Genomic DNA, 114304 nt, shown 5'->3' on the forward strand with positions numbered 1-114304 from the left:
ACGGTCGGCCGCTGTCCAAGGAGCGCGGCTGCCGCTTCCGAGGTACGCCAGGTGACCACGCCCTGCGACTCCTCGCCCACCGCGATCACGATCCGCGTCGAGGCCGCGGCAAGCGCGCCGACGTCGAGTTGATGCCCGCTGACCGCCCACGACCGGTCGGAGAGCAGCGGGTCATCGCGCGAGCCGTCGTCCTCCGTCGGCAGACCGAACGCGGCAGGATCAGGCGCGGGCTCGGCGAAGTAGGCGTCGGTGTACGCGCCCTGCCATGACGTCATCGCGATGAAGGCCGCCATACCGGCACCCCAGCCACTCTTGTCGTACGCCGCCAGCACGCCGGCCCTCGCGCGCTCGGCCGCCGGAGCGTCGGGGAGCGCGGCGAGCAGCGGCGGCTCGTGCGCGACCACGGTGGTCACGTCGTCGGGGTAGGCCGCCACCAGTGCCAGCGCGACCACCGCGCCACCGCTGCTCCCGAACAGCTCGACGGGGCCGGCCCCCAGCGCCTGGATCAGGGCGTGCACGTCGCCGGCCTGGACCGTGGGGTCATGGTCGGTCCTGCCGTCGCTGCGGCTGCTGCGGCCGAGGCCGCGCGGGTCGTAGGTGATCACGGTGCGGTCGGGGAAGCGGGCCGCCAGGGCTCCGAACCCGTCGGCGGTCATGGGCTGGCCGATCATGAGCAGCGGAGGGCGCCCGTCCACCGTCGGCACCGGGCCGCGGACGTCGTAGGCGAGCTCGGCCTCACGTGTGGTGAGCATGTGCGTCGTCATGTCCGTGTAGACCCTGACCACGGCCAGAAGTCATCGCCGGGGCGGTATCGGACGAGGGTGCGCCCCCGCAGGGCCTCCCTCAGATGAAGTTCAGCGCCGCCGCGCCGCCCGCTCCCCCGAGCAGCATGAACGCCGGCATCAGGACCTTCAGCTCGACCCAGCTGCCCGCCCGGAACCGCATCAGCTTCGGCGGTCCGATGGGGTACCAGCGCTTGCGGCCGATGGGGATGGGCCACAGGATCGGGCAGCCGGAGACCGTGAGCGCGTCCCCGATGTCGTGCACCAGCGCGCCGAGCACGACCGGCAGACCCAGCCACAGGTACTCCTGGCCCGGCGCCGTGAACAGCCAGTCCGCGCCGTTTCCGGGCTTGTCCAGGACTCCGGCGAGGATCCAGGCGCTCGTCGCGGCGAGCAGCCACACCAGCACATCGCTGCTCGACCCGCGCGCGGCCCGCCACAGCAGGCCTTCGATGGCGAGCACCACGTGGACGAAGAGCAGCGCGAGGACCGCCCAGCGCCCACCGAAGATCGCGAGCGCGGAGGACCCGGCGCCGATGAGGACGGCCCACAGCCAGGTGTGCGTGAGGGTGCGGTGCCCGCCGGCCCTGCGCGGGTCGCCCTGCTTGCGGGTCGCCTTGTAGACGGCGGCCGAGAGCTTGTCGACGATCTCGCACAGGCCCCGGGAGACGGGTCCGAAGGCCCGCGAGATGGTCGCCGACTTGTGGTCGAGGTCGGGTGCGAGCGCGGCCCCGGCGCAGATCAGGGCTCCGACGAGGAGGACGGGCCAGGGCATCGTGTGTCCGGCGGCCGCCGCGGCCGCTCCGACGCCGAGCCAGGCCGCCGCCCCCGACAGTGAGTGTGCCGGACCCATCATGGCTGTTCCCCGCCCCATTTCTGTTGTGCTGACGCCCCGTTGGCCACACAGCGTAGCGTTCGTGATCTTCGTGGAGCCCGCCGGTTCCCGGATCGGGACAGAAGGAAGGCAAGATGGGGGTGTGACCCTTATTGATCAGCTGCCGCCGGATGCCGACCCCGATGCCCTCTTCGAAGCCTTCTCCTCGTGGGCCGAGGAGACGGGGATCACTCTCTATCCGGCTCAGGAGGAGGCGCTGATCGAGGTGGTCTCCGGAGCCAACGTGATCTTGTCCACGCCGACCGGCTCCGGAAAGAGCCTGGTCGCTGCGGGCGCGCACTTCACGGCGCTGGCTCAGGACAAGGTCACCTTCTACACGGCTCCGATCAAGGCTCTGGTGTCGGAGAAGTTCTTCGACCTGTGCAAGCTCTTCGGCACCGAGAACGTCGGCATGCTGACCGGCGACGCGTCCGTGAACTCCGACGCCCCCGTCATCTGCTGCACGGCCGAGGTCCTCGCGTCCATCGCGCTGCGGGACGGCAAGAACGCCGACGTCGGCCAGGTCGTGATGGACGAGTTCCACTTCTACGCGGAGGGGGACCGCGGCTGGGCCTGGCAGATCCCGATCCTCGAACTGCCGCAGGCACAGTTCATCCTCATGTCCGCGACGCTCGGCGACGTGTCGATGTTCGAGAAGGACCTGACGCGCCGCACGGGACGCCCCACCTCGGTCGTCCGCTCCGCGACCCGCCCCGTGCCCCTGTCGTACGAGTACCGCCTGACGCCCATCACGGAGACGCTCACCGAGCTCCTGGAGACCAAGCAGGCACCGGTCTACATCGTCCACTTCACGCAGGCACAGGCCGTCGAGCGCGCGCAGTCGCTGATGAGCATCAACATGTGCACCCGCGAGGAGAAGGACAAGATCGCCGAGCTGATCGGCAACTTCCGCTTCACCACCAAGTTCGGCCGCAACCTCTCGCGGTACGTGCGCCACGGGATCGGCGTGCACCACGCGGGCATGCTGCCGAAGTACCGGCGGCTCGTCGAGAAGCTGGCGCAGGCCGGTCTGCTGAAGGTCATCTGCGGCACGGACACCCTGGGCGTCGGCGTCAACGTCCCGATCCGCACGGTGCTTTTCACCGCCCTCACCAAGTACGACGGCACGCGCGTACGGACCCTGCGCGCCCGGGAGTTCCACCAGATCGCGGGCCGCGCGGGACGTGCGGGCTTCGACACGGCGGGCCTGGTCGTGGCGCAGGCGCCAGAGCACGTCATCGAGAACGAGAAGGCGCTCAACAAGGCGGGCGACGACCCGAAGAAGCGCCGCAAGGTGGTGCGCAAGAAGGCCCCCGAGGGCTTCGTCGGGTGGACCGAGTCCGGCTTCGAGAAGCTCATCGCCTCCGAGCCCGAGCCGCTGACCTCCCGTTTCCGCGTCACGCACACCATGCTCCTGGCGGTGATCGCCCGCCCGGGCAACGCCTTCGAGGCGATGCGTCACCTCCTCGAGGACAACCACGAGCCGCGCAAGCAGCAGCTGCGGCACATCCGCCGCGCCATCGCGATCTACCGTTCGCTGCTCGACGGCGGTGTGGTGGAGAAGCTCGACGAGCCGGACGCGTCGGGCCGCATCGTGCGTCTGACGGTCGACCTCCAGCAGAACTTCGCACTGAACCAGCCGCTGTCGACGTTCGCGCTGGCCGCCTTCGACCTGCTCGACCAGGAATCCCCCTCGTACGCCCTGGACATGGTGTCCGTCGTCGAGTCCACCCTGGACGACCCGCGCCAGATCCTCGCCGCCCAGCAGAACAAGGCGCGCGGCGAGGCCGTGGCCCTGATGAAGGCGGACGGCGTCGAGTACGAGGACCGCATGGAGCGCCTCCAGGACGTCACCTACCCCAAGCCGTTGGAGGAGCTGCTCTTCCACGCGTACAACACCTACAAGACGAGCCACCCGTGGGTCGGCGACCACCCGCTCTCCCCCAAGTCCGTGATCCGCGACATGTACGAACGGGCGCTGACCTTCACGGAGTTCACGTCCTTCTACGAGCTCGCCCGCACCGAAGGCATCGTCCTTCGCTACCTCGCGAGCGCGTACAAGGCCTTTGAGCACACCATCCCGGACGACCTGAAGTCCGAGGACCTGGAAGACCTCATCGCCTGGCTCGGCGAGATGGTCCGGCAGGTCGACTCCAGCCTGCTCGACGAGTGGGAGCAACTCGCCAACCCCGAGGTCATGACCGCGGAGGAGGCCCAGGAGAAGGCCGACCAGGTCAAGCCGGTCACGGCCAACGCCCGCGCCTTCCGCGTCCTGGTCCGCAACGCGCTCTTCCGCCGCGTCGAGCTCGCCGCGCTCGACCACGTCGAGGAGCTGGGCGAACTGGACGCCGACTCCGGCTGGGACGCGGACGCCTGGGGCGCGGCCATGGACAAGTACTGGGACGAGTACGAGGATCTCGGCACCGGCCCCGACGCTCGCGGCCCCAAGCTGCTGCTCATCGAGGAGGACGCGGAGCACGGTCTGTGGCGCGTCCGGCAGACGTTCGCCGACCCGAACGGCGACCATGACTGGGGTATCAGCGCGGAGGTCGATCTCGCGGCTTCCGACGAGGAGGGGCGGGCCGTCGTGCGGGTCACCGACGTCGGTCAGCTCTGACGGCTGTCGGCTGACACCTGCTGAGCAGTGACCGCCGACCGCTGACTGACCGCTGACCGCTGACCGCTGACCGCTGACCGCCCGGAGCTTCCCCCGGACAGGAGTCGAGGAACCACCATGAGCAATCCCGCCGACCGTCTTGTCGACGTGCTGGACCTGGAGCAGATCGAGCTCAACATCTTCCGTGGTCGCAGCCCGCAGGAATCCCTCCAGCGGGTGTTCGGCGGGCAGGTAGCCGGGCAGGCGCTGGTGGCCGCCGGCCGCACCACCGAGGGCGAGCGCCCGGTGCACTCGCTGCACGCCTACTTCCTGCGGCCCGGCCGCCCCGGCGTGCCGATCGTGTACCAGGTCGAGCGGGTGCGGGACGGGCGCTCGTTCACCACGCGCCGGGTGACCGCGGTGCAGCAGGGACGCACCATCTTCAACCTCACCGCATCCTTCCATCAGCCCGAGGAAGGAGCGTTCGAGCACCAGTTGCCGCCGCGCATCACGGCTCCCGACCCCGAGTCACTGCCGACGGTCGCCCAGGAGATCACCGAGCATCTGGGCGAGCTCCCCGAGCAGCTGGAGCGGATGGCCAGACGTCAGCCCTTCGACATCCGCTACGTGGACCGGCTGCGCTGGACCGCCGAGGAGGTCAAGGACGCCGAGCCGCGCAGCGCGGTCTGGATGCGCGCGGTCGGCCCGCTCGGCGACGATCCGCTCGTCCACACCTGCGCGCTGACGTATGCGAGCGACATGACGCTCCTGGACGCCGTCCGCATCCCGGTGGAACCGCTGTGGGGTCCGCGTGGCTTCGACATGGCTTCGCTGGACCACGCCATGTGGTTCCACCGCCCCTTCCGCGCGGACGAGTGGTTCCTGTACGACCAGGAGTCCCCCATCGCGACGGGCGGCCGCGGCCTCGCACGCGGCCGTATCTACGACATCGAGGGCAGGCTGCTGGTCTCGGTCGTGCAGGAAGGGCTCTTCCGGGCTTATGGGGAGCGGCACATGGACGGGCGGCCGTCGACGGGCGCGTGAGCGTCTCCCGCCGGCACGCCGGTTTTAGCCCGGCGCGTCGGTCAGTCCAATGCGTCGGTCAGTCCAATGCGTCGGCGAAAGGGTCCCCCAAGACGCCGGCGAGACGGACGAGTCCGAGCCTGTCACCGTCGCTGACCGCCGTGTAGACGGTGTACGACCACCCGCGGTCGGCTGCGTATCGCGACGCCCACTCCAGGAGTTCGCCGATGTCGACGGTGTCGAGGACTTCGTACTCGTGCGCCGTCGCGGCGGGAACGTCCCAGAAGTAGACGCGGTAACGGGCGTGGTCCAGTTCCCACGTGGCGTCACGGGGATCGATGCCGCGGATCTTCATACGGATGAGCCTAGAGCGTGGGGCCATCACGAGGAGTTCATCGGCCGTCAGGTGTGATCGTTAGGCTTCCCGGCCTGCCCGGCCTGCCCGGCCTGCCCGGCCTGCCCGGCCTGCCCGGCCGGCTGGCTTTCGCCCTCGGCGTCGATATGCGGAAGCAGACGGTCCAGCCAACGAGGCGTCCACCAGGCGGACTTGCCCAGGAGCGTCATGACCGCCGGCACCAGCAACAGCCGCACCACTGTGGCATCAATGAGCACGCTGGCCGCGAGGCCGAGACCCAGCATCTTCACCACGATGTTGTCGCTGATGATGAACGCTGCGAACACGCTCACCATGATCAATGCGGCGCACGTGATGACCCGCGCGGTGATCTCCAGGGCGTGAGCGACGCTCGCCTTGGCGTCGCGGGTGCGCAACCATGCCTCGTGGACCCGGGACAGCAGGAAGATCTCGTAGTCCATGCTCAGCCCGAAGACGATCGCGAACATCATCATCGGTACGTAGCTCTCAATCGGCACCTCCCCCGACACCCCGAGCGCAGGGCCGCCCCAGCCCCACTGGAAGACGGCCACCACGACCCCGTACGAGGCGGCGATCGACAGGACGTTGAGCACCGCTGCCTTGACCGCGACGAGCAGGCCGCGGAACACGACGAGGATGACGAGGAAGGCCAGGGCGACGACCACCGCGATGATCAGTGGCAGCTTCTTGGAGACGATCTCCAGGAAGTCCGCCTGCGCGGCGGTCGTCCCTGTGACGTACGTACTGGCCTTCGTCCCTGACACCGCCTGCGGGAGCACGTCGTCGCTCAGGTGCTCGTGCAGCTCGGTGGTCCGCTCGTCCTGCGGAGCGGCCACGGAGTAGGCCGTGGAGATCAGGACGTCACCGTCCGACGTGGCCTTCAACGGGGTGATCGCGGCCGCGTCGGGTACGCCGGTGAGGGCCTTTTGCGCCTGGCTCGCCAGCGCCGCCCTGTCCGACTGGGGCACGTCGCTCTGATCGATGACGAGTGTCATCGGGCCGTTCGAGCCGGGACCGAACGCGGAGGACATCAGGTCGAAGGCGCGCCGGTCGGTGAAGGACTTGGGATCCGCTCCGTCGCCGATGTGCCCCAGCTGGATGGAGAAGACCGGGACGGACAGGACGGCGAGCACGGCGGCGCCGCCGACGAGGAACCACCACGGCCGTCGCTCCACGCGCTGTGCGTAGCGATGCCAGCCGCCCTGGTCGGCGGATCCCGGCTCGGTGCTCGTCTCGGCGATCGGGGTCCGCACCCGGAGTTTGTCGATCCGGCGCCCGATCAGTCCGAGGAGTGCGGGCACCAGCGTCAGCGCGCCGAGTACCGCCGTGACGACGGTGACCGCGGCAGCCAGGCCCAGCTTGCCGATGAACGAGATCCCGGAGACCCACAGTCCGGACAGGGCGATGATCACCGTGCATCCGGATACCAGGACCGCCCGGCCACTGGTCGCCGTCGCGTGCCCCGCTGCCGTGACCGGGTCCTGGCCCAGGAGGTTCTGACGGTGGCGGGTGACCAGGAAGAGGGCGTAGTCGATCCCGACGCCGAGACCGATCATCGTGGCCAGCGTCGGCGAGACCGTGGCGAAGGTGAACACCCCCGCAAGGAGGCCCAGGCAGGCGAGGCCGCAGAGCACGCTGATCAGCGCGGTCACCAGCGGCAGCAGCGCGGCGAGCACGCTGCCGAATCCGATCAGCAGGACCACGATCGCCACGCCGAACCCGATGGCCTCGCTCGTGCGGTCGTCCGCCTCGGGGCGGGCGAGCTCGCCCAGCGGGCCTCCGTACTCCACCTCCACACCGGCGCTGCGCAACGGCTGCACCGCCTTGTCGACACCCTTCAGGTAGTCGTCGCCGAGCGTGGAGGGCTGAACGTCGAAGCGGACGGTGATATAGCCGGTCTTGCCGTCGGAGGACAGCGGGCCGACGTTCGGCGTACCGGCTGGCTGCTGCTGCGCGGGCAGCGGGCTCTGCGCGGACAGCACGTGGGGGAGCTTCTGCAGGCTGCTGACGGCCGAGCCGACCTGGTCGCTCTTGTCACTGAGGGGCTTGCCCGAGTCGTGCAGGACGACCTGGGCGCTGTAGCCGCCGGCCGCGGGCTCGTGGGCCTGGAGAACGTCCAGGCCCGCCTGCGACTCGGTGCCGGGCAGGGAGAAGTCGTCGGAGTACTGACCTCCGTAGGCGTGGTTCAGGACCTGCAGCCCGACCAGAGCGGCCAGCCACACCACCACGACGACCGCACAGTGGCGGGCGCACCACTGCCCGATCCGCCGAAGCAGGCCCGGCCGTGGCGGTGAGGCGTTCGGCCGGCGTGATGAAGCGCTCGCCGGTGGCTCACTCGGCCCGCGTGACACAGACATGCTTGCTCCCCGAGGCATAGGTCACCTCGGATTCAACGCAACGGCGACACTCGGGGCACCTCGGGAGCGGGGAAACGGGTGACGGCCCCTGCTCCCCTGCGGCACAGTGCGCACGGGTGCTCGCACCCACTCTCAGGAGCGCGGTGCGGGAGATGTGCTCCGGGCAAAATGGCATGTGTACCTCCGGTCGGCTTGGGACCTCAGGACTTCGGAGCCTTGGACCTCGGAGCCTCGGGATTTCGGGGCCTCGGGACTTCGGGCGGGCTGAGGAAGGATTGGAGAAAGGTGTGGGGGCGTTGAAGAGGGTGAACGAGGACATGACCGGGGATCGTGACCGCCTGCTGGCCGAGGCCGTGCGGCTCCGGGCGGAAGGCCACCGCGAGGAGGCCCGGGATCAACTCCTCGCCCTGTGCGAGCAGTTCCCCCAGGACGCGGAGGTGGCGTACCAGACCGCGTGGGTGCACGACACGCTGGGCCTGGAGGCCGAGGCGGTTCCGCACTACGTACGCGCGGTCGAGCAACCGGGCCTTTCTCTGGATGACCGCCGGGGCGCACTCCTGGGTCTGGGCAGCACTTACCGCGTCCTTGGCCGCTATCCGGAATCCGGAATCCGTCACGATCTTGAGCGGCGCGGCGGCGGAATTCCCGGACGACGCCGCGCTCAAGACCTTCCTGGCCATGGCGCTCTACAACACCGGCCGGGCGCACGACGCGATGGAGATTCTGTTGACCCTGCTCGCCACCACGAGCCAGGATCCGGACATCGCCGGCTACCGTCCCGCGATCGAGCACTACGCCAAGGACCTCGACGCGACCATGTAGGGACGCGCCCCGCGGCCGGCTCTGCTCTCATGCCCGTCTGGCTAGGCTCCCCTGCGACGCATCCACTTCAGCAGGCCTCGCGGTTCCTGCGCCCGTCCTCCGTTGCCCTCGTCGGGCTGTGCGGCGCGTGGTGCTGGGGGGTGCGGCGCGGGGTGTGGGCTCGACTCGGCATCGGGCTCCGCATGAGAAGCAGGAACGGTGCCGGGCGCCGGGTGGGGCTCAGGCTTCGGTGCGGGCCGTGGCGCCGGCCGTTCGCCCCTTGCCTGAGAGAGACCGATGGTGAGGTTGGCCCGCAGCCACCGGATCTCGTCCGGGTCGTCCGCGGTCGTGATCTTTTCGATGATCCGTCCCGCCGGTGTCTCCGGTGCGCCCTGGGCGAAGGGGTGGGGCATGAGCCTTCGCACGTAGGCGCGTTCGTACGGGTCCTTGATGATTTCCGCGATCTGGACCGGGTCGAGCAGTGAGGCCACGGCCGCGGCGCGCTCCCAGGGATCAGCGGACTGCCGCAGCAGTGCTCCCGCGTGGCGGCCCCGCCAGTTCCGTGCGCGCAGGTCCACGCCCGCCTCCAACTGGGCGCGGATCGTGCCGGGGGCGCGACCGGTCAACAGGCTTGCGTTGACCTCGGACTCGGCGAAGTGCTTCAGCTCTTCGGCCAGATACAGCCACACCACGGCTCGGTAGCGGTTGAGGTAGAACTTCACCGGCGTGACGAAGCCTGCGCGTGTGAGCCGCGTGAACCGAGCCGTGGAGATGTTCATGAGAGCGGCGCCCTCCGTGGTCCCCACGGCTCTGATGCGCTCCATCCACGCCTCGGGGAAGCCCCCCCCGGCACGGACGCGCTCGATCTCCTCGCGTGTGACGCGGCGCCGTCCGCCGATCGCGTCGCTGACGGTGCGGATGCGCCCCAGCATCACTGCGAGCTCGAACTCGCCGCGTTTCAGCCCCAGTTCGCGTGCCGCACGGCTCTGCGTGACCGGGGCCCGCTCTGCCGTGTCGGCGGTTTCCTGCGTGATCGTGTGACCTGTCATGGTGGTTCTCCCCCGTGAGGCGTCTTTGCTCTCGGGAAAACCGTAGCGCGATCAGCGCAATCCGCGTCGGGCCTGTGGATAACTCTCGCCGCACTGCCGTCTCAGCAGGTCAGAGGTCTACGACCGGTGTCCGTTCCGGCTGCCGGGCGCCTACCCCGAGGTGCTCGCCGACGCGATTGACGAGGAGCGTCATCTCGTACGCGACCTGACCGATGTCCGCCTCCGCGGAGCTGAGGACGCACAGGCAGCTGCCGTCGCCGGCGGCGGTGACGAACAGCACGGCGTCGTCGAACTCGATCATCGTCTGCCGCACGGTGCCCGCCCGGAAATGCCGCCCCGATCCCTTGGCCAGGCTGTGCAGGCCCGACGAGACCGCGGCCAGGTGCTCCGCGTCCTCGCGCTTCAACTCCGAGCTCGCGCCGGTCACCAAGCCGTCGTTGGACAGCACCAAGGCGTGCCGTACGGACTCCATCCGCTTGGTCAAGTCGTCGAGCAGCCAACCGAGGCCCGTGTTCTGCGCCATGTTCCCGTCTCCCCGCTTTCTGTTCCCCCTGGCTGAAGGAACTGACCTGCCAGCCTTCCCCACCATCGGCCGCCCGGCAAGCATGATGAGGACATGGCACAGAAGATGACCGAGGACCAGTGGCGGGCTTTCGTCTCGCAGGGCACCCGTACCGGCAAGCTGTCGACCGTCCGGGCGGACGGCAGCCCACATATCGCACCGATCTGGTTCCTGCTGGACGGGGAGGAGTTGGTGTTCAACACCGGGGCCGAGACCGTCAAGGGACGGAATCTGGCGCGGGACGGGCGTGTCGCCCTCTGTGTGGACGACGACAGGCCTCCGTTCGCGTTCGTGGTGATTCAAGGCCAGGCACGTCTGATCGACGATCTCGACAAAGTGCGGCACTGGGCCGGGCGGCTCGGCGCGCGCTACATGGGCGAGAGTCGCGCCGAGGAGTTCGGCGAGCGCAATGGCGTGCCCGGCGAGCTGCTCGTACGCGTCAAGATCGACAAGGTGGTCGCTCACGGCGGCGTCGCCGACTGACGACGCCTCAGCCCACCTCGCCGTGCTCGTCGCTTGGGCCGTACTCAGCCCAAACGGCGCTGTACTCACCCAACGGCAGTGTTCAGCCCACCGTGTCGAGCAGCCGGGCGGTATGCATCCGCCCGGCGTACTCGACCAGGCGTATCAGCACCTCCTTTCCCGAATCGCGGTCCCGTGCGTCGCACAGCACCACGGGGGTGCCGCGGTCGAGGTCCAGGGCCCGTGACACTTCATGTGCGCCGTACGTACGCGCGGTCGCGAAGCAGTTGACTGCCACCACGAACGGGATGTGCCGGTGCTCGAAGTAGTCGACGGCGGGGAAGCAGTCCTCGAGCCGTCGGGTGTCCGCGAGGACGACGGCTCCGAGCGCGCCCTGGGACAACTCGTCCCACAGGAACCAGAAACGGTCCTGCCCGGGTGTACCGAAGAGGTACAGCGACAGGCCCGACCTGATGGTGATGCGGCCGAAGTCCATGGCGACGGTCGTCGTGGTCTTGCGGTCGACTCCGCCGGTGTCGTCCACCGACTGGCCCACCTCGCTGAGGAGTTCCTCGGTGCGCAGCGGGCGGATCTCGCTGACCGCGCCGACCAGGGTGGTCTTGCCCACCCCGAAGCCGCCCGCGACCAGAATCTTCAACGCCATGGCGGTCGTGTCGCCGCCGTCGGCGTCAGAGCGCTCGGAGCCCATCGATCACCTCTCGCAGGATCTTCTCGTCGGGTAGCTGCGCGGGGGGCACGGGTCGGTGCACGTTCACGCAGCCCATTTCCAGCAGGTCGCCGAGCAGCACCCTGACCACCCCCACGGGCAGGTCGGCGTCGGCTGCCAGCTCGGCGACCGTCTGGGTCTCCGTGCGGCACAGTTCGATGAGCGACCGGTGTTCCGGGCCGAGCGCGGTGTCGTCCCCGGGGCCCGGTGCGCTCTGGTCCAGCGTGACGAGTGCGATCAGATCGAAACGCACTCCACTGGGGCCGGGCCGGGTCCGCCCGCCCGTCATCGCGTAGGGACGGACCAGCGGTCCGGCCTCGTTGTCGTACCACTGGCTGCCCGCGTCGCGCGGGTCGCCGCTTCTGTTCTCGGTCATCTGCGTCGACCGCCCTGTGTCATCCGACGGCGGGTGGCTGCGCCGCGAAACGCGGCGGCGTGTACAGGTGCTCGCCGACCCGTTTGACCAGACGCGCCATCTCGTAGGCGACCAGACCGATGTCTGCGGTCACGGCACTGAGTACGGCGAGACAGGAGCCGTCACCCGCCGCCGCCACGAACAGGAAGCCGTCGTCCATCTCGACCATGGTCTGGCGCACTCCCCCGGCCCCGAAATGCCGGCCCGCGCCCTTGGCGAGGCTGTGGAACCCGGAGGCGACAGCGGCGAGATGTTCGGCGTCCTCTCGGGTGAGGGCGGTCGAGGCTCCTACGGCGAGTCCGTCGTTGGAGAGCACCACGGCGTGCCGCACCTCACCGACGCGCGATACCAAGTCATCGAGCAGCCAGTCGAGTTCGCTGGCCCTGCCTGCGGTGATGCTCTGATCCTGGATCATGCGTGATCTCCTTCGGTGCTGTCACTGGCCGGGGCGGACCCTGGGGTGTCGGGGACCGCGCCGACGATGCCCGGCCTGCGGCCGCCGCCGCGGGCCCAGCCGTCGCGATAGGCGGACATGCGGTCCCGTACCTCTTCGGGGCTGCGTTCGGTGTCTTCGGGGACGCTCGCGGATGTGGGCGCGTCGCCGCGGGGTCGCTCACGCAGCTGGGGGGCGAGGCTGGCCTGGCGCACGCGGCGCGGGAGGTCGTCCGAGGATTCCGGGGCGTGGTCGGGTTCCGCCTCCGGGGGCTTGTTCAGGCGCAGAGCCGTGACGCCTGGGGGTGTCGCCGCCGGGGTCTCCGTGGACGCGGCCAGTGCGGGGCGGGCGGCCGGGGCGGGCACGGGGCTGCCGTTCATCGGTGCGGCATCGGGCACGCGCGCGTGCCCGATCTGTTCGCGGTCGCGTTCCATGGCGTGTGCTCCGGTGCTCTCCGGGGTGGTGCTCTGCAGCAGTGCGGTGGGCAGGAGGACGACGGCGGTGGTACCTCCGTAGGGGGACGTGCCGAGGTGCACTTTGATCCCGTGTCGCGCGGCGAGCCTGCTGACGACGAAGAGCCCGAGTTGGTCGCTGTCGAACAGGTCGAGTGTTTCGGACTGCTCGATGCGGTGGTTGGCGTCGGCCAGGGCCTCTTCGCCCATGCCGAGGCCACGGTCCTCGATCTCCAGGGCGTAGCCGTTGCCGACCGGTTCGCCGTTGACCCGCACCTTGGTGTGGGGCGGTGAGAACTGGGCGGCGTTCTCGACGAGTTCGGCCAGGAGGTGGGTGAGGTCGGCGACGGCCGTGCCGACGACCGCGGCGGTGGGGAGTTGTCGTACCTCCACGCGCGCGTAGTCCTCGACTTCGGATACGGCCGCACGGACGACGTTCGTCAGGGAGACGGGCAGGCGCCAGGCTCGCCCCGGGGCGGCTCCGGAGAGGATGATCAGGCTCTCGGCGTGCCGCCTCATCCGGGTGGTGAGGTGGTCGAGCCGGAAGAGGTCGCTGAGCTCGTTCGGGTCGTCCGCCCTGCGTTCCATGCTGTCGAGGAGGCTGAGCTGGCGGTGGACGAGTACCTGACTCCTGCGGGCGAGGTTGACGAAGACGCCCGAGATGCCGCTGGCGAGCTCGGCACGCTCGATGGCAGCACGCAGGGCTGCCCGGTGCACCGTGCCGAGCGCTTCATTGACCTGCCCCGTCTCGTCCTCCGCGGGCGGGCCGGGTGGCGCTTCGGCGTGGATGTCGATCTCCTCGCCGGCGCGCAACCGCCGCATGGCGTGCGGAAGTTTGTGCCGCGCGATCTCCAGGGCGCCGTTGCGCAGGCTCACCAGCTCGACGACCAGGCCTCGCCCGATGCGCACGGAGATGACCAGTGAGGCGGCGACGGCCAGGAGCCCGAGCAGGACGGCGGCGCCTGCCGGGGTGAGCAACCCGCGCGTGAACGGGTCGGCGCGGCCGGCGGCGCTGCGGCTCGCACCCTCGTCGATCGCGCGCAGCTCGTCCCGTACGACCGTATGGGCGCTGTCCCACTTGGCGGCGGACGACGCGTCTGCGGCCTTGCGTCCCGGTGGCGCGACGAGCACCTTGTCCTCGACGGCGCGCACGTCGGCGTACGCGCTCCCCTCCACGAGGTCCTGCCAGGCTGCTCGTTCGGGTCCGCGCAGATCCGCCACCGCCGCGTCGGTCAGGGTCCGCCGGGTGTCGACGGCTCCGGTGAACTGCCGCAGCCGCTCGCCGTCCAGGGTGCCCTCCAGCCGTGCGCTTGACAGGACGACGTCCTCACGCGCCAGCATCTCGGCGGCCCTGGAGAATTCGAGCAGCACGCGCGCGTCGGAGCCGCGTTCGGCGTCCTTGATGCCGGTGAGTGCGCCGCCGACCCCGAAGGCGGCCGAGATGGTCCTGGTGTACTGGCCGTAGGCCGCGTCCCAGCCGGTGCGCCGGTCGAGCACGTCGGTCCGCACCGTGCTCAGATCCTCGGCAGCGGAGACGAACGACTCGAGCCTGGACGCCACGCCGGTGGGCAGCCCGGCGCCGTCGGCGACTGTTCCGCCATCGCCGCGGCGCAGCTTGGCCACCGCGCGGTCCGTGCGTTCCGCCTGCCTCTCGAGTTCGCCGCCGCGGTCGGCGGCGGGCTCGGTCGCGTAACGCACGGCGGCCACGCGCTCGGCCTGCAGTGTGGCGATGGCAGCGTCGACGGGGTCGCGCACCTGAGCGTCGACGCGCTGCAACTGCCGCAGGTTCGCCACGTCTTGGGCTGTGGTGACTGTGGCGTAGCCCCACAACCCGAGCAGGGAAACCACCGGCACCATCAGCAGGCACACGATCTTGGCCCGTACGGTGCGTGGGCGCGGCCACCACGAGCGCTCGCGTGACGCGGGGTGCGTGAGCGGTCCGGACTCCAAGGAGGCTTCCGCGTCGGGCCGTTCGTCGGCGGGTGGTCCCGCGTGGGCGCGTCGACCGCGCGCCGGGGCCTCGGGCTTCGGCGGCGCTATGCCGTCGGCCGGGTCAGGGGTCCTACGGGGTGTACGCATGGCCTCCTCGCTCGGGGAGATTTCTGGGGCGTGTCCGCCGGGCCGTGACCGGTTCGGTCGTGCCGCTACTGGGCGGCGCCCTCCACTGGTCGTTGGGCCGCCACGGAGGCCTCACGCTCCCCCGAGGTCGGAGAGAGCGCGACAAAAGCCGAGGTCAGGAAGAGGTAGGAGCCGAGGCCGACGGCGAGGGGGAAGATGAACTGCATGGTCGTCGCCCCGGGTAGCGCCGCACCCGACTCGGTGACCCGCACGCTCACGGCCAGCATGCCGGTGTAGTGCATGCTGCTCACCGCTCCGCCCATGACAAGTGATGCGACGGCGACCGCGAGCGGCGACTTGATGTTGAGCGCCGCCCACAGGGCCGCGGTCGCCGCGACGACGGCGATGACCACGGAGGCGCCGACGAGGACGGGGTCGTAGCGAACGTCGCCGTGCAGTCGCAGCGCGGCCATGCCCAGGTAGTGCATGCTCGCGACGCCGAGACCGGTCGTGAGCCCGCCGAGCGCCAGCGCACGCCCGCGGTCACGGCCGTAACCGACGGCGAAGACGCCGACTCCGACGACGGCCATCGCGACGACGAGGCTCAGGATCGTCAGTGGCACGTTGTAGTGGATCTCGGTGCCGGTGACGCCGAAGCCGAGCATCGCCACGAAGTGCATCGTCCAGATCCCCGTGCCGATGGCCGAGGCCGCGGTGATGAGCCAGTTACGACGTGACGCGCCCGTGGCGCCGAGCGCTCGGACGGTGCAACGCAGCCCTAGGGCTGCGCCGATACAGGCCATCGCGTACGACAGCACGGGGGTCAGCCAGCCGAAGGTGGCGTGGTCCAGGTGTCCCATGGCTCCGGGACGCTAGTCCGCACAGGGGCGCACAACAGGGGCGCAGTTCGAAAGGTGTTGGAATATGACAGAGAGAGGGTCCTGAACGATCGCGTCACGCTCGAACGTGTGCCCCCAGCGCGCAGCCGAGTCGTTGCGTAATCATGTCCACATGAGCGATGACCAGACGCGCGTCCGTGACTTCTTCTCCGCCCGTGCTGCCGACTGGGACAGCCGGTTCCCCGACGACGGTCCCGCCTATCGGGACGCCGCGTTCGAGCTCGGCCTGCACCACGGCGACCGCGTTCTCGACGCCGGGTGCGGCACCGGGCGTGCGCTGCCCGCGCTCAGGGAGGCCGTGGGCCCCTCCGGGGTCGTCGTGGGGATCGACCTGACTCCCGCCATGCTGGAGGCCGCCACGCGGGCGGGCAGGGACCGCGAAGGGCAGCTTCTGCTCGGGGACGTGACCCGTCTCCCGGTACGCGACGCCTCACTCGACGCCGTGTTCGGCGCGGGGCTGGTCTCCCATCTGCCCGATCCGGCGGCGAACCTGCGGGAGTTGAGGCGCATCGTGCGCCCCGGAGGGACCCTCGCCCTTTTCCACCCCATCGGCCGGGCGGCGCTCGCCGCGCGGCAGGGCCGGCAGATCACCCCGGACGATCTGCGGGCCGAGGCGAACCTCCGCCCGTTGCTCACCGGTGCGGGCTGGCAACTGACGTCGTACGTCGACGAGGACGCGCGGTTCCTCGCGCTTGCCGTACGGGAGGACTAGCCCTCGGGGGCGGCCACTCTCGCACGGCAAGCCGCGGTCCTCGAACGCCGCCTGGCGTTCCTCGAGGAGCCGGCCAGCTTCTTCTACGAGGGCGAGCGGCCGTTGCGCGCCGAGGAGATGGGCGACCCGTTCCGACGCGGCATCCTCACCATCGCCCGCGCGACGAGCCGAGCCGAACTCGCTTGGCTGCGGACGACGTTGGCTTCACTCCGCTGACGTCGAGCTCACTCCGCCGAAGTGACCGCCGATCCGTCGGTGTGGACGACGGGGCAGCCGCGGACACCGGGCACCGGGAACGTGCCGAGTTCGCCCACCCGATACCCCTTCGGGTAGCCCCTGATCTCCCAGTTCTGCCGGGCGTAGTGCGGCGCCTTTCTGGGCGGCATCAAGCGCACGGCACGGCCGCGCAACCGCACCGCGTGCCTGACCAGCGTCCGGGTGGCGGAACTGGGCGGTTCGTAGCGAAAGGCACGCAGGAGGGGTTCGTCGAGAAGCGCGAGAGTCGAGGCACGCAACACGGGCGCCAGCGGACGCGGATACCACGAGGCCATGAGGTCGAGGGTCGCGTCGGAGACCCTGCGCGCGCCCTCGTCCCACGCGAAGTGGGCCTCTTCGTAGTCATCGAGACACTTTTCGAAGGCTTCGTAGGAGTCCGGTATGCCCTGGATCCCCATGTGGCGCCCCAGGGTGCGGTAGTAGACGGCGGCCGCGGTCCTCTCGTGGCGTGACAGCTTGCGCCATCCGTAGGCGTCGATCCAGCGCTTGGGCATCACTACGAACGTGCACAACACGTAGCGCATGTCTTCATTGCTGATGTCGTAGCTGCGGTGCATCTGGTTGATGCGGCGGATCGCGGTGCGGCCCTCGTCCGTGCCGAAGCCGTGCTCCACGACGGTGTCGAGGAGCAGGGCCGTGTCGTCGTACCGCTTCTGCGTCCGGCCCGTCAGTTCCGCGGTCTCGGCCAGGAGTCGACCGATAGTGGGTACGGCGTAGGTGCGGTAGAGCGCGAGCTCCAGAGCGCGGGTGTAATCCCAGGGGAACTCGTACGTCGCGGTGAGCCGGTAGATCGTCAGGGCGTCCTTCTCCGGGTCGAGACGCCGAACCTCCTTGAGCCGGTCATAGCGCTGCACCGCACCGTCCCCCTTCTTTCGCTGGAACTCCAACTCTACGTTGGGGTAGAGCAGATGAGTGATCATCAGCGGAAACCACGACCGGGGGAAGGTGGCCCACATGTTCGACAAGCTCCGCAAGCTGTGGCGCTCGGAGGAAACGGTTGGCGTCCAGAAGGGGGAGCGCCCGCGCAACCTCTTCGAGGCGGCCGCCGTCTACGTGGCGGCGTGCGCCGAGGACGACCAGGACCGTCAGGACGAGGCCACGGGCTGGGTGTCGCCGGAGGCCTTGTCCTTCGGTGTCAGCGAACTCGCCTGCCGAGCGGTCATCGCCCTCGCACGGGAACGCGACGAGTCGCCGACGGATGTGGCGCGTACGCTCCTCGGCCTGCCTGCCGCCTGACATCCGTGTGCGTGGGGTCGGGGCAGGCCGGTGCCGCACGGAGGGGGTTGCCTGTCCCGGCCGCGTGCGTGAGGCGCTCTCGGACCTCGCGGGGGGGCACGAGCGAGTTCCCGGTGCGTACGAGCGACTCTCCTGGTCACGCACCCCTCGACGATCATGCTGACCTGTGGTTAGGGTGCGCCGACGGATGAAGCGATGGGGAGGCTGGCATGGCCGGAACGGACGACGCTGTCGCCGCCGAGGACGACGCGCTGTACGTGCTGACCGCGGTGCTGCTGACACCCGCGAAGTTCCCGAGTGTGCTCGGTGACGACTATCCGGAGGCGTGCGCGGCCCTGGGGCTCGCGCCGCTCGCCGCCGGGTACGGTCTGGTGCTCGGTCAGGACGGTGCGGGCGCCCGGTGGACGGTCGTGGTCGACGACGTGTCACTCGTGGCCGTCGCCATCGCCTCCTGGGACTGCGGCATGGAGTACGACCTGTCTCCCGACGAACGTACGGTGGTCGCCGCCCTGCCCGGCTGGCCGCTGGCGGTCGCCGTCGCGGCGCCCAACGTCCCCCCGCCGCACGACCCCGAGCCCGAGGAAGCGGACCAGAAGCCGCTCTCACCTCCGCAGTCCGACACCTGGGGACCTGCTCAGCGTCGGCTCGGCGCCGACGAGATCGCGCTCCAGTGGGCGGCGTGGCGCGAGCAGATCGACGACGCGGATTTCTTGACCGACAGCGTCGAGAAGGACGCGGCGCCCGACGGCGGGGAAGCCATCCCGGAGAGCGGCGAGATCCCTGAGCCAGAAGCCGCCGCGGGAGCCGAACCCGACGCCGAACAGGCTCCCCTCACCGGCGTACGTCGCGTGCTGGCGGAAGCTCGGGCCTACGTGAGCACTCCGCCGCCCCTGGGCCGCGTGCGGTCGTCTTTCGCCTCTGGGGAGGCGCGCACCCTGCGAGCCGACGGTCCTGGCTGGTCCATGGTGGCCAGGACCGACGACATCGCGTTCGTTCTTCTCGACGAAGAGCCGGGAGAGGTGCTGCCGGTGGGCCGCGGGCCCGAACTCCCCTGGCTCCTGGACGCACTCGACAAGATGGCCGTACGTCCCGCCTGATCCCCCTCGTCCCGCTGGTCCCGCTGGTCCCGCATCTTGTCAAAGGCTCTGCTCGGGGTCGAGAAGAAGCGCGGCCATCGCCGTGTCGTGGTCAGCGTGAGCGCGCAGCGCCGCCAGTTCAGCACGCCAGGTCTCGTCCCAGGATGTCGCCCGGCCACCGACGCGCACCAACGCGAGCGCCATCACTCCGGCCGCCGGAGTGCCTCGTTCACGCAGCAGACGAACGGCGGCGAGCAGGGCCGCACGCGCGCGTGGCGTCGGTATTTCCGGATGGGACCCCCTCTCCACGGGAAGCCGTTCGGGGCGTTCCTCGACCAGATCCAGCAGCCGCTCCCACCGCCCTGCGTGATGTACGCCGTGGCGCACGGCGGCCAGCGACGTGTCCCATGTCAGGGTCGCCGCGTCGGCGTACAGGCCCACGGCGTGCAGCGAGTGGGCCAGTGCGTCGGCGATGCGGAGTGTCTGGCCGGAGCCTCGCCGAACGCGCATGGCCGCGCCGATGCCGGAGAGGCGACGGAGCGCGTCGGCACGCAACTGCGGATCCGGGGCGAGGGCGCGATCCCGAAGCCGCCGGATGACGTCCCTGAGGATGCGCCCTGCCACCGGCCCCAGGGGGAACCAGACCAGCTGTTGTGCGGCCGTGTCCCACTCCCGTCGGCGCCGATCGGGGTCTGCGGCGACGTGGGCCACGGCTCGCATGGCGTCGGCCGACGTCGGTGTGAACCAGGCGGGCAGGGCACGGCATGCGGCGATGACGGTCTCTTGGTCGCCCTCCCTCACGAGGCGGGCCAGAAAGTCCGCGTAGGCCTCCCCCACGGATTCGCTCACCGCCCCCACGCGCGCGTGGATCACCGCTTCCCGTACGGCGGGTTCTTGCGCCGCACGAGCCAGGCGGTCGGCGACGGCAGGACGGTCGATCGCGGGAATGAGGTGGAGCGCCACGACGGCGCGTACGTCACGGTGTTGCCGAGGCGCGTCCCAGGCAGCCACCAGAGCGGCGAAGGCCGCGTCCCCCGTGAGCGCGCCAAGGGCTCGCACGGCTTCCTTGCGGGAGCCGACCGGGGCGTCCGCCGCACAGGCCGCGGGGCCGAGCAGGGAGACTGCCTGCGGGTTCGGCACCGCCTCCAGGAGTCGACGGATGGCCGCCATGGCAGCCCTCCCCCGGACGCCGCCCGTCGCGGCGTGCCGCAGCAAGACCCCCAGCAGTGGCTCCTCGCAGGGCTGCGCGTCCGCGTGAGTCCTGCCGAGGGCGCCGCCCAGCGCTCCAAGTGCCGCTGCCGCGACAGGCTGTGGCGCCGACTCGGCAAGTGTGGTGAGCAGCACCGGCTCGCGCACCTGAGCTGCGGCGTCGGCACGCGTGTGCAGGGGAGCCAGCTCGTCGGCGGCCACGCGCGCGTGGTGCTCGTCCCACCCACGGCGTTGTTCGGGCAGCCAGCGGCCGCAGACGCTTTTGTGCACCTCTGCGGCCCAGGGGGCGCCTCGAGGGCGTACCCGGTCGGTGAGACCTCCTCGAGCGGCGTGCAGCACAGAGTCCAGCAGATCGGTACGACGGGTGACGACGGTGCGCAGGATGACCGGAAGCGTTGCGAACGAGGCGTCGTAGTCGACCAGTTCGGCGCTGCGTCGCTCCCGAAACTCCGTCGGCCCCACCCAGGCGGCTGCTGCGCGAGAGGCGATGTCCGGGTCGTCGGACTCTCGCGCCAAGGCGTGCACCAGGGCGTCGAGTTCCGGCAACGCGGTGAGGTGCGGTGCGAGAAGTTCCGCGAGGGAGGCTCGCAGATCAGGGCGCGCCGACGTGACCGACTGGGTGGCGGACCAGAGGGCACGTGCCGCTTCCTCTCCGATACGCAAAGGCGTGGTGGTCCTGCGGGAGCGCTGGTCGGAGACGACGTGGCAGAGCAACTCCGCGGCGTGGGCCGCACGGGTCAACCCGCCGGTCGCAGCGGCGCTCTCCGCGGCACGGCGGAGCAGTTGTTCCGCCGCGGCCAAAGTGCGGGTGGTCGAGTCGCGGGACTGGACAGTGGTCAGCGCCGCGTCGCGCAGGACCGTGTCGGGCAGCGCCGCGAGCAGACGCGGGGGCGCCCCCGCGAGCTGCTGGAGGGCAGCCCTGCGTACCTCCTCCTGGTCGTGCCAGGCCCGCTCGCAGGCCGCTGCTATCCGTGCGAACTCGTCCGGGTCATCTTCGAGTTCGGCGCAGGCGAGGAGCGCGGGCCAGGCCATCAGACGCTGGTGGACGCGGTGCTGGCCGGCCATGTCGCGCAGGATCGGCTCGCCCAGGGCGAGCGGGAGTGCGACGGCCAGTCGGCTCGATGTCCACTCCCGATGGGACCAACGCTCCACCCAGGGCATGACGAGCGCCGCCCTGTCGGCAGGCTCCAGGGCCGTGAGGGCGGCCACGGGCAGGCTTCGCACCGAGCGGCGGCGGGCGATGCGTTCCTCGACGAGGCTGCGGCGCTCCGGCGCGGGCAGCAGCATGAGCAGACTGTCGGGCTCGACCTCGTGACGCCCCGGGCCCCGGTGCCGTGGCTGTGTCACGGAGCAGCGACGGGCGAGGTCAACCAAGTCCGCGGGCGGGAGGGCACGCAGGGCTCGCAGCGTGGCAGGCGGCAACGCCCCGGCGGAGAACCGTAGTTCGAGGGGCGCGTCGGCCTGGCCGGGCGGGGCCGCGCGCAGGATTTCGAGGATTTCCACCGGCCGACGCAGCAACGTGCGCGCCGCACGTGGGGTCAGGAGGTCCGGAGCCCGCGCCAGGAGCAGCAGTCCCGCTTCCGGGTCGCGTTCCGCGGCCATGCTCGCGAGCGCGCGATGGCGTCCCGTGAAGCGGTAGCGGTCGCGGTCGGTGCGGCTCTCGCCACGGGTGACGAGCAGCTGGGCCACGGCGAGCGGTGCGGTACGGGTCAGTTCACGCAGGACACCCGCCGGTGGATCCAGCCGGGGTAGCCAGGTGGCAGCTGTCTCGGCGGGGCACGCGGGCAGTAGACGGGCGGCGTCCCGGGCCCCGAACCGTTCGTGGAGCTCGGGCAGCAGGCGTGCGGCGAGGGTGTGTCGGCGGCTGAGGCGAAGGACGCGGTACGTCTCGTGCCGTACCGCCCCGATGTCGCTCAACGCGAGCTGTTCCAGGGCTGCTTCCGGCACGGGCAGTCGAATCGCGGCCGCGAGGGCCCGGCGGCGCAGGAGGGGGTCGGTCAGGGCTTCGGCGATGGTGGTGAGGTCGCGACGGGCGACGGCGAGGAAGAGGCCGGTGTGACGTTCGTCAGGCGTGCCGGCGGCGAGAGCCGTGCGGAGTGAGCCGTACGCGTCTTCGGTGAGCGCACGGGCGTAGCGGGCGAGGGCGCTCATGCGGGCCGGGAAGGGCAGTGGGTCGAAGTGGGCCTTCAGCCAGGCCGCCGTCAGCGGCGCGGGAGTGGGCTGAGGCTGGGAAAACGGCGTCTGCGACGCTTCGTGTGCGGCCATCAGCGATCACCGTGAGATCGCTGGGCCTCCTCTCGAGAAGTCATGTGCGCCATGGTCACCGCGGAACAGCTGGGGCGCAATGGGTTTTCCGCTCGCGGTGCCGCCTTGGGCGGGACCGCGAGCGGAGAGGCCGTCAGCTGTCAGCACCTGCGCGTCGAGTGTCCGCATCCCGGCGCGGCGCCCGCCCCGGGGTGCTGGGTCAGTGGCCGAGTTCCTTGCGCGAGACGCGGCGCAGCCTGCGCCGCTGTCCGGGATCCAGGGTCAGATAGGCCGCGGCCGGGACCCCGAGCACGATCAGGAGGGCGGCCCACCAGGGCAGCCAGATCAACAGGATGATGCCGGCCGCCACACCCCCCGCAGCGATCTTCGCGTTCTTCGACATGTGCGTCGCCTCCTTCGCGGCTGCTGCCGCTCTCTGTCTTGAGAAACGGGCTCGGACCGCCCACAGTTCCAGACTGCACCCCTGATAGACCCCTGAGGAGCGACCCTGACGCAACCCTGAGCCGCGGCGCGTGGCCGCGTGGCTACTCAACCCTCAGCGGCTCACCGACCTCGTACATGTGACGCAGTACCTGCCGGTAGGAGTCGATGAATCCGGCCTCGGTGTACGGCATGGCCAGCTGGGCGCAGTGGGCGCGGACCAGGGGCTGGGCGCGCCGCAGGCTGGGGCGGGGCATGCTCGGGAAGAGGTGGTGCTCGATCTGGTAGTTGAGTCCGCCCAGAAACCAGTCGGTCAGCGCGCTGCCGCGGATGTTGCGCGAGGTGAGGACCTGTCGGCTGAGGTGGCCCCAGCGCTCCCCGTCCGGGTCGGGCATCTCCATGCCCTTGTGGTTGGGTGCGAAGGCCAGTCCGAGGTGCAGGCCGAAGAGTGCCTGGTGGATGGCGGCGAAGGCGAGGGCATGGCCCACCGGCATGGTGACGAGCAGGAGCGTCACGTAGCCGACGAGGTGCGCCACGAGGAGTAGGCCTTCGAGCATGCGTTCGCGTGGCGCTTGGCGGCGCAGGTCCTGGAAACCGTAGATCTTCATGGCGACGCCCTGGAGCAGTGTCAGCGGAAAGAACAGCCAGGCCTGGTTGCGGGTGAGCCAGCGCCGAAAGCCGACACGGACCTTGGCCTGCTTGCTGGTCCAGACGAGGACGTCCGCGGCGACGTCGGGGTCCTTCTCGAGGTGATTGGGGTTGGCGTGGTGGCGGTTGTGCTTGTCGTTCCACCAGGCCGAGCTCATGCCGAGGAGGAGGTTGCCGTGCACGAGCCCGATGGCGCGGCTCACGTCGCGGTCGCCGGTGATCTGGGAGTGGCCCGCGTCGTGGCCTATGAACGCCGTTCGGGCGCACAGCACGGACAGGAGGGGTGCGAGGAGCAGCACCCACCAGGAGCCTCCGATGAGGAACATGCCCGTCGCCACCGCGGCCAGCGCAAGGGCGTTGACCACGATCGTGCGGGCATACCAGCCGGTGCGGCGGCCCAGCAGCCCCTGCTCCTTGACGGTGCGCAGGAGAGGCGCGAAATCGCTCCCTGCGGGCTGCCTTGCGCTGGTACTCGAGGGGCGCTCCGCGACTGCTGGGACGGCCTGGGACATGGTGAGGTCTCCGGTCTCTGACTGGATCGGGCTGACGTTGCCCAACGTATGAGCCCGTGACCTGGGGAAACCATGACGCCCTCACCCGTCTTGGGAGGGGGCCAGCACCGCCCGGAAGGGGGGTTAGGTACACCTCCGGGCAGCGCCCCCTGACTTTCGTGACGTGGATCACTTCGTGATCACTAACACCTGAGGAGGGACGTGTTGTACTCTCGGCCGCTCCGGTCCCAGTAGTCAAGTTTGAGGAATGCGCCATCGCCGTGCCCAGGCCCCCTGCCGCGTCACCTTCCGAGATCTCTGAACTGTCCAGCTGCTCAGTCCTGTTCGTCACCGGCGAACCGGCGCGCACCGGCCGCGTTGCCTTTTGGCGCCCTGACGGGGACGCACCGCCCACCTGCTCGGCAGGCACCGTCGAGGAGCTGACCATCGCGGTGCCCGGCGAGGAGGGAGTCCGGCTCAGCGATGTGTCCGCAATGGTTCTCCCGCTGCGCACAGCGCTGCCCGTCCTGACACGCGCGCGTGCGTCGGCAGGGGTCCACCCGACGGCCGCCTTCTGGGGCACCGCAGGCGTGCTCGCGCTGCAACTCGCCGCGCGTGGACTGCTGTTGCCCGGCCTGACGCCGAGTGATCACGACGCATGGCGCTCGGGCCCCCTGGGCGCCGACGATCTGCGACGCCTGCGGGACCTCGCCGCCGCGATGCCCCCCGCCGCGCACGCCCTTCCGCTGGAGGGCGGTCCGGAACCCCTGCGGCTGCCCGAACCGGAGCGGCTGCTGCGCCAGTTCCTCGACGCGGTGGCCGACACACTGCCGCGCTCCCCCGCCGCCACGCTGGCCGCCGGCGCCCCGGCCTTCGCCTCCGCGCAGCCCCAGCACATCCCCGCACAGCGCCCCTGGGCCACCGATGTCGCCGCCGGGCACGATGCCGGCGTACGGATCTCACTGCGCGTCGAGGTGCCCGGCCTGGTGTCGGACACTCCTGACGGGGCCCGGCTGCCGTTCCGCGCCGTGCTGCAGATGCACAGCGTCAGCGACCCCTCGCTCGTCGCGGACGCGGCGGAGGTGTGGGCCGCTTCGGGCGCCTCGGGGCAGGCCTTCGGGGCGCGGTCGCGGATGGACGCCCTGCTCGCGCTGCGGCGCGCCACGCGCGCGTGGCCGCCGCTCGCTCCGCTCCTCTCGGCCACCGTTCCCGATGCGATCGAGCTCGCCGACGAAGAAGTCACCTCACTCCTGGGCGAAGGTTCCCGCATGCTCGCCACCGCGGGCGTCGACGTGCACTGGCCCAGGGAACTGGCACGCAACCTGACCGCCCGTGCGGTCATCGGCCCGCCCGACGACGAGGCGAAAGATCCGGACAAGCCGTCGTCGGACACGCCCTCCTACCTCTCCACCGACGCGTTGCTCGCTTTCAACTGGCGGTTCGCGCTGGGCGATCAGCAGTTGACACGCGCGGAGCTCGACCACCTCGCCGAAGCCAACCGTCCGGTGGTGCGCCTGCGCGACCAGTGGGTGCTCATCGACCCCGAAGAAGCCCGGCGTGCTCGCGCGCACCAGGACCACAAGGTCACCCCGATCGACGCCCTGAGCGCCGTCCTGACGGGCACCACCGAAGTGGGCGGGCAGCGCATCGACGTCCAACCGACCGGCTGGCTCGCCACGCTGCGCGAACGCCTCGCGGACCCCGAGGGCATGGAGCCCGTCGGTCAGCCAGCGGCGCTCGCCGCGAACCTGCGCGACTACCAGCTGCGCGGCCTGAACTGGCTGGCCCGGATGACCTCCCTGGGCCTGGGCGGCTGCCTCGCGGACGACATGGGCCTCGGCAAGACGATCACGCTCATCTCCCTGCATCTGCACCGGCAGACCGACAGCGCCTCCGCCGGGCCCACCCTCGTCGTCTGCCCCACGTCCCTCATGGGCAACTGGCAGCGTGAGATCGAGAAGTTCGCCCCCGGCACCCCCGTACGCCGCTTCCACGGCGCTCAGCGCAGCCTGGAGGGCCTCGCCGACGGGGAGTTCGTGCTCACCACGTACGGCACGATGCGGCTCGACGCGGACGCCTTGGCGCACGCCTCGTGGGGCATGGTCGTCGCCGACGAGGCCCAGCACGTCAAGAACCCGTACTCCGCCACCGCCAAGCAACTGCGCACGATCGGCGCACGCGCGCGCGTGGCGCTCACCGGCACTCCCGTGGAGAACAACCTCTCCGAGCTGTGGGCCATCCTCGACTGGACGACGCCGGGCCTGCTCGGCAAGCTCGGCACCTTCCGCACCCGCTACGCACAAGCCGTCGAGAGCGGCAAGGACCCGGCGGCCGCCGAGCGGCTCGGCCAGCTCGTACGCCCCTTCCTGCTCCGCAGGCGCAAGTCCGACCCGGGCATCGCACCCGAACTGCCGCCCAAGACGGAGACCGACCGAGCCGTTTCCCTCACCACGGAGCAGACGGGCCTCTACGAAGCCGTGGTGCGCGAGACGCTCGCAGAGATCTCCGGTGCCGACGGCTTCGCACGGCGGGGCCTGATCGTCAAACTGCTCACCAGTCTCAAGCAGATCTGCAACCACCCCGCGCAGTACCTCAAGGAGGACAAGCCACGGATCGAGGGCCGTTCCGGAAAGCTGGAACTCCTCGACGAGTTGCTCGAAACGATCCTCTCCGAAGACGCAAGCGTGCTCATCTTCACGCAGTACGTCCAGATGGCGCGCCTCATCGAGCAGCACCTGGCGGCCCGCGGTACCCCGTCCCAGTTCCTGCACGGCGGCACGCCCATCGCGGCGCGCGAGGCGATGGTGGAGCGCTTCCAGAACGGCGAAGTCCCCGTCTTCCTGCTGTCGTTGAAGGCGGCCGGCACCGGACTGAACCTGACACGCGCCGAGCACGTCGTGCACTACGACCGCTGGTGGAACCCCGCGGTCGAGGCGCAGGCCACCGACCGTGCGTACCGCATCGGGCAGACGCAGCCGGTGCAGGTGCACCGCCTGATCGCGGAGGGGACGATCGAGGACCGCATCGCCGACATGCTGTTGCGCAAGAGGGAGTTGGCGGACTCGGTGCTCGGCTCCGGGGAGGCCGCGCTGACGGAACTCACCGACGCCGAGCTGTCGGATCTGGTGGAACTGCGCGGGGGGACTCGATGAACGACATCTACGAAGAGCCGAACGGCGAGCCCCACGGGGACGGCGGTCACGGGGAGGGCGGGTACGAGCACGAGCGCACCTTTGCCGCGCTTCCGCCCTCGCACGGCAGGGGGTTCGCGCAGAGCTGGTGGGGCCAGGCCTGGCTGAAGGCCCTGGAGGACACGGCGCTGGACCTCGCGCAGTTGAAGGCCGGACGCAGGCTTGCGCGCGCGGGAGCCGTGGGTGCGGTCTCGGTGCGCCCCGGCCGGATCACCGCGGTCGTCCAGGACCGCGACGGCACCCCACGCCGCTCCGACGTGCTGCTGCAGCGGCTCGGCGAGGACGAGTGGGACCGTTTCCTGGGCATGGCCGTCGAGCGGGCCGGGCACATCGCGGCGCTGCTCGACCGGGAGATGCCGCCGCATCTGGTGGAGGACGCGGCGGCAGCGGGTGTCGAACTCCTGCCGGGCATCGGCGACCTGGAGCCGGAGTGCGACTGCGAGGCCTGGGACCACTGCGGGCACACCGCCGCGCTCTGCTACCAGGTGGCCCGGCTCCTCGACCAGGATCCGTTCGTGCTGTTCCTGATGCGTGGACGGGCGGAGCGCGAGCTGCTGGACGAGCTGCAAGTACGGAGCGTGGCGCGGACGGAGGCCGAAGAGGCACCGGCACAGGAGCAGGAGGGGGCCCAGGAGGGCGTGGATGCCGACAAGGCGTACGCGGAGGGTGCCATCCTGCCTCCGCTGCCCGAGCTGCCTCCGTTGCCGCCAGAGCCGGGCCTGCCGCCTTCCCTCGACACGGAGGCGGAACCCGCGCCCGGTCTCGATGTGGCGGCACTCGAGTTCTTGGCGGCGCAGGCGGCCGTGGAGGCGCACCGGATGCTGGCCGAGGCGCTGTCCCCCGGGCACGAACGGCACCCGGTCGAGCAGGAACTGACGCTCGACGAGGATGCCGTACGCCTCGCCGCCGCGGCCCCCGCGCCGGTGGTCTCGCGCCTCGCGACCGCCGCGGACCGCGGCAAGGACGGCCTCGCGCTGGCCATACAGGCCTGGGAGTACGGAGGTCCGGCCGCGCTGTCCGTCCTGGAGGAGGAGTGGGCCCCTGAGGCGGACGCACTGGCACGCGCGCGTGCGGCGCTGGACGTGGCCTGGGACGACGGGGAGCGGCCGCAGCTGCGGGCCGCCCGCAACCGCTGGACCGTGGTGGGCGGCGACGCCCAGCTGCGGCACGGCCGGGACGGCCGCTGGTGGCCCTACCGCAAGGAGCGTGGCCGCTGGGCTCCGGCGGGTCCAGCGGCCCACGACCCCGCGACGGCACTGGCCGTGGTGACCGGCGGCGAATAGGACGGGAGGTCCGGTGCGAGCCGCCTCCCGCACGCCCGCACCGGACGCCAGCCACGACACGCTCGCTACAGCACCGGAGCCCGGCCACGGCGGCCCCAGCTACAGCCACAGCTCACTAACGCCAGCATCGGCCCCGAACCCCCAACCCGCTCGCTCCGACAGCCCGGAAGCGTCCGCCTCCCCGGCCCGGCGCCCACCGGCGCATCCGAGCCGCTCACGCGCACGCCGGGAACACCGACGCGTGCACTCCCCCTGACCAGCGATTGAGCGCGAGCATGACATCCGCCAGGGTGGATCACACCGGTGCAGGGGTGCCGACCGCGACTGGGCTCCCCCGTCCCGCAGGGCCTGAGCGATGGAGTACGTCAGCACGATCCAGCCGAAGGGGGGCGACAAGGGCCAGAAGCCCAACTACCGCTGACCGGCCCGTTGGTGACGGCGGCGCCTCCTGCCCCTCGCGGGAGGCGCCGCCAGTGCGCCCCCTCACGTTCACCTTTCTGCCTCCTTGCGTTCGTGGCGACGGCGAAGTCTGACCGCTGTCACCGAACACTTGCGCCCCAGGAGGCAGTCATGTCCCCGCACGCCGCCCGAAAGCGTCGCGTCCGCCGTTCAGTCGCCGCGGGTGTGCCGTTCGCCGTGCTCGCGGCGATCGCGGTGACCGGCACTGCTACAGGTGCCCAGACCAGCGGCAAGGAGAAGGCGCCTCGGATCACCTCGACGGCGACCCTCGGTGACGTTCCACTGGGGACGTTCAGCAACTCCCTGCTGCCCGGCACGGTGAGCGACGACCGTGGTGTTGATCTCGGCGGCATCGGCAGTGACATCTATCCGGCGGGCCGCAAGGGCGAATTCTGGACGGTCACCGACCGCGGGCCCAATGGCCAGATCAAGGTGGACGGCAAGAAGCGACGCACATTCCCCGTCCCCGGTTTCGATCCGGCGATCGTGAAGGTCCGCGTCTCAGGTGACACGGTGAAGGTCACCGACGCGCTCCCGCTGACGACTTCCTCCGGTAAGCCCGTCACCGGGCTACCCAATCAGGAGGGGCGCGATGAGGCCCCGTACACGTACGACGCGAAGACGGCGCTGACCTACGACCCGAACGGCCTCGACACCGAGGGCATCGTGCGGGCGCGCGACGGCGGCTTCTGGCTGGTGGACGAGTACGGCCCCTCGCTCGTCCACGTCTCCGCGCGCGGAGAGGTGCTCAAGCGCTATGTCCCCGAGGGCCTGGAGCTGGCGGGTGCCGACTATCCGGTCGTCGAGGCACTTCCGAGCGTCCTGCTGCACCGCAAGGGCAACCGCGGCTTCGAAGGGCTTGCGCAACTCCCGGGCGGGGACCTGGTGATGGCGGTTCAGAGCCCTCTGTCGGTGCCGGACGAGGACGCGGGTGACGCGTCGCGGACGGCACGGTTGCTGCGCTTCTCTCCGAAGAAGCAGGCGGTCACGGCCGAGTACGCGTACCGCTTCGACGCGGTGAGTGTGGTCGACCCCGGCGAGGACGACACGTCCGAGCTGAAGATCTCTTCCGTGGTGGCCGTCGGCCGTGACCGGCTCCTGGTCGAGGAGCGCACCGACAAGGCCGCTCGGCTGCAGACGGTGAAGCTGGACCGTGGCTCCGACATCCTCGGCGAGCGGTGGGACGACGCGTCGACGAAGCCCTCCTTGGAGGAGCTCGACGATCCGGCGGCCTCCGGAGTGCCCATCCTGAGGAAGCGTCTCCTGGTCGACCTCGGCGTCATGGAGGGTGTTCCCGACAAGATCGAGGGCGTGGCGCGCGTGAACCGTCACACCCTCGCCCTGATCAACGACAACGACTTCGGGATGACGGACGGAGCGGAGGCGTTCGACGAGGAGGGCCGGCTCGTGGACAGTGGCGTGCAAACCACTGTGACGTACGTGCGGCTGCCGAAAGGCCTCTGAGTCCGTCGGCCTCGCGACCGGCACGCCGATCAGGAACCCGGTTCGGTGACGCCTGCTTTGATGACCTCCACCCTCAGGAAGTAGTAGCTCAGGAAGTAGTAGCGCGCTTCACTGTCCGCGCGTGACGGGACCAGGGAGTCCAAGTCGTTCGGCAGTTCGCTCGGCAGTTCGCTGGGAAGCTCCGACGGCAGACCGCTGGGCAGGTTCGAGGGCAGCTCTGTCGGCGGTTCCGTCGGCAGCTCGGAGGGGAACTCCGACGGGATGCTCAGCGATGGCGTGGGCTTACCGCCCGAGCTCTCACTGCTCTTGGAGGGGCCCTTCTTGTCGTCCGAGCCGTCACCACCGGTGGCCACCAGGACAACAGCGACGACGGCGCCGATCGCGACGATCACCGCGAGCAGGACGAACAGGCCACCTCGGCGCCCTGACGGCCCGCCCGGTGGCGGAGCAGGCGGCCACCCGCCGCCGCCCGGGGGCATACCGTCGCCTGCCGCTGGAGGCCATCCCCCACCGCCCGGAGGTGGTCCGAACCCGCCGCCCGGAGGCGGGCCGTACCCTCCACCGGGCGGACCGTAGCCACCATCGCCCGGAGGGGGCGGGTCACCCGACGGAGGGGGCGGCGGTGGCGGTACGGGCGGCATGGCCATACCGTCCAGAGTCGCCTCGAAAGGGTCAAGATGCGACCCCTACGCAGAACTTGACGCCTCGGGAATCGGGGCGTCGGGTCAGCCCCGCGCCCCCAGAAGGTGATCCATGGCCAGCTGGTCGAGGTGCTCGAAGGCCATGCCCCGGTCCGCGGCTGCCGTCACGTCGAAGTCCTCGAAGGCGGCGCGGTCGGCGAGCAGTCCGGAGAGGCCGTCCTCGGCGGTCGGCAGGGACAGCTCGTCCAGGCGGGACGCACGCAGGGCCTCCTGGACCTCCGGGTCGGCGCGGAAAGCGGCCGAACGCTCCCGAAGGATGAGGTAGTTGCGCATGCAGCCGGCGGCCGACGCCCACACGCCCGTGTAGTCCTCCGTACGCGGCGGCTTGAAGTCGAAGTGTCGCGGACCTTCGTATCCACCCCTCTCCAGGAGGTCGACCAGCCAGAAGGCGCTGCGCAGATCGCCCGCCCCGAAGCGCAGGTCCTGGTCGTACTTGATGCCGGTCTGGCCGTTGAGGTCGATGTGGAAGAGCTTGCCCGCCCACAGGGCCTGGGCGATGGAGTGCGGGAAGTTGAGGCCGGCCATCTGTTCATGACCCACTTCGGGGTTGACGCCGAACAGTTCGGAGCGCTCCAGGCGCTCGATGAAGGCAAGGGCGTGCCCCACAGTGGGCAGAAGAATGTCGCCGCGCGGCTCGTTCGGCTTGGGCTCGATCGCGAAGCGCAGGTCGTAACCCTGCTCCGTCACGTAGTCGCCGAGCAGGTCGAAGGCCTCCTTCATGCGGTCGAGGGCGACACGTACGTCCTTCGCCGCACCGGATTCGGCGCCTTCCCTGCCGCCCCACGCGACGTAGGTGTGTGCGCCCAGTTCCACCGCGAGGTCGATGTTGCGGATGGTCTTGCGCAGCGCGTAGCGGCGTACGTCCCGGTCGTTGGCGGTGAACCCCCCGTCCTTGAAGACGGGGTGTGTGAAGAGGTTCGTGGTCGCCATCGGCACGACGAGGCCTGTCGCGTCGAGTGCCTGCCGGAAGCGCTTGATGTGCGACTCGCGCTCGGTGTCCGTGGCGCCGAAGGGGATCAGGTCGTCGTCGTGGAAGGTCACTCCGTAGGCCCCCAGTTCGGCCAGGTGCCGTACGGAGTCGGCCGGGTCGATGGCCGCCCTGGTCGCGTCACCGAACGGGTCCCTTCCCTGCCAGCCGACGGTCCACAGGCCGAAGGTGAACTTGTCCTCAGGAGTGGGCTGGTACGTCATGTTCGCTCCCTGGATGGCTGGTGCACGGCTGTGTGGCGGAGCGGGCATGGCTGCGTGCCCCCTCGTGCGCGGCTGCCGCGACTATTTCGTCATGGCGCTTAACAAATTAGTATCCGGAGGCATCCCTGGGAAGGTCGGACGGAAAGAAGTCCGGGTGTGCCCGGAAAGAGCCGCGGGAACGGAGACCCCCGATGTCATCAGCCCCAGCAGCCGACGGGCCCCTCGTCGTCGGCGTGGACAGCTCCACGCAGTCCACGAAGGTCCTGGTCGTCGACGCCGCCACGGGCAGGGTGGTGGCGAGCGGTCAGGCCCCGCACCGCGTCAGCTCGGGGCCCGCCCGCGAGAGTGACCCCGAGGACTGGTGGAACGCCCTGTGCGCGGCCCTCGACCAGTGCGGCGAACCGGCGCGCGAGGCCGCCGCGGTGTCGGTCGGCGGCCAGCAGCACGGGCTCGTCACGCTGGACGCGCGGTCCAGGCCGGTGCGGCCCGCACTGCTGTGGAACGACGTGCGCTCGGCGTCGCAGGCCCGCTCTCTGGTGGACCGCCTGGGAGGCCCGAAGGCGTGGGCCGAGCGCGTCGGCAGCGTGCCGGGGCCCTCCTTCACGGTGACCAAGTGGGCCTGGCTCAGCGAGCACGAGCCCGAGGCGGCGCGTGCCACCGTGGCCGTGCGACTCCCCCACGACTACCTCACCGAGCGCCTCACGGGATCCGGCACGACCGACCGGGGCGACGCCTCCGGTACGGGGTGGTGGGCGTCGTCGACGGAGGCGTACGACGAGGAGATTCTGGGACTCGTCGGCCTCGACCCCGAGCTGCTGCCGCGTGTGGCGCGCCCCGGTGAGGTCGTCGGCACCGTACGCGGGAGCGGCGAGCTGCCCTTCTCCAAGGGCACGCTCGTCGCCCCCGGGACCGGCGACAACGCGGCGGCGGCGCTCGGACTCGGCCTGCGCCCCGGAACGCCGGTCCTGAGCCTCGGAACGTCGGGCACCGTGTACGCGGTCTCCACGCGGCGCCAGGCGGATCCCACGGGCACCGTGGCCGGGTTCGCCGACGCACGCGGCGACTGGCTGCCGCTGGCCTGCACCCTCAACTGCACTCTGGCCGTGGACCGGGTGGCCGCGCTGCTGAGCCTCGACCGTGAGGCGGTGGAGGCGGGCGGCGCCGTCACCCTGCTGCCCTACCTGGACGGTGAGCGCACTCCGGACCTTCCGCATGCTTCGGGACTGCTGCACGGGCTGCGACATGACACGACTCCGGGGCAGCTGCTGCAAGCGGCCTACGACGGGGCCGTGCACTCGCTGTTGGGCGCACTCGACCTGGTCCTGGACGCGGACGCGGACCGCTCGGCTCCGCTCCTGCTCATCGGTGGCGGGGCACGGGGCACGGCGTGGCAGGACACAGTTCGGCGCCTTTCGGGGCGGGCCGTTCAGGTGCCCGAGGCCAGGGAACTGGTCGCCCTCGGTGCCGCCGCCCAAGCCGCGGGCCTCCTCACGGGCGAGGATCCTGCGGCTGTCGCCCGCCGCTGGGGCACGGCTGACGGGCCTGTGCTGCCCCCTGTGGAGCGGGACGAGTCGGCGCTGGCCCGAATCGCCGGGGTAGTCTCCGACGCGGCGTCGCTGCTCGACGACAGGGGCCATCTCGACGCCAGGGGCCATGAGGAAACTCGGCCATGAGGACGGAAGACAGGGACTGACGGGGGCATGACCGCACCACCGCACGACGCGAGCCGTGGCACGTCCGGAGCGCCGCTGCCCGACACCCAGCAGGGGATGCGCCGCCGCAACCTCTCGCGTGTCATGCACGCCGTCGCGGCGCACGGGCCGCTGTCCCGTGCCGCCGTGGCCACCCGGATCGGCTTGACGCGGGCGGCAGTCTCCACCCTGGTGGACGAGTTGATCCGCGCCGGTCTCCTGGACGAGCTGGGCCCCGGGCGGCCCGGCAAGGTCGGCCGCCCGGGATCCGCGCTCGCGGTCAGCGGGAGCGGGCCTGCCGGCATCGGCGCCGAGATCGGCGTGGACCACCTCTCGGTGTGCGTGGTCGACCTGCGCGGAGAGGTACGCGCGCGTGCCGTGCGACAGGGAGACAATCGGGGGCGCGCCCCGCAACCCGTCCTCAGGGAACTCGTCGCGCTGGTGCGCCAGGTGAGCGACGAAGCCCAGCTGGCAGGGCTACGTCCGGCGGGCCTTGCCCTCGCCGTCCCGGGCCTCGTCGCCCGCGGTACGGGGGTGGTGGTGCGCGCCCCCAATCTCGACTGGCACGACGTCGATCTCGGCGCCCTGCTGCCGGACGGGCTGCCGCTGACAATGGACAACGAGGCCAACTTCGGCGCACTGGCCGAGCTGTGGCTCGGCGACGCGGCGCCCCAGGACTTCCTCCACGTGTCGGCGGAGATCGGCATCGGCGCCGCGCTGGTCGTCGACGGAAGGCTGCTGCGCGGGACACGCGGCTTCGCGGGCGAGTTGGGGCATGTACCGGTGTGGCCCGACGGTCCACCGTGTCCGTGCGGCGGCCGTGGCTGCCTGGAGCAGTACGCGGGCGAGGAGGCGGTGCTGCGTGCGGCGGGACTCGATCCCGGCACGGACCGCGTCGGCCTCCTCGCGGAGCGCGCCGCGCAGGGCGACGAAAACGTACGAACGGCGTTGCACGGTGCGGGAGCCGCACTGGGCACAGCGCTCACCGGTGCGGTGAATCTGCTGGACCCGCGCTCGGTGGTGCTCGGCGGCGCCCTGTCGCGGCTCGCGCCGTGGCTGCTGCCGTCGCTGGAGGGCGAGTTGGAACGCCGCACGGCAGGCACGGCATGCGCTGTCGCCGTCTCCGGCCTTGGCTCCGACGGCCCGCTGCTGGGGGCTGCACACTCGGTCGTACGGGCTGTGCTAGATGACCCGGCGGGGGCGGCAGTGGCGTAGGGTCCGCTGCCTGCTTGGCGGGGGCCACGTAGCTGACCGGGCTAGCTTTGGCCAGCTTGTGCATGAGATCCAACTCCTCCGGGGTGGTCCCGCGCTTGGCGACCGCTGTCAGGACCGCCCGCCGCAGACGCAGCACGCGGATCTGTACCTCCAGCACGTCCGCGTGCACCGCGGCGACCTCGGGAGGCGAGACTTCCCGGTCCACGACCCTCCGGACGGTGGGAAGGTCAAGACCCAGGTCGCGCAGAGTGCGTACGAGGTCGAGGCGGGCGACTGCGTCGGTGCCGTACAGGCGGTAGCCGACCGGGCTGCGGTCGGCCGGCGGCACGATCCCCGCGTCGGACTAGTCGTACAGGCCGTCAAGAACGCTACCGAGGAAATCGTCGACGATCAGGCGTCGAGGTTCGTTCTCGGAAACCACCCCGCCTTCGCGGCGGTCACCCGCTCCCTCACACCCCCGCGCCGGCTGGCCATGTTTCCTCGCCGAGGCCGTTCGAGCACAGGTCACCGCGACCCTGACGGCAGGCATCGATTCGGCCTCGCCCGAAGCCGACCCGATTGCCACGGGCATCGCGACGCACTACGCGCACATCCTCGGCCTCCCCGACGACACCACCGTGCGCCGACGCCCGGTAGCCCGCAAGACATGACGGGCGAAGCCGTGGCGGGCGGAGCCGACCCGGAGATGTCATGGCCTACCGCGGCCCTGCCCCTGTGTCACACCGACGAACCGAGCGTCACCCTCGAATCCCACGGGCGGAATCGCGAGACTGGAACGACCGACTGAATCGGCTGTACCGACTGAACCGCTAACGCGCTAGGACGGGCCGATCCGACGGAAGACAGACGGAAGACAGAAGGCGGAAGAAGGACAGCGATAAAAATGGACCGGCATGCCCACGCGCTGAGTCGTACCGGCGACGAAGCCGCACGCCACTACGAGCGAGCGCTCGACGCGCTGTTGTTCTTCCGTGCCGAAGTCGCCGACGAGGCGCAGGCGATGGCGGCGGCCTCCCCGCATTCCGTGATGGCGCACGTCTTCGACGCCTACCTCGGGCTACTCGGCACCGAGGAGCAGGAGGCGGCCGATGCCCGACGTTCCTTCGGCGCCTTCCGTAGCACGGTCGACCCCGCCGGGCTCTCGCCCCGCGAAAGAATGCATGCGGCGGCCGCCCAGACGTGGCTGGACGGGAACATGTCGCGGGCCGGGGAGATCCTCGGCGAGATCAGCACCGAGTACCCCCCTCGACGCCCTCGCCCTGGCCGTCGGACACCAGATCGACTTCTTCACCGGGGACGCTCAGCGGCTGCGCGACCGGATCGGTGGCGCGCTTTCCGCGTGGGACGGTGAGGATCCGCACTACGGTCCGCTCCTGGGGATGTATGCCTTCGGACTCGAGGAAGCGGGGCACTACGGCCAAGCCGAGGAGATCGGACTGCGGGCGGTCGAACGGCACCCGCGGGATGTATGGGGCATCCATGCGGTCGTCCACACGTACGAGATGCGAGGGCTGTTCGGCGAGGGGATCCGCTATCTCGACGCGCGGACCGAGGACTGGGCCGACGGCAACTACCTCTCCGTACACAATGCTTGGCACTACGCCCTGTACGCGCTGGAGGCCGGCAGCATCGGACAGGTCCTCGCCGTCTACGACAACACTCTCCACAACGAGGCATCGCAGTCCGTCGCCATGGAACTCCTCGACGCCTCCGCCCTGCTGTGGCGACTGCTCCTGATCGATATCGACGTCGAGCCCCGCTGGATGGCGCTCGCCCAGGCCTGGGCAGGCCGCGAGGTCGGCGCCTACTACGCCTTCAACGACGTCCATGCCGTGATGGCGTACGTGGGAGCGGGTCGGCTTTCCGATGCTGAGCGACTGGTGAAGGAGCGTGAGCAGTGGCTCTCCCGGGCCGACCCTTCGGTGACGAACCACGCGATGACACGCGAGATCGGCGTCCCGGTGTGCCGCGCCCTCATCGCCTACCGGCAGCAGCGGTACGCCAATGTGGTCGAGTTGCTGGCCCCCATCCGCTACCGCCTCAACTCCTTCGGCGGCAGTCACGCACAGCGTGATGCCATTCAGCGGACGCTCGTGGAGGCTGCCATCCGCTCCGGCCGGCACGACCTGGCGCGGGCTTTGCTCAGCGAACGCATCAACCTGCGTCCCATCTGCCCCTACAACCGGCGGGCCCGTGCCCGGCTCGCCGACCGCCTCGGAGACACGGATCAGGCTGCGACCGCCCTCGCTCGCGCGGAGGAACAGGCTGCTGTGGGTGCGGCCGCCTTGGGCTGATGCTCGGCTCGTCCCTTCGTCTTCATCCGTCAGAGTGACCACGTTTTCCACAATCACGGTGCTGTACACAGATTTGGATCGCACCCTTCCGACCCAACCGACCCTCGCCGTACCGTAATTGACGCGGGACACCACCGGCCCGGCCCTGGCTGCGGTGTCGTGTCCACACGGATCGGGGGAATCAGGTGTCGGGAAGCAGAGCCGTCCTGGGCGGCGTCGCGGGGCCGTCGGGCCGAGCACGGACCCCGAGTTCCCCACGGAGCGACGGAGCGACAAAAGAGAGCAGCCCGCCATGAACCAGCCTCGGATCCTGACCGTACGGCCCGACCCGGGTGAATACGCCTGGACGTTCGGCGGCGCGCCACCCGTGGCACGGATCGCTCCGGGCACAGTGCTCGACCTGTTCACCGAAGACTGCTTCGCGGGAAGCGTGCGCTCCGAGAAGGATCTGGTGTCGGAGGTCTGCCAGTTCCCCTTCCTGAATCCACAGACCGGACCCTTTTACGTCGAGGGCGCGGAGCCGGGTGACACCGTCGCCGTGCATTTCGTGTCGATCGAACCGGCTCGCGACTGGGCGGCCTCCACCACGGTCCCCCTCTTCGGGGCACTCACCTCCACCCACACCACCGCATCGCTCCAGCCGCCACTGCCCGAGACCGTATGGATCTGGCAGCTCGATCGGGACCGGCGCACCGCCCACTTCAGCGCGCGGGACGGCGACTTCGAGATCGCGCTGCCGATGGATCCGATGCACGGCACGGTCGGCGTCGCGCCCGCCAATCTGGAGGTGCGCTCGGCGCTCGTCCCCGACGCGCACGGCGGGAACATGGACACTCCCGAGATGCGGGCCGGGGTCACCTGCTACCTCGGGGTGAATGTGGAGGGCGCGCTCCTGAGCCTGGGCGACGGGCACGCGCGGCAAGGCGAGGGGGAAACCTGCGGAGTCGCCGTCGAGTGCGCGATGAACACTGTCGTGATCGTCGAACTCCTGAAGGGGATCGCCACGCCCTGGCCGCGACTGGAATCCGACACCCACATCATTTCCACTGGCTCGGCACGCCCGCTCGAGGACGCCTTTCGAATATCCCAACTCGACCTTGTCCAGTGGCTGGTGCGCGATTTCGGCTTCAGCGAACTCGACGCCTACCAGTTCGCGACACAGACCGTCGAGTCCCCGCTCGCCAACGTCTGCGACACCAACTACACGTGTGTGGCCAAGATCCGCAAGGAGTGGCTGCCCGCGCGCGAAACTCACCGGGGACTGCACGCGCGGCTACGAGAGTCGGCCAAGCTGCTGCCCCACTGATAAGTCCAGCTGTTCCCCCCACCGAGAGGCAGGCCAGCCATGGATCACCGCACCAGAGGATTTCCCAGCCGGCGCAGGCTGTTGCAAGGGGCAGCCCTGGCCGCCATCCCCGCCGTCCCCGCCATGCTCCTCCCCGCCACCCGCGCCACGGCCCGGCCTCGGGCGGACGACTATCCGCTCGCCGAGTGGGTTCCGGCCAGCACCTCCAACTACACGGCGGCCAATCGCCCCAGCACCTACCCCGTTGACTACGTCGTCGTCCACGTCACCCAGGAGACCTACGCCGACACGCTCGCCATCTTCCAGAACTCGGCGAAGAAGGTGTCGGCCCACTATGTGGTGCGCTCCAAGGACGGACGTATCGCCCAGTGCGTACGCGAGCGCAACGTCGGCTGGCACGCGGGCAACTGGGACTACAACACCCGAAGCATCGGTATCGAGCACGAAGGATGGGTGGATCAGCCCGAGTACTTCACCGACGCGATGTACGAGCAGTCCGCGCTGCTGACCGCGGCCATCTGCGACCGGTATGCCATTCCCAAGGACCGCAAGCACATCATCGGGCATGTCGAAGTGCCCGGCGCCGACCACACCGATCCCGGACCGCACTGGGACTGGACGCGCTATATCCGCCTGGTCAACTCTGCCTGACGCCGTCGGCTCACACCGCCACGGTTCCCGAGGCCTTCTCGGAGCACCTGTCGGGGCGCTTATCGGAGCGCTTGTCGGGGCGCTTGTCGGGGCGTCCTCGCGGGGCGACGATGGCAGAACCGCATCGCCGTCCCGGGAGGCCGAGTTGACCGAACCATGGGTGGCCCTGGAAGCCGGTGCCGATCCTGCCGAGCGGGTGCGGGTGCTGCGGCGGGCCCACGAGAGGTTCACGCAGGCGGGGACGCTCACGCGACCGGTGCGCTCCGTGGTGGCCGAGTCGTGGAGGCGCTCGGCCAGGGCCAGGGTCAGCCCGGAGGACAGCGGCGCGGCAGTGGAGCTCACCGACGGTGACCTCGGTTCGTACCGTGCCGAGCATCCGTTGGCCGGGGTGATGCCGCTGTTCCGTGAGCTGATGGGCACGTTCGCGATGGACGGTGAGCATCTTCTCGCGGTGTGCGACGCGCACGGCAGACTGCTCTGGGTCGAGGGGCATTCGGCGACCCGGCGGCAGGCCGGGCGGATGAACTTCGTGCCGGGCGCGCGGTGGGCGGAGTCCGCGATGGGGACGAACGCACCGGGCACGGCGGTGGCGGTGGACCGACCGGTGCAGGTGTTCGCGGCCGAGCACTTCATCCGGCGCGTCCAGCCGTGGACGTGCGCGGCGGCCCCGGTGCACGATCCGCGGACCGGCCGGCTGCTCGGGGCAGTGGACATCACCGGAGGCGACGGTCTGGCGCATCCGCACAGCCTCGCCTTCGTGCAGGCGGTCGCTCGGGCAGCGGAGTCGCAACTGGCGTTGCTGTCACCACCGGTGGCGGCCGCGGACTGGGTCGGTCTCACCGCGCTCGGCCGCGATGAGGCGTTGCTGCTGACCGGCGGACGCAAGGTGCGGCTGAGCCGTAGGCACAGCGAGATCCTCGTCCTGCTGGCCCGCCACCCCGAGGGGTTGACCGGCGAGGAGCTGCTGTGCGCGCTGTACGAGGACGAGTCGGTGACGCCGGTGACGCTGCGGGCCGAGTTCGCCCGGCTGCGGCGGCTCCTCGGGCCGGAACTGCTGCGGTCGCGCCCGTACAGGCTCTCGGTGCCGGTCGAGTCGGATATCGATGCCGTGGAGCGAAGGCTCGGATCAGGAGCGGTCACCGCGGCCGCCGCCGCGTACGCGGGTCCGCTTCTGCCCGCTTCACAGGCACCTGCGGTGGCCAGGCTGCGGCGCAGGCTCGCCGATCAGCTGCGGGCCGCGTTGATCGCCCGCCGTGACCCGGATCTCCTGGCCGACTGGGTCCACGCACCGTGGGGTGAGGACGACCTGGCGGTATGGCGGGCGCTGGCCCAGGTACGGACGACGCCACCGGTGCTGGCTCGACTCCGAGAGCTGGATGCGGAGTTGACTGACGCGAGGTAAGAGCGCTCCCAGAGCGCTCCCAGGCACCTCAACACAGCCCAGCGCCCACGACCGACGCCCTTCACGAACGAGCCGCAGGCCGACAGCTCCCGCAACGTACCTGCAACGTCCGTCCTCCTACTCTCCCGGCGAGAGCTGCCCAACGGCGGGCAGCCTTCCCCGGGAGGCCACCAAGATGACCCGTTACGCAGCGCCCGGCGCCGATGGCGCAGTTGTCTCCTACCAGTCCCGCTACGACCACTTCATCGACGGTGAGTACGTCCCGCCCGCGCGCGGCCAGTACTTCGAGAACCCGAGCCCCGTCAACGGGCAGCCCTTCACCGAGATCGCCCGCGGTACGGCCGAGGACGTGGAGAAGGCCCTCGACGCGGCGCATGCCGCCGCGCCCGCGTGGGGCCGCACCTCACCGACCGAACGCGCGGACGTCCTGCGGAAGATCGCCGACCGCATGGAGGCGAACCTCGAACAGCTCGCGGTGGCCGAGAGCTGGGAGAACGGCAAGCCGGTACGCGAGACGCTGGCCGCCGACATCCCGCTGGCCATCGACCACTTCCGCTACTTCGCGGGGGTCATCCGCGCGCAGGAGGGGTCGCTGAGCGAGGTGGACGACGACACCGTCGCGTACCACTTCCACGAGCCGCTCGGCGCCGTCGCGCAGATCATCCCGTGGAACTTCCCCATCCTGATGGCGACATGGAAGCTCGCGCCCGCACTCGCGGCGGGCAACGCGGTCGTCCTCAAGCCCGCCGAACAGACCCCGGCGTCCATCCACTACTGGATGAGCCTGGTCTCCGATCTACTGCCGCCGGGTGTGGTCAACGTCGTCAACGGCTTCGGCGTCGAGGCGGGCAAGCCCCTCGCCTCAAGCCCGCGCGTCGCGAAGGTCGCCTTCACCGGTGAGACCACCACGGGGCGGCTGATCATGCAGTACGCCTCGGAGAACATCAAACCGGTGACCCTTGAGCTGGGCGGGAAGTCGCCGAACATCTTCTTCGACGACGTGTGGGCCGCCAACGACGACTTCCGCGACAAGGCGCTGGAGGGCTTCACGATGTTCGCCCTCAACAACGGCGAGGTGTGTACCTGCCCGTCACGTGCTCTCGTCCAGCGGGGTCACTACAGCGAGTTCATGGAAGCGGCGGTCGCCCGTACCGAGCAGATCGTGCCGGGCCACCCGCTGGACACCGACACGATGATCGGAGCCCAGGCCTCCAACGACCAGCTGGAGAAGATCCTCTCCTACCTGGACATCGGCCAGCAGGAGGGCGCCAAGGTCCTGACGGGCGGCCAGCGCATCACGTACGACGGTGAGTTGGCGGGTGGCTACTACGTCCAGCCGACGATCTTCGAGGGCGACAACCGCATGCGGATCTTCCAGGAGGAGATCTTCGGCCCGGTCGTCTCGGTCGCGTCGTTCAACGACTTCGACGATGCGATCAAGACCGCCAACGACACTCTGTACGGTTTGGGCGCCGGAGTGTGGACACGCGACATGAACACCGCCTACCGGGCGGGCCGTGCGATCCAGGCGGGCCGGGTCTGGACGAACTGCTACCACGCGTACCCCGCGCATGCTGCGTTCGGCGGCTACAAGCAGTCCGGGATCGGGCGCGAGACGCACAAGATGATGCTGGAGCACTACCAGCAGACGAAGAACCTTCTGGTGTCGTACTCGCCGAAGAAGCTGGGCTTCTTCTAGCCGCACAAGGAAGGCGCCTGACCAGGGGTTTCCCCGTCAGGCGCCCTTCCTTCCGCACTTTGGAGTTACCGGTCAGAACGTGAAGCTAATCCCGATATCTCCCGCCCCTCTCCCACCTCTGACCAGCTGTTCCGGGGCATATCCGGGCCGAGGTCCTACCCGGGTGCGCCCTATGCGCCGCTCTCCGGCTCGTCCCACCGCCGCATCGACTCCTCAATCATCTTGTTCGCGTGGTTACGCGCTTCGGCCAGGAACTTGGCGTAATACCGGAAGAGAACCTGGATGCTCTGTCAGGCCCTGCGCGCACACTCTGCGGGGTCGACGCCGGAGGCGAGCCAGAACGAGATACCCGCGTGGCGCAGGTCGTACGGGCGCTTCGCCAGCACAAGGGCGTGCTCATCGAGGGTGAGTGTGGCCTCGCGAGCCCGTCCCCAAGTAATGCCGTAAGCCCCAGCCTCAATGTAGTTTCCCGCTGCGTTGCGAAACAGTCGGAAGTTTGATCATCCGGGGAGCCAAACCACGAGCACGCAAGCGGTAGAAAGCAGATGGGCTCATTCGGATCTCACCCAACACCTCGGAAAGTTTGAGTGCAGGAGGGCGAGCCATGTTTCCCCAGGAGTGTCGAGATTGGCCAGACGCTGAGCGGTGCTAAGTAGGCAACCGCACTGAACGTTGGCACGATGACTGGTGCATCCGCGCAGCTCCACCGCCAGGTTGCGCCGCTGCGAACTCCTCAATCGTCGTCAGAAACGCCAGTTTGGCTAACCGGCGATCGTGGTCTATGTTGCGCGCCGAATCGTCAGAGTCCGGTCACTCCCGTGCTGGCTTCGGTTGGGAAGCCAACCGGTATGAGCGAGGGCTGGGGGTAGCGCCATCCGTGACGATCACCAGCAGACCGTCACCAGTGGGGCAGTCAAGATTGCGACTACACCCCGCGCAGGGACCCAATCGAACGGGCCACGCGTCGAGTTGTAGATCCAGGGTGCGCCGCAATGTGTGCGAGGACCACCCGGTCGCGCGATAGCCGCGTTGCAGCAGGTCCTCGCCGAACAGACTGGCCGCGCAGACGCAGACACACAGCCAGTGGACACAGATCCGTAGTCACCCGCTGTCTGACCGGACCAAGCGCCCACTGCACCGAGTGCACAGAGGACATGCGAAATGAAGCGGGCGGGTCGAATTGCGGATTAAGACAGACGGGCCTCCAAAGTAGAAGCTACGCCAGCGGGCCAAAAATGCGCGGCGCATCATTCTGAGCGGTTTCGGAAGCCTGATCGTGGCCGAGCAGTAGCACCGTCTGGCCTGGTGTTCTACGGGACGCCGTACGTTGACATAGTCCTCGCGGAGCTATCCAGTCTTTCGGTGCTCTTTCTTGTCTGCCGTAGGCGAATGCCTCGCCATCACAGTCACAGCGTCACGGCATGAAAGGTGGGGCGGGCCCCAAGTAGCCCATCGAGCGACAGAGTCGAGCCCAATCCTCCGAAACGAGTGGCCACGTCCTGCGGCCCAAGGCCCCCAGCGGCCGGACGGAATGGGGCTTCAGCAAGGCCCTGTTAGCCAGCACGTAACCCTTCCGTCCAAAGAGCTCCAGCAGGACGCGGGTGGAAATCCCTGCCGCCTTTACGCTCCGCTACTCCCAGCCGATGACATCCAGCACGCAGGCCAGTAGCCAGGACCTGCGCCTCGTCCTGCTCTGGCCCTGGGCCAGAGCAGGACAGTGAGGTGAGGACTCATCACGAGATTGGCTTCCGCCGCCTTCCCGCGCCCGGCCCGCGAGGTCCTGTACGCCGGGTCCCCCGCTCGGGGGAGAGATGTCCCCGGGCTGTGGGACGCATCGTCGCGGAGCCGTTCCTACGCTCGGTCCCGTGAACTTCGCCCGACCGCCACCGAGGCTGTCTTCGCTTCCCGCGACGGCCGCAGGCGACAGAAGTTCCATGGTCACTCGAGAAGGGCTAGCAATGAGCAGTGTCGCGGCACGGTTCGCGGAGATCGTCGGGGGCTCGTATCTGCTGTCCGGCGATGCGATTCCCGAAGACTACGCACACGACGAGGCCTTGACGGCACCCCCGCGGCCCCCCGCCCATCTGGCCAAGCCGCAGAGCACCCGGGAGGTCGCCGACCTGCTCAAGGCGGCGAATGAGCTCGGCGTTCCGGTCACCGCACGTGGCTCGGGCACGGGCCTCTCCGGTGGCGCACGACCCCGCGCGGATGGACTGCTGGTCTCGTTCGAGCGGATGAACGCGGTTCTCGAGATCGACACCGCCAACCACGTCGCCGTCGTCCAACCAGGGGTCACACTCGCTGAGTTGAATACGCAGGCTGCCGAGGCAGGGCTCGGCTATACCGTCTCCCCCGGTGAACCGAGCGCCAGTATCGGCGGCAATGTCGGGACGAACGCCGGCGGGATGCGGGCGATCAAGTACGGCGTCACGCGGCACCATGTCGTAGGGCTCGAGGCCGTGCTGGCGACCGGCGACATCATCCGGACCGGCGGCAAGATCTCCAAGGTCTCGTCCGGATACGACCTGACCCAGCTGATCATCGGCTCCGAGGGGACCCTCGCGGTCGTCACCGAGATCATCGTGAAGCTCCATCCGCGGCTGGCGCACAGCGCCACGGTGCTCGCTCCGTTCACCACCTTCGACGAGGTGCTGACCGCCGTACCGAAGATCGTCTCCAGCGGGCTCGAGCCGCACATCCTCGAGTACATCGACAGTCAGACGCTGGCGGCGATCAGCGAATACACCGAGCACGGCCTCGGCGTCCCGGACCGGATCCGTGATACCGCGCAGGCCTACCTGGTGGTGGCGCTGGAGAACCGCGACAACGACCGGTTGCAGGCCGACGTCGTTGCACTCGGTGGTCTGCTCGACGAACTCGGTGCGATCGAGGTTTACGTACTCGAAGGCAACTCCGCCCGCGAGCTGATCGAGGCCCGTGAGAAATCATTCTGGACGGCCAAGGCCCGCGGTGCCGACGACATCATCGACGTGGTGGTCCCGCGAGCCGCAATGCCCGAATTCCTCCGCCGCACGCGGGAGACGGTGCAGTCGTACGGTGCGGGAGCCGCCGGTTGCGGGCATGCCGGAGACGGCAATGTGCATCTCGGCATCTTCTGCGAGGAACCGGAGAGGCGCGAGAAGCTGCTGACCGAGATCTTTGCGCTCGGTATGGAACTGGGCGGCGCGATCTCCGGCGAACACGGCCTAGGGCAGACCAAATCGGAGTATTTCCTCGACCTTGAGGACCCGGCGAAGATCGCGCTGATGCGCCGAATCAAGGAGAGCTTCGATCCGGCCGGGATTCTCAATCCAGGTGACCCGTACGTGGAGAGGGGCTGAGGACATGAGTGTGACGAACGGCGCGCGGTCCCTGATCCGCACGCTCGTCGACGCCGGTGTGGAGGTCTGCTTCGCCAACCCCGGCACCTCGGAGATGCACTTCGTGGCCGCACTCGACGGCGTACCCGAAATGCGGGGAGTGCTCGGCCTGTTCGAAGGTGTCGTCACCGGGGCCGCGGACGGGTACGCACGAATCGCCGGGAAGCCGGCCGCCACTCTGTTACACCTCGGGCCGGGGCTCGGGAACGGGCTGGCGAACCTGCACAACGCGCGCCGTGCGCACACTCCGATCGTCAATGTGGTCGGTGATCACGCGACGTACCACAAGCAGTACGACGCTCCCCTCGACTCGGACATCGAGACCGTGGCACGGTCGCTAGAGGGCTGGGTCCGCCGGTCAGAGCGGACGAAGGACATCGGCGCGGACGCGGCCGCGGCGGTCGCAGCGGCTCAGGACGCCCCAGGGCGGATCGCCACGCTGATCCTCCCGGCCGACTCATCGTGGGGCGCGGGCGGTGAAAGGGGCGCTCCCGTTCCGTCGCGCGGGCCGGAGGCCGTCGACCGGGCCACGGTGGAGCGCATCGCCAAGGTGCTGGCCGGTGGCGAGTCGGTGGCGCTGCTCATCGGTGGCAGCGCCTGCCACGAGCACGGGCTGCGCGCAACCAGCCGTATCACCGCGGCGACCGGGGTGAGGGCGTACGCCGAGACGTTCCCCGCGCGGCTCGAGCGGGGCGCGGGCCTGCCGGCGATCGAGCGGCTCGGTTATCTCTCCGAGCAAGTCTCCCAGCAACTCGGCGGGGTCAAGCACGTGATCACCGCCGGAGCGAGAGCGCCCGCGTCGTTCTTCGCCTACCCGGGCAAGGCCAGCAATCTGATGCCCGACGGCGCGCGGATTCACGTGCTGGCCGAGGTGTGGCAGGACGTTCCTGGTGCGCTGCATGACGTCGCGGAACTGGTCGCCGCCGCAACGCAACCGGTGCTCGCGGAGGCCGCCAGGCCCGCGCTGCCGTCCGGCCCGCTGACCCCGCAGAACTGGGTCGACGTCATCGGCGCTCTGCTGCCGGACCGGGCGATCATCGCGGACGAGGCGAACACTTCGGGGCTGCGTCTGCCGACCGCGACCGCGGGCGCGCCACGGCACGACGTACTGACCCTGACCGGAGGAGCGATCGGCTTCGGCATGCCCGTAGCGACCGGTGCGGCCATCGCCGCACCCGGCCGGCCGGTGATCAGCCTGCAGTCCGACGGCAGCGCGCTCTACACGATCTCGGCGCTGTGGACGCAGGCCCGGGAGAACCTCGACGTCACCACCGTGCTCCTGAACAACCGCGCTTACGCGATCCTGCGCATGGAGTTGCTAAGGGTGGGGGCTCAGACCGGTGGCCCGGCGGCGAACCAACTGCTCAACCTGGCACGGCCGGACCTCGACTTCGCCAGGATCGCCGAGGGAATGGGTGTGCCGGCGACGCGGGCGACGACCGCGGAGGAACTGGCCGAACAATTCGGGCGCGCGCTCGCCGAGCCCGGGCCGCATCTGATCGACGCGATGGTGCCGCCGCTGCTCTGAGCTGTGAACGGCATGCCGTGACCGTGTCGCGGCCGCCTGCCTGCCGCGGCTCCCGTCCATGGCCAGAGCCCGCGTTTCGCTGCCACAGCCATGAGTTCGGCCTGATCGTTGGCGTGCCCGGACGGCGGCACAGCGAGTGCTGCGGCCACCGACGTGGCGCCCCTCCTCCCGCACGGCCAAGACCCGACCACGACTCCCCCACTACACCGGAGGACCAGATGTCCGACCCCGTCCACGAACTCCTCGCAGCCTGGGACACCCCCGCCCTCAGCAACGCCCTGCGCCGTTCCGAGACCGGCGCCGACGGCCAGGCCTACACCGACGGCTCGCTCCACCGGATCGCGGGCGGCCGGTTTGTGGGCACGGCTGTCACGGCCACCATGCGGGCAGCGGCCCCGGGCGAGGACGCGGTGCCGGTCGCCGAGCTGCACCGGGCCGTACTCGCCGTCGAAGGACCGGTCGTCGTCGTGGTGCAGGACCTCGACGAGGTCCCCGGCGCCGGGGCGTTCCTCGGCGAGGTCAACGGAACTCTCCTCGCCGCACTGGAGATCACCGGGTTCGTGACCAACGGCCGGGTGCGCGACGAGCCGGACCTGCGCGAGGTGGGCTACGCCGTGCATGCCGCCGGCCTCTGCGTAGCACGCGCCCACATGCGGCTCACCGGGATCGGTGCCCCCGTGCGGGTCGGCGGCCTCGACGTCACAGCAGGCGATCTGCTCCACGGGGACCAGCACGGCGTTCTGCGTATCCCGCACGCCGTGGCCGCCCGGCTCCCCGCGCTGGCCGAGGAGATCCGTGCAGAGGAGCAGTCGATCGTGACCTGGGCGCGCTCCCCCGACTTCACGCGGGACGGACTGCTCGCCCTGAAGCGCGTACGGCATTAGGAGAACCCCGGTGAACATCTTCATCACCCGTGCCCTTCCCGGCGACGTCCTCAGCCCGCTCGCCCGGATCGGCAAGGTGACGGTCTCCCCGCATGACCGGCCGCTGACACAGGACGAACTGCGCGCGGGGGTGGTCGGAGCTGACGCGGTCATCACGACGCTCAACGACCAGATCGGGACCGAAGTCCTCGCCGCCGGGCCTCAGTTGCGCGTGGTGGCCAACACCGCCACCGGCTACGACAACCTCGACGTAGCCGCGATCACAGCCCACGGCGCGGTCGCGACGAACACTCCGGGCGTCCTTGTCGACGCGACCGCCGACCTGACGATGGCGCTGCTGCTCGACGTGACCCGGCGGGTGAGCGAGGGCGACCGGCTGATCAGGTCCGGCACTCCGTGGTCGTGGGACATGGGGTTCCTGCTCGGTGCCGGCCTTCAGAAGGGGCGTCTCGGCGTCGTCGGCATGGGCGCCATCGGCAGGGCGGTGGCACGCCGCGCCGCCGCCTTCGGCATGGACGTGGTGCACCACGCCCGGCGTGGTCCTGGCGTCATCGGTCCCAGCACACGCGTCGAGTTGAAGGAGCTGCTGTCCACCGCGGACGTCGTCTCCCTGCACTGCCCGCTGACGCAGGAGACCCACCATCTGATCGACGAAGCGGCTCTGCGCCTGATGAAGCGGAGCGCCTACCTGGTCAACACGGCGCGAGGCCCGGTAGTCGACGAGGCCGCGCTGGCACGCGCCCTGTACCTCGGCGAGATCGCCGGCGCGGCGCTCGATGTGTACGAGGACGAACCGCACGTACACCCCGGGCTCATCGAGCTCGAGAACGTCGTACTCGCACCTCATCTCGGCTCCGCCACCGCCCAGACCCGTACGCGGATGGCCGAGGTCGCCGTCGAGAACGTCGTGGCCGTACTCGGCGGCGGGGAGCCGGTCACGCCGGTCCCGCAGCCGTGAATCCAACCAACAGCCGAACCGGGCAAGGAGATCCATGACGCAGAAGTACCCGACACGTGTTCCACCGGTGGACCTGGACAAGCTCTCCGGGCGCCAGGAAGCCGTGCGTATCAAGATGGGCCCGTACGGTGAGAGCGGCACCTCCACCATGATGAAGACCTTCCTCAACTATCCCGAGTTCGCCCGTTCCATCGGGCGGATCGGCACTCGGGTCACCTTGACCAGCGATCTCCAGCCACGCCTGGCCCGGCTCGCCGCACTGCGTGCCGCCTGGCTGTGCGAGAGCGAGTATCTATGGGCTCAACTGCGTGAGGAGAGCCGGGCTTACGGGATCGGCGACGCAGAGCTCGACGAGGTCGCGGGCGGCGCCCGCGGCGACCTGCTGAACAGCATCGAGCAACACACCGTCGAGGCGATCGACGAGCTGCACGACACGCACTACCTCTCCGAAGAGAAGTGGTACCGGATCGACCGGCTCGGTCCGAACGCCCTCCTGGACCTCATGACGACCTACGGCTTCGTCCTCACCCTCGCCGCCGCGGTCAACAGCATGGGCGTACAACTGGAGGGCGACGTCACCGGATGGGGCGATGCGCTCGCGTCGTCGGGCCACGCGAGCGGGCGGGCCCTTGAGGCGCCCCGCCGGCTGAGCAAACGCGTCTTCGAGGCGGACTACTCGCTCCTGAGTCCGCCCCAGATCGAGCAGGCAAGCCGCATGGGGCGCCGCGGAAAGCCGACCACCTCGAAGCTCCAGAAGGCGATGATCAACTACCCGGAGTTCCTCCGGTCGATGTCCCCCTTCGGCAAGCGCGCGATCGACGACACCTCACTGCCACCGCGCGTCTGGCAGCTCGCCTGCATGCGCACGGTCTGGCTGTGCGACAGCGAGTATCTGTGGTCCCAGCACCGCAAGGCATCCCTGAAGCTGGGCGTCACGGACGAGGACCTGTTCGGCGTCGCCGAAGGCCCGAAGAGCCCGCTGCTGAAGGATTTCGACCGGGTGATCGTCAGCACGGTGGACGACCTGTACCACCGGAACCGGATCTCGGACGAGAACTGGGATCAGTTCGACGAATTCGGGCCCGAGGGCGTCACCGATCTCATCCTGGTCTACGGCCTCTACGTACTTCAGTCGTGCGTCGCACGCAACTTCGGCACGACCTTGGAAGAGGGCTCGCTCGGTTACCTGCCCGACCTCGACCAGTTCCGCGAGCAGCAGCAGCGCCGACACTGAACCACGAAAGCAGGGACGATGGGCAACAAATCTGAGCTCCGGTCGCAGGACTGGTTCGGGGGCCGAGGAGCCAAAGGCTTCACGCACCGGAGTTGGGTGCGCAGTCGCGGCGTGCCGAAGGACCACTTCGACGGCCGGCCGGTCGTCGGAATCTGCAACACCTGGTCCGAACTGACCTCCTGCAATTCCCACTTCCGCGAGCTGGCGCAGCACGTTCGCGAGGGGATTCTGGAAGCGGGCGGCGTCCCGATGGAATTCCCCGTCATCTCGACGGGAGAGACGCTGACCCGGCCCACGGCCATGCTGTTGCGCAATCTCTGCAGCATGGACGTCGAGGAGACACTGCGCGCCAACCCGCTCGACGGCGTCGTCCTGATGATGGGCTGCGACAAGACGACCCCCGGGCTCTTGATGGGGGCCGCAAGCGTCAATCTGCCGACGATCGGGCTTTCGGCGGGGCCGATGCTCAACGGCAGTTTTCGCGGCAGGTCCTTCGGCATCAAGGACGCCTGGAATCTCTCGGCGGACCTGCGCGCCGGCCGGGCGACCGTCGAGGACGTGGAGGAGGCCGAGTCCTGCCTCAACCGCACCGTCGGTGTCTGCAACGTGATGGGCACCGGCTCGACGATGGCCGCGATGGTCGAGGCGATGGGTGTCGGCCTGCCGGACAATGCCGCGATACCCGCCGTCGATGCGCGGCGCCGGGTACTCGCCCGTGAGGTGGGACGCCGGATCGTCGACATGGTGCGCGAGGACCTCACCCTCGACAAGGTGATGACCCGCGAGGCATTCGAGAACGCGATCAAGGTCAATGCCGCGATCGGCGGCTCGACCAATGCGGTCATCCATCTCACCGCGGTGGCCCGGCGGATGGAGGTTCCGCTCGCCATCGAGGACTGGCATCAGATCGGCCAGGACATCCCCACGCTGCTCAACATCCAGCCGTCCGGCAGCTATCTGATGCAGGACTTCCACGAGGCAGGCGGACTGCCGGTCATCATTCGGGACCTCTGCGAAGCGGGCCTTCTGCACCGGGATGCGTTGACCGTGACCGGCCGTACGCTCGCGGAGAACAACGCCGATGCCGCATGCCACAACCGGGACGTGGTGTTCAGCGTGGCGGAGCCCTTCAAATCGCATTCGGGGATCGCGGTGCTCCGCGGCAATCTGTGCCCGGAGGGCTCGGTCATCAAGCCATCCGCCGCGGAACCGCGTTTGCTCAAGCACCGGGGCCGGGCGGTGGTGTTCGAGAACCAGGACGACCTCAACGCGCGTATCGACGACCCTGATCTCGACATCGACGCGGACTCGGTGATGGTCCTGAAGAACTGCGGGCCCAAGGGATTTCCCGGTATGCCGGAGCTGGGGATGATGCCGATCCCGGCCAAGCTGCTCGCCGTCGGAGTCAAGGACATGGTGCGTATTTCCGATGCCCGGATGAGCGGCACCGCATTCGGTGCGGTCGTTCTGCACGTCTCGCCCGAAGCGGCCGCCGGCGGCGCCCTGGACGCAGTCCACAACGGTGATGTCATCGAACTCGACGTGGCCGAGCGAAGGCTCGATCTGCTGATCTCCGAAGAAGAACTGCAAAGTCGCCTCGCTGCGCGACGGGCGCTCGAACCGAAGGCGACGCGAGGCTACGCGAAGCTCTACATCGACACCGTGAACCAGGCGCACGACGGCTGCGATCTGGATTTCCTGGTCGGCAAGACCGGCAGCGAAGTCCCGCCCAATCAGCACTGATCCTCCGGCCGGAAGGAAAGCAGCATGAATACCACCAAGATCTATGTACCTCAGGGGTCTCTGGGCGTCGGGATCTTCCCGGAGGAGATCGACTACGCCTTGGCGCGCGAACCCGATGCGATCGCGCTCGACGCCGGTTCGACCGACAGCGGTGCGGCCTATCTCGCCAAAGGCGTGTCCAAGAACGACCGGGCCTCGGTCAAGAAGGACCTGGAACTCCTGATGGGCGCCCAACAGGCCGCACAGATACCGATCCTGATCGGTACGGCCGGTCAGGCGGGGGGCGACCAGAACGTCGACTGGACTCGGGACATCGTCCTGGAGATCGCCCGTGAAAAGGGATACACGCCGAAGGTCGCGCTCCTGTATTCCGAGCAATCACAAAGGACCGTCGAGCAGAAGCTCGCCGACGGGAAGGTCACGGGCCTGCCCCCGCTCGGTGACCTCGAGAAGGCACAGATCGACGACTGCCTGCACATCGTCGCGCTGATGGGCCCTGAGCCCTACATCGCCGCTCTGGACGCCGACGCCGACATCGTCATCGGCGGGCGTTCGTCCGACCCGGCGGTCATCGCCGCCTTCGCGCTGCGACAGGGTGCGCCGGCCGGGCCGTGCTGGCACGCGGGGAAGATCGCAGAATGCGGGGGCCAGTCGACATCGGCCGCCACCGGACAGCGCGGAGTGCTGATCGAGATCCACGAGGACGGTTTCGACGTCGAGCCGGTGGATCCGCAGTTCAAGGCGACGGTGGAGAGCATCTCCGGACACCTCCTGTACGAGAACAAGAACCCGTGGAAGCTGACCGAGCCAGGTGGTGAACTCGACGTCACCGACTGCCAGTACGTCCAGTTGACCGATTCCAAGGTGCGAGTGACCGGTTCCGCCTGGACTCCGAAGCCGTACACGATGAAGCTGGAAGGCGCCTCCGGGAACCTGTTCCAGACGATCATGATCGTCGGGATCGCGGACCCGGACGTGCTGGCCGAGCCACAGGTGTTCCACGACAAGATGCTGGTCACGCTGACCGAGCGGGCGAAGTCCACCACCGGTCTCGACGAGGGTGAATTCCACATCTCGTTGCGGATGTACGGCTGGAACGGTGTGAGCGGAATGCAGCCGCCGCCGGGCTCGGTGCCCCTCGAGATCGGCCTGATGGGAGTCATCACGGCCAAGACGCAGGAGCTCGCGAGCCAGATCGCGAAGGCCTGCAATCCGTACTTCTTCCACATGCCGATCCGTATGGGCATGGAGCTCCCCAGCTACGGCTGGGCGTTCACGCCGGGCGACATCGACCGCGGCCCCGTCTATCAGTTCGTCCTGAACCACGTGGTGAGCGTCGACGACCCAATGGAACTCGTGCGCTTCGAACTGCTCGATGTCTGAGGAACGGAAAGGAAAGGTGGCCGGCCGTGCCCAAGGTCAGTGAAGTCTGCCGTCAGGTCAGGTCCAAGGTGGCGGGGCCCTTCTGGGTCACGATCGACTTGATGTTCGACGGCGAGGACAACTACAGGCGCTACGCCGAGAGTCCGGCCCTCGGCGCCGACGCGATCGCTGCTGTCTACGACGTCGACCCGAAGAAGGTGACGCTCTTCCCCATACCGACCCTGCACATCCTGAAGATCTCGTATCCGAGGCGGACGCCCCAGGGCGGGGTGGAAGAGCGTGATCTGCACTCCGGGCAGCAGTACGCGTACCTCCTCGACGTCGAGCTCGGGGAGTGTCATGGCTGACCAGTTCGCGGACTACCAGTTCGGGATCTACTTCGACGCGTTGAGCGGACGTGTGCCGGGACTCCCGATGGATTACGCGACGCTGGAGAGCCGGGCGGCCTCCGTTCTCTCGCCGTCGCTGCACTCGTACATCGCCGGCGGCGCGGGAGACGAGGCGACCCAGCGCCGTAACGTCGAAGCGTTCACGCAGTGGGGTCTGGTGCCCCGCATGCTGGTCGGCGCCGACGAGCGGGAGATGTCGGTCACGGCGTGGGGCCAGACCTTCCGCAGCCCCGTCTTCATGGCACCGGTAGGCGTGATCGGGTTGGTCACCGAGGATCGGCACGGAGACATCGCGGTCGCACGTGCAGCCGCCGAGACGGGTGTGCCCGCGATGTTCTCCACGCTGATGCAGGACCCTCTGGAGCAGGTGATCACGCACGCGGGCTCGACACCGAGCTTCTTCCAGCTCTACACGCCGAAGGACCGGGATCTCGCGGCCAGTCTGGTCGAACGCGCGGAGAAGGCCGGCTACCGCGGGATCGCCGTCACCCTGGACACCTGGGTCCCCGGCTGGCGCCCCCGCGACCTGGCCACCGGCAACTTTCCCCAACTGCGCGGGAACGTACTGGAGAACTACACCGGCGATCCCGTCTTCCGTCGCCTCGCCGGTTCAGCCGCGGACCCGCAAACGGACATCCGTACCTGGGCGCAGATCTTCGGAAACCCGCTGTCCTGGAACGACTTGGCCTGGCTGCGGTCGCTGACGGATCTGCCGATCATCCTGAAGGGGATCTCCCATCCCGACGACGCTCGTCGTGCGATCGACGCCGGCGCGGACGGCATTTACTGCTCCAACCACGGCGGCCGTCAGGCCAACGGCGGCCTCAGCGCCCTCGAGATGCTGCCCGAGGTGGTCGCGGCCTGCGACGACCGAGTGCCGGTCCTGTTCGACTCTGGTGTGCGCAGCGGATCCGACGTGGTCAAGGCGATCGGCCTCGGCGCCACCATGGTCGGCATCGGCCGTCCGTACGCGTACGGGCTCGCGCTCGGCGGTGTCGCGGGGCTCGTCCACGTGCTGCGGACGATGCTGGCAGAAGCGGATCTGTTGATGGCCGTGAACGGATACCCCGATTTCGCGGCGGTCCGGGAGAACATCCGGAGGACGAGTTGACCGATATCGCTCTGGTGACCGGCGGGAACAAGGGACTCGGACGCGAGATCGTCCGGCAGCTCGCCGCGCGCGGCATGACGGTGTACCTCGGCGCGCGGGACGAGGCCCGCGGCCGGGAAGCTTCCGCGGCCTTGCGAGCCGGCGGTGACGACGTGCGGTTCGTCCGACTGGATGTCACCGACCCGGTCTCCGTCGAGGCCGCCGTACTCACGGTCAAGGCCGAATTCGGCAGGCTCGACGTCCTGGTCAACAACGCCGGGATCGCCGGCGAGGTCGGGACCGACGTCCTGGCCATCACCGCGGACCAGCTGCGCACCACGTACGAGGTCAACGTCTTCGGCACGGTGACCGTGACCTCGGCCTGCGTCCCGCTCCTGCGGAAGTCGGCGAACGGCCGGATCGTGAACATATCCAGCCGCCTCGGATCCCTCACCGCGCTCAGCGCACCGGACAGCAGGCAGCGGGAGCGCGGAGCGCTCGCCTACAGCTCGTCGAAGGCCGCGCTCAACGTACTCACCCTGCTGTACGCGGAGGCGCTGCGGGCGGACGGCATCCAGGTCAACGCCGCCACCCCCGGCCGCGTACCGACCGACATCAACGCGGCGACGCCCTGGCGCGGCGATCGCACCGTGTCCGATGGCGCGGTGGTGCCGGTCCACCTGGCGACTCTGGCTCCCGGCGTGATGACCGGTGAGTTCCGCGGGTCGGGCATCGAGGACTCGCCCGGCTGGTAGCCGGGCAGCCCGTGCCGGGTCGTTCGAGGCAGCGCAAGATGGCGCTGCCCTGAACGGCCTCCCCTACACGTCCAGTTCGTCTATATGTCCAGTTCGTCGCCGACCTGGACGATGCCGTGCCGATAGGCGTAGCGGACGGCGTGCACCCGGTCGCGCAGGCGCAGCTTCGTGAGTACGCGCGAGACGTGGGTCTTGACCGTCTCGTCGCCGATGTGGAGATGCACGCCGATCTCCGGATTGGTGAAACCCTCCGCGAGCAGCAGGAAGACTTCGTGTTCGCGCGCGGTCAGCCGTGCCATCCCCGGCGGCAGCTTCGGGACCGACGCCTCGACAGGGGCCAGCGCGTCGGCGATGCGAGGCCTCAGCCGCCGGACGACGGCCGGGTCGACGTAGGCGTCACCGCGGGCCGTCGCCCTGATGGCGGCGATGAGTTCCTCCGGCGGCAGGCTCTTCAGTACGAAGCCGTGGACGCCGGTGGTGAGCGCGCGATGCAGATACTCGTCGCTGTCATAGGTGGTGAGCATCAGCATGCGCACGCCCGTGAGCCCGGAGGCCACGATCTCCGCGGCCGCGGCCAGACCGTCGAGCTTGGGCATCCGGACGTCCAGGATCGCCAGGTCGGGGCGCAACCGGATGGTTTCGGCGACCGCTGCGCGGCCCTCGGCGACCTCGGCGACACATTCGAAGTCCGGCTGCGTGCCGAGGATCGCGCGCAGGCCGGAGCGGAAGGCAGCGTGGTCGTCGGCTATCAGTACTCGGAACATCACACGGATTCTCCTGACGGTGAGGCGCCGTAGTACACGCTGACCTTGGTTTCCCAGGTCTTCCCGGCGGGGTCGGGCCCGTGCGAAACGGTGCCGCCGAAAAGGGCGGCCCGGCTGCGGATTCCGGCCAGGCCGCGGCCGGTCGAGGGGCGGTCGCCACGCTCGGCAGGTGCCCCGATGCCGTTGCGCGCGATCAGTACGACCTCAGTGTCGCCGAAGTGCAGGACGACATCCACCGTCTCCCCGTTCCCGTAGCGAAGTGCGTTGGTCAGCATTTCCTGGGTGATTTGATACAGCGCGACGTCGATCGATTCAGGCAGTCCGCGCCGGGTGCCGCTCACCCGGAACCGCGTGGCCAGGCCCGAGCGGCGTACCCCGTCGAAGAGTTCGTCCAAATTGCCGAGTCCTGGCTGGCTGGTCGAATCCGAATGTCCGTGCAGGATGTCGAGCATACGACGCAGGTCGGACATAGCTGAGCGACTGGACTGCTCGACGGATGCCAGCGAATCCATGATCCCCATATCGGCGAATTCCGGTTTCGCGGCGAGATTGATGCGCGCGGCACCGGCGTGCACACCGATCGCGCTCACGTGGTGGGAAATCACGTCGTGCAGGTCTCGCGCGATCGACGCCCGTACTCTGACCACCGCCATCTCCCCCGCCGCGGTGGCTTCGCGCAATTCGTTCTCCCGGTTGTGGCGTAGTTCCGTGATGTAGGCGCGGCGGCCCGAGGTGTATCTGCCGACCAGCCACGGAATACAGGCATCCTTCATCATTTCCGTGACGACCGAAAGGAGGTCGGCGGGGTCGGCCACCAGCTGCGAGATCACCGCAGCCGTCGCAAGCACGCTGAGGGCGCCGATACTCCACCGGCCCTTGAGCCACGCGCCGGCCCGGTAGGCGGCGATCACCGTTCCGACCAGGTCCAGATCGGCCTCCGGGGTCGAGTGGAGCACGACTGCGAGGCCGATCGCGGCGACCGCGTGTATCCCGGCCACCGACGCCGAGTATCGGGCAGGCAGAGCCAGCGCGGCATCCACGCACACGATGCCGAGCAGCGCTCCGATCCGGACCGGCGCATGCAGGTCCGGCGTCGCGACGACGAACACCACGGCGTCGACCAACAAGCAGGCGACGGAGGCAAGCCGAGCCTGCATTTCGAGAGATCGCATCACGCGGGGAACTTCCGCCCAACGTATGGATGCCTGGGTCACCGCAGTTCCGGCGTCGTCCGTAATCACCACCCGAGCGATTATCCTCGCCGCGCCCGCCACCGAGTCCCCCGACCGGGGGATACGGGCTCCCCGAACGGTGTGACGCTCCGCCGGTACCTGACTCCTACTCTCAGCCACGCAGTCGTCCTACTCCTCGCCCTGCGTCACGGGGCTTCTTCGAAGCCGAGAGGAATGCAATGCTGGCTCTACTGGGATTTGGCACAATCAGCCTCTTCACCGTGCTCGTCATCGCGAAGAAAATGTCCGCCGCTGCCGGACTGATCCTTGTTCCGACGGCGTTCGGACTGGTCGGCGGTTTCGGCACCGAACTGGGCGACATGATGGTCGCCGGTGTCGTCGAAACCGCACCGACCGCAGTCATGCTGATCTTTGCCCTGCTGTACTTCCTGGTGATGTTCGAATGCGGACTTTTCGAACCCTTTGCCCGCAGGATCATCGCCACGGTGGGCGACGATCCGGTGAAGATAGTCGTGGGCACCGCACTTCTCGTCATGATCGCCGGGTTCGACGGTGACGGCGCCACTGCCGTACTCATCACCGTGTCCGCGATGTATCCGATCTACCGCCGCGTCGGTATCAATCCACTGATCATCGCCATGCTGCTCGGCGCCATCTGTCCGATTCTGAACTGGATGCCGTGGGGCGGCCCTGCGGCGCGTATGGCGATCTCCCTCAAGATCGACGTCTCGGACATCGTCGTCCCCATGCTGCCGACGTTCTTCATCTCGCTTGCCGCCTCCCTGGTGTTCGCGTACGTCCTCGGCCGCTCCGAAAGGCGCAGGCTGCACAAGCACGACGCCGAGGAGGCGGAGGCTCGGTCGGAAGCAGGACCGGAGTCGGCATCGGCATCGGCATCGGCATCGGCATCGGCATCGGTCGAGAAGAATCAGTCGGGCGCTCACGCACCGCGCAAGGTGATCGAGCCCCGGAACTTCTGGTTCAACTTGCCCCTCACTCTCACCCTGATGGTCTGCCTCGGCATTGGATTCATCCCGCTGCCGGCGCTGGTGATGGCCGCTTTCGCCATCGCGATCACCGTCAACTTCCCGAACCTGCAGGAGCAGCAGGACCGGTTGAAGCCGCACACCGGAACGGTCGTCATGCTGCTCACGCTGATCCTGGCGGCAGGCGCTTTCACGGGCATTCTCAGTGAGAGCGGCATGGTAGAGGCAATGTCCAACAACGTCATCTCGGTCGTCCCGGAGAGCTGGGGCGGTGCGTTCGCCTTCGTCACCGCGGTTCTCTCCATACCGCTGCTGATCATCCTTTCCACCGACAGCTTTTTCCTCGGTGTCGTCCCGATTTTCGCGCAGACGGCCGGCGCCTTCGGCGTCCCGCCCGAGGTGATCGCCCGGGCAGCTCTGATCGGCATGCCCACTCACTCGCTCAGCCCGCTGATCGCACCGATCTACTTCGTCGCGACGCTGCTGCGCACCGACATCGGAACGCTGCAGCGCTTCTCCTGGCCCTGGACTTTCGGGCTGAGCCTGATAGCCATGGCCGGCGCTGCCGCAACCGGTGTCATCTACGCCGTATAGAACCCTAGTTGCAGGAGTAATGGATGCGATTCATCAGCTACGTCGCCGGAACCGAACCCGGTGTGGCAGTCAAGACCGAAGCCGGATACCGGGGCCTCCCCGTCTCCCGACTGGGCGGTGATCTCCAGCACTTCGTGGGCAAGGACTCCGATCTCGCCGAACTGGCCGAGACCCTCGGCAGTGCGCCGGCTGTCACGCTCTCAGACGCGAAGCTGTTGCCCCCGATCACAAGCCCGGGGAAAATCCTGTGTATCGGCCTGAACTACGCCGAGCACTCGAAGGAGAGTGGATTCGAGGCGCCCACGTATCCGGCCGTATTCGCTCGATTCGCCAACAGCCTGGTGGCGCACGGCGATCCTCTGGTCCGGCCGAACGCATCCGACTGGCTCGACTATGAATGCGAACTCGCCGCGGTCATCGGTAAGGGCGGACGGCACATCACGGAGGGCGATGCGCTCGATCACGTCGCGGGCTATTCCCTGTTCAACGACGGTTCCGTCAGGGACTTCCAGATCAAGTCGCAGCAATGGACGATAGGCAAGACGTTCGACGACACGGGCGCCTTCGGCCCTGAACTCGTCACGCGTGACGAACTGCCGGACGGCTGCGATGGATTGGGCATCAGGACGATCCTGAACGGCACCACGATGCAGGAGGCCAACACCCGGGACATGATCTTCGGCGTGGCCAAACTAGTGGCCATCCTCTCCGAAGCCATGACGCTGTCCCCCGGCGACGTGATCGTCACCGGCACACCCGACGGCGTGGGAGCCCTGCGCAAGCCCCAGGTCTGGATGAAACCCGGCGACACATGCACGGTCGAGATCGACCAAATCGGCACACTGACCAACCCGGTGACACAGGAGACGACTCACTGAGCCCGACGCCCGCGACGGGAAGTTCGTGTCCACCTGGGTTACGAGACCCGTCGGCACCGCCCGGAGACGAACGATGTCGTCCGGTCAAGGCATCTCGAACAACACCTCTGCAGGCCACGAGGTCTACCGGGGGCTTACTGCTTCTAACAAAAGCGGTTGATCATGTGACTCTTGGCGCGTCGGCTCGTTGGTCTGGTTGTGGCGAAACGTCAGTCGCGGCCGTGGATCGTGTCGGATGAACTGTGGTCGCTTATCGAGCCGTTGCTGCCCGAGCCTGGACCGAAGCTGGCACAGGGCAGACCGCGGGTGCCCGATCGGCAGGCCCTGTGCGGGATCTTGTTCGTGCTGCATACCGGCATCCAGTGGGAGTATCTGCCCCAGGAGCTTGGCTTCGGCTCGGGAATGACCTGTTGGCGGCGCCTGGCCGCCTGGAATGACGCCGGCGTCTGGGACCAACTCCACGTCGTCCTGCTGGAGAAGCTGCGCTCGAAGAACCAGATCGACTGGGGCCGGACGGTGATCGACTCCTCCCACGTCAGGGCAGCTCGTAAAGGCCCAAAAGCGGGCCCAGCCCGGTCGACCGCGCACGGCCGGGCAGCAAGCACCACCTCATCGTCGACGGCCAGGGCATCCCGCTCGCAGTGACCCTGACCGGCGGAAACCGCAACGACGTCACCCAACTCCTGCCCCTGCTCGACAAGATCCCAGCCGTCGCGGGACGGGTCGGCAGACCGCGCCGACGCCCTGACGCGCTTCTCGCCGACCGCGGCTACGACCACGACAAGTACCGCCGCCTGCTCTGGCAGCGCGGCATCCGCCCCGTGATCGCGAAACGAGGCGAGCCACACGGCACCGGCCTGGGCATCTTCCGCTACGTCGTCGAGCGCACCATCGCCTGGCTCCACGGCTTCCGCCGCCTGCGCATCCGCTGGGAACGGCGCGACGACATCCATGAGGCCTTCCTCGGTCTCGCCGTCTGCCTGATCACCCACCGCCACGTCCAACGGCTTTGTTAGCGCCTTTTATCGAGCGACAGAGTCGAGCCCGATGCCTGCGAAAACGAATGGCCACAGTCTGCGGACCAAGGGCCGCCAGCGACCGGGGACGGAATGGGGCGGTGCCGCGCACCGCACGATCGCGCTACGCCACAGGCTGTATGGGCTGCCATTCTTGGCTCAGGATTGTATGCACGACCGAGTCTCGCCATCGTCCGGCCTTCTGGATGTGCTCGCGGATCGTGTAGTCCTCGCGCATCCCAGCCGTGAGCATCGTCTTGATGGAAGCGGGGTTGCGCGGGGAGCGAGCGCCCCAGATGCGGTGCAGTCCCAGCTCGTCGAAGCCGACTTCGAGCAGAAGCCGCACCGTTTCAACCCCGTAGCCGACGCCCCACGCGTCCGGGCGCAGTGCGAAGCCGATCGTCGCCCCCTGCTGCTGGTGAGGGTCAAGTGCCAGGCGGGCGAACCCGATCAGCCCGCCCCTGCCCCGGCCTATGCGGCCAGCGCGTGCTCGTCGCGCGGAGACTTGCTCGCTGCGGCGATCGAGCGGGAGACGATCTGTCCCACCTGGTCACGGGAGCGCGGCTCGAAGGACAGATGTTCGGTCGCTTCCGCGCTGCCGTAAATCGCGTGAACGGCATCCACGTCGTCAACGGTGAGCTCGCGGAGCTCAAGTCGCGGGCCGCGTCGGCTGATCGGGTACATGATGGCGGACTCTACCCGTGCTTAGCGCGGCAGGGCAGGGCGAGCAGGTCGGCACATCTCGATCTCGGCGCGCAAGTCGCGCGCCACGGCGGAATCGCGGGCAGGGCCGGCATCGCCCAGCGAATGGCAGTGGACATTCGCCACGAAGACTTCCACCCAGCCCTGCTGCAGAAGCTCCGGAGCATGGGCGCGTTGCGGGATCCTCTGTTCGTCCTGCTCGACAGCTTCGGTGGACCTGACATCCCATTCTCGCTACTGCAGGAGTTGGGAAGCTACCCCCGCACCGAAGTGATGGTGACCTTCGAACCCAGCTTCCTCACACGGTTCGCCGAGAACCACGACGGACACCGCCAACTTGGCGACGCAGCCTTCGGGAGCCAGGCGTGGCAGGCCGTATTCCAGCGGCCTTCCTCGCACAAGTTCACGTTCCTGCGCGAGCAATACCGAGCCACGCTGCGCCAGGCCGGCTTCACACACACGCTGTACTTCGAGATGATCGACGAAGGCAACAGGAAGCTCTACCTGATCTTCGGCACCCAGCACGAACTCGGGCTGGAGAAGATGAAGGACGCCATGTGGAAGGTGGACCCTTCCTACGGCGTACGTTACCGCGACCCCAGAGATACCCAGCAGCAAATGCTGGAGCTCGTATTTGAACCCGATACGGCCCCGCTGCGACGGATACTGCACGACTTCATCTCCGAAGCCCCCGACGGTCGGGCCATCCCGGAACTCAAGCGATACGCCCTCCTGGAGACCGTTTACCGACCCGCCCAAGTGATCGACGCCGTACGACAGCTACGTGACACGGGCGCAGTGACGACGGACCCTCGCGCCATCACCAACAAGGCGCGCGCGCACCTGGCGGCGACGCCTTCGACGTCGGGACCAACAGCCGAGCAGGGCGCCCTCTGGTGAGCAGACCCCGAGGACGTACCAACCGCGCGACGGGACTCGTCGAAGCAGACCGACGAGCCTCGTCGCATCAGGGCCTGTCTACTCAAAACCTCGGCCGGAGTAGGCCGCCAGAAGTGCCTCACGAATCACACGCGTCTCACCAACAGCGTTGACGCCCCTGGACCACAGAGACCAGACCTACGCGTACGCTTTCGAACTGGACCAGCTGGACCCCATGAGACGCATTCGACAACCTGCGCCATGTGGGACCGGATCTCGCCGTCGCCCAGAGCGGTCCGGTCCACGATCAGCAGTGGGCCACCGCCGCCAGCCTTCCAGACCGCGCCCCGAGCGCAGGAGGCCACAAAGCGCTCCGACGATCCCGACACCCGCCCCCACCTGACAAACAATCACCGACGCCTGAGCATCGCCCGGCAAGGAAACCCTCCAGAAGGCCATCGCGACGATCGCCTTCTTCCAGGACCACCACACCGCAGCCACCCGGGAGGCCCGGGGGTGCCGGCCCGGGGCCGCTTGCGCCGGAGGGCCGGCGAGGACCGCACGGGCCCCGGGCGGCCGCGGCTGAGTCGAGGCCACGGTCGCCCGGCGATCCGGCCGACGGGCGTCGGCCGGACCGGAGCGCCGCCCGCGGCCGTCAGGCGCTCGCCGCAGCCGCGGCGACGATCCAGTTCCTGAACTCGACGGCGTAGTGCCGCATGTGGTGCTCCAGGACCTCCTGCGGGCAGGCCGTGGGGAAGTAGACCGTCAGGTTGGCGGTGAACCCGTCGGCGGTGTCGCCGAACTGGATCAGTGCACGCCCGACGACCGTGCCGTCCTCCAGGAAGAGGTTCGAGGACATCTTCCGAGGAAACTCCGACTCCGGGAGGAGCTCGGCCGCGTCGTCGGCCCAGGCCATCTCGGCCGTGCCCCAGCCGCCCATGTAGAAGGAGCAGACGTGGGGGCCGATGTTCTCCACCACGCGCGCTCCGAGTTCCTCGGTGCCCATCACGTAGTGCTCGGGGTGCGCGGCGAGGAGCGGGCGGGAGTCGTCGGACGTGAACGCAGCGTCCATCCACTCCAGGAACTCGCCCGAGGTGAGGCCATGCGCCTGGAGCACCGTCGTGCCCGCGTGGAACGCACCGCCGGAGGCGAGCGCGCACTCCCTCAGGAAGGCATTGCCCTCCTCGATGTCCGCGGCCAGCAGATCGAGCAGGCCCTGGCGGCCCAGGCGCGCCCTGAAGCGATCCAGGGCGCGGCGGGCGTAGAACAGCTCGAAGTCGTCGATGCTGCCGCCACCGGTCGGCCCGGATGCGAGCGTCACGGTCACTACGGGCGTCTGCTTGTCGGTCATGGTCGTACCTCCACTATGATGCGAATGTAAATTCACATTCGCGTTACGAGGTTACGCAGAGAGGCCCACCCCTTGTCAACCGTTCCTGCCACAACCCGCGCCGATACGATGCGGGCCATGACCGACCAGCACGACCGCTCGGCGCCGTACAAGGAGCCTCAGCAGGCGCGCAGCGCCGCGACCCTGGCCCGCGTCCTGCGCGCGGCCGAGGAGATCGCCTCTTCGGGCGGCCTGGAGGAGATGACGATGACCGGTGTCGCGGAGCGCGCCGGCGTTTCGGTCGGCACCATCTACCGCCGCTTCGAGGACAAGGAGCAGCTGATCAACGCCCTCACCGAGCGGATGTTGGACCGGCGCGAGGAGTATGTGGCCGAGCAGCTACGCAACGCTGAGCCGTCCCTGTCCGGCGTCATGGATGCCTACGCGCACGCCCTGCTGCGGTCCTTTGCCGGCAGCAACAACCTATTCCCCGAGTTGCTGCGTGCGCGTGGCGCCAGGCCCACGGACCGCGGCGCCCGCACCATCACCGAGGTCCACCGACTCCTGCTCGAAGCGGCGGCCCCCTACGCGAAGGAGATCCGCCACTCCGACCCGCAGGCGGCACTGGACACCGCGGCCCGCGCCCTCCTCGGCGCCTGCTTCCACAACTCCGTACGCCCCGACCCGGCGACCGGAGAGACGGCCCAGCGCCGGTACGCGGACGAACTGAGCGACATGGCCGTCGCCTACCTCCTCACCCCCGGCCGGCGGGACCGCGACCCCACCTGAGCGTCCGGTCCGCCCGCCCTCGCCGGGACGGCCTGCCGCCCCCGCCCGCACGGACGCCCACGGGGGCCACGCCGACACCCGTCAGGGGGCTATCGCGGGCCCGCCCATCGTCGTGGGACTACGGCGCCGGAGCCAGCACGCTCTGCACGGCGGGTCCGACAATCATGATCAGCTTCTCGCGCTCCGCTTCGGCGAGCGTGGAGACGCCGACAACGCCACGCCCCACCACGAGACCGACGAGCATCGCCGAGACAACACCCGCACGGAGCAGCGCGTCGTCGGCGTCCGTGGTGCGTGATGCGACAGCGGCGGCGACAAACCGCTCCTGAATGAAGCCGCGCAACTGCTCGTTCACCCGCTCGTTGACGATGGCGCCCCGGAGCATCGCCATGAGCGGCTCCGACGTCCGGACGTCCCCCTCCCACACGTCGAGGAAGGCTCGGACCACTCGTTCACCCAGGCCGTCGTCGTTCCCCTCGAATGCCTCACTGAAGTGCGTCAGAGCCTCCGCGGGAACGGACATGACCGCGGCGAACAACTCGCCCTTCGACCGGAAGAACTGCATCACCAGCGACGCGTCCACCCCGGCGTCGGCCGCGATCCCCCGGATCGTGGTTCCGGTGAAGCCGTCGGCCGCGAAACGGGCGCGGGCCGCAGTGAGGATCGCCTGCCGGGTCGTGCTCGTTCCCGGCCTCCGTCCGGGGCGGGCGGCGGACGCGGGGCTCGTGTGCGCGGTCATGCTCCCAAACTACCTGCGGGTCTAGGAACTCAACACTGTGGAGTTTCTCCCGTCCCGGCCCTAGGCTCGAATCGTCGGCAGAGCCCGTCCCCGGACGGACAGACGCGAGGAGCCCACCATGAGCGACAGCCAGAAGGTGTTCACACCCTCCGAGCCCCTGAAGCCCGGCCCCCGCTACGGGATCCTCAGCGACTTCGAACCCGGGACGCGGACCCTGGAGGCGGGGTTCCGGACTGCCCCGCCGTTCAAGCCGCTGCCCGTCGACATCGTCCTCGACAAGGACGTACCCGTGATGCTCCGCGACGGCGTCACGATCTACGTGGACGTCTTCCGCCCCGCCGGGACCGAGCGGGTGCCCGTCATCGTGGCGTGGAGCCCGTACGGCAAGGGCCAGGGCACGTCGGCCAGCGTGATGGGCATCTTCGGGATGGTCGGTCTCGACAACAGCATCGTCTCGGGGCTGGAGAAGTTCGAGGGCCCGGACCCGGCGTACTGGTGCGCGCAGGGCTACGCGATCTGTAACCCGGACATCCGGGGTGTGGCCAACTCGGAGGGTGACAGCGTCGTCTGGGACCGCCAGGAGGGCCGGGACTGCTACGACCTGATCGAGTGGCTCGGGGTCCAGGAGTGGTGCACCGGCAAGGTCGCGATGAGCGGCACCTCCTACCTCGCGGTCTCCCAGTGGTTCACCGCGGCCGAGCAGCCGCCGCATCTGACGGCGATCAACCCGTGGGAGGGCGTCAGCGACGTCTACCGCGACCTGGTGCTGCGCGGCGGCATGCCCGACACCGGCTTCGCTCGGCAGCTCCAGGGCAACAGCTACTTCGGCAAGGGCCAGAAGGAGGACATCCTCACCGAGGCCGAGCGCCACCCGCTGATGGCCGAGCTGTGGGAGAACAAGATCCCGCAGTTCGAGAACATCACCGTGCCCGCGTACGTCGTCGCCAGCTACTCCAACACCCTGCACACCGCGGGTACGTTCCGAGCCTGGCGGCGGATGGCCTCCGCGGACAAGTGGCTGCGCGTCCACAACAGCCAGGAGTGGCCCGACTACTACGACGAGGCCAACGTCGAGGACCTGCGCAGATTCTTCGACCACACCCTCAAGGGCGAGGACAACGGGTGGGAGCAGACTCCGCGCGTGCGCTACTCCCTCCTCGACCTTGAGGGCGGCGACCGGATCAATGTCCCCGCGGACCGGTTCCCGCCCGCCAACGCCACCTCCACGAAGTATTACCTCGACGGACGCACCCGGACGCTGGGGACGGCGGTGCCGGACGCCGGGACGAGCGTGGGGTACGCCGTCGCGGCCAACCCGGACCTGGTCTCCTTCGTGACGCGCTTCGAGGAGGAGACCACGCTGGTCGGGTACCCGAAGGCACACCTGTGGGTCGAGGCCGACGGTTCGGACGACATGGACCTGTTCGTCCTCGTCCAAAAGCTCGACGCGCACGGCACACCGCTGCAGGCGTTCACCGCGCCCAACCAGGGCGCGCTGGCCCAGGACGTCACCGAGCGGGGCGCATCGATCCTGCGCTACAAGGGCTCCGACGGGCGTCTGCGTGTCTCGATGCGCCACCTGGACAAGACGCTGTCCACCGACGATGTCCCTGCCCACAGCTTCGACCGGGTCGAGAAAGTCGCTGCGGGCGAGGTCGTGGACATCGAAGTCGACCTGCTCCCGGTCGGGCTCACCTTCTACGCTGGCGAACAGCTCCGCCTCGTCATCAGCGGCCGGTCTCTCCTGGGAACGATGATGCCCGGAACTCGCGAGTACACCCCGGCCAACACCGGACAGCACATCATCCACACCGGCGGCGATCACGCGTCGTACCTGCAGCTTCCCGTCATGAGCGCATGAACACACCGTCGGCTTGACTGGACACCGTTTACCACGCGTCCTGTCCCGCTGCCGGAAGCGTCCGTCGGGCGGTGAGGGCGCCCGCTGTCGGTGGCGGGGGTGTGGACATCGCGGCAGGTGAGCGAGTTGCAGTCCCGATGCCGGGGCTGTCGTCGGCACGCCTCCGATGAGTGCGGAGCCGTCAGACGTAGGCCCTTCTGCGTGGGTCGAAGCGGTGCCGCCGTCGTGCCCGCCCTACCATCGGCCTCTGTGGACCCCACCTTCGAAGAACTGGTCGAGATGCAGCGCGCCGCCGAAGCAGCGCACACACAGGCGGAGCAGCTACGCGACCAGTACGGCCCACCGACCCTTCACCCGTGGTCCGAGCAGCAGACACAGACGTACGAGACGGCATGGCGAGCGTGGCGTGATCTCACGCGGGACGTCCAAAGCGCGGTCACCGAGTACGCCAAGAACCAGGGCGAGGCCAGGCAGGACACCGAAGCTCGGCTGAAGAAGGCGGTCGGGCACCACAAGTAGCGCCGTATCCGCTTGCCCTCCGGCCGAGCACGATCGAGCATCGGCAGTGCTGGAGTTCAGCCTCCACCGCAAGACGTGGCGGGGAGCGGAGCGTGACCGGCCCCTGTAACGGACATCCACGCAAGACGCTCGGCTGGGTGGGAGCTCCCATCCGAGCGTCTTCCTTTCTCTTCCGGCCTGGACCGCCTCGCTAGCCGTGGAACGAGGCGGTCGGGTGGCAAGGCCAGGAGACCAGCGACTTGCGACCGCCGCCCTGGCCTCAAAGACGACCACCGCAGGTTACTCCCGCATGACACACCAGCCCCGGCGCCGCTCCTCCGCTGGCCTCGACGTGCATCTGCGCGAGATACCGACTCCTTCAGGGGCGCTGATAAGCGCGCCGCCCAGGCCATCGTGGCCGTCTTCAACAGGCGGACTGTCTACGCCACCGCCGTATGCGACGCTGGCCGTGGAGTATCCGGCCGACGCCCCCGATGCCCGGGGCACCATCGTCCTGATCGTCAGCGAACTGGCGTCAAATGCCGTGCGGTTCATGCCCGGGCCAGCCCCCCTTGTCGCTGCGCCATACGATCGAGGACGTGCACGTGACGGTGAGCGACACCAGTACCGTGCCGCCGGTCGGGCGTGCTCCCAGCCGGGACTTCCTCTCAGGCCGCCACCGGACTAGATCGTCCGAAGGGGGTTACTCTCCGGAGTGGCCTAGGACTTCGGACATGGCCCGGGTCGAGTCGAGCAGTTCCGCCGACAGGCGCGCCACGCCCTGCTCGGTGATCCCCCGTGCCGGCATCACCAGCGTGACGACGAGCGGGAAGGACTCCCCGGCAGTGAATACAGGGGCCGCCAGCGAGGTGACGCCTGGAATGACGCCGCCGACGGTGGTCGACACGCCCTCGCGCAGCACCTCGGCCTTGATCCGGTCGACCCGCTCCCGGGTGGCCGCGTCCAGCGTCTGCGCCTCCAACTGCCCTCGCAGCACCGGCTCGGTGAGCTGCTCCGGCAGGTGCGCGAGGAACACCCCGCCCATTGCCGAGGTCAGCAGCGGCATGGTGGCACCGACCCGTACCGTGATCGGCAGCGCGTGGGCGCCATACTCCCAGCGGACCACGACGGGACCGTGGTCACCCCACACCGCGAGGTTGACCGCGTGCGACGTACGGTCCCGCAACCCCGGCAGGTGTTCGCTCACCAGCGCCACCTCGTCCATCCTGCGCAGCGACTCGACACCGAGACGGCGCATGGCAGGACCCATGTCGTAGCGCCCGGAGCTGGGCGACTGGGCGACAAGACCGACACGGGCGAGACTGACGAGATAGCGGTGGGCCTTGCTCGGCTGCATACCGGCGGCCGCCGCTATCTGCGTCAGGCTCATCGGGCCCCGCCCCTCCTCGAGGGCCCGCAGGACCGTCATCGCCAGTTCGACGGACTGGATGCCCTGCCGTGCCGGCGATTCCGCACTTGCCTCGGAGTCGGAAGGACGCTGATTGCTCACAGCAGCGATCATAGTGACCGGCCCGACACCGCCCTTGCCGGGGCGTGGGAGCGGGTCATCAGGCGTCCGCTCGCACCTCTCGGGCGGCCGCGCCGCTCCGCACCACGTTCAGCAGTTCACCGGCGAGGCTGGTCGCCGCGTCGCGACCGCTCGCCGTGCCGAAGACGTAGAAGTCGGGGCGGACCACGGCGGCCGTGCAGCCCAGTTCGGCGAACCAGTTCCGGTACGTGCCGTGCACGTCGTGGACGACGGTCGCCTTCGGGTGTGCGACTGCCCGCTCACCGGGGACGACGACGCGCACATCGGCCCTTGCCAGGTCGTCGAGCAGGCCGGCGCGTTCCAGGACATCCAGCAGCCCTTCCTCGACGAGTAGGTGGAAGCCACCGCCGACCACCTGGTCCAGGCGGTCCCGGCGGTTCCCGTCGTCCACCACGCCCTGAACCGACAGCCGCCCGCGGCCAGCGTCCGGTTCGGGTGCGAACAGGCCGTCGGCGAGGTCGGGCAGGCGCACAGCCTCGGGCGCCCCGGAAGCCGCGCGGCGGGCCAGCAGGGTCCGGTCACGCTCCGCCGCACGCTCGGGGTCCCGCAGGGTCTGGAGGTGGCCGAGTTCGATGCCCCTCTCGGTCACCGCGCGTACGTGCGGCTCGCGCTCCGTCTGGTAGGTGTCGAGGATGTCGTCCGCCGCTGCGCCACGCAGGACGAGGTCCAGCTTGAAGGCCAGGTTCTGCGCGTCGCGGAAGCCGGAGCACATGCCCTGCCCGAGGAAGGGCGGCATCTGGTGTGCCGCGTCGCCCGCGAGCAGGACACGGTTATGACGCCAGTCGTCCGCGACGAGTGACCGGAAGGTGTACGTGGCGACCCGGATGAGGTCGACGTCGTCGGGAGTGAGGTAGGAGGCGACTCGCTTCCAGACGCGCTGCGGGTCGCGCTCGATCTCGAAGTCGTCCACCGAGTCGAGCATGAAGCTGAAGCGATGGTGATCGGGACCCAGCGAGATGATCGAGGTCGGACTCAGCGGATCTCCTAGCTGGAGGGCGAGCGGGATCTGTGTCGGGCGGCGGAAGCGGAAGTCGCAGACCATCCACGGCTCGGAGAAACCGTAGTCGAACAGCCCCACACCGAGGGCCGACCGCACAAAGCTGTTGCCCCCGTCGCAGCCCAGGACGTAGCGCGCGGTGACCGTCCGCCGTCCCTCGGGGCCGTCGACCGTGAGCGTGACGCCCTCCGCGTCCTGATCCAGGGCGACGACGGCACTGGAGTGCCGCACTTCCACCTGCGGCATCGACCGGCACACCGCGTCGAGCGCCTCTTCGAGGTCCGGCTGGTACATCATGTTCCACTCCGCCCAGCCGCTGCGTCCGGCTTCGGCGAAGTGCTGCTCTATCAGGAGTTCTCCGCGGCCGTTGCGCCACTCGTAGGTGGGCTGCACGCGCACCTTGGGCAGCAGTCGCTCCGCCACGCCGAGGCGGGCGAGCGTGCGCATGGTCTCGTCGTCGAAGCTGGCCGCCCGCGGCAGGTTGTACAGACCCGGGTAGCGCTCCAGGACCAGGACCCGGTGACCCGCCCGTCCCAGCAGGGCAGCGGCCACCATGCCCACCGGGCCGTACCCCACCACGACCACATCCACCGCGGCCCCGTCCGGGACCGGACCCACCGCGGCGACATCCGTACCCGTCATCGGGCACCTCCATCTACTCGGACGTTCCAAAGGGTTGACACCGACGGAACGTACGTTTCACCATCGATGAAGTCAATGCATATAAGTGAAACGAAGAGAGCTTGCGATGCGGACCATCGGTCTTGAGGAACACTTCGTCACCCCCGAGCTGGAGAAGTACGGCGCCTCGGCGGCCGCCATCCTTCAGCCGGACAAGTGGCGCGAGGCGTCCAGGCGACTCCTGGACATCACCGGCGAGCGGTTGGCCGAGATGGACGCAGTGGGTCTGGACGTGCAGGTGCTGTCGCTGAACTCACCCGGTATCCAGGCCGAGAAGGACGCCGCCACCGCGGTCGCCCAGGCCGCCGCGGTGAACGACCTGCTGGCCGGCGTGATCAACGACCACCCGGACCGCTTCGCCGGTTTCGCCGCCCTGCCGCTGCAGGACCCCAAAGCGGCCGCGGACGAGTTGGAGCGCGCCGTCTCCGAGCTGGGCATGCGCGGCGCCCTGGTGAACGCACACACCCAGGGCCGCTACCTCGACCACCCGGAGCTGCGCGTCGTGTGGGAGCGCGCCGCGGGCCTCGACGTGCCGCTCTACCTGCACCCGGCCAACGGCGTCGACATTCCGCACGTCATCCAGGGGCATCCGGAACTCATCGGACCGATGTGGAGCTGGGGGGCCGAGACCGCCACCCACTTCTTGCGGTGCGTGTTCGGCGGCGTCTTCGACGACTTCCCGGACGCGAAGATGCTGCTGGGTCACATGGGCGAGGGTCTGCCGTACACGCTGTGGCGGATGGACTCCCGCTGGGACTACCACAACCACCAGGGTGTCGAGCTGGCCCGGGGCAACCCCTCGGAATACATCCGTCACAACCTGTACATCACGACCAGCGGCGTCTGCTCGGCCGCACCCCTGCTGTGCGCCCTGCTCGCCCTTGGTTCGGACCACATCCTCTTCGGTACCGACTACCCCTTCGAGGAGATGGCAGCTGCCACCGAGTTCCTTCGGACGGCCCCGATCAGCGAGGCCGACCGCGAGAAGATCGCCCACGGCAACGCCGAGCGACTGCTCGCCCTTTGAAGGGCGATCCGCAAGGGCAGTAGGGCGCCATGTGCCCCCTCCCTTTGCGCCCCTCTCCCTCTCCCCCTCCCCCCTCTCCCGCCCAAGCAAGGAATCGCCGACATGAGACCAGAGAACACCGCACGACACTGGATCGACGGCGAGTGGGTCGCTTCCGCCCGGTCCTCAGAGAGCGTCAACCCGGCCACTGGCGAGGTGATCGGTACGTACGCCGACGCCGACGCGGAGGTAGGGCAGCGGGCCATCGACGCGGCCTGCCGCGCGTTCAAGGAGGGGGACTGGCGTCTCGACCCGATGGTGCGAGCGACCGCCCTCAGCCACCTCGCCGACGCGTACGCGGCGCGCATGGACGAGGTGATCGAGACGCTCTGCCTGGAGAACGGCAAGCTTCGGCGCGAGGCGGGCTTCGAGTCGCACTTCATCCTGCGCGCGCTGCGCTTCGCGGCGGGTCTCGCCGTCCAGCCGCACGGCCGGGTCACCGACACCCAGCCGGGTCGGCAGGCCATGTCGATCCGGCAGCCCGTCGGTGTCGCCGGCATCGTCGTGCCGTGGAACTCCCCCGCCTACCTGTGCATCCGCGCGCTGGCCCCGGCTCTCGCCGCGGGCTGCACGGCCGTGGTGAAGATGCCGGGGCTGGCGGCCCGTACCGCCGCGCTAATGAGTGAGATCCTCGACTCCGTGCCCGAGCTGCCGAAGGGCGTGGTGAACGTCGTCGTCGAGTCCGGCGCGGACGTCGCCCGTCTGTTGGTCGACTCGCCGCAGGTGCCCGTCATCAGCTTCACCGGCAGCACGGCCACCGGACGGCTCATCGCCCAGGGCGCCGCGGCCCACTTCAAGCGGGTGGGTCTGGAGCTGGGCGGCAAGACCCCTCACCTGGTCTTCGCCGACGCGGACATCGAGGCCGCACTGGCCACGGCCGTCGCGTCGTGCACCGTCTTCGCCGGGCAGTTCTGCATGACCGGCAGCCGGGTCCTCGTCCAGCGGGAGATCGCGGACGAGTTCACCGCGGCGCTGGCCCAGCGTCTGGGGAACGTGCGTCCGGGCCCGGCCGTCGACCCCGGGAGCCAGATCGGACCCCTGATCGACAAGGCCTCGGTGGCCCGCGTCGACGCCGCCGTGGAGGCGGCGATCGCGGCCGGCGCCAAGCCGATCGTCCGCGGCGGCCCGAGCACCCGGCCCGAGCTGGCGGGCGGTGCCTTCTACCACCCCACTCTGCTCGCGGTTGCCGACTCCTCGCTCCCCATCGTCCAGGAGGAGACCTTCGGCCCGGTGCAGACGATCCAGGTCTTCGACACCGAGGCAGAGGCCGTCGGGCTCGCCAACGACACCCAGTACGGGCTCAGCGCCTGCATCTGGAGTCGTGACGCGGACCGGCCGTTGCGCGTGGCTCGGCAGCTGGACGCGGGCCTGATCTCCGTCAACAGCTGGGCCAACCTGACCGTCGAGTTCGAGGAAGGCGGGTTCAAGTCCAGCGGCGTGGGGCGGCTCGGCGGCCTGGCGTCCGTGGAGGACTTCCTGGAGCACAAGCAGATCACCCAGGACTACGCTCCGACCCACTGAGACCGCGCGCCGCTGGCACCGGTGACTCCGGTGACTCCGGTGGCCACTCAACCCTTGCTGTTATAACATATAGCGCCTAGGCTCAGAGCCCGGCGGCGCCCGATCCCGGGGCTCAGGGCCCCCGATCCGGAGTCGCCGGCTCTTCCCGCGAAGTGCGCGTTGTCGTTCGCCACGCGCAGTCCTCTGTGCGCGGCAGCTGGAACCCACCCCTGGCAGGAGGCCGACAGATGGCCCAACAGCGCAACCTTCAAACGTTCGAGGTAGACGGACACAAGATCACGGCCCTCACCGCGGGCCCCGCCGAACCGACCGGTAAGCCGCTGATCGCCGCGCTTCACGGCGGCACCTACACGGCGCACTATTTCGACGTCGAAGGCTCACCCGAGGGCTCCTTCCTCGATGTCGCCACCGCGCACGGCTACCCGGTGGTCGCCTTCAACCGTCCGGGCTACGGCGGCAGCACTCCTCTCGATCCTGACTCCAACGCCTTCGAACGGCATGCGGAGTTGCTGGGTGACGCCGTGGCGCAGGCGGCCACACGTCTCGCGGCCGACAGCGTGCTGCTGGTCGGCCATTCGATCGGCGGCATGATCGCCCTGATGATCGCCGCCTCCTCTCCCGGGTTTCCTTTGATCGGCGTTTCGGCGACCGGGATGGGCGCCGTCATCCCGAGCGGCGGGGCGGCCGAAGCCCTCGGATCCCTTCCTCCGGACGAGACCGTGGACCTGCCTCACGAAGAGCGCGACAAGGTGATGTTCGGCCCCGCACACACCTACCGCGACGAAGGCCTGCGCGAAGCGCAGGACTCTTACGCGCCCGTTCCCGTACGGGAGTTGGTCCAGGCGCCGCAATGGCCCAAGCGGCATCTGCCCACCGTCGCCCCGCAAGTCCGCGTCCCCGTGCACAACGCGCTCGCCGAGTTCGACGCCCTGTGGGACAGCAGCCCGGAGAACGTCGCGCGGTTCGCCGCACAGTTCACGGCGGCCCCCTTCGTCGACGCGGCCGTCGCGCGCGGAACGGGCCACTGCATCGACCACCACGTATTGGGCTTCGCGCTCCACCTGCGGCAACTCGCGTTCGCCGAGGAGTGTGCGGTCTGGGCCGCGGCGCGGCAGAGGACCGGGAACGAGAACTGATGCCCTCCACCGAAGAGCAGCGCCTGCCGCGAAGGGTAAGAGTCCTGGTCGCCGGTGGCGGCCCGGTCGGCCTGTCGGCCGCCGTGGAGCTGGGGCGACGCGGTGTCGAGTGCCTCGTCGTGGAGCCGCGCCCCACCGCCTCCAGGGCCCGTCCCCGCTGCAAGACGCTCAACGTACGCACGATGGGGCATCTGCGCCGCTGGGGCCTGGCGGACCGGCTCCGGGACCGCGCCCCGCTGGCCACGTCCTGGTCGCAGGATGTCGTGTTCTGCACCTCTCTGAGCGGCCAGGAGCTGTCGCGTTTCACCGGGGTTCTGGGGCTCAACCCGGAAGGCGACCGCTTTCCCGAAACGGGCCAACAAGCCCCGCAGTACGTCCTGGAGGAGGTGCTGCGTGAGGCCGTCGACGAACTCGACGCCTGCCGAATCGCCTTGGGTGCGCGGGTGGTCGCCGTGAGCCAGGACGACGAACTGGCGTACGTGACCGTCGAGGACGACCGCGGGGAGCGGAGCGTCGTCACCGCGGACTACGTGATCGGGTGCGACGGCCCGCGCAGTGTCGTACGCGAACAGATCGGCTCGCGCTATGTGGGAGGGGAGGCCCTGCGCCCGAACTTCGGCATGGTCTTCGAGAGCACCGACCTCTGGAAGCACGTACGGCACGGACCGGCCGTCCAGTACTGGATCGTCAATGCGTCCACTCCGGCGCTCGTCGGACCTCTTGACCGGACGAACACCTGGTGGGCGATCGCCTTCGGCGTCGACCGGGAGACCGGGGAGCGCGAGGCCCAGCGCATCATCGAGGGGGTGGCGGGCGAGCCCGTACAGGCCGAGGTGCTCTCCACCGACCCGTGGACCGCCCGTATGCAGATCGTCGATCGCATGCGCCACGGCAGGGTGTTCCTCGCCGGGGACGCGGCACATCTCAATCCGCCGTTCGGCGGCCATGGGCTCAACACCGGCATCGGAGACGCGGTCGACCTGGGCTGGAAAGTCTCGGCTGTCCTGGCCGGCTGGGGCGGGCAGGACGTACTCGACAGCTATGCGAGCGAGCGCCGCCCCGTACAGGAACGTGTCATCCGCGAGGCGACCGCCAACATGCGCGTACTCTCCACCGAGCTCTTCGCGGACAACCTCGACGCGGCCGACCAAGCGGGTACGGAGGCTCGTCAGGCCGCGGGGGCGCGTATCCAGGAGACCAAGAAGGCGGAGTTCCACTCGCTGGACCTGGTCCTCGGCCTCCGTATCGCCGCATCACCGATCCTTCCTCCGGCATCACCCACCCTCCCCACGGAACAAGAGGGGCCGGGGAACACAAGGGCGGGCGCGCTCCTGCCCCATGTGTTCCTTGCGGACGGGCGGTCCCTGTACGACCTGCTCGCGGACCACTACACGCTCATCACCCTTGGACACGGCACGTCGGAGGCGGCCATCGTGGCGGCCGCCCATGTCCGAGGTGTCCCGCTCACCGTGGTGAACCTGCCGGAGACAGCACATCGCGACTACGCCGCTCTACTGGGCGCCCGCCTCCTCCTGATCCGCCCCGACCAAGTGGTCAGCTGGCTGGGCGACAAAGCCCCCCGGGATGTGTTCGCACTGGTCGACACACTCACCGGCCGCCAGAACCAAGCGGCAACACCGCAACACTCCTGAACGTCGCCGGGCGGCTCGAACGAATTCCGCCGTCCGAGCCGACCGACGCGGGTGACACATCCCCGCGATCCAGCGCCTGCTCGCCGCCCCTGACCCCGCCCCGGCCGCACCCTGTCCGAGGCTTCTGCCTCGCGGCCGGGGCGGACCTGCCCACCGCCCGACAGGCCCCTCCGTAAGAGCCCCTCTCCACCGAAGGAAGCAGCACATATGAGCGCTCATGAATGGACGAGACGTCAGGTCCTGAACACCGCGGCAGGTGCGGGCGTCGCGCTCGGCGGCGCATCGGCTCTCCTCGGACCCGGCGTCGCCCAGGCTCATGACGGCAAGCCCACACCAGGAAACCGAATGAAGATCATCGCCATCGAGGAAGCCATCATGCTGCCCGGGCTCATCACCCAGGGCACAGCACTGAACGGCGCGATCCCCTTCAAGCCCGAAGTCATCGCGCAGTGGATGAAGCGGCTTCCGGACGTCACCGAGTACCGCCTCGCCGACATGGACGAGAACGGCGTCACCATGCAGGTGCTCTCCCTCACGCCACCCGGTGTGCAGATGCAGCCGGACGCGGCCATCGCCGTGCGGGACGCGCAGCACGCCAACGACACGCTGGCCGGCATCATCGCCGCGCACCCCACCCGCTTCGGTGGCCTCGCCGCCCTGCCCCTCCAGAACCCCACGGCAGCCGTACGGGAAGCCCGACGCGCCATGAACGACCTCGGGATGGCGGGGTTCCTGGTCAACGGCCACACCTGCGGCCACTATTTGGACGAGCCGCAGTTCCGGGAGGTGTGGGCCGCGCTCGAGGAACTCGGCGCCGCTCTGTACCTGCATCCGACTCCCGCGGCCGCCGGTGAATGGGGTTTGCCGCAGGGCCGTCCGGAGCTCAACGGCCCCCTGTACACATGGGCGGCCGAGACGGGCGGGCACGCCCTGCGCGTCATCCTCGGCGGAGTCTTCGACGACTTCCCCGGCGCCAGGCTCATCGTGGGACACATGGGTGAGTTCCTGCCCTTCCACATGTCCCGCCTCGACGTCCAGATCGAGAACATCACCACGCGCGTGGCGCTGAAGCGCAAACCCTCCGAGTACCTCTCCGACAACATCGCCATCACCACCTCGGGCGTGATGGACGACAACATGCTGCAGGCCGCCATCAAGGCCGTGGGCATCGACAACGTCCTCTTCGCCATCGACTATCCCTTCGAGAAGAGCGCACAGGCCGTCGAGTTCCTGCGCAACGCCCACGTGCCGAACACGCACCGCAGGCAGATCGCCCACCGCAACGCCGAACGCATCCTGCACCTGTAACCCACCGCGTACGCCATTTCGAGACTCCCCCGCAGGCACCACCGCGCCCCGCACCGTGCTGAACTCGGTGCGGGGCGCGGGCGGACGCGTCGCTATAGTTGATATCGACTGCCGGACGGCCGAAGCGAGGTATACACCGTGGCGACACCCCGAGGGGCCCTCCAGCCCATCACGTCACGGTCCGTGGTCGAGCAGGCCACCGAGGAGCTGCGCCGAGCGATCCTGGCCGGCTCCCTGGCTCCCGGCGGGGAGTACTCACTGCGCGAGCTCGCCGGCATGCTCGACATCAGCTTCATTCCCATCCGCGAGGCCCTGCGCAGTCTGGAGAGCGAGGGTCTCGTCGTCATGCGGCCGGGCCGCAGCGCGATCATCGCCCCGCTCAACCTCGATGACCTGCACGGCATTTACCGCCTGCGGCGCGCCTTGGAGCCGGAGATCGCGCGACGCTCGTGCGGCCTCCTGACGGACGAGGAGCTGGACCGGCTGGACGCGCAGGCCGCCGACTTCGGCGCCAGGGATCACGGCATGGCCGACATCTACGACGACCATCACGCCTTCCACCTGGCCCTGTTGGCGCCTGCCGCCACCGTCTGGGACATCCGAGTCCTCACGACGCTCTGGCGCGCGGCCGAACGCTACATCCGCATCGGCTTCGGCCAGCTCGACCCCGATCCCGCCGAACACGAGCGGCGGGGCAAGGCGCACGCCGACCTCCTGGCCGCCTTCCGCACCCGCGACGCCGACACCGTCGCCGCCGCCGTCGAGCAGCACCTCGCCCGCAACGAGAAGATCGCCATCTCGGCCCTCTCCTGAACGCCGAGGCCATCGGGCGGTGTCCGCAACCCTTTGAGGTGGTCGCGGACACCGCCCGATGTTCTTACGAGGACGACGCACCCGCCGACTAGGGAGCGAGGGGCGCTTCGGAGGGTGTGCCGGCCTGCGCGGCGGTGGTGGACGGACGCCGGACCGTCCTGAGGCTTCCGATCAGGGCCGCGCCCAGGAACGCGGGGACCACGAAGGCGTAGAAGCCCGCCTTGGACGAGCTGATCAGCACCGTGACGGCGGCCAGATAGCTGGGGCCGACGATCGCGCCGATGCGCCCCACGCCGAGGCTGAAGCCGAGCGCGGTGCCGCGCAGGCGCGCCGGGTGCGCATGCGCCACGTAGATGTTGACAAGCGCCTGGGTGCCGAGGGCCCCGAACCCGGCGACGGCGGAGGCCACGAGGAGCAGGGGCCGCGGCTGCGGTGTGCTGAGGGTGATCATGGCCGCGGCCGCGAGCAGGAAACTGACCATCGTGGCGACCTTGAGGAGCCCTCGGTCGGCGATCAGGGCGGCCCCTATGGTGCCGATGACGGCCCCGGCGTTGAAGGCGATGGAGAACTCGAGCGACGAACTCAGGTCGTACCCCGAGTCGACCATCAGCGTGGGCAGCCAGGTGCTGGCCCCGTAGACGATGACGAGTCCGGCGAACGTGGCCGCCCAGAACAGCAGGGTCGCCCTGCGGTACTGCGGGGTGAGCAGTTGACCGAGTCGGTTGGCGGAGGCATCGGGCTCGGGCTCGGCGAGGGGGCGGCTCGGCTCGGAGGGGTTGCGTGCCGCGTGGTCCCGCACCACGGCGGGGACCAGGCGCCACACCACGGGGACCAGCACGAGGGGAATGACGCCGAAGAGGAAGAGCGTGCGGAAGTCCCCTTCCGGCAGGAGGGTCCGGCCGATGACACCGGTGATGATGCCGCCTATGGCCAACCCGGTGGTGGCGGTGCCCACTTGGAGTGCGTGGCGGGCGGGCGTCGCCGCTTCACTGACGTACGCGGTGACGAGGGGGATCAGGGCACCTATGCCCATGCCGGTGAGGAAGCGTGTCGCCGCGAACAGCGTGAGGTCACCGGCCACGGCGCTCAGGAGCATGCTCAGGGACAGCCACACCAGACTGACCACCATGGGGAGGCGGCGGCCGTACAGGTCACCGGCCCAGCCGGCGGCGATGGAACCCAACGGCATCCCCAGTGCGGTGAGACTGCCGAGCAGCCCCAGCGTCGACTTGGTGACGTCCCAGTCGGGATGGGCGAGGAGGGAGGGGCCGACCGCACCCAGGATGAAGAGGTCGTACCCCTCGATGCACAGGATGACGAGCCCGAGGGCCACCGCGGGGCCGGGGCGCGGCCCGGTCCCGGACTTGGCAGGGGTGGAGGTCATGTTCGTACTCCTCATGAGGAACCGCATGGGTGGAGAGGACACGGCGCTGCCGATGGAGGGGTGCAAGGCATGGGCTCACTCAGGCCGCAGGGCTCTGCCGTGGAGACGCATCGCTGGGCGTCGCTGTCCCTCTTGACGCTCCACCTCGCATGGCCGCACTATCACCGTAATCATCATGCTGAATTTCGCACAAGAGGAGTGACAGTGGCATCGACGTCGGTATCGGGACCGAGAAGCGTGGCACCGAAGCTCGAGGTCATCGTGGCGAGCACGCGTCCCGGCCGCGTGGGTCCGGCCATCGCAAGTTGGATCGAGGCACACGCGGTGGAACACGGTGGCTTTCCGGAGGTGGAAGTCGTCGACCTGGCGGAGCTCGACCTGCCGTTCATGAACGAACCGCTGCATCCGCGCCTCGGCCGGTACACCCACCAGCACACCCGCGACTGGAGCGCCAAGGTGAGCGAGGCGGACGCCTTCGTGTTCGTCATGCCGGAGTACAACTACGGCTACAACGCCGAACTCAAGAACGCCATCGACTACCTGCACGACGAGTGGAAGTACAAGCCCGTCGGCCTGGTCAGCTACGGGGGCGTCTCGGCGGGCACGCGTGCCGCACAGATGATCAAGCAGGTGGTCACGACGCTGAAGATGACCCCTGTCTTCGAAGCGGTCTCCATTCCCTTCGTCCAGGAGTTCATCGACGACGGCCGGTTCACCCCGAACGAGATCATGACCTCCTCGGCGAAGGCGATGCTCGACGAACTCACCCGGGTAGCCACCGCACTTGGGCCCCTGCGGACGACGGACGTACTTTCGGCACCCTGACCGGCGATCCTCGACCCCATCAGGTGATGGATGGCCACTGAAGGTTCTCCGGAGGGTTGCTGTTATCACATATAGCGGCTACTTTCGGCCCGAACCCAACCCCTCCCCCTCCCCACTCGTCTGCCAGAAAGGCACCACCATGTGCATCAGCGACAGGAATCGACGTGACTTCTTCAAGACGGCCGCCGGAGCAGGAATCGCCGTCGCAGGTGTGCAGGCGCTGGCGGTGCCCGGCACAGCTGACGCCCAGGAAGGCAAAGCTCACGCCCAGGAGCGCGCCGCCGGCTTCGGCGGCAACGTCGCGTTGACCAATGTGCGGGTATACGACGGCCGTGAGCTGACCGCCCCACGCACCGTGGTCATCGAGAACGGACGCATCGGCGTCAGCGCTTTCGGCGCACGCAGAATCGACGGCGGCGGCGCGACCCTGCTGCCCGGCCTGATCGATGCCCACATCCACCTCCAGGACGTGAGCACCCTCCAGCAACTGGCCGGCCACGGCGTCACGACCGGCCTGGACATGGCCTGTTTCCCGCCCTCGGTCGTCGACTCGCTGCGCCGACGGCCCGGCCTGACGGACATCCGCAGCGCCGGCACACCGGCCGTCGCGCCCGGCAGCCCCCAGAGTCAGCTGCCGACCTTCCCGGCGGACGCGGTCCTCACCGGACCGGAGCAGGCGGCTCAGTTCGTGCGGGCCCGGATCGCCGAAGGGTCGGACTTCATCAAGATCATCGTCGATGAGTCGGGCCTGACACAGGAAACCATCACCGCCCTGACGACGGCGGCCCACTCATCCGGCAAGCTCGTCATGGCCCACGCGACCACCGCCGCCACGGCGGAGCGGGCGCTGACCGCGGGCGTCGACATGATTCATCACGTCCCCCTCGACAGCGCGCTGCCGGCCACGGTCGCGGCACGCTACGCCTCCGACGGCACCGTCGCCGTACCCACCCTGACCATGATGCAAGGCTTCGCCGACCTCGGGATACCGGGCATGGACTACGCGGCCGCCGAGGGCAGCGTCGCCGCCCTGCGTCGGGCCGGTGCGCGAATCCTTGCGGGCACGGACGCCAACCACACGCCGGGCATACCGGTGCAGCCGCCGTTCGGCATCAGCCTGCACCACGAGTTGGAGCGGCTGATCCACGCGGGACTCACCACCCGTGAAGCGCTGAACGCCGCGACCAGCCTGCCCGCCCAGTCCTTCGGGCTGCGCGACCGCGGCGTCATCCGCCCCGGGTACCGCGCCGACCTCCTCCTCATAGGCGGCGACCCGCTCGCCGACATCACCAACACCCGTAAGATCCAGCGCGTTTGGGTCGGCGGCATCGAGTACCCCCCTGCCGTCTGAGCGGTTCTCGGACCCTCGCGGTCAACTCGTCTCCCGGCCGGGAGACGACAGACCTGACCGGAGGCCACGACGGCCTTCCGGCGCCGGACGGCGCACCCGGTCGGCAAGCTCGATGATGGCCCCGTGCGCCGCGCCTGCACGGGGCCATCATCAATTCGTCGCGCCTGTCCGGCAGTTCACCCGGTGACATCCAGTGCGGCGCGGATGATGCTGTCGGTGTCGATCTGGTGGTAGCGGTAGACCTCGTCCAGGGAGCCCGACTGGCCGAAGCGGGTCACGCCGAGCCTGCGGACCGGGACGTGATGGATGGTGGCCAGGAAGGCGAGGGTGTGCGGGTGGCCGTCCAGGACGGTCACCATCGGGGTGGCGCGTTCCGCGGGGAAGGCCTGGTCCAGGATCCAGTCGGCGGCCTCGCCGTGCCCGGCGCGGGCATCAAGGGCCTTGTAGAGGAGTCCGGGACTCGTCACGCACACGACGTCGGCCGGGACCCCCAGGCGCTGGAGGCGGTCCGCAGCGGTCAGGGCCTCGGTCACCACAGCTCCCATGGCGGCGATGGTGACCCGGGCGCCCTCCTGCCGCCGCAACGGGTAGGCGCCGGCGACCACTTGGCGGCGGCGCCGCTCCCGGGCCGCGGGGTCGGTGGGGACATCGGCGAGGGTCTGGTCGACAGGCCGGGTCGAAAGACGCAGATAGGCGGAGCCGCCGTCGGGCCTGCCGAGGCGGGACAGGGCGGACAACAGCGTCCACTCGGTGTCCAGGGCGAACGCCGGCTCCCAAGTGGTGCATCCCGGTTGCTCGATGCCGAGAGAAGGGGTCGTGATGGACTGGTGGGCGCCGCCCTCGGGCGCGAGGGTGACACCGGAAGGGGTCCCCACCAGGATCGACTGCCCACCGGCGTAGATACCGAAGGACCATGGTTCCAGGGCACGTTGAACGAAGGGGTCGTACAACACGCCGATGGGCAGCAGGGGTTCACCCCAGCGACTCCAGGTGGCCCCGAGCTCCCCCAGCAGCCCGACCAAGTTGGTCTCGGCGATGCCCAGTTCGACGTGCTGACCGGTCGGCCGCTCCCTCCAGTGCAAGATGGTCTCGGCGTCGTCGGCGAACCAGTCCACGCGCTCGGTCGGCGACCAGACGCCGACCTTGTTGACCCAGCCGCCCAGGTTGGTGGACGAACTGACGTCCGGACTGACCGTCACCACCCGCCGCGCCGCCTCGGGCGCGGTCCGGGTCAGGTCGAGCAGCACCCGGCCCAGGGCCGCCTGGGTCGTCGCCACACCCGTCGGCGTACGGCCGATGTCGCTCGGCACCACGGGAGGCTGCACCGCGGGAACGGCTTCGCGACGCAACCGCGTTGCGGTCTCCTCGCACAGGCGAGCCGCCGCAGAGTCGGCGGCGAAGCTCTCCCAGGGATTGTCCGGGTCGGCCCCCACTTCAACCGCGAGTTCAGCCATCTGCTGCTCCGTCAGCAGGGAGGAGTGGTTCTGCGGGTGTCCCTGGGTGGGCAGGCCGTACCCCTTGACGGTGTACGCGAAAATCACCGTGGGCCGGTGGTCCTCCACCGCGGACAGCGCGGTGTCGAGGGCGGCCAGATCATGACCGCCGAGATTGCGGACCGCCTCCATCAGAGTGGTGTCGTCCGTCTCGGCGAGCAGGTCCGAAACGGCCGCGGCCTCGGGTCCGGCCCCCGGCAGCCTTTCTCTCAACTCACCGGCCGAGCACCGCAGCAGGCGCTGGTACTCGGGATTGGACATGGCGTCGATGCGGGCCCGCAGGGCGTGACCTCCGGGGCGGGCCATCAACTTCTCCAGGAGGGTGCCGTACTTGAGCGTCAGCACCTGCCAGCCGGCGGCCGCGAACATGCCGTGCAGGCGGCCCGCTGCGATGTTCGGCACGACGCGGTCCAGGGACTGGCGGTTCAGGTCGACGATCCACACCAGCTCACCGAGGTCTGCGACCTGCGGGTCCAGGACCGCCTCCCACACCGCGCCTTCGTCCAGCTCCGCGTCCCCCACCAGCGCGTACTGCCGACCGGTGAAGCCACCTCGGTCGCTCTTCCCGGCGTAGCGGCGGGCCAGGGCGCCCCAGATCGTCGCCGTCACCCCGATGCCCACCGATCCGGTCGAGTAGTCGACCGGATCGGGGTCCTTGGAGCGGCTGGGATAACTCTGCAGGCCCCCGAAGGCCCGCAGGGTGGGCAGGTACGAGGCGTCCAGCTCGCCGAGCAGGTGATTGATCGCGTGCAGGACGGGCGAGGCGTGCGGCTTGACCGAAACCCTGTCCTCGGGGCGCAAATGGCGGAACCACAAGGCGGTCATGATCGACACCATGGAGGCGCACGAGGCCTGGTGCCCGCCGACCTTGAGCCCCGAGGGGTTGGGGCGCACCCGGTTGGCGTGATGCACGATCGAGCTGGACAGCCACAGGACACGGTCCTCGATCTCGTGCAGTACGTCGAGGGCTGCCGCCGTGGACCGTGGAAACGCCGGGGTCTGCGGGGAGGTGGTGGGCGCGGTGGTCCGCGGGGAGGTGGCTGGTGCGGGAGTCCGCGGGGAGTCGGATGGTGCGGTGGTCATGGCGGAACGGTCTCCTCGCGCTCGGCACACCCGGCACGCAGACGTGCGACCGACTGTGACATGGGACGTACCACGGCGGCGTGAAGAGCGCACCGGGTGTGCCCCGGCGCACGTCAGGCCGGCTGACGACCGGGGCTCGGTCGGCGGCGTGCTGCCAGGGGCGGGATCGTTGCGGACGAGGAGACCACCGGGCCAGGATGCTGCACAAGAACCTGCGAGCAATTTGCGCAGAATGCACAACCACCAGCCCTCTCAGCCCCGGAAGGTGCGCACTGTGCCCAACCCCGAACGGATCGACCCCACCGATGCGCGGCTGCTTCTGGCCCTCGCCGCTCATCCTCGTGCCACCGCGGTGGCGCTCGCCGAAGCGAGTGGGTTGAGCCGCAACACCGTCCAGGCACGTCTTGCGGCACTCGACCGCAGCGGCGCCGTGAAGTCCTTCGAGCGGCGCATCGATCCGGCATCCCTCGGCTATCCGCTCACCGCCTTCGTCACCACTCAGGTCGCCCAACGCCGGCTGGACGAGGTCGCGAACGCGCTGGCCGCGATTCCCGAGGTCCTGCAGGTGCACGGGCTGACCGGTGACACCGACCTGCTGGTGCATGTGGCCGCGACCGACGCCGAGAATCTCTATGCCGTGGCCGGCCACATCCTCGACATCCCCGGAGTGGAACGCACCAGTACGGCTCTGGTCATGCGCCAACTGGTCCCGTATCGGCTCGCCCCGCTGTTGCGTCGCACCGCCGGGCGCTGAGCCCGGTCGGCCATGCGATCGAGGAATTGGTCCGCCGGACTGCTTGCTGTTATCACATATAGCGTCTTACTGTGTGATCAGCGCCGCAGCCGTCGCGAGGGCGAGCCGCTGGGCCTTCCTCTCGTCCAGAGGCCCACGTCTCGCGTAGGCGCGGCGAAGCGGGGCTCCCCGTCGACAACACGCTGATTGGAGCCGCCTACAGGTGACTGACCAGCAGTTACGCGAGTCGGCGGCCGGTGTGCGTCCGACCAGCCGATAGCCCCGTCCACCAGAAACACAGGAGCCACTCCGTGCGCATCGCCAACCTCTCCGGCCGCCTGGTCCTCGTCGTCGACGGCCGAGCCGTCGACGTCGAGGAGGCCAGTGACGGCCGCTTCACCGCGGACCCGCAGGCCGTCTACGAGCGATGGGAGGAGTTCCGCGAGTGGGCGGCGCAGGCCCGCCTGCCCGAAGGAGCCGACTTCGACCCCGGCCACCTCGACGCCCCCGCACCCGCCCCGCGCCAGGTCATCGCCGCCGGTCTCAACTACCGCGATCACGCCGCCGAGTCGGGATTCGCACTGCCCGAGAACATGCCGCCGGTCTTCACCAAGTTCGCCACCAGCATCACCGGACCCGTCACCCAGGTCACCCTCCCGCCCGGCGGTCACACCGACTGGGAGATCGAACTGGTCGCCGTCATCGGCTCCCGCGCCCACCACGTCACCTCCGAGGCGGCCTGGGATCACGTCGCCGGGCTCACCGTGGGCCAGGACCTGTCCGAGCGCATCACCCAACTCGACGGCCCCGCACCCCAGTTCAGTCTCGGCAAGTCGTTCCCGGGCTTCGCACCCATCGGCCCCTGCCTGGTCACCCCCGACGAGTTCGACGACCCCGACGACCTGGGACTGCGCTGCACCGTGAACGGCGAGGAGGTCCAGAAGAGCCGCACCAGCGACCTGATCTTCTCCGTGCCCGAGCTGATCGCCCGCCTGTCCTCGGTACTTCCCCTGCTGCCCGGCGACGTGGTCTTCACCGGAACCCCGGCCGGTGTCGGCCTGGGCCGTGACCCACAGCGGTGGCTCGCCCCCGGCGACGAACTGATCAGCACGATCGAGGGCATCGGCGAACTGCGCCAGCGCTTCACCGCGGCCACCTGACACGTCACCACTCCCGCACTCCCGCACCGAGCGACACATACTGAGAGTGCGGGCGCACCACCCACCACCGGTGGGCGCCCGCAGATTCGATCGAGGAGGATCGAATGACCGCCACACCGAAGTTCGCCCACGTCGTCTTCCAGACCAGCAACCCCACCGCGATGCGGGACTGGTACTGCGCCGTTCTCGACGGACACGTGGTGTTCCAGAACGAAAACCTGTGCTTCATCACCTACGACGAGGAACACCACCGCGTCGCGCTGCTCACCCCGCCGGTTCCCCTGGAGCGCAAGACGCCCACGACGGCCGCGGCGCACCACGTCGCGTACACCTTCGAACACCTCGACGACCTCCTCACCCGCTACGAGCTGCTGCGCGACAAGGACGTCACTCCCGCCGTGTGCATCGCCCACGGCGTCACCACGTCCATGTACTACCAGGACCCGGACGGCAGCTTCGTCGAGATGCAGATCGACAACTTCGCCGACCCGGACGAGGCGACCGGCTACATGAACGGACCGGAGTACAGCGCCGACGCCGTCGGCCCCGCCTTCGACCCCGAGGCCATGCTCTCCGCCCGCCGCTCGGGCGCCACCGTCGAGGAACTGGTCCACCGCTCCTGGGCCCTCAAGAGCAAGCTGCCCGACCCGATGCTGGTCCTCACCGGGGCCGTTTGAGCGCGGGAGCTGGGTCAGGCCCTACAGGGGTGCCGGGGGCGAGGCCGGCACCCCGTCGGCGCGCCACCAGCCGACGCGCGCCAACCGACGCAACTGCCGGTTGCCTCGCACCGTCATCCGCCCGGCCATCCGCCCATGCCCACCGTCCGAAGGAACCCGTTGAACGACACGCCTTCACTGAGCAAACCGAACTCGCCCCGCCACCAGGCCGACTGCTTCATGTGCGGCCTGGAGCAGAGCCAGGACACCACCGCCGTCGTCTTCCGCGACCCCCTGTGGTCGGGCGAGATGGTGCCCGGCTATGACGTGCCCGGCTGGTTCGTCCTGCGGGTACGTCGACACGCTGAGCGCATCACGGGACTCGACGACGCTGAACTGGCCTCGTTTGCCCGCCGTGCACGGGACTTGGTGGCGGCCGTCACCGAGGCAACCGGCGCCCCTGCGACGTACCTGCTCGTCTTCGGGGAGAACCACCCGCACTTCCACGCGCTCATCACGGCCCGCGGCGAACACGTCCCCGAGGACCGGCGCAGCGGGAACATCCTGCGACTCCGCCTGGAACAGGCCGACGCGAAGGCATCCGAGGCCTTGGTCCCCGCAGTACGCGACGCCTACGAACGCCTCGCCGGCGAAGCCACACACGTGCTGTCTTCCCCTTGAGGAACCACGAAGACCAGGACCAACGCACTGCCGCCCCGACCGCGAGGCAGAACAGCCTCGGGGCCGGGGCGGGGCACGAATCCTCCGGATACTCAGCTCACGCCGACGGCACACTCCAGGTTGACCCGCACCGGCGCGGCAGTCGCAGCGAGGACGTCCTGCGGGGTGACACCAGGAGCCGTCTCCGTCAGGACCAGGCCTGCCTCGGTGATGTCGAGTACCGCGAGGTCGGTGATGATGCGGTGGACGCACGCGCGGCCCGTCAGGGGCAAGGTGCACTCCGGGACGATCTTCGGGGTGCCGTCCTTCGCGGTGTGTTCCATGAGGACGATGACGCGGCGCGCGCCGTGCACCAGGTCCATCGCGCCGCCCATCCCCTTGACCATCTTGCCGGGGATCATCCAGTTGGCGAGGTCTCCGCGGGCCGAGACCTGCATGGCACCCAGGACGGCGGTGTCGATGTGGCCGCCGCGGATCATGCCGAAGGACAGCGCCGAGTCGAAGAAGGCGGCGCCGGGCAGGACCGTGACCGTCTCCTTGCCCGCGTTGATCAGATCCGGGTCCACGGCGTCCTCGGACGGGTAAGGGCCGGTGCCCAGGATGCCGTTCTCCGACTGGAGGACCACGTGCACGCCCTCGGGTACGAAGCCGGGGATGAGGGTGGGCAGGCCGATGCCCAGGTTGACGTAGTCGCCGTCGTTGAGTTCGGCCGCCGCACGCGCTGCCATCTCGTTTCTGGTCCAGGGCATCAGGCGTGCACCGTTCCTCGTGCCGTCGGCGCGGAAGTCGTACGCCGTTCGATCTGCTTGTCGGCGGCCTGCCGGGGTGTGAGGGCCACAACGCGCTGGACGAACACGCCCGGCAGGTGGACCTCGTCCGGGCTGAGGGCGCCCGGGTCGACGAGTTCCTCGACTTCAGCGATGGTCACGCGGCCCGCCATCGCTGCCAGGGGGTTGAAGTTGCGGGCCGACTTGTCGAAGACGAGGTTGCCGTGTCGGTCTCCGCGTGACGCACGGACCAGGGCGTAGTCGCAGGTGATGGCTTCCTCCAGGACAAAGTCGCGGTCGCCGAAGGTGCGGGTCTCCTTGGCCGGTGAGGCGATGGCGACACTGCCGTCGGAGTGGTGGCGCCAGGGGACACCTCCGTCGGCGAGCGGGGTGCCCACGCCCGCGGGAGTGTAGAAGCCGGGGATGCCGCAGCCTCCGGCGCGCAGGCGTTCGGCGAGGGTGCCCTGGGGGGTGAGTTCGACTTCGAGTTCGCCCGCGAGGTATTGGCGGGCGAACTCCTTGTTCTCTCCTACGTAGGAAGCGGTGACGCGGGCGATGCGTCCGCCGCCGAGCAGGATGCCGAGACCGTGCTCATCGGTTCCGCAGTTGTTGCCAACCACACGCAGTCCGCCCGCGCCCTGCGTGTGGAGGGCCTCGATGAGGGTGCTCGGGATGCCGCACAGGCCGAAGCCGCCGACGGCCAGGGATGCGCCGTCGCCTATGTCGGCCACTGCCGCCGCCGCGGAGGGGGATGTCTTGTCCATGCACGTCCTTCGGAGGTCTTCGTCAGTGGGGTTCTGCGCGTGTTACGAAAAGTTGCGTGGGATCGGCTCTTGCGAACGTCGCCGTGAGACGCGTCCGGGCCGTGCCGCGGCAGTGGCGGCCACGGCAGGGCCCGGACGCTTGGCAGTGCCCCGGCTTGTGGTGCCGGAGCACGACGGCGCATGGACCGTGCGGTGGTCCGTGCGCCGTGGTCAAAGGGCTCGTAAACAAGGGGTGAGCCGCGGGAGTTGGCCCGTCGAACGTCGACAGGAACCGGTACTGGCCCGGCGGCCGGGCCGCGGACCTACCGCTCGGCCGCGGCCGTAAGCGTTCCGGGCGCCGGTGCGCGGTCGGCCGCGGTGGCGGGATGCCGCAACTGCTCGCGCAACTGGCCGACGAGTTCGCGCAGACCAGGCGCGTCCGTGGTGGCGCCGAACAGATAGAAGTCCGGCCGGATGACGGCGGCGGCATGTCCGTGCTCGCGCATGTGAGGCAGGTAGCCGTCGGGCGCGTCGAGGTAGCCCTCGGGTGGCGGGTCGTCCTCGTAGAGCGGCACCAGGGTCGCACCGATGTCGGTGAGGAAGGCGCGATCCGTGGCGTCGAGGGCGGCCGACGGGCCTGTCCCGTCGGTCAGGATCGTGAAGCCGCCGCCGGTGAGGTCATCGAGCAGGGCGGTGCGCCCCCGGTGCGTGACCTCGTACTGCGGCGTGAGGTGGCCGACGTTCGCGGCGCGGCTGCCGTCGGACGCCCGCGCGAGGATGCCGTCGCCAAGGACGGGCGGTGGAGTGGGAGGCAGCGCATGCTGCGGGTCGGCGCCGGCGGCGATCATCCGGGCGTCGCGGGCGGCTGCGTCCTCGTCGTCGAGGACGCAGATGACCTGACCGAGAGCCATGGACATACCGATGGCGTGCTGGACGTGTTCGCTGCGCTCGGAGGTGTAGGTGTCAAGCAGGTCGGGCTCCGCGCGCCCGTCGAGGACCAGGTCCAGCTTCCAGGCCAGGTTGATGGCATCGCGGATTCCGGAGCACATGCCCTGTCCGGCGAACGGTGGCATCTGGTGGGCGGCGTCGCCGGCCAGGATCAGCCTGCCCTCGCGCCACCGGTCCACCCAGCGGGCCTGGAAGGTGTAGACCGTGTGCCGTGCGAGGGTGGTGTTCTCCGGTGTACGCCCCCAGGGTTCGAGAAGTCTCCAGGCTGCCTCCGGGGTCTTGAGGTCCTCGATGTCCTCGTGCGGCAGCCGGAGGAACTCCCAACGGCGCCGCCCCGGACCGCCGGAGACGATCGTGGTGGGCCGCCGCGGATCGCACAGCTGCCAGTTCATCGGGGACCATTGGGCCTGCTCGTGCGGTTGTGTGTCGACGATCAGCCAGTCGTAGAAGAAGCCGAGGTCGGTGACGGAGGTGTCCATGGCCGAGCGGACGAAGCTGTTGGCTCCATCGGCACCGATGACGTAACGGGCATGGACCTCACCGCGGCCGTCGCCGTCGCGCGTGCCGCCGCTCGTGCTCAACTGCACGTATCCATCGCGGGGTTGCAGGCCCGTGACCTCACAACCGCGCCGCACGGTGACCGAGGCCAAACTCTCGGCGGCCTCGGCGAGGACGGCTTCCAGCTCTGGCTGGCTGAAGAAGTTGGCGGTGGGCCAGCCGGAGGGTCCGTTGCCGGACCAGTCGATGCGCACCAGCGGTTGACCGGCCGCGTTGCGCCACTCGTAGTGATCGGGCACCGGATCGGTGACCGCGCGTATCTCCTCCCCCACTCCCGCGGCCTGGAAGATGCGGGCGATCTCGTGGTCGAAGTGCGCGGCGCGGGGCAGGGGGTATGGGTCGGGCCAGCGCTCGAGGGCTACGACGTCGTGTCCGGCCCGGCCGAGGAGCAGGGCCAGCATCTGGCCCACGGGCCCGAAGCCGACGATCGCGATGTCGTGCATCTTCGGGGTGCTTCCGCTCATGGCTCCACTTCCGCTCATGGCTCTCTACCTCGGCTCACTGTGGGTTCCGGTCATCAAGGCGGCGAGATCCTCGGGGGCCAGGAACGAGGGCGGGGGTGGCGGGCCCCAGTTGAACAGGCCTTTGGCGCCTTCCAGGACCTCCGGTGTCCACAGTTGGTCGTCGACGACGCAGTCCATGTCGGAGTAGTACTCGCTGAAGTTGCCTGCCGGATCCTTGAGGTACCAGAAGAAGTTCGAGCCCGCGTGGTGACGGCCCAGGCCCCAGACGTGACGCTCGGGGTGGTCCTCCAGCATCGCGGCGGCGCCGCGACCGACCTCGTCGATGTCGTCGACCTGCCAGGACGAGTGGTGCAGGAAGGCGACCGGCGCGGACAGGACCAGGATGTTGTGGTGGTCGGTGGAGCAGCGCAGGAACGCCCCGTGGTCCTTGATGTAGTCGGACGCCTTGAAGCCGAGGCCGTCGCGGAAGAACGCGGTCGTGGCGTCGAAGTCGGTGGTGCCGACGACGGCGTGGCCCAGCTTGCGGGGGCGTACCGGATGCGTGCGCAGGATGCCGGGCGCCCGGCGGCCGGTGCGGTCGGTGCGGCCCGGCCCGTTGTAGGCGGTGGCCGGGACCGGTTCCTGGGTCAGACGGGGTACGACTTCCAGGACGGCGCGCACCGCGGTGGCTTTGTCGTACGCGGTAAGGGTCCCGGCGTCGACAGTGCTCTCGGTGCCGAGCCGCTTCAGCCGGGAGCCGGCCGAGGACAGGTCCTCGGGCGTGTCGACGCCGATCCGCACTTCCACCAGACGGCGGGTCGGCGCGTGCACGATACGGAGCTGGCGTCCGGCGTCCTGGGTGGTGAACCACCCGTCGCCGTCCGGAGTGAGACCGAAGTCGGCGTAGTAGGCGGCGGTCGTGGTGACGTCGGGGACCCCCATGGTGATGGAGGTCAGACGGTGCAGTGCCATGGAGGACTCCTTTGTCCGGCGGGTCCGCTGGTCCGGGAAGGGGCCGCTGGGGGTCAGGCGACGAAGGTCTGGCGCAGTTCGCCGATGCCCTGCACGGCGCTGACGAGTTCGTCGCCGGGCGCCAGGAAGCGCTGGGGGTCGCGGCCGAGTCCGACGCCCGCGGGTGTGCCGGTGAAGATGACGTCGCCGGGCAGCAGGGGCAGGACGGCGGACAGGCGCGCGATGAGGGCGGGCACGGAGTGGATCAGGTCGCGGGTACGGCCCTTCTGGACCTCCTCGCCGTTGATCGCACAGCGCAGTTCCAGGTCGTCGGGGTCGTCGAACTCGTCCGGCGTGACGAGCCACGGCCCGATGGGCGCGAACCCGGGAAAGGACTTGCCCAGACTGAACTGCGGTGCGGGTCCCGCCAGTTGCTGCACACGCTCGGAGATGTCCTGCCCGACCGTGAGGCCGGCGACGTGCCCCCAGGAGTCGGCCTCGGAGACACCCTCGGCGCGACGGCCGATGACGGCCACCAGCTCGACCTCCCAGTCGGTGTGGCCGTTCGCCGGCAGTTTCACCTCGGTGACCGGTCCGCTGATGCTGGTGACGAACTTGGTGAACACCGGCGGCAGCCCTTCGGGCGCGGCGAATCCGGACTCGGCTGCGTGGTCGCCGTAGTTGAGTCCGATCGCCAGCGTCTGCCGGGGAGCCGGGGCCGGGGAACCCAGGTCGCGCGCCTCGAAAGGCGTGCCTGCGGGCAGGTCGGCCGTGGTGGCCCAGGTACGGAACTCCTCCCACCGATCGTAGACAACCTGGGGGTCGGGGGCGAAGGCGCCGTCACTGGCCTCTTCGACGTCCACGGCCCGTCCGTCGACAATGAGGGCCAGACGGCCGGAAAGGTTGGCCATGCGCATGATGTGTCTCCGGGGCTGGGGAAGGAGCCGGACAGGGGCGAGGCGGCCGGGCAGGAGAGGGAAGGCGACCCGTCGGAGACGACGCGACCTTGCCCACCCGGCGGCAATTCAGCATGATGATTACCTTGATGTTGCGCTCCGCCGAGCTGCAGCGTCAAGGGTTCTCATCAAAATGAGCATGATGAATATGGATGATCGAGGAGACGATGTGAGTTCCACCCCCGACCGTGCTGTCCGGCGCCCCACCCCGGAAGCCGCTCCTTCCGGCAGCTACAGCGGCTCACCCCGGCAGACACCGTCGGGGCGGGCCGAGCGCGCCGCGGACAAGGTGGCGGAGCTCATCGAAAGCGTCGCGCCCGGCTCCCGGCTGGGCACCAAGGAGGATCTGCGAACGCTGTGCGGAGTGTCCGTCGGCACCTTCAACGAAGCGCTGCGGCTCCTGCAGGCACGCGGCCTGGTCACCGTGAAACCGGGGCCGGGCGGCGGCTTGTTCAGCGCCGAGCAGTCCCCCATGGTCCGGCTCGGCAACTCCGTCCTCGCGCTGGACGCGCAGGCGAACGACGTGGCCGACGCTGTACGCATCCGCGACGCCCTCGACCCCCTGATGATCGAGGACGCCCTCTGGCACGCCTCCCCGGCGGACATCGCGGGGCTGCGTCTCCACATCGACGCCATGGGAGAGGCCGTGGACGCCGCCGACCCGGTCGCCTTCGTCCACGCCAACTGGCGTCTGCACGCCGCCATCGCCGCGATCAGCCCGAACGCGCTGCTCAGCTCGCTCTACACGCATCTGCTCGACCTGATCGAGGGCCACACCCTGTCCGTGCTGCCGACCAGCGACCAGCCCCTGGGCGAGTACATCGCGCAACGGCACCATCTGCACCGCGACCTCGTCGACGCCCTGGACCGGCGCGACCGCGACGATGCCCTGCGGCTCATCCACGAGCACAACACCACGCTCCAGACCGCCGAGGACTCCCCCACGCCGTGAGGACGCCCGTCAACCACGGCAGCCGTCCGACCCTGATCACTCGTGCGTTACGCGGGCTGAAGTCGCCCCATCTGACACACCCAAGGGGCTGGCGTCGCACCGAGTCTGCGGACATGACGCGCCCCGGGAGGCGGAACAAGGGAGAGGGGCCACCAGCCGCCGCGTTCCTCACGTCTCACACGCGTCTCACCAACAGCGTTGACGTCCCTGGAGCAGAGAGACCAGACCTACGCGTACGCTTTCGAACTGGACCAGCTGGACCCCATGAGACGCCTTCGCCAACCTGCGCCATGTGGGACCGGATCGCACCGTCCGCCCAGCCTGGCCACCGGAGGCCACAAAGCGCCCGGGCGATCCCCGCCCCGCCTGACGACCGATCCCCGACGTCTGCGCATCGCCGGCGGGAAGAAGCACGAGCCGACCATCGCGACGATCACCGACATCCAGGATCATCGCCTCACAGTTATCCGCTCCAGGCTTCGCAGGGTCCGCCCCCAGCACCCGCCGACTCGTCATAGGAGGCTGTGCGTGCCGTCGGTCCCACCAAGACCCGGACCATACGCGGGCCAACTCCCCATATTGAACCTGTCGCACTGGCATCCTTGCTGGTCAGACGGGCTTACCGCCTGTACCGCCACCAGACGAAGAACCTTCTCGTGTCGTACTCGCCGAAGAAGCTGGGCTTCTTCTAAGCGCAGAAGCTCGGCCTCTTCCAGAGGCCGCCGGACCACGACCCAGGGCCTCGGCCACGCCGCGGCCCTGCTGTCGTCGTCTATCCGGTCATGGGCGGGGAATCAGGCGTCCCCGACGCCTACTACCCGCTGCACCGCCTGCTGAGCGGCGTAGAAATCGGCGTCAGAGACGCCGGGGTCGTCCTCGACCTGGTCGAGCCAGTCCGAGATCTCCTCAGCCGTCCACAGGTCGAAACCCTTTGGAATGTCCAGCGTCGTCGTACTGGACCGCAGCTCCTCGGCAGCAACCGCTTCAGTGACGCTGCGTGTGCTCACTTCCGTCAACGTGGCTCTCCCTTCGGGATGTGTGGGGTACCGGACGGGCGACCATGCCAGAGGCCTCCCGGGGATGTCCAGCTCGTCGCCCTCGCGTTCGCCGCGCGGTGCCGTGTGCGAGCAGTCAGCGGCCGGCCTGCGCCAGGACGTCGTTCAGTGCGCTCCCCAGTGGGAGGTCGATGCGGCGGGCGGCCCAGTGATCACCGCGGGTAGGACCCTGGTTCACGATCAGAACCGGGGCACCGGCCTGCGCCGCTTGGCGCACGAAGCGCAGCCCGGACATCACCGTCAGTGAAGAGCCAAGGACGAGCAGCGTGGTCGCTCCGTCGACCAGGCTCCGGCACGCCGCCACGCGCTCGGGCGGCACGTTCTCACCGAAGAACACGACGTCCGGCTTGAGTCCCTCTTTGCCGCATGCCGCGCACGCCACCACCTGGAACTCACGCACTGCCTCGTCGGGCAGGTCCACGTCGCCGTCAGGATTCACCCGCGCCGCGCGGTGCTGCTCGACCATGGCCTCGAACCCCGGGTTGGCCGCCCGCAGCCGGGCGTCGAGCTCCGAGCGCGCGGTGGCATGACCGCAGAAGAGGCAGGTCACGCGGCTGAGGCTGCCGTGCAGCTCGACGACGTCCCGCGCCCCCGCGGCCTGCTGCAGCCCGTCGACGTTCTGCGTGATCACACCCGTGACGAGTCCCGTTCCGGCCAGGGCCGCGACCGCCCGGTGACCGGAGTTCGGGCGGGCCCGGGTCAGGGACCGCCAGCCGAGCTGGCTGCGGGCCCAGTACCGCCGACGTGCGTGAGCGCTGTCGGTGAACTCCTGAAACGTCATGGGCACGTGGTTGCGACGAAAGGCTCCGCGCTCCCCGCGGTAGTCCGGGATACCGGACTCCGTCGACAGGCCCGCTCCACTGAGCACTACGACGCCTCCCGCACGCACAGCGTCGACGACCGCCGACACATCGGTCGAGGCGGGAGGCAGGTCGCCGCGCGGCTCCCAGGTCAACGTGGGTCGCGTCCTCATGCCCGCCAGCTTACGTACAGAGTGACCGGATAAAGTGCGCGCGTTGACAGTCCGGCTACTTGTCGGCAGTCCGGCTACTTGTCGGCCGTCCGGCTGCATATCGGCAATCCGGCTACTTGTCGGCAGCCGGCAGTCGGCAGTCCGGCTGCTTGAGGAGGGGAAGCGTGACCGACACCAGCGAAACCCGGCCCGCGGACGGTACGGCGCGAGCGACCGAGCAGAGCCGACTGCGCCGCCTGATGCGCTACATCCCCCTGATCGCCCCGGTCCTGCTGTGGACCGTCCCCTGCTGGGTGCTCCTGCACGCCGGCCAGCACTGGCCGCTCCCTGTGGCGCTGGGCGGCACCGCACTGTTCGTCCTCGGCCTGATCACCATGCCGCTCACGATGGCGCGCGGCCACGGAAAACGGCAGCAGGACCGGGCGGCGATCGTCGGAGACACCCTCCTCGGGACCGGCTGGGTCCTGTTCACCTGGTCCGTCCTGCTCGGCGTCCTGCTTCGCCTCGTCCTGGCCGTGGCCGGAGTGGGCGACGGTCAGGACCGGGCCCGGATCGTCACCTGGGCGGTGATCGGCACAGCCGCCGTGCTGCTCGCCTGGGGGTACGCCGAGGCCCGCAGGGTGCCACGGGTCCGCCGCCTCGACGTGCAACTCCCGCGCCTGGGAGCCGGATTGGACGGCACGCGGGTCGTCCTCATCACCGACACCCACTACGGCCCACTCGACCGCGCACGCTGGTCGGCGCGGGTCTGCGCGAAGGTCAACACCCTGGAGGCCGACCTGGTCTGCCACACCGGCGACATCGCCGACGGCACGGCCGAACGCCGCCGCGCCCAGGCCGCTCCGCTCGGCACCGTGCAATCCACCCGGGCGCGGGTCTACGTCACCGGAAACCACGAGTACTACAGCGAGGCCCAAGGCTGGGTCGACCTGATGCACGAGCTGGGCTGGGCGCCGCTGCGCAACCGGCATCTGCTGCTCGAACGCGGCGGGGACACCCTCGTGGTCGCCGGCGTGGACGACGTCACCGCCGAGTCCTCCGGTCTGGCAGGCCACCGCGCCCACCTCGCCGGAGCCCTGGACGGAACCGACCCCGAGCTGCCCGTCCTGCTCCTGGCCCACCAGCCCAAGTTCATCGACCGGGCCGCGGAGGGCGGCGTCGACCTCCAGCTCTCCGGCCACACGCACGGCGGCCAGATCTGGCCCTTCCACCACCTCGTCCGCATCGACCAGCCCGCCCTCGCCGGTCTCAGCCGCCACGGCACCCGCACGCTCCTCTATACCAGCCGCGGCACCGGCTTCTGGGGCCCACCGTTCCGCGTCTTCGCCCCCAGCGAGATCACCCTGCTGGTACTCCGCTCCCCCCAGCGGCCCGCCACGCCATGACCCACGGCGGGCTGCCGTATCAGGAGCGGGTCGGCGTCGTGATCAGGAGCGGGTCGGTGTCGTGCCGCCCGCGCCCTCGTTCGCAGCACCCGAGATGGCGTCCGGGGCGGCCCCGACAGGGAGCCGCTCCTCAAGAGCATTGCGTTGGATGCAGGTGTCCACGGCAGGGCTGACCGCCGTCAGGGCGACGCAGATGCCGACCAGGTCCAGGGCCTCGCAGATGCCGAGCAGCGTGTACAGGCTGGCGTTGTCGCAGTAGGTCACGGCCGACAGGTCCAGCAGCAGGCGTCCGCGTATCTGGGGCTGGGCCGCGAGAAGCACCACGGCTTCCCGCAGGTCGGCCGAGGTGGAACCATCCAGCTCACCCGTGAGTGCGACCATGATTCCGGATCCGCCCTGGTCATGCCCCTGCTGGATGACCAGACGGGGCAGAGGAGGCTCGCTCATCGTCAGTCCCGAATGCCTGCCGATCCGCCTCACTGCCGAAGCGAATCCTGGCAGCCCGAAGATACCCTCCCTGGACACCCTCTGTTCCCTGTTGCGCACCCGCACACCACCGTCGGCAGGCCGCTCGGCGCCGTCGGAGCTCTGTGAGATCGGCGCTCTGCGAAACCTGACCATCCGGGGGATCTCACGGCAATCCTGTTTCACCGGCGCCACTCCCGGTCACCCGAAACTGACAGGCTCCGGTGTCGAAGAGCGCGCTGGAGCATCCGGCAGCAGAGATGGGACGGCGCTTCACCATGGCCACAGCAACGGCACGAGACATCATGACCGGCGGCGCGCAGTGCGTGCAGGCACACGACAACGCACTCGACGCGGCACGCAAGCTGACGGAACTTCAGGTGGGCGCCCTGCCGATCTGCGGCGAGAACAACCGGCTCGTCGGCGTCGTGACCGACCGCGACATCGTGGTGCGGGTCCTCGGAGCGGGGCTCGATCCCGCGGAGGTCGAGATGGGCACCCTGGCGCAGGGGAAGGCCGTGACGATCGGCGCGGACGACGACGTGGACGAGGTCTTCACGACCATGACCCAGCACAAGGTCCGGCGCCTGCCGGTGATCGACGGCACGGACCTCGTAGGCATGGTCGCCCTCGCGGACGCCGCCCGAGCTCTCGACGCCCCCGAAGCCGGACGCCTCATCGAGGCTCTCTCCACCGACTGAGTCCTCGCTGGATCCCACAACCGGCGCGGGGCTAGACCAGAGGCGGAGGGGTCTCGGTCAGACGGCCCGCGCACTCCAGGAGCAGTGCGTGGACGAACGCCTGCGGAAGGTTGCCGCGCATCTGCCGCTGGATGATGTCGTACTCCTCGGAGAACAGTCCGGGTGGCCCGCACGCCGCGCGGTTCCGTTCGAAGTAGCGCAGGGCGCGCGCCGTATGACCCTGCTGATGCTCGGCCAACGCCATCATGAAGCCGCACAGCAGGAACGCGCCCTCCGCCTCCCCCAGGGGCCGCTGGTCCTGGCGGAAGCGGTAGACGTACTCGTCGAGCGCCAGTTCCTGCCGTACGGCACGCAGGGTGGCGATCGTGCGGGGGTCGGAGCCGGGCAGTGCGCCCCGGACCGGGGGCAGCAGAAGGGCCGCGTCGACGCCGGGCTCGTCCGGAGCCCGCTGCCAGTAACCGTCGGCGTGCAGGCTGGTGCGTGCCGTCTCGGCGAGAAGCGCGTCGGCGAGCGAGGTGAAGCGTGTGACGTCCCTCCTCGCTCCCGGCAGCGCGGCCACCGCACGCAGCCCGGCGACGCAGGCGAGCCGGGAGTGGGTCCAGCGCCGGTCGTCGATCTCCCAGATGCCGGCCTCGGGCTCGTTCCACAACTGTTCGATGGCGGCGACGGCGGTGTGCACGGCGCGCCAGCCGACGCCGTCGAGCCGGTCGCACTGGCCTGCGGCGGCGAAGAGTTGCAGGGCCTCGCCGAACACGTCGAGCTGGAACTGCTGGTTCACCCAGTTGCCGACCTTGTCCGTTCCTCCCGGGTACCCGGGCAGGTCCAGGGTCCGCTCGGAGGGCACCGGGCCGCCGGTGACCGTGTAGGCAGGTTTCAGCCGCGGCCCGTCCTGGAGGACCTTGGCCGCGACGAAACCGACCGCGGTATCGAGTAGGCCGGTGGCGCCGACGCGTGCCGCGGCGATACCCGCGTAGCACTGGTCGCGGACCCAGGCGTAGCGGTAGTCGTAGTTGCGGCCCGCGCCCGCGCGTTCCGGCAGGCACATCGTGGCGGCCGCGACCATCCCACCGGCGCTGCTGGTGAGGCCGCGCAGGACGGCGAGGGCATGGTGCGCATCGCGCGTCGCGATGGTCTCCGCGGGCTGCGGACAAGCCCGCGCCCAGGCCTCCTCGGTGCCGGCCCACGCGGTGTCGGGGTCCACCGCTTCGTCGGGCAGCGTGTGGGGCGAGAGTTCCAGTACGAGGTCGTGGTGTCCGCCGGGAGGAACGGTCAGGTCGAAGGCGAGCACCTCGCCCCTGCCGTTCTCGGAGCGGGTTGTCCGCGCCGCTTCCGCGCCGGTCCAGCGCCAGCGCAGCGCCCCGGTCCGGCCCGTCCACACACCGTTGTGCTGGCGGACGTGGCGGCTGCGGTCGTCGCCGAACGCGCCGCGCGGTTCGAGCAACACCCGTACGCGCGCGGGGCAGTCCGTGGCCAGGATCCGACGCAGCAGGACCACCCGGTCCGCGTCGCCGGGAAAGGCGAGGGCTTCGCGGCACTCGACGGGACCGGCGCCGGTGATGAAGCGGCTGTGCCAGATCAGGCTTCCCGTTTCGTAGAAGCCGCCCCATACATGCCGGGTTTCGAGCGGCGTGACGGCGTACGTTCCTCCGCCGCCGACAAGTGTCGAGAAGACGGCGTCGGAGTCCCAGTGCGGCGCGCACATCCAGGCGATGTCACCGTGCGGGCCGATCAGAGCGCCTCGTTCGCCGTCGGCCAGCAAGGCGTACTCCCGCAACACGTGCGGAGGGAACTCGGGGCCGGGGTCGATCGTTTCCGGCGTCGGCATGCCGTGGCGTCCTCTCCATCGGTGTCGGGGGCGGTGGTTGCGGACTCAGGAGTGTCGGTCGTCCTTCTCCCCCGCCGCGCCGGGACCGCTGTCGGACCGGCGCCCGGGCAGCATCTCCTGCACCTTGGCCTTGAGTCCCTGCCGGACCATGCCGAGGCGGTCGCTGTCGCCCTTGACGATCGCCGACGCGGCGGCTTCGATCTGGTCGAGCTCCGCGTGCGGGGGGATCGGCGGTACCGCGGGGTCGGTGCGGAAGTCGATGACGAACGGCCGGTCGGCGCCGAGTGCGCGGTGCCACGCCGCCTCCACGTCCCCGGGCTTCTCCACCCGTACGCCGTCGAGGCCGATGGACTTGGCGAAGTCGGCGTAGGGCACGTCGGGGAGTGCCTGCGAGGGCAGGAACTGCGGGGCCCCGGACATCGCCCGCATCTCCCAGGTGACCTGGTTGAGGTCCTGGTTGTTGAGTACGGCGACGATCAGCCGCGGGTCCTGCCACTCCCGCCAGTACTTGGCGACCGTGACGAGTTCGGCAAGACCGTTCATCTGCATGGCACCATCGCCCACGATCGCGATGGCGGGCCGCCCGGGGTGGGCGAACTTGGCACCGATCACGTACGGAACGCCGGGTCCCATGGTGGCGAGGGTGCCGGACAGGGAGCCGCGCATCGTCCCCCGCATGCGCAGGTGCCGGGCGTACCAGTTCGCGGCGGAGCCGGAGTCGGCGGCGAGGATCACGTCGTTCGGCAGCAGGGCGTCGAGTGCGTGCACGACGTACTCGGGGTTGATGGGATCGGCCTCCACGGCAGCGCGCCGCTCCATGACCTTCCACCAGCGCGCCGTGTCCTTCTCGATCTTCTTCCGCCAGGAGCCGTGCCTCTTCTTCTTCAGCTGCGGCAGCAGGGCCTTGAGTGTCTCCTTCGCGTCGCCCACCAGGTTGACCTCGAAGGGGTACCGCAGCCCGATCATGTGCGGATCGATGTCGATCTGGACCGCTCGGGCCTGGTCGAGATCAGGCATGAACTGGGTGTACGGGAAGCTGGAACCGATGACGAGCAGCGTGTCGCAGCCCTGCATGAGTTCGTACGAGGGGCGGGTGCCCAGGAGACCGATCGCCCCGGTGACATACGGCAGATCGTCCGGCAGCGCGTCCTTCCCCAACAGCGCCTTGGCGACGCCGGCGCCCAGCGTCTCGGCGACCACCTCGACCTCGGCGCGGGCACCACGTGCGCCCTGGCCGATGAGCACGGCGACTTTCTCTCCCGCGTTCAGTACCTCGGCGGCCCTGGTGATCTCGTCCGCCGCGGGAACGGGTGCGTACCGGGCAAGGCCCAGGCTGGAGGGCACCATCTTGAACGCGTGCGTCGGCGGTGAGTACTCCAGCTCCTGGACATCGGCGGGGATGATGACCGCCGTCACCGTACGGCGGGCGTAAGCGGTGCGCATGGCCCTGTCGATGACGTTGGGGAGCTGCTCGGGGACCGTCACCATTTCGCAGAAGTCGGAGGCGACGTCCTTGTAGAGGCTCAGCAGGTCGACTTCCTGCTGGTAGGAGCCGCCCATGGCGGTGCGGTTGGTCTGCCCGACGATCGCGACCACCGGAACGTGGTCGAGTTTCGCGTCGTAGAGGCCGTTCAGGAGGTGGATCGCGCCCGGCCCCGATGTCGCCGCGCACACGCCGACCTTGCCGGAGAACTTCGCGTACCCGACCGCCTGGAAAGCGGCCATCTCCTCGTGCCGTGCCTGAATGAACCGCGGCTTGTCGTCCGCGCGCCCCCAGGCCGCGAGCAGACCGTTGATGCCGTCTCCGGCGTAGGCGAAGACATGCTCGACATCCCACTCACGCAGTCGTCGCAGGACGTAGTCCGAGACTTTCGTGGACACGGGGTGGCCTTCCTGTCGGCGGACGCGGGCGCGGGCATGCGCGGGCGCGGGTCGTGCGCGGGGCTGTATCGCCCTACAACCTCACAGCAGCAGTACGAGGGCGTAGACGAGGAAGAACGCCGCCATCAGCGCCACGAGGACGCCGATCAGTGCCAGGGGGCCCTTCGCCCACCCCTTCGTGGGGTTGTGGGTCTCCCGGGGCCCCGCTCCCGACATGCTGCCCTCGCCGGGTGGCGTCTCTCCCGGCGGCACGCTCCCGCCGGGTGCTGGTCCTGGGGTCTCGCGGGGGTCCGGGTCCGGGTGCGGGTCCGGGTTCTGGGAAGGGGTCATGTGATCCAAGTTGCCACGTCGTGGCCGGGTCCGCCGTCCGACCACGACGGGCCACGGCCCGCGCATCGAGACCGGGGCGAGCTTTCGAGGAGCCCTGCGGCCTGCCATGGCCGAACCTGGGAGGAGGCCTGTGAGTGCTTCGCGCAAGGAGGTTCCATGCCCGACCCCACCGCCCCCGCCACCACCGGCGCCTCCGCCGCCGGCAAGGTCGCGATCATCACCGGCGCGGATTCCGGCATCGGCAGGGCCACGGCCGTCCGGATGGCCGTGGCCGGAATGGATGTCGGGATCACATGGCACGGCGATCAAGAAGGCGCCGAGCGCACGGCTGAGGAGGTGCGGCAGCACGGCCGCCGCGCTGCCGTCGCCCGGATGGACCTGAGCCGGCTTCCCGATGCCGCGCGTGTGATCGACGACCTCGCCGGACAGCTCGGCCGGATCGACGTACTGGTCAACAACGCCGGGACCGGCACGGCGACCCCCTTCCTCGACCTGGCTCACGAGGACGTCCAGCACGTCCTCGACGTCGACCTCGTCGGACCTTTTCTCTGCGGCCAGCGCGCCGCGCGCCGCATGATCCAGCAGGGCGACGGCGGCCGGATCGTCAACGTGACCTCCGTGCACGAACACCAGCCCCGGGTGGGCGCCGCACCGTACTGCGCCGCCAAGGGTGGGCTCGGGCTGCTGACTCAGGTGATGGCCCTGGAGCTGGCCGAGCACGGCATCACCGTCAATTCCGTCGCGCCCGGTGAGATCGCCACCCCGATGACCGGGCAGGAGGACGTCGACGTCCACAGCCGGCACCGCCCCGGCATTCCCCTCGGCCGACCCGGTGACGCCCGTGAGATCGCCGCCGTCATCGCGTTCCTCGCAGGGCCCGACGCCTCGTACGTGACCGGCGCGTCCTGGGTGGCCGACGGTGGCATGGTGCGCATGGGGCCGCAGGCCGGCTCCCATCTCCGGAGCGACGAGTGGCGGCGGCCCTGAGCGTGACGGACGCGAGGCAGCGACCCCGAGCGTGATGCGAGGCGGCATTTCTGAGCTTCCTGAGGCCGTTCGCGTCACGCGGGGAGGTGGCGCGCTACCCCCTGCGGTATAAGGGAAATCGCGCCTACCTGCGCGCCGCGATGCCGTACAGCGACGCGTTTTCGTATATCAGTCGGCGGTTGGGGTACCGGTGCTGCCTGGAGCAGGGATCGTCGAAGAGGGCCGACCCGCACGTGCGGCGGTCGGCGTCCGGAAACGGAGCAGCAGGTGACGCGGAACGCGGAAAGGCCCAGTCCTGAGCGACACCCGACTTTCGACCGACCAGGTTCAGTGACAGGTTCGGTGACAGAGCTTCCGCCCGACCTCAATCAAGCCATTCTGGAGGCGACCAAGCAGGTCGCCGCCGTCCTCAAGAAACACAGGCACGACTTCGCCCTCGCCGGCAGCGTCGCCGTATACGCGCACGGCGGGACCACCAACCTCCAGCACGACGCCGACTTCTGCATCAAACCCGAGGACGCCGAGGCGGTCTCGGCCACCCTCCAGGAAGCCGGCCTGACGGTGTACGCGCCGCCCGAGGACTGGCTGCTCAAGGCGAAGTGTCTGGGGCAGGACATCGACCTCATCTTCGAGCTGGCCCATCAGCCCGTCACCGCGGAGCTGCTGGGGCGGGCGGTGGACCTGCCGGTGGACTCGGTGCTCATGCCGGTCCTTTCGCCGACGGACCTGATGCGGGCGCTGCTGTCCGCCTTCTCCGAGCATCACTGCGACTTCGGCGCCGTGCTGCCCATCGCGCGGCAACTGCGCGAAATGGTCGACTGGCACACCGTGCGCCAGGCGTGCGGGGACGCGCCGATGCCCGCCGCCTTCCTGTACCTGCTGGAACGCCTGGAAGTCATCGCACCGGACGGAGGAGACCGATGACCGACTCTGCCAATGTCGAGTACCGCATCGCTCATCTGCAGGAGCGGCTCGCCGCGGGAGAACTCGGCGAACTGGGCATCCGCGTCGCGATCCGCGGAAACTCCGTGACGGTCGTCGGAACGGCTCCCACGACGCAGTGTCGCGAGGAGCTGGTGCGCACCGTGAACGAGGAACTGGCCGGTATGACCGTCCACTTCGACATCGCGGTGGCCGACTCGTCGGCCCCGGACCACCCGGAGGAACTGGCATGATCCGCGTCGCAGCCGTGGGGGACATTCACATGGGTCTGGACAGCCAGGGCCTGCTCCGGCCCGCGTTCGAGACCCTTCCCGACTGTGCCGACCTGCTGCTTCTGGCAGGGGACCTCACCCGCCACGGCACGCCGGAAGAAGCGAGGGTGGTCGCCCGGGAGGTGAGCGATCTGCCGGTGCCGGTCGTCGCCGTGCTCGGTAACCACGACCACCACGACGAGCGGCCCGACGAGGTCACCGCCATCCTTCGCGACGCGGGTGTGCGGGTGCTCGAGGGTCAGGGCACCGTCGTCGAGGTGGAGGGGAGGCGCGTGGGTATCGCGGGCACCAAGGGGTTCGGCGGCGGGTTCGTCGGCCGGTGCGGCAGCGAGTTCGGCGAACCTCTGATGAAGGAGCTCATCCGGTACACGCGCCGCTGTGCCGAGGGTCTGCGGGCCTCACTGCACGAACTGGCCGGGCAGGGATGCGACACCCGGGTAGCGCTCACGCACTTCGCGCCGGTGCCGGACACCCTGGCGGGAGAGCCGCTGGAGATCTATCCGTTCCTCGGCAGCTATCTGCTGGCGGAGGCCGTGGACGAGGCCGGCGCGGACCTGGCCGTCCACGGCCACGCCCACGCGGGCACCGAACACGGTATGACCAGTGGCGGCGTGCCGGTCCGCAATGTCGCCCAGCCGGTCATCCGCAAGGCGTTCAACGTCTACCACCTGCCGGACCGCACCCACGGGGAGCCCGCTACGGCCGCCTCTTCCGCCGACGGACGGGCATGACGACCCGGGCGTGACGACCCGGGCGTGACGGTCGCCGGGCGCCGCCCTGCTGCTTCTCGTCGCCCTCCTACTTCGCGGACGGCACGACGGCCACGGGGCACTCCGCGGTGTGCAGCGCCTCGCCGCTGACGGAGCCGAGCATGAGCCTTCGCAGGCCCTTGCGCCCATGGGAACCGACCACCAGCAGGCCGGCACGCCGTGACGCCTCGGCCAGCACCGTCGCGGGGCGCACGCGCTCGACGTGCACCTCGACCGTGACGTCCGGGTACCGGCTGAGGCGCTTGGTGGCCTCTTCCGCCAGCGCCTTGCGAGCCTTTTTGTCCAGAGCCTGGAAGTCGGGAGCCACCATGCCGGGTCCCGCGGGCATCTGGCTCATGTGGAAGGCGCCGTGCACCATCCGAAGTTTGGCGCCTCGCAGATGGGCCTCGGCGAAGGCGAGATCCAGGGCCTCCCCCGCCACATCGTGTACGTCCACCCCCACCACGACCGGGTTGTCCCTGACGGGACCTGGGCCGGGGCGCACGACGACCACGGGGCAGCGAGCGTGCGTGGCCACCTGCCAGCTCACCGAGCCCAGGGGCAGGCGGGTGAATCCGCCACTGCCGCGGTGCCCGACCACCAGCCATGACGCCTCGGCGGAACGCTCCACCAGGGTGGCCGCGGGCTTTCCCACGACCGCCTCCGCCGTCACCACCACCTCCGGGAACTCCGCCTCGACGAGCTCCACCATCGGCGCCACCACCGCCGAGAGCGACTGCTCCACCGGATCCGTCCGCTCTCCGCGTTCTTCCGCGGACCCGGCCGGGAGAGATCCCGTGGCGACGTGCAGGAGGTGCAGCGGGCTGCCGTGCAAGGCCGCGTGCCGCGCCGCGTATCGCACGACGGCGCCTTGGTCGCTCCCTTGCTCGACCCCCACCAGGACGAGTCGCTTCGCCGCGTCGTCGTGGTTGACCATCACTTCTCCTTGCCGATCGGTTCCGGCGAGCCTGGGCTGCCCGGACGTCCGCCGGTCGCCCCCAAGTACCCCGCATACCCGATTTCAACCAGCAGATGCAGATATGCGCAGCACATCAGCCCCGACAGACAGGGGCAAACGGGGCGTGCTCCCCGCCACCCACCGGCGGCCGCTCGGCGCTACGTCTTGCCGGGGCCTCCGCCCCCGAAGGAACCGCTCGAGCCCGGCGACCAGCGTCGCCGCTTCTGGTTCTCGCTTCGCTTCGTCCCCGAAGCGTGCAGGTTCTCAGGACGCAGCCGCTCGCTCTCGTCCTGGGCGTGCGGGACCTCGTCCGGCTCGCGCATCTCCCGGATCTCATGCACCGGGCCGGAATCGGGCAGCTTCGGCTGCTCCTCCGGCCGCGGCGGCCTCGGCTCCCGCCTGCGCACCCTGTTTCCCAGCCAGAAGGCCCAGAGCAACGCGCCGACGAGGACGAGACCGCCGACGAAGGCGGCAATCACCCCGAGGGCCGCGCCGGAGACAGCGAGGACATGCAATTCGCCGCTAGCCGTAACCATGACTTCCGATTACCCGCATATCAGCACTGAAAACTCCTTAAATACCTAAAAGTGCCCCTTTTAGCCGGGTGCGAATGGGTGATACCTAGGTGCGGCTAGGGTGATCCCGCGATGGCGCCACACACGCTCAGGAGGGGCAGAAGTGCGGGCTGAACCCCTGCCGATACGCGTGCCGGTCGGATACGACTCCGACCGCTGGGCCAGCCGCGCGACGCAACGCCGGGTTCTGCTCGTGATCCACAACGCCACCTCCGCCGGTCGCCTGCTGGACGTGCTGCCGCTGTTCCATGACGACTTCCGCGTCCAGCTGCTCGTCACCGCCACACATTCCTCCGCCTTCCAGGACGGAATCGACGAGCTCTTCTCCGACTTGGGCTTCCCCGTGCTCCCCTGGGAACAAGCTCTGGCCACACCGGTGGATCTCGCCATCTCCGCAAGTTTTGGTGGTCAACTCACCTCTATTCAGGGCAAGTTGTCCATTCTCTCGCATGGGGTGGGATATACTAAGAAACTAACCCAGCCGGGAGCCGGGAGCCGGGAGCCGGGAGCCGGGAGCCGGGAGCCGGGAGCCGGGAGCCGGGAGCCGGGAGCCGGGAGCCGGGAGCCAGGAGCCAGGAGCCGACGTTCGGCCTTTCGCCGGAATGGCTCCTGGCAGACGGCAAACCGTTCATGGACGGCCTCGTGCTGTCGCATCCGGAACAGGTGGAGCGCTTGGGTCGTGTCTGTCCCGAGGCCGTGGACATCTCCGTGCTCGCCGGAGACCCTTGCTTCGACCGTATGCTCGCCGCGCGCCCGTACCGCGATCGCTTCCGCCGCGGCCTCGGCATGCGACGAGGCCAACGGCTCGTCGTACTGAACTCCACCTGGAACCCCGAGGGTTTCTTCGGCAGTGGAGGCGGTCATGACCTCTTGCCGAGTCTTCTGCCACGGCTCGCCGCGGAGTTGCCGGCTGATGACTACCGTCTCGCTGTCGTGCTGCACCCGAACATCTGGTACGGACACGGCCCCGGGCAGATCCGCGCCTGGCTGGACCAGGCCCGCCGCAGCGGACTGACCCTGATCGACCCCGCCCAGGCGTGGCGGCAGGCGCTGCTGGCCGCTGACGTCGTGCTCGGCGACTTCGGCGCGGCGACCTATTACGCGTCCGCTCTGGGAACCCCCGTGCTGATGGCAGCCACCGGGCAGGACAGGCTGGACCCTGACACACCGCTCGCCGCGTTCGTCCGCGACGCACCGCGACTCGACCCGCACGGCCCTTTGCGCCGCCAAGTGGAGAAACTGCTCGCAGACCATCAACCAGCCGCGGATCCAGCCGAGTTCGTCACCTCCGTACCCGGCAGCTCGGCTGCCCTCCTGCGGCGCCATTTCTACGCGTTGATGGATCTTCCCGAGCCCGCCACCCCCGCTCTGCTGGAACCGCTGCCCCTGACTCCCCATGATCCGCCGCGGCTGACCGCACCCCTGCGCGTGCTCACACGCGTCCGTCGCACCGACATCGCCATCGCCAGATCCACCGAGCAGCCCTACGAGGCTGACGGCGACGTACACCTCGCGGTGCACGAGGACACCCGGGACCCCGGCCTTCTGGAACTGGCCGACGTGATCGTGCGCGAGGGGGCCGCCGACGACCCGCGTCTGGGTGGTCCGGAGGCGTGGACCGCCGAGATTCTGGGCCGGCACGCGCACTGCGCGGTCGCCGCGTACGTGAGCGGCCCGCACGAGTGCACTCTCCGCAGCCGGCAGCACGGCCTGCTCCGGTTGTCCGCGGGCCCGGGGGCGGACCTCGATCCGGCGGCGTACGCCTCTTCGCTGTACGCGTGGCTGGCGGACGGCGGCCGAGTGCCACCCGCCGGCGTCACGCTGGCGGTGCATGCGGCAGACGGCGTACACCCGGTGGTCGTGGAACCCGCTAAGGACGACGGCTAAGGACGAGCCTCGCAACGCAGCCGCAACCCATCCAGATACCGCAGGTGCGGAGCAGCCGTCGGGCCCAGCAGCCCCTCGGCCTCGGTGATCCTCGCCAGAGCTTCGGTGTCCTCGCCCGCGTCATGGAGGGCCTCGGCAAGGTCGGTCAGGGCACGTGCCTGGTTGTAGCTCTCTCCCTGCTCTTTGAAGAAGTTGGTGGCGGCCTCCAGAAGGTGCCGTGACTCCTCCAGCCGCCCCATCCCCCGCAGTGCGCGCCCTTGGTGACGCCCGGTCAGGGCGAGAGCGCGTGCCACGTCCTGCGCCCCCTCTTGGCCGGGAGCGATCCTCCGGTAGATGTGCTCAGCCTCGACGAACCGCTCATGGGCTGTCGCGTAACGCCACCGGTAGAGGTTCAGGAGACCCAACAGCTCGACGGACGACGCCTCGCCCCGCACATGGCCCGCAGCGCGCTCACTCTCGGCGGCGGCGTGCGCCGCCTGCTCGGCCTCCTCCCATCGCCCGAGTTCGCCCAGACAGTGCCCGAGTTGAAAGTGCAGCCCCGCCGCCGTACGCGAGCGGGGCTGATGCTCGTCGGCGCACCGGGCCGCGACCCGCAACGCGGGCAGCACCTCGTCCCAGTGGCCGGCCTTCAGCTGGAGTGGCCACAGGGCGCGAGCCAGCCGCAGCGCGGTCGTGATGTGCTGGTACTCCACCGCCACGCTCACCGCGCGGACCAGATTTCCCACCTCCGCTGCCAGCACTGTCACGCCCTGCGCTTCGTCGCGGTAGGCGTCCCCGTCCGCCGGCACGGGCTCGGTACGCCAGCTCTGCGGCAGCGCGGCGTGGGCCGCGCGCAGAGCGCGGTTCAGGAGGGTGTCGAGTGTGCGCTCCACTGCGGCGGAGCATTCGGGAATCCCGTGCCGTGGCCCCGCGGCGTCAGCCAGAATGCGCCGCACCTCGGGGCGGAAGCGGTAGCGGTCGTCGGCCACGAAATCCAGCAGTTGGCCTTCTGCCACCTCGCCGAGCATGCGTGCCGCCTCTTCAGGCGTGACGTCGGCAGCCGCCGCGGCGAGGTGGGCGTCGATGGCGGGCCAGCCACCCAGCGCCGTCAGGCGGAGCAGCCGCGCCGTGTCCGGCCCGAGGCCGTCGCAGGCGTTCTGGACGGCACCGCGCACGGGATCGCCCGCCGGTGCGTCGTCCCCCGGCTCCGGGGCGGCGTCTTCCGACAGCAGACGCATCGCCTCTGCCTTCAGCGCGAAGGCGTTGCCCGCGCAGTGCTCCAGTAGCCCGGGTATCCGCGCCTTGACCCGTGCGACGTTGTCCTGTCCAGCGACTTTCTTCACCATCTGCGTCGCGTACCGGTCGGTGAGGGGAGCGACCTGGACGCGCTCGGCCTCCAACGCGAAGGGACGGCCGGAGACGACCACCAACAGGAAGACGTCCGGAGTGCCCGGTATCAGGCTCCGGACCTGGGCCGCTGACGTGGCGTGGTCGACGATCAACAAGGCCTGGCGTCCCGCGGTGAGTTGGCGGTAGAGCTGTTCGCGGGCCGAGGCCGTGGGCGGCATCTGCTCCGGCGCGACACCCATCTGTCGGAGCAGGCGCAGCAGGACATGGGCGGGTTCGGGGTCGTGTTCCGCTGCGGCGTCACGCAGGTCGACGTAGAACTGCCCGTCGGGGAAGTGTGCATAGAGAGTGGAGCCCAAGTGCAGTGCCACGGCGGTGGTGCCGATTCCCGGCGGCCCGTGCAGCAACGCGACGCGTGGCCGCCCTGCCGCGGGGCGGGTCGCCTCCCGCTTGAGCTGCTTCAACGCTTTCTGCCGGTTGGTGAAGTCCCTTGCCGCGGGCGGCAGTCCACTGGTGGCAGCCAGTGTCATGGCCGACGGCGGGAGGCTGCGAGCGAGGAGCGCCCACTCACCCGCCTGTTGCGGGTCTCGGCTCAGCCGCACGTGCATCTGCCCGGCCAGTGTCCGCCACTCTTCGGGGCTGGCCGGCCGTGGTGTCTCCCGGCCCATGGTCCTTCTCGCCAACGCACCGGTGGACAGGAGGAGTTGCTTGCCCATCTCTCCTGCGGCGCCGTTACCCGCTGCCGTGAGAAAAGCAGTCAACGCACTCAGCGCCACGATCTCCAGCACTACGGCCCCTCCCCCGGGTCACGATCCGATCTTGTCGGACTGTATCGCCGTATCCGCCGGGCAGGTCAGTCGAAGTACGATTCGAGGGTGCCGCGGCGCCGCACATCGAGTGTGGCGCAGTGGAACGAGCCGCCGAAGGGCGCGTAGTGCAGCAGATCGCACGGGATCGGCTCGAATCCCCAACTCTCCAGCGCACGCAGCGTTTCGGTGTGGTGCCTCTCGGCGATCACCCGCTTCTCGTCGATCATGAGCACGTTCATGTTGAGCCATTTGCCGCACATCGAGGTCATCTTGAGCAGGCGCTCGTCGAGCGGGTCGGGCTCGGGGGCGACCAGGACGTCCCATGAGTTCAGTACGTCGGGCAGGCGGTCGACGTCGATGTATTCGGGGTTGACCAGAACCTTTCCGGGTGCGAGCAAGAGGAACGTCGTGTCGATGTGCATCGGCGTCCGGCAGCTGCTCTCGATCTCGTGGATGCGGTATCCACGTCCGAGGTGACGGCGCAGCCAGTCGATGCCCATCTGGTTGGTCACATTGCTCCGCGTCACGAACAGGTCGCGTCCCGCGCGGACGAAATCCGCCGCGTCGAAGACCGGCTCGAACTCGGTGAGGATGTAGCGCATGGGGTCGCCGGCCTTGGGCGCGCTGTAACCCGCATCGAACAGTTCGTCCGTGAGCTGCGGCCTCGGCGCAGCCGTCCAGCGCGCGCCGCGCCGGAAGTAGTCCTTGAGGAGCGTGCGGTACGAGTGCGTCTCGAAGTACCGGCATGGCCAGGCCATCGGGGTCTCGATGATCTCGTCGCCGATCACGATCATGCTGTCACGCGGACAGGTGTTGCAGAATCCGCGCGACGACCAGTCCGGTGTGCCGAAGCGCTGCCTGTGGTCGACCTCGTCCGGGCGGGTGACCGTGACGCCGAGGGACTGCAGGAGAGCGATGAACTGATCGAGTTCCTGCTGCGCCGGCTCGATCAGCATGTTCGGATACTCGAAGCCGCCGGCGAGGCCCTGCAGTCGCGCCGCCCATGGCGGGATGTTGCAGGCCACGACCGGGTGGCTGGAGGGGATCGTGGCGCCCTCCAGCCGCCCGACGACGACCTCCTCCAGCGGGTCCCACTCGTTGTGTGAACCGACCGGTGAGACAAGGGGTTCCCCGGTGTCGCCCGTGGCGGCCGCCGACGTCGGGGCCGCCATCACACGTGCCCTGCCGCAGCCCACGCACGGGCTTGCTTCTCTGTCATCACCGTCAGCATGCCGACCCTCCGCCTTGCCACCATGCTCAATCGCCTTCGATCAGGGGAATCGGCAACCGCCCGCGTGCGTGCCGTTGCCTCGTCCAGGATGGTGCGCCCAGAAGCAAAGTGCAGGGCTCCTTAGCCCGAATGCCCCCGCCCGGGAAGAGCATGCCGACGGTTCTGAGACCTCAGCGAGCCTGGGCCAGTTCCCAGCTCGTAGCCGCCACATCGAGGCCCGTTCGCACCCCGTCGACGACTTCCTGGGGATTCTCGGGGAGGTTGATGCCCCCTTCACCACTGGATTCGTCCGCACTGGCGGGGCCGGCCACGGCAAGGGCAGCCGCGGCAACGGTCAGGGCAACGACGACGCGCTTTGTGTTCCTCATGCCCACCTGAACGATCATTCGGCGCCGAGGATACGGAAATGCCCGTCCGTCGGGTCTTCCGGGCCGGGTGGGCTGCGGGCGACAAGGGGGGACCGCTGGGTCAGAATTGTTCGGAAGGAAGACTTTCACCCCCGACCGCGTCAGGGGGTCTCCCGTCATGGATGTGCCGTTCTGGCTCTGGGCGACGTTCGTCGTCACCGTGGTCGTGTCGCTGGCTGTGGACCTGCTGGCGCACCGGGAGGCGCATGTCATCGGGTTCAGGGAAGCGGCCGCGTGGAGCGGCGTGTGGATCGGTCTCGCGCTTGTCTTCGGCGCGGTCGTCTTCCTGGTGCTCGGCACGGATCCGGGAGTGGAGTACACCACCGCGTGGCTGCTGGAGAAGAGCCTGTCGGTCGACAACCTCTTCGTCTTCGCGCTGATCTTCGCCTACTTCAGGGTGCCGCGCGCCTACCAGCACCGTGTGCTGTTCTTCGGCGTCATGGGGGCGCTGGTGTTCCGAGGTGTCTTCCTGGCCGCCGGAGTGGCCGTGGTCAGCCGGTTCACCGCGGTGCTCTTCGCCTTCGCGGCGATCCTCTTCTACAGCACCTACAAGATCCTGAAAGGGGAAGAGGACAGCTTCGACCCCGGCAAGAGCATCGCCGTACGGCTGCTGCGCAAGGTGGTGCCGGTCCGGGACGAGTACGACGGAATGAAGTTCTTCGTGCGAGAGGCCGGCAAGCGCGTCGCCACGCCTCTGCTCGCGGTCGTCGCAGCGATCGAGGCGGCCGACCTGATCTTCGCCGTGGACAGCGTGCCCGCCGTCCTCGCGGTCAGCGACGACGCCTTCATCGTCTACACCAGCAACGCGTTCGCCATCCTC

Annotated in this window: 98 protein-coding genes and 4 pseudogenes (2 of these 102 only partly in view); 57 read left to right on the forward strand and 45 right to left on the reverse strand. The window is 69.3% G+C overall.

The genetic code is table 11. From position 1 onward, the window contains the following. Positions 1–764: the 5' portion of an alpha/beta hydrolase gene (locus tag ABXJ52_RS02140; RefSeq protein ID WP_367038808.1), read on the reverse strand. It extends 118 nt beyond the left edge of the window; the window shows 764 of its 882 coding nt (coding positions 1–764); the start codon lies at positions 762–764; its stop codon lies off the left edge, out of view. Between the two features lie 79 nt (positions 765–843). After that, the gene (locus tag ABXJ52_RS02145) at positions 844–1638 is read right to left on the reverse strand and encodes a metal-dependent hydrolase (protein ID WP_367038809.1); all 795 of its coding nucleotides are present in this window, start codon (positions 1636–1638) and stop codon (positions 844–846) included. Between ABXJ52_RS02145 and ABXJ52_RS02150 the strand changes: the two genes are divergently transcribed. Next, positions 1637–4273, forward strand: coding sequence for a DUF3516 domain-containing protein (locus ABXJ52_RS02150; RefSeq protein ID WP_367038810.1), 2637 nt, complete (start codon positions 1637–1639; stop codon positions 4271–4273). The genes ABXJ52_RS02145 and ABXJ52_RS02150 overlap by 2 nt on opposite strands. Positions 4274–4390: 117 nt before the next feature. Next, entirely contained in the window at positions 4391–5296 is a 906-nt protein-coding gene (locus tag ABXJ52_RS02155; protein WP_367038811.1) for an acyl-CoA thioesterase II, read from the forward strand. A 58-nt stretch (positions 5297–5354) separates the two neighbouring features. Here the strand turns inward: ABXJ52_RS02155 and ABXJ52_RS02160 are convergent, their stop codons facing one another. Beyond that, positions 5355–5630, reverse strand: coding sequence for a hypothetical protein (locus ABXJ52_RS02160; protein WP_367038812.1), 276 nt, complete (start codon positions 5628–5630; stop codon positions 5355–5357). A gap of 47 nt (positions 5631–5677) precedes the next feature. Continuing rightward, entirely contained in the window at positions 5678–8008 is a 2331-nt protein-coding gene (locus ABXJ52_RS02165; RefSeq protein WP_367038813.1) for an MMPL family transporter, read from the reverse strand. Positions 8009–8325: 317 nt separating this feature from the next. Between ABXJ52_RS02165 and ABXJ52_RS02170 the strand changes: the two are divergent. Further along, a pseudogene (locus tag ABXJ52_RS02170) lies at positions 8326–8830 on the forward strand (tetratricopeptide repeat protein). Positions 8831–8871: 41 nt separating this feature from the next. On the opposite strand, the gene ABXJ52_RS02175 reads toward ABXJ52_RS02170, so the two are convergent. After that, the gene (locus tag ABXJ52_RS02175; RefSeq protein ID WP_367038814.1) at positions 8872–9858 is read right to left on the reverse strand and encodes a DUF6397 family protein; all 987 of its coding nucleotides are present in this window, start codon (positions 9856–9858) and stop codon (positions 8872–8874) included. A 109-nt stretch (positions 9859–9967) separates the two neighbouring features. Next, positions 9968–10381, reverse strand: a complete 414-nt coding sequence (locus ABXJ52_RS02180) for a roadblock/LC7 domain-containing protein (protein ID WP_367038815.1) — start codon at positions 10379–10381, stop codon at positions 9968–9970. Positions 10382–10474: 93 nt separating this feature from the next. Between ABXJ52_RS02180 and ABXJ52_RS02185 the strand changes: the two genes are divergently transcribed. Further along, complete coding sequence (locus ABXJ52_RS02185) at positions 10475–10903, forward strand: PPOX class F420-dependent oxidoreductase (protein ID WP_367038816.1); 429 nt, start codon at positions 10475–10477, stop codon at positions 10901–10903. Between the two features lie 82 nt (positions 10904–10985). Here the strand turns inward: ABXJ52_RS02185 and ABXJ52_RS02190 are convergent, their stop codons facing one another. From ABXJ52_RS02190 to ABXJ52_RS02210, 5 genes are all read right to left on the reverse strand, one after another. After that, on the reverse strand, positions 10986–11591 hold the full coding sequence (locus ABXJ52_RS02190) for an ATP/GTP-binding protein (RefSeq protein ID WP_367038817.1): 606 nt from the start codon (positions 11589–11591) through the stop codon (positions 10986–10988). Next, positions 11572–11985, reverse strand: a complete 414-nt coding sequence (locus ABXJ52_RS02195) for a DUF742 domain-containing protein (protein WP_367038818.1) — start codon at positions 11983–11985, stop codon at positions 11572–11574. The genes ABXJ52_RS02190 and ABXJ52_RS02195 overlap by 20 nt, the downstream gene beginning before the upstream one ends. A 19-nt stretch (positions 11986–12004) precedes the next feature. After that, positions 12005–12439 (reverse strand): roadblock/LC7 domain-containing protein, encoded by a 435-nt coding sequence (locus ABXJ52_RS02200; RefSeq protein ID WP_367038819.1) that lies wholly within the window; start codon positions 12437–12439, stop codon positions 12005–12007. Next, a complete protein-coding gene (locus ABXJ52_RS02205; RefSeq protein ID WP_367038820.1) occupies positions 12436–14988 on the reverse strand; it encodes an ATP-binding protein in 2553 nt (850 codons plus the stop codon). Before ABXJ52_RS02205 ends, ABXJ52_RS02200 begins: the two co-directional genes overlap by 4 nt. A gap of 65 nt (positions 14989–15053) precedes the next feature. Then, positions 15054–15827, reverse strand: a complete 774-nt coding sequence (locus ABXJ52_RS02210) for an MHYT domain-containing protein (RefSeq protein WP_367038821.1) — start codon at positions 15825–15827, stop codon at positions 15054–15056. Between the two features lie 151 nt (positions 15828–15978). Here ABXJ52_RS02210 and ABXJ52_RS02215 point away from each other — a divergent pair, with 151 nt between their 5' ends. Together ABXJ52_RS02215 and ABXJ52_RS02220 are read left to right on the forward strand one after the other, a co-directional pair. Beyond that, on the forward strand, positions 15979–16578 hold the full coding sequence (locus ABXJ52_RS02215; RefSeq protein ID WP_367038822.1) for a methyltransferase domain-containing protein: 600 nt from the start codon (positions 15979–15981) through the stop codon (positions 16576–16578). Between the two features lie 27 nt (positions 16579–16605). Then, a pseudogene (locus ABXJ52_RS02220) lies at positions 16606–16794 on the forward strand (PadR family transcriptional regulator); the annotation flags it as partial. An 8-nt stretch (positions 16795–16802) separates the two neighbouring features. On the opposite strand, the gene ABXJ52_RS02225 reads toward ABXJ52_RS02220, so the two are convergent. Beyond that, complete coding sequence (locus tag ABXJ52_RS02225; protein WP_367048766.1) at positions 16803–17708, reverse strand: oxygenase MpaB family protein; 906 nt, start codon at positions 17706–17708, stop codon at positions 16803–16805. A 100-nt stretch (positions 17709–17808) separates the two neighbouring features. On the opposite strand from ABXJ52_RS02225, the gene ABXJ52_RS02230 reads away from it, so the two are divergent. Both ABXJ52_RS02230 and ABXJ52_RS02235 read left to right on the forward strand, forming a co-directional pair. Beyond that, a complete protein-coding gene (locus ABXJ52_RS02230) occupies positions 17809–18090 on the forward strand; it encodes a hypothetical protein (protein ID WP_367038823.1) in 282 nt (93 codons plus the stop codon). A gap of 209 nt (positions 18091–18299) precedes the next feature. Then, positions 18300–19187: a hypothetical protein gene (locus ABXJ52_RS02235; protein ID WP_367038824.1), complete on the forward strand. Its 888-nt coding sequence runs from the start codon at positions 18300–18302 to the stop codon at positions 19185–19187. Between the two features lie 39 nt (positions 19188–19226). Here the strand turns inward: ABXJ52_RS02235 and ABXJ52_RS02240 are convergent, their stop codons facing one another. The 3 genes from ABXJ52_RS02240 to ABXJ52_RS02250 all read right to left on the reverse strand — a co-directional run bounded on the left by ABXJ52_RS02240 (position 19227) and on the right by ABXJ52_RS02250 (position 24220). After that, the gene (locus ABXJ52_RS02240) at positions 19227–22640 is read right to left on the reverse strand and encodes a hypothetical protein (RefSeq protein ID WP_367038825.1); all 3414 of its coding nucleotides are present in this window, start codon (positions 22638–22640) and stop codon (positions 19227–19229) included. Between the two features lie 199 nt (positions 22641–22839). Beyond that, complete coding sequence (locus ABXJ52_RS02245; RefSeq protein ID WP_344522782.1) at positions 22840–23022, reverse strand: hypothetical protein; 183 nt, start codon at positions 23020–23022, stop codon at positions 22840–22842. A 142-nt stretch (positions 23023–23164) separates the two neighbouring features. Then, positions 23165–24220 carry an acyl-CoA desaturase gene (locus ABXJ52_RS02250; protein WP_367038826.1) on the reverse strand — a complete coding sequence of 352 codons (1056 nt, stop codon included), beginning with the start codon at positions 24218–24220 and terminating at the stop codon, positions 23165–23167. A gap of 260 nt (positions 24221–24480) precedes the next feature. Between ABXJ52_RS02250 and ABXJ52_RS02255 the strand changes: the two genes are divergently transcribed. The 3 genes from ABXJ52_RS02255 to ABXJ52_RS02265 all read left to right on the forward strand — a co-directional run bounded on the left by ABXJ52_RS02255 (position 24481) and on the right by ABXJ52_RS02265 (position 30596). Next, positions 24481–27351, forward strand: coding sequence for a DEAD/DEAH box helicase (locus ABXJ52_RS02255; protein ID WP_367038827.1), 2871 nt, complete (start codon positions 24481–24483; stop codon positions 27349–27351). Continuing rightward, positions 27348–28673, forward strand: a complete 1326-nt coding sequence (locus ABXJ52_RS02260; protein WP_367038828.1) for an SWF or SNF family helicase — start codon at positions 27348–27350, stop codon at positions 28671–28673. Before ABXJ52_RS02255 ends, ABXJ52_RS02260 begins: the two co-directional genes overlap by 4 nt. Before the next feature lie 570 nt (positions 28674–29243). Beyond that, positions 29244–30596 carry an esterase-like activity of phytase family protein gene (locus tag ABXJ52_RS02265; RefSeq protein WP_367038830.1) on the forward strand — a complete coding sequence of 451 codons (1353 nt, stop codon included), beginning with the start codon at positions 29244–29246 and terminating at the stop codon, positions 30594–30596. A gap of 29 nt (positions 30597–30625) precedes the next feature. Here ABXJ52_RS02265 and ABXJ52_RS02270 read toward each other — a convergent pair whose 3' ends face one another. Both ABXJ52_RS02270 and xylA read right to left on the reverse strand, forming a co-directional pair. Beyond that, on the reverse strand, positions 30626–30988 hold the full coding sequence (locus ABXJ52_RS02270; RefSeq protein WP_367038831.1) for a hypothetical protein: 363 nt from the start codon (positions 30986–30988) through the stop codon (positions 30626–30628). A gap of 333 nt (positions 30989–31321) precedes the next feature. After that, complete coding sequence (gene xylA, locus ABXJ52_RS02275) at positions 31322–32488, reverse strand: xylose isomerase (RefSeq protein ID WP_367038832.1); 1167 nt, start codon at positions 32486–32488, stop codon at positions 31322–31324. 191 nt (positions 32489–32679) lie between these two features. On the opposite strand from xylA, the gene xylB reads away from it, so the two are divergent. After that, on the forward strand, positions 32680–34161 hold the full coding sequence (gene xylB, locus ABXJ52_RS02280; protein WP_367038833.1) for a xylulokinase: 1482 nt from the start codon (positions 32680–32682) through the stop codon (positions 34159–34161). 27 nt (positions 34162–34188) lie between these two features. Next, complete coding sequence (locus ABXJ52_RS02285) at positions 34189–35394, forward strand: ROK family transcriptional regulator (RefSeq protein WP_367038834.1); 1206 nt, start codon at positions 34189–34191, stop codon at positions 35392–35394. 40 nt (positions 35395–35434) lie between these two features. On the opposite strand, the pseudogene ABXJ52_RS02290 reads toward ABXJ52_RS02285, so the two are convergent. Continuing rightward, positions 35435–35737: pseudogene (locus ABXJ52_RS02290) on the reverse strand (MerR family transcriptional regulator); the annotation flags it as partial. A gap of 540 nt (positions 35738–36277) precedes the next feature. Here ABXJ52_RS02290 and ABXJ52_RS02295 point away from each other — a divergent pair. The 6 genes from ABXJ52_RS02295 to ABXJ52_RS02320 all read left to right on the forward strand — a co-directional run bounded on the left by ABXJ52_RS02295 (position 36278) and on the right by ABXJ52_RS02320 (position 42746). Then, positions 36278–36745 (forward strand): hypothetical protein, encoded by a 468-nt coding sequence (locus ABXJ52_RS02295; RefSeq protein ID WP_367038835.1) that lies wholly within the window; start codon positions 36278–36280, stop codon positions 36743–36745. A gap of 28 nt (positions 36746–36773) precedes the next feature. Then, a complete protein-coding gene (locus ABXJ52_RS02300) occupies positions 36774–37688 on the forward strand; it encodes a hypothetical protein (RefSeq protein WP_367038836.1) in 915 nt (304 codons plus the stop codon). Between the two features lie 292 nt (positions 37689–37980). Further along, a complete protein-coding gene (locus tag ABXJ52_RS02305) occupies positions 37981–38994 on the forward strand; it encodes an acetamidase/formamidase family protein (protein WP_367038837.1) in 1014 nt (337 codons plus the stop codon). A 39-nt stretch (positions 38995–39033) separates the two neighbouring features. Next, positions 39034–39645 carry a peptidoglycan recognition family protein gene (locus ABXJ52_RS02310; protein WP_367038838.1) on the forward strand — a complete coding sequence of 204 codons (612 nt, stop codon included), beginning with the start codon at positions 39034–39036 and terminating at the stop codon, positions 39643–39645. Between the two features lie 145 nt (positions 39646–39790). Beyond that, a complete protein-coding gene (locus ABXJ52_RS02315; protein ID WP_367038839.1) occupies positions 39791–41047 on the forward strand; it encodes a GAF domain-containing protein in 1257 nt (418 codons plus the stop codon). Positions 41048–41222: 175 nt separating this feature from the next. Further along, entirely contained in the window at positions 41223–42746 is a 1524-nt protein-coding gene (locus ABXJ52_RS02320) for an aldehyde dehydrogenase family protein (protein WP_367038840.1), read from the forward strand. A 489-nt stretch (positions 42747–43235) separates the two neighbouring features. Here ABXJ52_RS02320 and ABXJ52_RS02325 read toward each other — a convergent pair. Beyond that, a pseudogene (locus tag ABXJ52_RS02325) lies at positions 43236–43352 on the reverse strand (DNA-binding protein); the annotation flags it as partial. A gap of 1352 nt (positions 43353–44704) precedes the next feature. On the opposite strand from ABXJ52_RS02325, the gene ABXJ52_RS02330 reads away from it, so the two are divergent. The 10 genes from ABXJ52_RS02330 to ABXJ52_RS02375 all read left to right on the forward strand — a co-directional run bounded on the left by ABXJ52_RS02330 (position 44705) and on the right by ABXJ52_RS02375 (position 56090). Beyond that, positions 44705–46087: an FAD-binding oxidoreductase gene (locus ABXJ52_RS02330; protein WP_367038841.1), complete on the forward strand. Its 1383-nt coding sequence runs from the start codon at positions 44705–44707 to the stop codon at positions 46085–46087. Positions 46088–46091: 4 nt separating this feature from the next. Then, positions 46092–47654 (forward strand): acetolactate synthase large subunit, encoded by a 1563-nt coding sequence (locus ABXJ52_RS02335; protein ID WP_367038842.1) that lies wholly within the window; start codon positions 46092–46094, stop codon positions 47652–47654. A 218-nt stretch (positions 47655–47872) separates the two neighbouring features. After that, positions 47873–48538: a hypothetical protein gene (locus tag ABXJ52_RS02340; protein ID WP_367038843.1), complete on the forward strand. Its 666-nt coding sequence runs from the start codon at positions 47873–47875 to the stop codon at positions 48536–48538. Positions 48539–48548: 10 nt separating this feature from the next. After that, entirely contained in the window at positions 48549–49496 is a 948-nt protein-coding gene (locus tag ABXJ52_RS02345; protein WP_367038844.1) for a D-glycerate dehydrogenase, read from the forward strand. A gap of 34 nt (positions 49497–49530) precedes the next feature. After that, positions 49531–50730 carry a carboxymuconolactone decarboxylase family protein gene (locus tag ABXJ52_RS02350; protein ID WP_367038845.1) on the forward strand — a complete coding sequence of 400 codons (1200 nt, stop codon included), beginning with the start codon at positions 49531–49533 and terminating at the stop codon, positions 50728–50730. A gap of 18 nt (positions 50731–50748) precedes the next feature. Next, complete coding sequence (locus ABXJ52_RS02355) at positions 50749–52473, forward strand: IlvD/Edd family dehydratase (RefSeq protein ID WP_367038846.1); 1725 nt, start codon at positions 50749–50751, stop codon at positions 52471–52473. A gap of 24 nt (positions 52474–52497) precedes the next feature. Continuing rightward, on the forward strand, positions 52498–53856 hold the full coding sequence (locus tag ABXJ52_RS02360; protein WP_367038847.1) for an acyclic terpene utilization AtuA family protein: 1359 nt from the start codon (positions 52498–52500) through the stop codon (positions 53854–53856). Between the two features lie 26 nt (positions 53857–53882). Then, positions 53883–54203: a DUF4387 domain-containing protein gene (locus ABXJ52_RS02365; RefSeq protein ID WP_367038848.1), complete on the forward strand. Its 321-nt coding sequence runs from the start codon at positions 53883–53885 to the stop codon at positions 54201–54203. Next, positions 54196–55356: an alpha-hydroxy-acid oxidizing protein gene (locus tag ABXJ52_RS02370; protein WP_367038849.1), complete on the forward strand. Its 1161-nt coding sequence runs from the start codon at positions 54196–54198 to the stop codon at positions 55354–55356. The genes ABXJ52_RS02365 and ABXJ52_RS02370 overlap by 8 nt, the downstream gene beginning before the upstream one ends. Beyond that, entirely contained in the window at positions 55353–56090 is a 738-nt protein-coding gene (locus tag ABXJ52_RS02375; protein WP_367038851.1) for an SDR family oxidoreductase, read from the forward strand. The genes ABXJ52_RS02370 and ABXJ52_RS02375 overlap by 4 nt, the downstream gene beginning before the upstream one ends. An 80-nt stretch (positions 56091–56170) precedes the next feature. On the opposite strand, the gene ABXJ52_RS02380 is transcribed toward ABXJ52_RS02375, so the two are convergent. Both ABXJ52_RS02380 and ABXJ52_RS02385 read right to left on the reverse strand, forming a co-directional pair. After that, positions 56171–56854, reverse strand: a complete 684-nt coding sequence (locus ABXJ52_RS02380; protein WP_367038852.1) for a response regulator transcription factor — start codon at positions 56852–56854, stop codon at positions 56171–56173. Continuing rightward, positions 56854–58098 carry a histidine kinase gene (locus ABXJ52_RS02385; protein WP_367038854.1) on the reverse strand — a complete coding sequence of 415 codons (1245 nt, stop codon included), beginning with the start codon at positions 58096–58098 and terminating at the stop codon, positions 56854–56856. The genes ABXJ52_RS02380 and ABXJ52_RS02385 overlap by 1 nt, the downstream gene beginning before the upstream one ends. A 167-nt stretch (positions 58099–58265) precedes the next feature. Between ABXJ52_RS02385 and ABXJ52_RS02390 the strand changes: the two genes are divergently transcribed. From ABXJ52_RS02390 to ABXJ52_RS02400, 3 genes are all read left to right on the forward strand, one after another. Further along, positions 58266–59627 (forward strand): citrate:proton symporter, encoded by a 1362-nt coding sequence (locus ABXJ52_RS02390; protein WP_367038855.1) that lies wholly within the window; start codon positions 58266–58268, stop codon positions 59625–59627. A gap of 23 nt (positions 59628–59650) precedes the next feature. After that, positions 59651–60505 (forward strand): fumarylacetoacetate hydrolase family protein, encoded by an 855-nt coding sequence (locus tag ABXJ52_RS02395; RefSeq protein WP_367038856.1) that lies wholly within the window; start codon positions 59651–59653, stop codon positions 60503–60505. A gap of 198 nt (positions 60506–60703) precedes the next feature. Then, positions 60704–61521, forward strand: a protein-coding gene (locus ABXJ52_RS02400) for an IS5 family transposase (RefSeq protein WP_367038206.1) whose coding sequence is annotated in 2 segments (ribosomal slippage) — positions 60704–61064 and positions 61064–61521 — 819 coding nt in all. Because the reading frame shifts where the segments join, the coding sequence is not laid out codon by codon here. A 124-nt stretch (positions 61522–61645) separates the two neighbouring features. Here ABXJ52_RS02400 and ABXJ52_RS02405 read toward each other — a convergent pair. Both ABXJ52_RS02405 and ABXJ52_RS02410 read right to left on the reverse strand, forming a co-directional pair. Beyond that, on the reverse strand, positions 61646–61996 hold the full coding sequence (locus ABXJ52_RS02405; protein ID WP_367048768.1) for a GNAT family protein: 351 nt from the start codon (positions 61994–61996) through the stop codon (positions 61646–61648). Further along, a complete protein-coding gene (locus ABXJ52_RS02410) occupies positions 61993–62145 on the reverse strand; it encodes a hypothetical protein (protein ID WP_367038857.1) in 153 nt (50 codons plus the stop codon). The genes ABXJ52_RS02405 and ABXJ52_RS02410 overlap by 4 nt, the downstream gene beginning before the upstream one ends. Between ABXJ52_RS02410 and tcmP the strand changes: the two genes are divergently transcribed. After that, positions 62131–63123 (forward strand): three-Cys-motif partner protein TcmP, encoded by a 993-nt coding sequence (tcmP, locus tag ABXJ52_RS02415; RefSeq protein ID WP_367038858.1) that lies wholly within the window; start codon positions 62131–62133, stop codon positions 63121–63123. The two genes, ABXJ52_RS02410 and tcmP, sit on opposite strands and share 15 nt — an antisense overlap. Before the next feature lie 634 nt (positions 63124–63757). On the opposite strand, the gene ABXJ52_RS02420 is transcribed toward tcmP, so the two are convergent. Further along, the gene (locus ABXJ52_RS02420; protein WP_367038859.1) at positions 63758–64453 is read right to left on the reverse strand and encodes a hypothetical protein; all 696 of its coding nucleotides are present in this window, start codon (positions 64451–64453) and stop codon (positions 63758–63760) included. Between the two features lie 117 nt (positions 64454–64570). Here ABXJ52_RS02420 and ABXJ52_RS02425 point away from each other — a divergent pair, with 117 nt between their 5' ends. After that, on the forward strand, positions 64571–65221 hold the full coding sequence (locus ABXJ52_RS02425; RefSeq protein WP_367038860.1) for a TetR/AcrR family transcriptional regulator: 651 nt from the start codon (positions 64571–64573) through the stop codon (positions 65219–65221). 118 nt (positions 65222–65339) lie between these two features. Here ABXJ52_RS02425 and ABXJ52_RS02430 read toward each other — a convergent pair whose 3' ends face one another. Next, positions 65340–65960: a TetR family transcriptional regulator gene (locus ABXJ52_RS02430; RefSeq protein ID WP_367038861.1), complete on the reverse strand. Its 621-nt coding sequence runs from the start codon at positions 65958–65960 to the stop codon at positions 65340–65342. 118 nt (positions 65961–66078) lie between these two features. Between ABXJ52_RS02430 and ABXJ52_RS02435 the strand changes: the two genes are divergently transcribed. Together ABXJ52_RS02435 and ABXJ52_RS02440 are read left to right on the forward strand one after the other, a co-directional pair. Beyond that, positions 66079–67821, forward strand: a complete 1743-nt coding sequence (locus tag ABXJ52_RS02435) for a CocE/NonD family hydrolase (protein WP_367038862.1) — start codon at positions 66079–66081, stop codon at positions 67819–67821. A 249-nt stretch (positions 67822–68070) separates the two neighbouring features. After that, the gene (locus ABXJ52_RS02440; RefSeq protein ID WP_367038863.1) at positions 68071–68340 is read left to right on the forward strand and encodes a hypothetical protein; all 270 of its coding nucleotides are present in this window, start codon (positions 68071–68073) and stop codon (positions 68338–68340) included. Positions 68341–69022: 682 nt separating this feature from the next. Here ABXJ52_RS02440 and ABXJ52_RS02445 read toward each other — a convergent pair. Further along, positions 69023–69829 (reverse strand): IclR family transcriptional regulator, encoded by an 807-nt coding sequence (locus tag ABXJ52_RS02445; RefSeq protein ID WP_367038864.1) that lies wholly within the window; start codon positions 69827–69829, stop codon positions 69023–69025. A gap of 58 nt (positions 69830–69887) precedes the next feature. After that, positions 69888–71507, reverse strand: coding sequence for a bifunctional 3-(3-hydroxy-phenyl)propionate/3-hydroxycinnamic acid hydroxylase (locus ABXJ52_RS02450; RefSeq protein WP_367038865.1), 1620 nt, complete (start codon positions 71505–71507; stop codon positions 69888–69890). Between the two features lie 106 nt (positions 71508–71613). On the opposite strand from ABXJ52_RS02450, the gene ABXJ52_RS02455 reads away from it, so the two are divergent. The 6 genes from ABXJ52_RS02455 to ABXJ52_RS02480 all read left to right on the forward strand — a co-directional run bounded on the left by ABXJ52_RS02455 (position 71614) and on the right by ABXJ52_RS02480 (position 79042). Beyond that, on the forward strand, positions 71614–72573 hold the full coding sequence (locus ABXJ52_RS02455) for an amidohydrolase family protein (RefSeq protein WP_367038866.1): 960 nt from the start codon (positions 71614–71616) through the stop codon (positions 72571–72573). A 102-nt stretch (positions 72574–72675) separates the two neighbouring features. Further along, positions 72676–74133 carry an aldehyde dehydrogenase family protein gene (locus ABXJ52_RS02460; protein WP_367038867.1) on the forward strand — a complete coding sequence of 486 codons (1458 nt, stop codon included), beginning with the start codon at positions 72676–72678 and terminating at the stop codon, positions 74131–74133. Positions 74134–74360: 227 nt separating this feature from the next. Beyond that, the gene (locus ABXJ52_RS02465; RefSeq protein WP_367038868.1) at positions 74361–75269 is read left to right on the forward strand and encodes an alpha/beta hydrolase; all 909 of its coding nucleotides are present in this window, start codon (positions 74361–74363) and stop codon (positions 75267–75269) included. Continuing rightward, positions 75269–76921 (forward strand): FAD-dependent monooxygenase, encoded by a 1653-nt coding sequence (locus tag ABXJ52_RS02470; RefSeq protein WP_367038869.1) that lies wholly within the window; start codon positions 75269–75271, stop codon positions 76919–76921. Before ABXJ52_RS02465 ends, ABXJ52_RS02470 begins: the two co-directional genes overlap by 1 nt. 207 nt (positions 76922–77128) lie before the next feature. Then, on the forward strand, positions 77129–78229 hold the full coding sequence (locus ABXJ52_RS02475) for an amidohydrolase family protein (RefSeq protein WP_367038870.1): 1101 nt from the start codon (positions 77129–77131) through the stop codon (positions 78227–78229). A gap of 138 nt (positions 78230–78367) precedes the next feature. Further along, entirely contained in the window at positions 78368–79042 is a 675-nt protein-coding gene (locus ABXJ52_RS02480) for a GntR family transcriptional regulator (RefSeq protein WP_367038871.1), read from the forward strand. An 88-nt stretch (positions 79043–79130) separates the two neighbouring features. Here ABXJ52_RS02480 and ABXJ52_RS02485 read toward each other — a convergent pair whose 3' ends face one another. Beyond that, positions 79131–80426: an MFS transporter gene (locus tag ABXJ52_RS02485; protein WP_367038872.1), complete on the reverse strand. Its 1296-nt coding sequence runs from the start codon at positions 80424–80426 to the stop codon at positions 79131–79133. Between the two features lie 237 nt (positions 80427–80663). Between ABXJ52_RS02485 and ABXJ52_RS02490 the strand changes: the two genes are divergently transcribed. Together ABXJ52_RS02490 and ABXJ52_RS02495 are read left to right on the forward strand one after the other, a co-directional pair. Beyond that, positions 80664–81251 (forward strand): NAD(P)H-dependent oxidoreductase, encoded by a 588-nt coding sequence (locus tag ABXJ52_RS02490; RefSeq protein WP_367038873.1) that lies wholly within the window; start codon positions 80664–80666, stop codon positions 81249–81251. 139 nt (positions 81252–81390) lie between these two features. Then, the gene (locus tag ABXJ52_RS02495; protein ID WP_367038874.1) at positions 81391–82602 is read left to right on the forward strand and encodes an amidohydrolase family protein; all 1212 of its coding nucleotides are present in this window, start codon (positions 81391–81393) and stop codon (positions 82600–82602) included. Between the two features lie 176 nt (positions 82603–82778). On the opposite strand, the gene ABXJ52_RS02500 is transcribed toward ABXJ52_RS02495, so the two are convergent. Continuing rightward, positions 82779–85178, reverse strand: coding sequence for a pyruvate dehydrogenase (locus ABXJ52_RS02500; protein ID WP_367038875.1), 2400 nt, complete (start codon positions 85176–85178; stop codon positions 82779–82781). Between the two features lie 274 nt (positions 85179–85452). Between ABXJ52_RS02500 and ABXJ52_RS02505 the strand changes: the two genes are divergently transcribed. From ABXJ52_RS02505 to ABXJ52_RS02520, 4 genes are all read left to right on the forward strand, one after another. Then, positions 85453–85932, forward strand: coding sequence for an Lrp/AsnC family transcriptional regulator (locus tag ABXJ52_RS02505; protein WP_367038876.1), 480 nt, complete (start codon positions 85453–85455; stop codon positions 85930–85932). Between the two features lie 290 nt (positions 85933–86222). Then, complete coding sequence (locus ABXJ52_RS02510) at positions 86223–87071, forward strand: fumarylacetoacetate hydrolase family protein (RefSeq protein WP_367038877.1); 849 nt, start codon at positions 86223–86225, stop codon at positions 87069–87071. A gap of 104 nt (positions 87072–87175) precedes the next feature. Then, complete coding sequence (locus tag ABXJ52_RS02515; protein WP_367038878.1) at positions 87176–87748, forward strand: VOC family protein; 573 nt, start codon at positions 87176–87178, stop codon at positions 87746–87748. 159 nt (positions 87749–87907) lie between these two features. Beyond that, positions 87908–88408, forward strand: a complete 501-nt coding sequence (locus tag ABXJ52_RS02520; RefSeq protein ID WP_367038879.1) for a hypothetical protein — start codon at positions 87908–87910, stop codon at positions 88406–88408. Positions 88409–88500: 92 nt separating this feature from the next. Here the strand turns inward: ABXJ52_RS02520 and ABXJ52_RS02525 are convergent, their stop codons facing one another. The 5 genes from ABXJ52_RS02525 to ABXJ52_RS02545 all read right to left on the reverse strand — a co-directional run bounded on the left by ABXJ52_RS02525 (position 88501) and on the right by ABXJ52_RS02545 (position 93735). After that, complete coding sequence (locus tag ABXJ52_RS02525; protein ID WP_367038880.1) at positions 88501–89157, reverse strand: CoA transferase subunit B; 657 nt, start codon at positions 89155–89157, stop codon at positions 88501–88503. Further along, positions 89157–89939 carry a CoA transferase subunit A gene (locus ABXJ52_RS02530; protein ID WP_367038881.1) on the reverse strand — a complete coding sequence of 261 codons (783 nt, stop codon included), beginning with the start codon at positions 89937–89939 and terminating at the stop codon, positions 89157–89159. The genes ABXJ52_RS02525 and ABXJ52_RS02530 overlap by 1 nt, the downstream gene beginning before the upstream one ends. A gap of 302 nt (positions 89940–90241) precedes the next feature. Continuing rightward, positions 90242–91888, reverse strand: a complete 1647-nt coding sequence (locus ABXJ52_RS02535) for a bifunctional 3-(3-hydroxy-phenyl)propionate/3-hydroxycinnamic acid hydroxylase (RefSeq protein WP_367038882.1) — start codon at positions 91886–91888, stop codon at positions 90242–90244. Between the two features lie 24 nt (positions 91889–91912). Further along, positions 91913–92839, reverse strand: coding sequence for a VOC family protein (locus tag ABXJ52_RS02540; protein WP_367038883.1), 927 nt, complete (start codon positions 92837–92839; stop codon positions 91913–91915). Between the two features lie 53 nt (positions 92840–92892). Beyond that, the gene (locus ABXJ52_RS02545) at positions 92893–93735 is read right to left on the reverse strand and encodes a fumarylacetoacetate hydrolase family protein (RefSeq protein ID WP_367038884.1); all 843 of its coding nucleotides are present in this window, start codon (positions 93733–93735) and stop codon (positions 92893–92895) included. Positions 93736–93943: 208 nt separating this feature from the next. Here ABXJ52_RS02545 and ABXJ52_RS02550 point away from each other — a divergent pair, with 208 nt between their 5' ends. Further along, on the forward strand, positions 93944–94726 hold the full coding sequence (locus tag ABXJ52_RS02550) for an FCD domain-containing protein (RefSeq protein WP_367038885.1): 783 nt from the start codon (positions 93944–93946) through the stop codon (positions 94724–94726). Positions 94727–95520: 794 nt separating this feature from the next. Here the strand turns inward: ABXJ52_RS02550 and ABXJ52_RS02555 are convergent. Together ABXJ52_RS02555 and ABXJ52_RS02560 are read right to left on the reverse strand one after the other, a co-directional pair. Continuing rightward, a complete protein-coding gene (locus ABXJ52_RS02555; RefSeq protein WP_367038886.1) occupies positions 95521–95733 on the reverse strand; it encodes a hypothetical protein in 213 nt (70 codons plus the stop codon). Between the two features lie 124 nt (positions 95734–95857). Further along, positions 95858–96754 carry an NAD-dependent protein deacetylase gene (locus ABXJ52_RS02560; protein ID WP_367038887.1) on the reverse strand — a complete coding sequence of 299 codons (897 nt, stop codon included), beginning with the start codon at positions 96752–96754 and terminating at the stop codon, positions 95858–95860. A gap of 164 nt (positions 96755–96918) precedes the next feature. Between ABXJ52_RS02560 and ABXJ52_RS02565 the strand changes: the two genes are divergently transcribed. After that, positions 96919–98139, forward strand: a complete 1221-nt coding sequence (locus ABXJ52_RS02565; RefSeq protein WP_367038888.1) for a metallophosphoesterase — start codon at positions 96919–96921, stop codon at positions 98137–98139. A 42-nt stretch (positions 98140–98181) separates the two neighbouring features. On the opposite strand, the gene ABXJ52_RS02570 is transcribed toward ABXJ52_RS02565, so the two are convergent. Further along, positions 98182–98586 (reverse strand): STAS domain-containing protein, encoded by a 405-nt coding sequence (locus ABXJ52_RS02570; RefSeq protein ID WP_367038889.1) that lies wholly within the window; start codon positions 98584–98586, stop codon positions 98182–98184. A gap of 296 nt (positions 98587–98882) precedes the next feature. Here ABXJ52_RS02570 and ABXJ52_RS02575 point away from each other — a divergent pair, with 296 nt between their 5' ends. Next, the gene (locus tag ABXJ52_RS02575) at positions 98883–99305 is read left to right on the forward strand and encodes a CBS domain-containing protein (RefSeq protein WP_367038890.1); all 423 of its coding nucleotides are present in this window, start codon (positions 98883–98885) and stop codon (positions 99303–99305) included. 31 nt (positions 99306–99336) lie between these two features. Here ABXJ52_RS02575 and ABXJ52_RS02580 read toward each other — a convergent pair whose 3' ends face one another. From ABXJ52_RS02580 to ABXJ52_RS02590, 3 genes are all read right to left on the reverse strand, one after another. Continuing rightward, positions 99337–101130, reverse strand: coding sequence for a glycoside hydrolase family 15 protein (locus ABXJ52_RS02580; RefSeq protein WP_367038891.1), 1794 nt, complete (start codon positions 101128–101130; stop codon positions 99337–99339). Positions 101131–101175: 45 nt separating this feature from the next. Next, the gene (locus ABXJ52_RS02585) at positions 101176–103011 is read right to left on the reverse strand and encodes a thiamine pyrophosphate-requiring protein (protein WP_367038892.1); all 1836 of its coding nucleotides are present in this window, start codon (positions 103009–103011) and stop codon (positions 101176–101178) included. Positions 103012–103092: 81 nt separating this feature from the next. Next, entirely contained in the window at positions 103093–103341 is a 249-nt protein-coding gene (locus ABXJ52_RS02590; RefSeq protein ID WP_367038893.1) for a DUF6480 family protein, read from the reverse strand. Between the two features lie 156 nt (positions 103342–103497). On the opposite strand from ABXJ52_RS02590, the gene ABXJ52_RS02595 reads away from it, so the two are divergent. The 4 genes from ABXJ52_RS02595 to ABXJ52_RS02610 all read left to right on the forward strand — a co-directional run bounded on the left by ABXJ52_RS02595 (position 103498) and on the right by ABXJ52_RS02610 (position 106273). Next, positions 103498–104328: an SDR family oxidoreductase gene (locus tag ABXJ52_RS02595; RefSeq protein WP_367038894.1), complete on the forward strand. Its 831-nt coding sequence runs from the start codon at positions 103498–103500 to the stop codon at positions 104326–104328. 267 nt (positions 104329–104595) lie between these two features. Beyond that, positions 104596–105252 carry a hypothetical protein gene (locus ABXJ52_RS02600; protein WP_367038895.1) on the forward strand — a complete coding sequence of 219 codons (657 nt, stop codon included), beginning with the start codon at positions 104596–104598 and terminating at the stop codon, positions 105250–105252. After that, positions 105249–105503, forward strand: a complete 255-nt coding sequence (locus ABXJ52_RS02605; protein ID WP_367038896.1) for a hypothetical protein — start codon at positions 105249–105251, stop codon at positions 105501–105503. Before ABXJ52_RS02600 ends, ABXJ52_RS02605 begins: the two co-directional genes overlap by 4 nt. Beyond that, positions 105500–106273, forward strand: a complete 774-nt coding sequence (locus ABXJ52_RS02610) for a metallophosphoesterase (protein WP_367038897.1) — start codon at positions 105500–105502, stop codon at positions 106271–106273. The genes ABXJ52_RS02605 and ABXJ52_RS02610 overlap by 4 nt, the downstream gene beginning before the upstream one ends. A gap of 67 nt (positions 106274–106340) precedes the next feature. Here ABXJ52_RS02610 and ABXJ52_RS02615 read toward each other — a convergent pair whose 3' ends face one another. Next, positions 106341–107228 carry a universal stress protein gene (locus tag ABXJ52_RS02615; protein WP_367038898.1) on the reverse strand — a complete coding sequence of 296 codons (888 nt, stop codon included), beginning with the start codon at positions 107226–107228 and terminating at the stop codon, positions 106341–106343. Between the two features lie 179 nt (positions 107229–107407). Beyond that, a complete protein-coding gene (locus tag ABXJ52_RS02620) occupies positions 107408–107785 on the reverse strand; it encodes a DUF6479 family protein (RefSeq protein WP_367038899.1) in 378 nt (125 codons plus the stop codon). A gap of 681 nt (positions 107786–108466) precedes the next feature. Between ABXJ52_RS02620 and ABXJ52_RS02625 the strand changes: the two genes are divergently transcribed. Continuing rightward, a complete protein-coding gene (locus ABXJ52_RS02625; RefSeq protein ID WP_367038900.1) occupies positions 108467–109711 on the forward strand; it encodes a hypothetical protein in 1245 nt (414 codons plus the stop codon). Here ABXJ52_RS02625 and ABXJ52_RS02630 read toward each other — a convergent pair. The 3 genes from ABXJ52_RS02630 to ABXJ52_RS02640 all read right to left on the reverse strand — a co-directional run bounded on the left by ABXJ52_RS02630 (position 109708) and on the right by ABXJ52_RS02640 (position 113445). After that, positions 109708–111753: an ATP-binding protein gene (locus ABXJ52_RS02630; protein WP_367038901.1), complete on the reverse strand. Its 2046-nt coding sequence runs from the start codon at positions 111751–111753 to the stop codon at positions 109708–109710. The two genes, ABXJ52_RS02625 and ABXJ52_RS02630, sit on opposite strands and share 4 nt — an antisense overlap. Before the next feature lie 137 nt (positions 111754–111890). Continuing rightward, on the reverse strand, positions 111891–113018 hold the full coding sequence (locus tag ABXJ52_RS02635; protein WP_367038902.1) for an amidinotransferase: 1128 nt from the start codon (positions 113016–113018) through the stop codon (positions 111891–111893). A gap of 229 nt (positions 113019–113247) precedes the next feature. Further along, positions 113248–113445 carry a hypothetical protein gene (locus ABXJ52_RS02640; protein ID WP_367038903.1) on the reverse strand — a complete coding sequence of 66 codons (198 nt, stop codon included), beginning with the start codon at positions 113443–113445 and terminating at the stop codon, positions 113248–113250. A gap of 157 nt (positions 113446–113602) precedes the next feature. Between ABXJ52_RS02640 and ABXJ52_RS02645 the strand changes: the two genes are divergently transcribed. Further along, positions 113603–114304: the 5' portion of a TerC family protein gene (locus ABXJ52_RS02645; RefSeq protein WP_367038904.1), read on the forward strand. The gene runs 258 nt beyond the window's last position; the window shows 702 of its 960 coding nt (coding positions 1–702); the start codon lies at positions 113603–113605; the stop codon falls past the right edge of the window.

Origin of the sequence: Streptomyces sp. Je 1-332 (assembly GCF_040730185.1) — a bacterium.
Taxonomy (GTDB): Bacteria; Actinomycetota; Actinomycetes; order Streptomycetales; family Streptomycetaceae; genus Streptomyces.

Excerpts from the sequence above, each read along its gene's own strand:
- ABXJ52_RS02300 (WP_367038836.1), top strand. The coding sequence starts at position 36,774 with ATGTATGCCTTCGGACTCGAGGAAGCGGGGCACTACGGCCAAGCCGAG.
- ABXJ52_RS02190 (WP_367038817.1), bottom strand. The coding sequence starts at position 11,591 with ATGGGCTCCGAGCGCTCTGACGCCGACGGCGGCGACACGACCGCCATG.
- ABXJ52_RS02265 (WP_367038830.1), top strand. The coding sequence starts at position 29,244 with ATGTCCCCGCACGCCGCCCGAAAGCGTCGCGTCCGCCGTTCAGTCGCC.
- ABXJ52_RS02210 (WP_367038821.1), bottom strand. The coding sequence starts at position 15,827 with ATGGGACACCTGGACCACGCCACCTTCGGCTGGCTGACCCCCGTGCTG.
- ABXJ52_RS02370 (WP_367038849.1), top strand. The coding sequence starts at position 54,196 with ATGGCTGACCAGTTCGCGGACTACCAGTTCGGGATCTACTTCGACGCG.
- ABXJ52_RS02465 (WP_367038868.1), top strand. The coding sequence starts at position 74,361 with ATGGCCCAACAGCGCAACCTTCAAACGTTCGAGGTAGACGGACACAAG.
- ABXJ52_RS02470 (WP_367038869.1), top strand. The coding sequence starts at position 75,269 with ATGCCCTCCACCGAAGAGCAGCGCCTGCCGCGAAGGGTAAGAGTCCTG.
- ABXJ52_RS02515 (WP_367038878.1), top strand. The coding sequence starts at position 87,176 with ATGACCGCCACACCGAAGTTCGCCCACGTCGTCTTCCAGACCAGCAAC.
- ABXJ52_RS02245 (WP_344522782.1), bottom strand. The coding sequence starts at position 23,022 with ATGTCGAAGAACGCGAAGATCGCTGCGGGGGGTGTGGCGGCCGGCATC.
- ABXJ52_RS02615 (WP_367038898.1), bottom strand. The coding sequence starts at position 107,228 with ATGGTCAACCACGACGACGCGGCGAAGCGACTCGTCCTGGTGGGGGTC.
- ABXJ52_RS02450 (WP_367038865.1), bottom strand. The coding sequence starts at position 71,507 with ATGACGGGTACGGATGTCGCCGCGGTGGGTCCGGTCCCGGACGGGGCC.
- ABXJ52_RS02390 (WP_367038855.1), top strand. The coding sequence starts at position 58,266 with ATGCTGGCTCTACTGGGATTTGGCACAATCAGCCTCTTCACCGTGCTC.
- ABXJ52_RS02350 (WP_367038845.1), top strand. The coding sequence starts at position 49,531 with ATGACGCAGAAGTACCCGACACGTGTTCCACCGGTGGACCTGGACAAG.
- ABXJ52_RS02545 (WP_367038884.1), bottom strand. The coding sequence starts at position 93,735 with ATGCGCATGGCCAACCTTTCCGGCCGTCTGGCCCTCATTGTCGACGGA.
- ABXJ52_RS02215 (WP_367038822.1), top strand. The coding sequence starts at position 15,979 with ATGAGCGATGACCAGACGCGCGTCCGTGACTTCTTCTCCGCCCGTGCT.
- ABXJ52_RS02495 (WP_367038874.1), top strand. The coding sequence starts at position 81,391 with ATGTGCATCAGCGACAGGAATCGACGTGACTTCTTCAAGACGGCCGCC.
- ABXJ52_RS02610 (WP_367038897.1), top strand. The coding sequence starts at position 105,500 with ATGATCCGCGTCGCAGCCGTGGGGGACATTCACATGGGTCTGGACAGC.
- ABXJ52_RS02320 (WP_367038840.1), top strand. The coding sequence starts at position 41,223 with ATGACCCGTTACGCAGCGCCCGGCGCCGATGGCGCAGTTGTCTCCTAC.
- ABXJ52_RS02260 (WP_367038828.1), top strand. The coding sequence starts at position 27,348 with ATGAACGACATCTACGAAGAGCCGAACGGCGAGCCCCACGGGGACGGC.
- ABXJ52_RS02425 (WP_367038860.1), top strand. The coding sequence starts at position 64,571 with ATGACCGACCAGCACGACCGCTCGGCGCCGTACAAGGAGCCTCAGCAG.
- ABXJ52_RS02595 (WP_367038894.1), top strand. The coding sequence starts at position 103,498 with ATGCCCGACCCCACCGCCCCCGCCACCACCGGCGCCTCCGCCGCCGGC.
- ABXJ52_RS02155 (WP_367038811.1), top strand. The coding sequence starts at position 4,391 with ATGAGCAATCCCGCCGACCGTCTTGTCGACGTGCTGGACCTGGAGCAG.
- ABXJ52_RS02535 (WP_367038882.1), bottom strand. The coding sequence starts at position 91,888 with ATGAGCGGAAGCACCCCGAAGATGCACGACATCGCGATCGTCGGCTTC.
- ABXJ52_RS02180 (WP_367038815.1), bottom strand. The coding sequence starts at position 10,381 with ATGGCGCAGAACACGGGCCTCGGTTGGCTGCTCGACGACTTGACCAAG.
- ABXJ52_RS02380 (WP_367038852.1), bottom strand. The coding sequence starts at position 56,854 with ATGTTCCGAGTACTGATAGCCGACGACCACGCTGCCTTCCGCTCCGGC.
- xylB (WP_367038833.1), top strand. The coding sequence starts at position 32,680 with ATGTCATCAGCCCCAGCAGCCGACGGGCCCCTCGTCGTCGGCGTGGAC.
- ABXJ52_RS02150 (WP_367038810.1), top strand. The coding sequence starts at position 1,637 with ATGGCTGTTCCCCGCCCCATTTCTGTTGTGCTGACGCCCCGTTGGCCA.
- ABXJ52_RS02395 (WP_367038856.1), top strand. The coding sequence starts at position 59,651 with ATGCGATTCATCAGCTACGTCGCCGGAACCGAACCCGGTGTGGCAGTC.
- ABXJ52_RS02335 (WP_367038842.1), top strand. The coding sequence starts at position 46,092 with ATGAGTGTGACGAACGGCGCGCGGTCCCTGATCCGCACGCTCGTCGAC.
- ABXJ52_RS02240 (WP_367038825.1), bottom strand. The coding sequence starts at position 22,640 with ATGGCCGCACACGAAGCGTCGCAGACGCCGTTTTCCCAGCCTCAGCCC.
- ABXJ52_RS02605 (WP_367038896.1), top strand. The coding sequence starts at position 105,249 with ATGACCGACTCTGCCAATGTCGAGTACCGCATCGCTCATCTGCAGGAG.
- ABXJ52_RS02475 (WP_367038870.1), top strand. The coding sequence starts at position 77,129 with ATGAGCGCTCATGAATGGACGAGACGTCAGGTCCTGAACACCGCGGCA.
- ABXJ52_RS02355 (WP_367038846.1), top strand. The coding sequence starts at position 50,749 with ATGGGCAACAAATCTGAGCTCCGGTCGCAGGACTGGTTCGGGGGCCGA.
- ABXJ52_RS02185 (WP_367038816.1), top strand. The coding sequence starts at position 10,475 with ATGGCACAGAAGATGACCGAGGACCAGTGGCGGGCTTTCGTCTCGCAG.
- ABXJ52_RS02165 (WP_367038813.1), bottom strand. The coding sequence starts at position 8,008 with ATGTCTGTGTCACGCGGGCCGAGTGAGCCACCGGCGAGCGCTTCATCA.
- ABXJ52_RS02570 (WP_367038889.1), bottom strand. The coding sequence starts at position 98,586 with ATGAGCGAGCCTCCTCTGCCCCGTCTGGTCATCCAGCAGGGGCATGAC.
- ABXJ52_RS02175 (WP_367038814.1), bottom strand. The coding sequence starts at position 9,858 with ATGACAGGTCACACGATCACGCAGGAAACCGCCGACACGGCAGAGCGG.
- ABXJ52_RS02460 (WP_367038867.1), top strand. The coding sequence starts at position 72,676 with ATGAGACCAGAGAACACCGCACGACACTGGATCGACGGCGAGTGGGTC.
- ABXJ52_RS02485 (WP_367038872.1), bottom strand. The coding sequence starts at position 80,426 with ATGACCTCCACCCCTGCCAAGTCCGGGACCGGGCCGCGCCCCGGCCCC.
- ABXJ52_RS02435 (WP_367038862.1), top strand. The coding sequence starts at position 66,079 with ATGAGCGACAGCCAGAAGGTGTTCACACCCTCCGAGCCCCTGAAGCCC.
- ABXJ52_RS02145 (WP_367038809.1), bottom strand. The coding sequence starts at position 1,638 with ATGATGGGTCCGGCACACTCACTGTCGGGGGCGGCGGCCTGGCTCGGC.
- ABXJ52_RS02285 (WP_367038834.1), top strand. The coding sequence starts at position 34,189 with ATGACCGCACCACCGCACGACGCGAGCCGTGGCACGTCCGGAGCGCCG.
- ABXJ52_RS02575 (WP_367038890.1), top strand. The coding sequence starts at position 98,883 with ATGGCCACAGCAACGGCACGAGACATCATGACCGGCGGCGCGCAGTGC.
- ABXJ52_RS02235 (WP_367038824.1), top strand. The coding sequence starts at position 18,300 with ATGGCCGGAACGGACGACGCTGTCGCCGCCGAGGACGACGCGCTGTAC.
- ABXJ52_RS02330 (WP_367038841.1), top strand. The coding sequence starts at position 44,705 with ATGAGCAGTGTCGCGGCACGGTTCGCGGAGATCGTCGGGGGCTCGTAT.
- ABXJ52_RS02590 (WP_367038893.1), bottom strand. The coding sequence starts at position 103,341 with ATGACCCCTTCCCAGAACCCGGACCCGCACCCGGACCCGGACCCCCGC.
- ABXJ52_RS02195 (WP_367038818.1), bottom strand. The coding sequence starts at position 11,985 with ATGACCGAGAACAGAAGCGGCGACCCGCGCGACGCGGGCAGCCAGTGG.
- xylA (WP_367038832.1), bottom strand. The coding sequence starts at position 32,488 with ATGACGTACCAGCCCACTCCTGAGGACAAGTTCACCTTCGGCCTGTGG.
- ABXJ52_RS02360 (WP_367038847.1), top strand. The coding sequence starts at position 52,498 with ATGAATACCACCAAGATCTATGTACCTCAGGGGTCTCTGGGCGTCGGG.
- ABXJ52_RS02205 (WP_367038820.1), bottom strand. The coding sequence starts at position 14,988 with ATGCGTACACCCCGTAGGACCCCTGACCCGGCCGACGGCATAGCGCCG.
- ABXJ52_RS02310 (WP_367038838.1), top strand. The coding sequence starts at position 39,034 with ATGGATCACCGCACCAGAGGATTTCCCAGCCGGCGCAGGCTGTTGCAA.
- ABXJ52_RS02580 (WP_367038891.1), bottom strand. The coding sequence starts at position 101,130 with ATGCCGACGCCGGAAACGATCGACCCCGGCCCCGAGTTCCCTCCGCAC.
- ABXJ52_RS02340 (WP_367038843.1), top strand. The coding sequence starts at position 47,873 with ATGTCCGACCCCGTCCACGAACTCCTCGCAGCCTGGGACACCCCCGCC.
- ABXJ52_RS02620 (WP_367038899.1), bottom strand. The coding sequence starts at position 107,785 with ATGGTTACGGCTAGCGGCGAATTGCATGTCCTCGCTGTCTCCGGCGCG.
- ABXJ52_RS02250 (WP_367038826.1), bottom strand. The coding sequence starts at position 24,220 with ATGTCCCAGGCCGTCCCAGCAGTCGCGGAGCGCCCCTCGAGTACCAGC.
- ABXJ52_RS02420 (WP_367038859.1), bottom strand. The coding sequence starts at position 64,453 with ATGACCGACAAGCAGACGCCCGTAGTGACCGTGACGCTCGCATCCGGG.
- ABXJ52_RS02295 (WP_367038835.1), top strand. The coding sequence starts at position 36,278 with ATGGACCGGCATGCCCACGCGCTGAGTCGTACCGGCGACGAAGCCGCA.
- ABXJ52_RS02630 (WP_367038901.1), bottom strand. The coding sequence starts at position 111,753 with ATGGGCAAGCAACTCCTCCTGTCCACCGGTGCGTTGGCGAGAAGGACC.
- ABXJ52_RS02635 (WP_367038902.1), bottom strand. The coding sequence starts at position 113,018 with ATGGCGGCCCCGACGTCGGCGGCCGCCACGGGCGACACCGGGGAACCC.
- ABXJ52_RS02455 (WP_367038866.1), top strand. The coding sequence starts at position 71,614 with ATGCGGACCATCGGTCTTGAGGAACACTTCGTCACCCCCGAGCTGGAG.
- ABXJ52_RS02640 (WP_367038903.1), bottom strand. The coding sequence starts at position 113,445 with ATGAGGAACACAAAGCGCGTCGTCGTTGCCCTGACCGTTGCCGCGGCT.
- ABXJ52_RS02530 (WP_367038881.1), bottom strand. The coding sequence starts at position 89,939 with ATGGACAAGACATCCCCCTCCGCGGCGGCGGCAGTGGCCGACATAGGC.
- ABXJ52_RS02160 (WP_367038812.1), bottom strand. The coding sequence starts at position 5,630 with ATGAAGATCCGCGGCATCGATCCCCGTGACGCCACGTGGGAACTGGAC.
- ABXJ52_RS02540 (WP_367038883.1), bottom strand. The coding sequence starts at position 92,839 with ATGGCACTGCACCGTCTGACCTCCATCACCATGGGGGTCCCCGACGTC.
- ABXJ52_RS02305 (WP_367038837.1), top strand. The coding sequence starts at position 37,981 with ATGAACCAGCCTCGGATCCTGACCGTACGGCCCGACCCGGGTGAATAC.
- ABXJ52_RS02200 (WP_367038819.1), bottom strand. The coding sequence starts at position 12,439 with ATGATCCAGGATCAGAGCATCACCGCAGGCAGGGCCAGCGAACTCGAC.
- ABXJ52_RS02230 (WP_367038823.1), top strand. The coding sequence starts at position 17,809 with ATGTTCGACAAGCTCCGCAAGCTGTGGCGCTCGGAGGAAACGGTTGGC.
- ABXJ52_RS02500 (WP_367038875.1), bottom strand. The coding sequence starts at position 85,178 with ATGACCACCGCACCATCCGACTCCCCGCGGACTCCCGCACCAGCCACC.
- ABXJ52_RS02430 (WP_367038861.1), bottom strand. The coding sequence starts at position 65,960 with ATGACCGCGCACACGAGCCCCGCGTCCGCCGCCCGCCCCGGACGGAGG.
- ABXJ52_RS02525 (WP_367038880.1), bottom strand. The coding sequence starts at position 89,157 with ATGCCCTGGACCAGAAACGAGATGGCAGCGCGTGCGGCGGCCGAACTC.
- ABXJ52_RS02560 (WP_367038887.1), bottom strand. The coding sequence starts at position 96,754 with ATGAGGACGCGACCCACGTTGACCTGGGAGCCGCGCGGCGACCTGCCT.